This is a genomic window from Lysinibacillus sp. GJ-1 (assembly GCF_021166035.1).
Lineage (GTDB): Bacteria > Bacillota > Bacilli > Bacillales_A > Planococcaceae > Lysinibacillus > Lysinibacillus sphaericus.
The window spans coordinates 1,095,756-1,211,098 of the sequence record NZ_CP088912.1 but is presented as its reverse complement, the minus strand read 5'-3'; the positions used below and the strand labels follow the sequence as shown (position 1 = coordinate 1,211,098).

The following is a 115,343-nucleotide window of genomic DNA, read 5'->3' as shown; positions in this document are numbered from 1 at the left end:
TTTTTTGCCCATCATAGACAGGAATGGCTAACAGTCCTTCGACAACTTCTTTATAAATAGCTAACATTTGCATTGTTTCTTTGCGTGCATCTTCTTCATCGATATGCGCCGTATGACCTTCTTGCCATAAAAATTCTGAAGTACGGATAAACGGTAGCGTTTTCTTTTCCCAACGGAATACATTGGCCTATTGATTGATTAAAACAGGAAGGTCTCGATAACTTTTAATCCAATTAGAATACAAATGCCCAATCATTGTTTCCGAAGTTGGACGCAGCGCTAAACGCTCTTCTAATTGTTCACCTGCCGCTTCGGTCACCCAAGGAAGCTCTGGTGAAAATCCTTCAATATGATCCTTTTCCTTTTGGAAAAAAGATTCTGGAATGAGCATTGGGAAGTAGGCATTGCGGTGCCCTGTTTCCTTAAAACGCTTATCCATCTCCGCTTGAATATGCTCCCACAGTTCATAGCCATCTGGTTTAAAGGCAATACAACCACGAACCGGCGTATAATCCATTAAATCCGCCTTTTGTATCGTTTCCACATACCATTTTGAAAAATCATTTGTTTTTTGAGACATCTTTTTTCCTCCTATTTTGAAAAATCTATTTTGCTTCGGCAAAATTGCATCTGATTTTTTTCGAGCCTGCTCAAATAGCTCCTTTTAAAATCTGTGATACCCACAGGGGCATTTAACTTAATTTGGCATGCATCCATATATTTCGTCTTCATCGCCTAGCTAATGCTAAATCAAGTTCATAAAAAAAGCATAAAGCATCCTAATAAAGGACGTCTTTACGCTAGTTGACGTGGTACCACCTTAGTTCGGCATAATATGCATATTACGCCCTCTAAACGTTTGTAACGAAACGACTCGGTTAGTTGTTAACTGACATCTCCGTGGTAGGGTTCAATAAGAAGGGGTGCTATAGCTCTCAGCCTAGGCTATATTTTCTGTTTCACAATTCTTATTTACTTAGTCACATCATCGATTGTATATGTATACATTAATATACCAATTTGCTAAATGTAATTCAATCATTACGATAGGTAATTGAATGATAAAATATAGTTAGTAATACTACGCTAGCTCTTGTATCATCCTACCCAAGTTCTCCTATTTTTAATAAATGCTTTACTAAAATAAATACCAACATTAAAACATTTTGATGTTTTCATTAAATCAAGTAGAATGGGTTTGAAACACTTATATGAAAGGTGATTATATGCAACGTCAACTAACAGAAAAATTATGGCGTGAAGAAAAATATCGCGTCATGTTCCATAGCCAAAAGCATTACAATCAACTCCGTCTGGCAATGCGCGACATGATGAGCCATGAGCAAATTAAACAATTAATCGAAGTTGCATTACAACAAACGCCAACTGAAGGCAGCATGCGCAATGCCTGTCAGCATATGTGGGGGTATTTCCGTAAAGTAGCCTCAATAGAAGAAAAACGAACATACGAGCAATTGCTTCTTACTTATCAAATACCAGCGCTACTTTGTTTTTTACAACAATTAGCCATTCAATATAACGTTACTTATTTACGTGAAAGTACTATTTTACAAATACAGTAGCAGTAGTTATTGCCTAAATGCAAGCCTACGAACAAGTGGCTCGCCCTCTAATATTAAGCTCTTAGGAGAATCTATATGAACACCAATAAGGACAACGATGACATTATCTTTCTTACTAATCCAACCGAACGTATAACGCATCCATTTTATAATAAACAAATCGTCTTTACAGGGGCTCTTTCTACGATGACACGCGCAGAAGCTGCAAAAAAAGCACGAGCTTGTGGCGGATTAATGCAAGGGGCTGTCACTAAGGACACCGCTTTTGTTATTCTCGGTCATAACCGACGAGGCAAAAGCACGAAACATTTAAAAGCAGAGCAACTCATCCAACTTGGACACGACATTCAAATTATTGCTGAAGAGGATTTTATTTGGCTTATTTCCATGCAAAAAGAGTATATACCATCTTCTTTACAATAACTGCTACTTTGAACTAGCGAACTGCCACAAGCTTGACTATGAACACCGTATAGACGGAACAAATGTAATCTCTTACATAAAAACACGTTGACCAGCTGCACATCACCGCATCCAATCAACGTGTATTTTAATGTGATTATTTACTATTTTTGCACTACTGGTGCAGGATAGTCAAAGCCCTTTGTATCCACTTCGACTTTTTTCATGATTTGATCTTCTAATGGCTTATCTGTGGCATCACGTTCCACAGCAACGATTTCATCTACCGTTTCCATTCCTTCAATCACTTTGCCAAATGCAGCATATTGTTTATCAAGATGTGACGCTTCTTCGGTCATAATAAAAAATTGAGAGCCCGCAGAATTTGGGTCGCCGTTTGTCCGTGCCATTGAAATGACACCGCGTTCATGTTTTAAATTATTTTCAAAGCCATTCTCAGTAAACTCACCTTTAATCGAATAATCGGGACCACCTGATCCATTTCCTGAAGGATCGCCCCCTTGAATCATAAAGCCAGGAATTACACGATGAAAAATAAGCCCATCATAAAATCCTTTGTTTACTAAGGAAATAAAATTCGCCACTGTATTCGGCGCAACTTTAGGTTCTAGTTCAACCACAATTTTTTTATCATCGTTCATTGTAATCGTCACAATTGGATTTTCTTTCACAGCCGATGCATAATCTACTTTTTCTTCCGCTGTCTTCTCCTCTTTTGACGTCCCACAACCCGTCACAATAAAAACTACTGCCATTAGGCTAAAAACAACATACAATACTCTAGATTGTGCCAATAGTCTTTCCACTCCCTATATCAGTTTATTAAAGTATATAACTATGAGATTATTCATCACAACTTTAAACTTACAAATGAATAGTAAAAACAGCGATTTCAGGCGGAACCATAAAACGAGCAGCGATTCTAGACGTGCCAATACCCGTATTGACATAAAGCTGCATGCCATTGTCTTTATTAATCGTATAAAATCCATCATCATATTTTTCAGCCAACGACGTCTTTATAGTTTTCATAAAGGGAATCCTTATTTGCCCTCCATGACTATGTCCAGCTAACAGCAAATTAACAGAAGTATCTTGTAAAAGCTCTGCCATATCTGGCTCATGCATCAGTACAATTTCATAATCATACGTATCATCCATTTGCGATAGCAACAGGTCTATATCCGGCTTTCCAAGTAAACCATCATCCATTCCTCCGATAAATAGCTTTTTATCATTCGTAACTGGAACCGTAACGCCACTATTATTCAATAATGTAAACCCAGCATTCGTTAATAAATCTTCATATATTTTAAAAGCTCCGCCACCATAATCGCGATTTCCCCATACAGCAAATTTTCCAACCGTCGCGTTAAGTTGCGATAAACTATCAGTGACTTCTTGTTTTTTGGGAAACGTAGAAAAATTTTCGAATAAATCCCCTGTAAACACAATCATATCAGGCGAAATTTGATTAATCTTTTCGACTAAACGATTTAATTGATTGACGGTATATGTTTCACTAACTTGAATATCTGATATTTGAACTATTTTAACTGATGCGCCTTTGTCTTCATTTAAATGATACGAATGAACGACGAGCATCTTTGGTTCAATTTTAAAAGCGTATCCTACAAGTAAACCTATTAATACTACGACTAATAAAACGATTTTTACAACTCTTTTAAAGTTCTTCATTCGACTGCGAATGCCCCTTTCAAACTGATAGGTGCGTATTAAGCTCTTTTCACAACTGAAAAGGTACTAAAAAAGAACGTGCACCCAACCGATGCTCGTTCTTTGTTTATGTTGATTTAACTAAATCAGACCTTATGGTAAAACGAATATACGAGTCTACTACCACCACTCCATACTGTAAATCATTTTTATCGAAGATGCCATACACTATTACCGAAAAATTGCTACAGCTATAGGGTTTTAAAGTATCACTTATGTATAATAGAGGAAAGTCATATTAAGGACGTGGTACAATGCGAATCGAAAGAGTCAGTATTCCTAAATCGGCACAGCCTATAATTAGTACATCTAGTAAAGGCGACCAATCAAAATGGCGTATTGGTGACAAATGGGTAAAACAAAATGCTCGTGGCTATGAGGGTCATGCAGAAGTATTGGCGACTCTTGTACTTAGCTGCTCCTGTTTGCCTATCAACCGCTACGTTCAATACTTTCCTTGTGAAATTGAATTACCTGATGGTGAAATGACTAAAGGATGTTATTCATATGATTTTCGTGGAGATTTACAAGAAGTTACACTCGAACGGTTATTTGAGGCAAATTTCACCTCAACTGATGCTATTACTACGGACAAGACACTATCAACAGCAGAGAAATTTCAGCAACTATCTGCACAAATTGAAAGCTTTACAGGGCGTAACGTACGAAAAGAATTGGCACAATTATTTGCTTTTGATGCACTCATTTTAAATGAAGACCGTCATACAAATAACATCCTTTTTTTGTATGACCCTAAGCATAAATCATGGTCACTCGCCCCTATTTTTGACAATGGGCTAAGCCTATTATCTGATGAAAAAGATTATGCACAAGGTAAACCGATTTCCATTTTAAAACGAAAAGTAAAAGCAAAGCCACTTAATTCATCGTTTGCAAAGCAACTTTCACTTTATGACGGCCCACCGTTTATTAATAAAAAGCTTTTAATGGCACGCCTGGAAGATAATCCTTTAGATTTTGGCCGTGCAAAAACCGTTTTACTATCACAACTGAACGACCCTATATTTCAAAAGTTATGGATAGAAGGTGATAATGATGATTGATTTTATGAAATTTGATGTCATGTGGATGGACGAGGTGATTGCTTCCGTAGATTTAAAGCCAGCTAATGGTGGTACACCTTATGTTGTTAATTATATTGAAGATTTCAATAAGCAGTTTTCACCAAACATGGAAGGGCATATTACCCTCGAAGAATTAGAACGTTGGTTGAAATGGCGGACTTTCCCCCTACTCGTATGAATGCACAGGAACTTCTTGAAAGTCTAGGTTTACAAGCCTATAATCGCTGGGGCATTGTCCGTAAAACACATGGCGTTATGGCAGATGACGAGATTTGGTTACGCTTTAAAGGTGAAACATTGACACATCGAGATGTCTGTTTACGTAAAGATTTATACTACCCTGATTTGGAAACATAATGGAGAATAGCTATTAATTAAGTATTTGGTCAAACTTTGCAATCGCTTTCGAGCAGCCATTTATGCTCGGCTTCAAATATCCGTTCTGTCCATGGGGCATTTTCTGCTATTGCAATAAATATTTTTTTGCAAAAAATATTCTAACCATACAATTTTTAATCCTTGAAACAGCGAATTAAGTGTTGGATTAAAATGATAACCCTCCACTATAACACCAGCGAGATTCTTTTTGATAAACTGGGTGAAAAATTTGAGATGGAGGGATTCTTATGATAGATCCAAACGAAATAACATATCTTGAAAAAACTTTAAAGCAATTAACAATTACAAATAAAAAACTTTCAACAGATATAAATCATCAAGATTATCGTTTTAAAGATTTACAAAAATATATGGTTGAATATAAAAGTGAACTGGATAAATTTGAAGTGTATAATTACCAACAAACGTTAAGTATGATTGATAAGCGAGGTTTCGCTCATGTGACGGAACGTGAGCAGATAAGAAAGCTAATTACCTCTCCATATTTCGGACGATTCGATTTTTTATATCTTGGAGACGACCTTTGTGAGGCAGAAACGATTTATATTGGACGTTTTGGTTTTGCTGATGAAGAAGGAACGCAATTAATTTATGACTGGCGTGCACCCGTTTGCAATATGTACTACGAGTTTGAAATTGGTAAAGCACATTATGTTGCGATGGATAAACAATTTGATGGTGAGCTTATTAAAAAACGTCAGATTAAAATAGAAAATTCTAAACTGCAATATGTGCTTGATAGCTCATTAACGATACAAGATGAAGTTCTTCAGCAAACATTGAATCAGTATGCAAGTGAAAAGATGAAAACAATCGTCACATCGATTCAACGGGAGCAAAATAAGATTGTGCGAAATGAATCCGCACATAATGTCATCATTCAAGGCGTTGCTGGCTCAGGAAAAACAGCTGTTGCTTTACATCGCATCGCCTATTATTTATATAAGTTCCGTGATACGTTACAAGCTGAACGTATTTTTATTTTGTCCCCTAATAAAGTATTCGGCGACTATATTTCTACTGTCCTCCCTGAGCTTGGTGAAGAGCCGATTCGTTCCTTTACTTTGGACGAGTTTACTTCAAATTTATTGCCAGCTACTGTAACATTTACACCATTTGAAGAAGAAACGAAAAGCATTATATCGAATCCAAACAGTGCGTTGGCTACTCGTGCAAAAATCAAAGGAAATTATCAATTTGTACAAAAACTACAAGCTTTTTTGAATCAATTAGACTTGAAGCTTCTTAAAAACGAAAGTATAACGTTTGCTGGTGTAGAACTAAAAGCAGATTATTTACAAGGGCGTTTCCTTCAATATAGAAAAGAGCCGGTTGTCATACGATTAGAGCTTTTAGCAGATGATATTATTCTTGTACTCAAGTCCAAGCGAACTAGAGAAGGTAAATTACCAACTAAAACTGAAATTACAAAGCTCTTAAAAAAGCGTCTCTTGTTTACTTCACCATTCGCAATTTACCGTGCCTTTATTGACACACTTGGCGAAAATATAGTTAAGTTTTCAAAAAGGCGATTTGAATTTAATGATGTCTACCCTTATCTATATGTCCAAATTTATTTTAAAGGAATTAAAAGATATGAGCTTGTCCAGCACTTTGTGTTGGATGAAATGCAAGATTATACTCCTATTCAGTATGCAGTATTGTCTAGTGTGTTTACTTGTAAACGAACAATTATTGGTGATTTTAGCCAAGCGCTTTTGCCGTATGACACGATATCAAAAGAGGCATTTGCAGCCATGTATAATAATCTAGAATACGTAGAATTAACAACAACCTACCGATCATCGTATGAAATTGCCATGTATGCAAAAAAGTTTATACTTAATGGTGAAATTCATCCGATTGAAAGGCATGGGAGGGAACCAATTGAATTAATGTATGACACATTAGAACAAATGGTAAAACAAATCCATGAAAATGCGAGGAATGACTATCAATCTACCGCTATTATCTGTAAAACAGAGAGGGACTTACAAGTGTTGAAAGAGCATTTAAACTTATCATTTACAGTACTGGACGGTCTATCAGAAAAGTTTGAAACAGGGCTACTTTTAACCACAATACAGTATGCAAAAGGACTTGAGTTTGATATGGTCATCATCCCCTTTGTAAACAAAGCTAATTATCATACTGAATTTGATAATGGACTACTTTATATCGCTTCCACACGGGCAATGCATGAATTAATGCTTTTAGTAGACAATAACGCCCCTTCTCCATTACTGTAATGTTTTTAGTATAGCGATGATGGATTCCAAATCTTTCATCGCTATTTTTAATTGAGTAATTAAATCATCCGTTACATGAAAAAAGTCATCTTTAAAGGTGGACGATTGTAATATTTGTAGTAGATTGAAATCTTCTTTCGATTGTTCCATTTCCCGAAATAAATTGGCAATGCTTGTAATCGAGAAGTGTGCACTACGTAACGTACGAATAATTAGCAATTTTTGTATATCGCGCTCAGAATAGATTCTTCGATTTTGTGTGTTTCTCTTTACAGTAAATAAATTGTTCCGTTCCCAATTCCGTAATGTTTCTTCTGTTAACTGAAGCATTGACGCGACAGTTTTGTGGGAAAATGTTTCAGTTGAAGTTGGTTGATTTTGCAATAAGTGTTCAACCGTTTTAACTGCTTTTAAAGCATAATCATATTCTGTTTGCAAAAAGCTTAAATAGGATTGTGCAGCATGTAAACATTCCTTAAACTGTTCGCTACCGCTTAGTAGTACTATTTTCGTGGCTTTTTTCCGCAGATTATTTTGAATAAATTCTTGTCTAAAAGCAAGCCGAGCAATTTTCATTTGTATTAGATGAAGATAAGAATATTCTCTGTAACCATTCTCTTTTCTCGGCACAGGCGAAATAAACTTCCATTCTTCGTAAATTCGAACCGTATTCGGATGAACCTGAACTAGTTGGGCAATTTCACTAGTTCTCATAAAAGACCGCCTCACTAACTAAAGATAGTATGTAATGATATTTAATAAGTATATCAAATGGTAAATGCCAGTGATAACTGTCAATGGGGTACCAATCCATAGAATAAAAGAAAATGATTGATTATCGGCATAAAAAAGCACCCAATGAAGCAAGATATGCTCCCAGGTGTAGGCATCTAAAATAAAATTTTGAGAGCATATCATTTGTGATAGTGAGGTGCTATCAAAGTAGCCCTCTTTACTTCCAAAAGGTTATTTACTTTTTATTACATAGCCGTTGTCTTTTTAATAGAGGACATCTGTATTATTTGTAATGACAATATTTTCTTTATTAATAGTTACTTCCTTCGAATCTTGTTTGAAAACATGGATAATCCCATCTACTACGTTTTGAATAATGTGGTCATCAAATGTTGCCTCCGTGCGCAACACAACCGAACATGTTATTTCTTGATTCTTCGTATCGCCTATATTGGATTCAAAGGTTGCTGAAACTAGAACATCTTCACCTTTTAAACCTGTTTGTTCTGCTATGAGTGATTTTATATCTGCCTCTTTTGCCTTACGCCACTGCGTTGTTTCTTCATCGACTTCTTCCATCACTCTTACCTTCATTTCACCATTTGGCAAAAACTCAGTCAATTCACTTGTCACCTCTGGTTTTGGTTTTTGTTGCCCAATAAGATAGTACGATATAGCAATCATCATTACCAAAAGCGAAAATAGTATTGTTTTCTTAGAAATCCTTTTCAACATAATCACACCTTTTTAATTCACTCGATATGAATAGTTAACTACTCAAGAACTCCACCTTTAAAATATGTACTAAACCTCCCTTCAATTATTTTTTAATAATTTATCAGAATTTTTCGTTTGTTTCAATAAAAAATAGATGGCTATTATTATAAATTTCATTTCACTTTGCTAAACTTATTGCAAAGAAAAATTAGTTTGCAGGATGGTTAAAGATGACAAAGAAGCTACTACGTTTATACGTTATTGTTTCAGGTTTTGTCATTGATGTGGCTAGTGAAACATTAAGAGATTTAGAAGATGAGCGGTTAACCACACTGTTAGCCACTAAAACAATGTTCGAAAATATTAAACAACGGCCAATTTTATTATTGCGCTTATTGGTAGTGGCGGAGGATGTAAAATATCGCTTACCAATTGTTCATTGATGGAAAGCTTGAAGAAACCATTAAGCTGTAGATCACCACATGTTTCATGCATCATTACAAAATATCTCAATCGTACATAAAAACAGCACCTCCGATTGTTAGACAATGGGAGGTGCTGTTTTCAGAAAGATTTTTTGTAATCATAGGATACAGGCTTCTTGCTATATTTCTGATTCACTAGAGCTTAAGAAAAATCGCTTATTTTTTTGGACTTTTAGAAGCATCTAATAAAACTACCCCTCCAATTATTAATACTATGCTAACTAATGTCATGATACTGAATGGTTCTCTCCAAAAAAGTATTCCAATTACCGCTGTTAATGCTGTGCCTACTCCTGACCATATCGCATATGCTAAACTTAAGGGAACCGTTTTAAGACATAATGATAAAAAATAAAACGCTAGTCCAAAACTAACGATAATTCCAATGGAAGGGAATAATTTTGTAAATCCTTCCGATAATTTAAGCATTGTCACGCCAACTATTTCACTGATAATGGACATTCCTAAAGCCATATAACCTTTCATATATTACCTCCGATTCTAAAGGTTAATGCGCGCTACCACTTGAGAGTCTTAATACGACAACTCCACCAATGATTAGGGCTAAACCTAAAAATTTTTTAAAATTAAAACCTTCTTTATAAACAATAACGCCTACCAAAGAGGTTAATGCTGTACCTACTCCCGACCATATCGCATAAGCCGTAACCAATGGAATTGTTTTAAGAGATAAAGATAAGCAGTAAAAAGCTATCCCCATACCTATTACAACTCCGATGGAAGGGAATAACTTTTTAAATCCATTTGATACTTTTAGCATTGAACTACCAATTACTTCGCTTACGATGGCTATTGCCAAAATTACATATGGATTCAAGATTAATTCCTCCTATTTTTTCATATTTACTTTTTTGCATAATGTATCCTCTAGATAGTTTCAAATACTATACAGATTTCGTCATTTCACCTTTTCGAAAGAAGGTCAAAACATCCATTTATAAACTGGTTCACTTGATTCAGGCATCACAAAAAGGCACCCGGCTGTCTTGCCGCGCGCCTTCTGTTCTATCAGTATGCATGCTCTGTTCCCTTCCAGTCTGTCACACCCGATAAGGATATGTAATCTCTTCAACATCGTCCTAACCTGGAGCACCTCTTTGCTCAGGCTAGTATGTCTATGCGTGGGGCAAACGGGCTAGAAGGTAATCCTAGATTCAACATCACGAAGCTATACTTTATTTGATTTGATTCAAATTGTTTTGCGGTGATTCATTGCGCATGACTCTTTCGATATTTTGGACAAAGAAACGATACCTTGCTTCATGAAATTTTGTGCCATCCGGCATACCTGCAGAATGCGGGGTTAAGACAACATTTTTCAAAGTTCGTAGTTTACTATCTAAATCTAATGGCTCCACAGCAAATACATCCAGACAAGCTCCACCGATTACATTATTTTCTAAAGCTTCAATCAAATCATCTTCGCATACAATCTACTCTCTTGCTGTATTTACCAATAATGCATCGCTTTTCATTTGCTTTAAAAATGTTTTATCGACTAAATTTCTTGTAGACTCGTTTAGAAAAATATTGATTGTAATTACGTCAGAATTTCTAATTAATGTATCCAAATCAACCAATTCTACATCATTATTACTTTGAATATTTTTATTCGTGTCATATGCTAGAACATTCATTTTAAAAGCTTTGGCCAGTTCCGCTACTCTGGAGCCAATCGCCCCAAAACCTATAGTACCGATGGTTTTTCCTAGCAACTCGCTGCCAGTATACTCTAGCTTCGTTTCATCTCCTTTATTTTTCATAAACTGATCCAAGAACGAGATATTTTTGTAATACCCAAGAATCAATGCCATAATATGTTCGGCAACTGCATTCGCATTGACTCCAGCCGCATTACTTACCCAAATATTTCTTTTGCTACACGCTTCAATATCAACATTGTCAAAACCAGCGCCCGTCTGAACAAATTTTAACTGTTGTGCTTTATTTAATAAGGCTGCATCTACTTCGATATGCTCTGGAATTAATACATTCGCTTCACTGATAAATTCTTCGATTCGCTGAGGTTCAACGATTTGAATAGTCCAGTTTTCAGGGAACGATTGCGTAACTCTCTGTTTAGAATAATCGTTAAAGTAACCTGTGATTAACACATTCATTTATGCTACAACTCCTATAATCAATTTATGCTTGAGCCCAAGCTTCAAAGAAAGTACGCTTTATATTGGCAATAACTAGCTTAGGTGATTCATTCTCAAGAGAACCCACTTCAAATGTCAGCACAGGCTTTCTTGTTGGTTTTGGACGTGTAAAAAAGTCAATGTCATTTAGCGTTTGGATGAACTTTGTTAACTCGCCAACGCCAACTTCTGAATCCTTCACTCCAAAAGGAATATGCTTATCGCCGAAATAATGGGCTTGTCTGTCTTTCAAGTAACAATTTCCGATATGAATGTGCGTGAGATAATCTTTGGCAAGCCACAATGATTGATGTGGATTTTCTCCCATAATCGGAAGGTGACTTTGATCTAGGAGCAGACCAAAATTGTTATACTCACTTTGGATTGTTCTTGCTACATATACCGCTTCATGGGTAGGGCCAATTTCAGCAAATATTTGCGGTCAACATGCCGATCCCCGATTTCTAAAGAGATACAAAGCTCATACGTACCCGCTTTCTCTTTCGCATACTTGCATAGTTCCATGGTTGAAGCTATAAAAGCGTTTATATTATGTTGTTTATTTTCTTCTCCTTCAAATTTCCCCGTCACGATGTGCATGATTTTTGCATCCATTTCATAGCAATGGTCAATCAGCATTTGACACTTTTTAATTGAGTTGTTTCTTATAGCCGGGTCTAAGGAGCTTAGATCAATGTGTAATTCTCGAAACGCATCTCCGCCATTAAAAATCGTTTCCACACCACTGTACTGCATATACTTTTTAGCGAGATCCCTTGTCTCTTTATCGGCGATATACGAGACTTCCACTGCCGTAAAAAAGGGGTCTTCCAGTATAGTCAGCAGACTTGAAACCATCTGTTCTGGCTTGCTTTGTGGAAAGGGAAACAGCTTCGGCAGGACAATCCCGATGCTCGCCATTTTTTCCAGTTGATCCATCATACGATTTTACCTGACTCGATAAGTGCTGGCAGTTCTTTCACAGTATCAAGAACATGTGTATGATAATACTTGCCCCATACTTCAATTGGTGTCGATCCTTGGGTTACACCAATAACCGCTTTACAACCTGCGTTATAGCCTTCGAGCATGTCTGCTGGCGTATCGCCAATTTTAATCACATTTCTCACATTTTGAACGTTTAAATATTCCATGGCTTTGAAAATCATAAATGGCGCTGGGCGTCCTTTTCCCTCCGGAACCATATCAAGATCTACCGCATAATCAATCAAACCATCCTTCACCCAGCCAAGTGACTCCATAATAACGCTGTTGATTTCTTTATGAAACCCTGTGCCTGTCGCTACTTTAATGCCATTTTCTTTGCACCATTTAAGCGTTTCCGTTGCTCCCTCAATTTCTCGGCAATTCTCCTGATAATAAGCAATCATATATTCGGTATATCGATCATAGAGTTTGACAGCCTCATCTTGAGTTGAGTTGTCGATATCTACTTCAAAATTTTTAAAATCGATAAAGTTCCCTTTTGTTCTCGCAATTAAAAATTGATACAAATGAATCTTGTTTGTTCCCATATGGTTGCTGATTTCATCTTTTGTAACGTTTAATCCGTAATCCACAGCTGCTTTATAAAGACAATCCCTAACTCCGTTATTATCCTCTACAAGGGTACCAGCTAAATCGAATACAGCTAATTCAATATTATATTTCATTATAAAACTCTCCATTTCTGTTATATGTGGGGTGAAACTACTTGCTGCTCTGTGCAGCAGTTCATTATTTATGTCGTTTACTGTTTCAGAATTTTGTCTAGCTCTTTCTGCGCTTTGTTTTTCGCCCCTTTTAATGCTTTTTCCGCAGGGATATTTTCAATAAGTACTTTGTCTTTCGCTAATTCGATTTCAGCATAAATTTTACCACCGGTCGGATCAACAAAAGGTGCAATACCATTTGTTTTTATCTGTTGCAAAGGAACTGATAAGTTTGGGTTTTCCTTTAATTTATTTTGGAAAATTTCCGTGTTTTCAGCGCTTTCTCGAATTGGAATATATCCCGTTTCTACTGCCCAGTAAGCTGTTTTATCTGCCTCCGAGAAGAACTTTACAAATTCCCAAGCACCCTGCTGTTGTTCTTTAGGAGAATCTTTGAACAAGTTAAACATGACAGAAGTAGCGACTGGTCTCGGTTTGCTTCCGTTAAATCCTTTTTGCATTCCTGTTGCTATTTTATTGAAATCTAAGTCTCCTCCATCACCTGAAGACCCCGTATATCCCGCTGATTTCCCATTCATTACATTGTCAATCGTTTTATACCACCATTCCCAGCCATTTCCGCCATAAACAGTGTCCATTATTTTGTCCTCATGAATCCACTTTCTAATATTATCCCATGCATAAATCCATTCATCGGAATCGATTGTAACGGTTTTACCGTCTTCACTGACGATATCCCCACCAGCTGAACGGGCATAATCAATCATATGTTCTGAATACCACATAATCGACCAACCAGTAATTCCTTCTTTTTCTTTAATAAGCTTGGCTGCTTCCGCTAATTCCTCGAAGCTTTCCAAAGCATTATAATCAATATTGTATTTATCAAAGATATCTTTTCTGTAATACATCATTTGTGAAGAAACAAATGCCGGCACACCCAAGGTTACATTATTGTACAATCCTTGCTCCAAAAGAAGAACGTCGTCTTTTTTATATTCTGGTTGATTAATTTGATCTTCTAAGGAAAGTAAAACATCACTTTTTGCCAACTTCATAAATTCCGGATAGCGGTTAATTGCTAAAGCAGGAGGTTTACTAGCTGCAAGTGAAGCTTGCAGTGCTTGTAACGTCTCAGTGTAGTCCCCTTGGACAATCGGTACGACTTCATATTTGTCATTACTTTTGTTAAAATCTTCGATGATTTTTTCCATCGTTTCTCCGAGTTTACCGCCAAGACCATAATAGAATTCAAGTTTAATTTTTTCCTTATCGGACGCTACACTTGCATTTGTATCTTTGGAAGCCTTGTTCGAGCAACCCATTAATGCTGTCAATATAAGTGCAAAGCACATGAGAGACAGAAGTACCTTTTTAATCCTGCTTTTACGTTTTTCCACTGTTGTTTCCTCCCAATTAATTATTGTTTTAGTCTCATGCTTCCAACATAACTTTTCATAATTATCGGAATATAGTCGATTCGCATCACCACCTCATCTTATTTATTAACATAGAGATTAGCCATTGAATGGATAATTCTTTTACTAAAAATAGCCAACAGCAGCAACATTGGCACTAGTGAAACTGCGCAGGCAGCCATTGCCAAAGGAAAATCCATTCCATAACCTGCTTGACTCATAAATAACCTTCTCAAACCAATTGTGACAAACATGTTTTCTTCTGACTTGATTAACAGTGAAGGCCACATATAATTGTTGTAGCTATAAATAAATGTGATTAATACCAATGAAGCAATTGCATTTTTGCAATAAGGAATATACACGGTGAAAATAAGCCTTAAATGCCCTGCTCCATCCAATTTAGCTGCATGCACCACATCCTTAGGCACCTGAATAAAAGCTTGCCGCAAGAAAAATATGGCAAAGATACTGATACTTTCACTGAAGATATAACCCATATGCGTATCCAGTAAATTCACTTCAGACAGCAAAATAAAGGAGGGGATGTACGTTATAGCTGATGGCAACATATACGTCGCCAATATTAGTGCAAAGCAAAACTTCACCCATCTTTTCTGAAACGTCGCGAATACATACGCTGCAAGTATTGCTGAACCGATTTGAATCACGATGATAATTAGACTCACATAGATACTGTTCCACAGATAAAGCAGTATATTGGTATCGGTAAATAATCTCATGTAGTTGTCAAAGTGAAAGGTTGTAGGAAAAAATTTTCCGCTGTATATTTCACTTTTTGGTTTAATAGAAATCATGAACATCCAGATGAACGGAAAGATCATCGTTATGCTTAATAAAATTAATGCTGTATAATTTATACCAACTTTTAATTTTGCCAAGTTCAAATCCCCACCTCATTTCTTAAACAAGTATTTAGATAAAAAGAAGTTAATCGCGCTAATCAGCAGACAAAGCAGAAGGAAAATTATCGCCAATGCCGAAGCAGATCCCGTTTCATACCACTCGAAAGCTAACACGTAGAAATAATATAAAATTGTTGAAGTTGCACCTGAAGGTCCACCTTGCGTCAAAATGTAAATCTGATCATAGGCTTTAAGCGAGTTTAAAGTATAAAAAATGAATAAAAATACAAGGATAGGCGAGATTGCTGGCAATGTAATTTTTATTAATTTTCGCAATCCTTTTCCACCATCTAAATCATTGGCTTTCTCCACCTCTGGATCTAATTTTGCCATTGCCGAGGTTAGCAACAATATACCAAGACCTAAATATTGCCAAATAGTGACGATAATGACTACTGCCATTGCGGTGGTTTGACCTCCCAACCACTTAACTGGCTCTACACCTACTTCTTTTAGAATTGCATTAACAATGCCTGAATCTGTATCAAATATACTGACCCATACCATTGAAACGACCACAGTTGGTGTGATCCATGATGAAAAAGCGGAAGCGACAAAAAAAGTACGAAACGCTTTAATCTTACTTAACGGTATAGCTACAAGTAATCCAATTAGGATTGGCGGAAGCACTGTAAAAACTGTAAATACAAGTGTATTCATCAAAACTTTCACAAAAAAGGAATCACCCATTATATTTTTATAATTCTCTAGCATTACATAATCATAGGTAGGTGAAATGTAATCCCAATTTGTAAAGCTAATGTGAAATGTTTTTATCATTGGATAAATCCAAAAAATAATTAAGGGAATAAGTATTGGCAACAACAGTGCAAGCGACCATAGATTGTCTTTCCCATTTTTAATGTTGATTGGCCTAGCCATCTATGCATGCCCCCTAATCAGTTCATTGATGTTTTTACCATCACATTGGTGTGAGATTTTAAACAACCTAGCTAAAGTAGGTGCAATGTTCTCGATATGCGTTTGTTCAATTATTTTGCTATCCTCGATTTGATGACCGATACACACCATAAATCCATTCATTTCATCCACATTGGACTGATGATAACCATGCAAGCTTTTCAAATTCTTGTACTTCGGTTGTTCTGGAGGAACAATGTCTTCACCGCATACCGTATTGTTCATATCTAAAATACCAACTGGCTGATATTCAGAACTAGAGTGACTTGCTAGCTGATGAAAATGATTCACTTGTGGAAATTGGCTAAAAACTCCATAATTTCTTTGTTATGCTGATGTTCCAACAAGCTATAAAATAACAACGCTCCACTTCCGTCGCCGACGAATCGTATTTCTTTGTTGTACAAATTCTGCCGCCAACGACTTTGCGCTAAAACCTCATTTGGATAAAAGAATGATTGAACGTCGCTTTGACCATGATCAGAAAAGATAATCAAGTTGTATGGTTGTTGCAACTTTCGCAACAACTGATCAATTTGGCCAATATGTTCAATTAGTCGACCTAGGCAATCAACTGCCTCCTTCGAGTCCTTCCCGTATAGATGGGAAAGTGCATCATATCCGACAAACCTTGCAGCGATAAAGTCGTATGCTTCTGATTCAATGGTCTGTAATATCTCACGCAATGATGTGTTATCGATGTTTTCCACTGAAGCGTTTCCTTGCAACTTTTTTTTGCTGCTGGATTCTGTAACTAAATGATGGATATAAGAATTTCCCGTTGTTAGCGGCCAATGGATACAGCAGCTTTTCAATGCGTTTTTGGCAAGTGAATAAAACAACGTCTGTTTATGTAGTGTTTCATTACAAATGATGTCGTGATCTCCGTACAGCTCTATTCTTTCCATCGTTTTAGAATGGGTGACAATATTATCCACCACCAAATGTTTGGGATGATGGTTCCCCGTTATCGCCGTCGCATGAGCATTAAAAGTAACGGATGGAAACGTTGTAATCAGTTTTTTACAGTATGAAAATCCGTTATTGATAAAATTCTGTGAATAACGTGCAAAGATTTCATGACTTACACCATCTAATGAGATAAGAATATTCATTGCGGGCTCCTTAAGTTTTTTTGTGTATTTTTGTCGAACATATGGACCTGTTTTGCATACATTCCTACGTTCAACTTCTGACCCTGCGTATAAGTTTCAGTAAAGCTTTTTTCACTATAAAATTGAAGGATTGATATGTTAGATGTAACAACACATCCGTACCAATAATTTCAGTAAACAGCACCTCCATTTCTAAGGTATTGTTCTTATCTTCTGAAATGAAGCAATGTTCAGTATAATACCCGCTACAACCTCCGTGTGGCTTTTTAATACTTCTATTGGCAAATTTGTCTCCAGCAACACTCCATCTATATCTACATAGACTTGTCCATTTCGGTCTATCAGAAATGCATTTAAATAATTGATAGGCGGTGAGCTAATAAAATTCGCCACGAACATATCCACTGGACTATCAATTATTTCCATAGGTGTTCCAATCTGCCTAAACTTTCCTTCTGCAATAATGGCGATTCGATCTCCAAGGGTAACGGCCTACACTTGATCATGCGTGACATAGACAAACGTAGAATTTAGTCTCTCATGAAGCTTTTTAATTTCAATTCTCATTTCATTTCGTAACTTCGCATCCAGATTGGATAACGGCTCATCCATTAAGAAGACTTTTGGTTCTTTAACTATGGCTCGTCCAATTGCAACCCGCTGTTTTTGCCCACCCGATAATTGACTCGGAAATCGTTTCAACAATGGCGTTATTTGTAAAATATCTGCTGCCGCCTTGATTCGTTTTTCTCTCTCCGCCTTTTTTACCTTTTTTATCTTCAAACCGTAAGCCATGTTCTCAAATACCGTCATATGCGGATAAAGCGCGTAATTTTGAAAAACCATCGCTACTCCTCTATCCTTAGGCTCCAATTCATTTACACAAACATCCCCAATATACACTTCACCTTGCGTAATTTCTTCAATACCGGCAATCATACGTAGCAAAGTGGACTTACCACACCCTGACGGACCTAGCAGTACCAGAAACTCTTTATCTTTGATATCAAGATTAATATTATCGAGCGTGGATTTTTCACTTGTATATTGTTTTGACAAAGACTTCAACGTAATACTCGACATTCTTAAAATTCCCCCATTTATATTATTGTTGATCCGTTATAGCTACTTCGAAGTGATGATTCCACTAATCTCTGGTAAAATCTTGTCTATTGCATGTACGCCAGAAGATATTGATATAAGGAACGCAACCAAATATCGCCGACAGAATTCTGTAAGATAATGTAAATACATCACCTGATCATTTCACTCTAACTATCAACATTATTTATTTTGTTGTTCAATTTTCTTTGTACATTTGATAAAATTATCCTAAATAAGGTTAAAACCTTTGTTTGTACAAAATTTATTGTACACTCAATATAAACTTTATGTGTTAACTGGATATTAATCGCTTGTTAATTTAAAAATGTTTTTTGTAAATCAATTGTATGAGTTTAGCAAAATGATGAAGGAGTGTTTACATGGAACAGAAACCAACCAAGGATTGTGCAGGAGTGTCGCAGAGTCGTAACGAATTACGCGCTCAGGTCATCGAGGCTATCGCGCAGACGATGGATTTGTATGGCGCTAATCATTCATTCGGTAAGCTATATGGCATTATGTTTTTCGAGGATAAACCGATGACACTTGAGGACATGAAAGACTATATGAACATGAGTAAGAGCAACATGAGCTATGCCATCCGATCGCTGATGGATTCTAGAATGGTCACCAAGTTGGAAGAGAAAAAGGAACGAAAAGATCAATATGTGGCGGAGACCGATTTTTTCCAAACATTTCGTGTCTTCTTTACACTGAAACTCCAGCGGGAAATCGATATCATGCTTGGGGCAATCAACCAGGTGATTCCCGAGCTATCTGAAATTGCACTTGCGGAGGGTACCCCCGATGCCGAAAGACAGGAATGCTTGCGTGACCTACATAAGTTACGACACGGTGTATCGTATTACACTTGGCTTCAGAATTTCGTGAATCGACTTCGAGACGGAGATTTTTTAGATTTGCAATAGTGAGCGCTAGGCTATTTAGAAGCGAGTGACTGGGCTACGCAAAAGCAACTTTTCAAAGGCGTAACAGCGGTAGGGAAAATCCACGCCTTCTACGATGAAAAAGGGAATCGAATCCCTGTATAAAATAAAGAGGTAGTCGAATAGATTCGACTACCTCTTTATTATTTAAGTAACTTTGTACAAATGAAAAAAATTCAGAACCATTCTCAAGAATGTATTGCTTCATCATTTTAGGACTCTCAATAATGCCAATGATGTTTCTTTCATAGTCTACGATTATTGTATAGGATACTTCTGGATTCGCTGAATAAAAGTAAATAAAAGCATCCTCATTAAAAGCTGGTCTATTAGGAATTATTTTCTTTTTCATAAAGAGACTATCTAGTATCGAAATAAAACGCTCTGTTTCCTCTTGATCAAGATAATATGGTTGTCTCATATCTGAAATTAAAACATTATTGATGCTCGCAATATCCAATGCCGGTACAGCCTCATCAAAAGTAATTAGTGGTCTAGTGGAATACCATATTAGCCAAATCACAACTACAATCAACAAAAACCATATTTTTTTATTGCGAATATTCATCATCCTCCTAACCCATTTTCCTTTTTTAATTATATCAAAACACTAGTATTCCATTAAAATAAAATCCGAATCCACACCAACTCCTGGTCTATCAACATATAAAATCCATATCAAAATTGTACGGGGTGTGCTATGGTAAATTATCGAAACAAATATATCGAAGGTGGAAAAGTATGTTAGAAGTTAGTGAAAGTAAATTAGCTCAATATGTTGTACATTATGTAAGCGATACCCTTGTCTATGGAGAGGAAGCATTTTCTCAACCTGAAGTTATGCTGGAAGCAGCATTTACACAATTAGCATTTAATAAACTCGACTTTGAGCAGCAATATGAATTTTTTCATGAAACAGCTATCGGCTTAAATGAAGTGTATACGTATGTAAAAGCTATTTTTGATGAGGACGCTAGTTTTCTAGAACAATCCAAGCATATCGCTAGCCACTTACATAGTGCATCTGGGCATCCGAATATTAAAAGTGGCGAGTTGTTTATTGGCTTATTTGACAATTGTTTTCTGTCTACAGAGCCAAAGAAAGTTATTGCCATTGTCAAAATTGAAGAAAAAGAAATGTTTTTAGATATAAAAAATGAACAAAATAAAATGACTGTTAATGGCATCGACGGCATTAACGTTAAGAAAATGAATAATATGGCTGTCATCGTTGATATGGGAGCTGATGAAGCGCCAGTTGTCTTTATGAAAACGAAGAAAAAAGAAGATGTCGTGTACTGGCAAGAACGTTTTTTAAAAATTAAAGTAGCTGATGAACATTACCATAAAACAAACTTGGCATTAACAGAATGTAAGAAGTATATTTTGAAAGAAGATCGTTTTACCAATACCGAGAAGTTAGGCTTGCTAAATAAAACGCTCGATTATTTCCACAGTGAAGAACAATTTCAAGTCAACGATTATATTGAAACTGTATTCGATGCAGCCGATTCAACGCAAAAAGACATTATCGTCAATTCAGTCAAGCCCTATGAAACCGTGATTTCCGAAAGTGCCCTTGCTAAAGCTGAAAAAAGTTATAAACGTAAAATTAAATTGGATTCCGCGATTGAAATTCAAGTGAACGTCCGTGATATCGAGCAACTGGAAGAGCTTATTGAGGTAGGCTTTGATGAGGAAACAAATCGAAAATTTTATAAAATCTACTTTAATGAAGAAATATAGTCCTACGTAATAAAAATAGTGTTAGATTGATTGCGTTCAATCTAACACTATCGCCTTAAAGATAGGTGAAATCGCCAGTAAAACCATACCAGCAAAATTATTGCAATGGAATCTTTACTTCAATATCTTCCCCAATCGGGTTATAGTAATAGTTGAAAAATATTTTAGCTTTACCATTATATTGATCAAAGGACTCTGTTGAATAGAGATACTCATCATCATCTGAAAATGTGCCGCCTTTATATGCTAATGTCGTGCCATCTGCTTTTAAACCACTTCTATAAAATATATGTCGTATACGACCATCCCAATTTTTTGCAGCCGTTTTTAAACTTTGTTGCTCTACAGAAATATCCCAATCTAAAAAATCAGGTTTTGAGAGTACTTCTTGTCTACCAAAATCAACTTCGATAAAGTCCTCCCCCTTTGGAACAGCTTGAACAGCGCCTATCAACACCGTTAATGACTGTGGATTATCAAAATAATTACTTTGCAAATAGAGCGTATATTTGCCGTCCCGAATATCTCCGTTCATTGAATGACTACTACGAATGCTTTCTCTACGCTCACCACTTTCCGTTACGACTGCAATATCATCAAGTGCTAATATTTGCATTGTATTTGCTTTGTCTACTTCAATGTCAAGTGCCAATTTTAGTGGGGTACGGCGAATTTTTGTAATAGTAAACTTTTGACCTTCGACTTCAACAGTACGATTAGCAATAAAAACTTTTTCCTCCGCGATTTCGTTTTGTAAGGAAAACGGTATCGTCATTTCAATTTCCCCTTGATTCTTATCTTTAAAACGAAATACGGCTGTAAAGTCCCGTGAAGTATAGGCCTTTGGCTTAGAAAAACTATATTCCACTGAAGATGAAATAAATGCTTGATTTCCCCCACCCATCGTAAATGAACAACCACATTTAATTTCATCGTCTCCTTGGAACAATTGGACTTCCTCCAGATTTAATTCAAATGAAGCATCCGCATCATAGTAAAGGACAAAACCTGACTGATCTGCTATCACGCCTTGTAATGTAAGAGATAGACCATCTTTCGTCTGCGTCTTATTAATTTCTTCATAATATTTATGCTCCACAATATCTTTTATCCCTTTATCTCTTACTACCGCTGATACAATGGCGTCCAAGCCAGGTATTTTTGCAACATAGCTAGCAACAGTTGGCGAAACGCGAATAGAAAGTAATAGACTTAAGCAACACAAAAATACGATTGCTACAGAAGCCATACGCTTCTTTGTTCTTTTTTCTCTCTGTACTTTGCGCAATACATCCATTCGAATTTGTTGAAGTTGCTCCTTTGGCACATCAATTGGTGGTTTTTTCATAGCCAGTCCTCCTTTTCTCTTGCGAAGTTTCTAAGCTTCTTTAGAATGTGATGAAGTTTAGACTTTACAGTACCTTCTGGAATTTGATTGAGCTCGGCAATTTCCTTGTTTTTAAGCTGTTGAAAATATTTCATATAGACGATTTGTTGCTCTGACAAGGTTAATTGCGCTAATAATCTCTCAATATCTGAGTAAATGGCCCATTCAAATACATGATATTCTTCGATCTGAACGGTTTGTTGACGTTTTCGCAAATGGTCTTTACAGCAATTGATTAAGACGCGCACGAGCCATGTTCTGGCATATTCGGGTTGTTGAACGGTATGCATTTTTTTAAGCGCCTTATAAACTAGCTCTTGCATCACGTCTAAAGCGTCTTGCTCATTTTTCATATATGTAAAGGCCATGCGATATAAAATTTCTTCGTCCACTTCAATAAGAGAAAGTATCGCTTGATGATCTCCACGTATGGCACGCTTTGTTATTTCGAATTCCATTCTTTTCGCCTCCTTCCTCCATTAGACTGTAAAATACTTTATTTCGTTCAAAAATGATTTAATCTAACAAAAAAACCTTCAAATTCTTAATGAATCTGAAAGTTTTTGAATAAATATTTAAAATTAGTTAATCTTGGAAGCTTGTTAAAATGCCATCTTCAAAATAAAGGTATTGACCATTTCCATAAACCCATTGTTCATAAGACCCGTATACTGTTACGGTTCTATTAATATCAATTGGTTCACCCCATAAAGATGCTTTTACTTCGTCATAGGTCATTCCTAAAGTAGGATTCATCCCTCTAGCAGCTTCAATTTTTTCGTCTCTTACTCTCGCCTCTTCCTTTCTTAGAATCATCGTATTTAAATTTCGCTGATATTCACTTTCAATATAGTTCCAATCGGTTTTCGTTATAGGTCCGAATGATAAAGGACTTTTATAAGATGTATTCGTTACCCCTGCAATAATTTCATCTTTCATTCTTCCATAATATTCAGGATCAACAGCAAGTGCTAAAGCTCCAGAAGCCTTGTACGAATTTTGGTCAGTTTGTAAATAAAGAGCATAATTATACATTGCTAAAAATTCATCATTATCATGAAGTCCTTTTTCATTATCATACACTTCTTGAACCTTTTGAAAATCCTTGTTTCTAACTGCTTGTTCCATTTCATCTAGCACTAACTCTTTACCTTGTTTCGAAAACTTCTCCATTTTAATCCAATTCTCACGACTGACCGCTGACCTAATTCTGTAATACTTCGAACTTATAAAAGTATAATTATTTTCACTTATCAATTGGTCCACAAATTTTATACTAAATTCATCTACTTTATCAGTTTCCGATTCAGGTAAATCTAAAGTTTCCAATTTCACCAAAAGATCCTCATATTTCTTTTCCTTTAAAAGCGTTTCTAATGCAAGGATTTCAGATTCTGCCCTTATTTCATTTTCTTCCTTAACAGTTTTTTCACTATTACAACCTGATAATAGTAAACTGAAGCCCAATACTAATACTAAATGTTTAATCTTTATCAATCAGTACACTCCCTTACTATGTTCTTTTTATGTATTCATAAATCGCCATTATAAATCTATTTTGGTAATCTATAACAAAGTCTATTTTATATTTTCATATAATTACAATCAACCTATTTAGTGATTAATTGAAAGGAAGCTATCCATTCTACCCTATCAATAAACAAAAATGGACCTCACGAAAGTGAAGCCCATTAATCAACTCATGGCTTAGAAATATACTTAATAGCTTGTTAAAAATACTTTACCGTTCGTCTTTTTAGTAGCTTCAACAGCGTCAATTGCCTTTGTTAAATCTGATAAGTCATAGGTGGAATCGACCTGCATCAGGCGCAATTTTTTGTCATTGATGAGCCTAGTCACATGAGTGTTTCTTGCCATTTGCTCACGGATACATTTTTATTCCAATTCCTTAAATGAAACATATTCGCATTCAATTGTGCGCCATTTACAATATGTGCCCAATTGACTTGAATTCCTGATAGTAGACCTATCGTTAAGAAGTGCCCATTAGGATGGACACATGTAGCTAATTCATTGCCATCAGAGCCTCCAATCGAATCAATTGCTGCATTTGCACCTATTCCATTTGTCAATTCCATAACGGTTTCATAAAGACCACTTCTAGAAGTATCTATTACATCAGAAGCTCCTAGATGAAGTAATTTCTCTGTATGCTTATTATTTCTTGTCACGCCAATCAATCGAAAACCTATTATTTTAGAAAATTGAGCAAAAATGTGTCCAATAGCTGAACCACAAGCATTCACCAATAAAACATCATTTGCTTTTAATTTTAAAACTTCTGTACAAACTACCCACGCAGTAACTGGATTGATATACATTTGAGCAGCTGTAAAATCATCTATTAAATCAGGTACAGGAACGCTAAATTCTGCTGATGTTTTAACAAATTCTTGCCATGTTCCTTCTCCACGTAAAGGTAACACACGTTTACCAATAAGATTCTTCGAAACAGAAGAACCTACATTCTCAATAATTCCAACTCCTTCATAACCTGGAATGTTGGGCAATGCTATACGATGAGCATACGATCCTCTAATCGGAATTAAATCAGAGGGATTAATTGGTCTTACTAGCATTCTTACAAGCACTTCATTATCCTTAGGTGGTTCAATCGTTTTATACTCGAGTTTTAATACCTCTTTAGGGCTACCAAATTCATTGAAATGAATATATTTCGCATCCATCTTATCATGCTCCTTATTAGTACTAGAGTAATTGAAGTATAGCATTATATGATGTATTACTTCGTCAACAGTATATTGATCTTCATCACAGATGGTATAATTTAACTGACTAGTAGTCAAATTTTGTTTAGGAGGTTGATAGGATGATAAACAAACGAAATGGGCACTTAAAAAACTAGGGGATTACGACTAAGTAACCAATCTTTTAGCGTCTCCCCACATTTTGAAAGGGGAAAATTATTTGAAGCAACTATTATTAATCATCGACGCACAACAAGCATTGATTGATGGAAATCAAGAAACAGGTCAAATTTTCAGTAAAGAGAAGCTTATTATTACTATTAATAAAGTAATTAACAAAGCAATAGCAGCAACAGTTCCAGTTATTTTTGTAAGGGATCTTGATGTAGCTGAAGGACAGGGAGATGGATTTCAAATTCACAATGAAATTACTGTACCTACTGAAGCAAAGATCTTTGATAAATCTGCAACAAATTCTTTTTATGGGACAGGACTGCTTGAACATTTAACAACACAGCATATTGAACATATTGTTATGATGGGCTGTGAAACACAGCACTGTATAGATAGTGCTGTTAGAACAGCAACAATCAGTGGTTTTGATGTAACGTTAGTCGAGGATGGGCATTCAACATTGGGCAATGCTGTTTTAAGTTCCGAACAAATTATACAGCATCATAATACTACCCTGCACGGTCATTATAATGTTGACCACTTTTCTATTGTTAGAAATTCCGAGGAAGATTTATTTCGTCCCACTCATAATTCTTATCGGGATAGTTAAAATTAGTCATTCAATGAAGAGAGCCGGCAATATAGCACAAAGGACTTGCATGTATTTATGTGCAAGTCCTTTATGTGGTATGTTATTTCGACTGTTGGAAAGTCAACTTTTATTGTCATTCGTGCACACAGCCGCCATTTCAGAACTTTATAGTACAAACGTTTTTTAAAGCTTTTTTGTGTAATAATATCGCTTACCTGTTAGTGGATAATGGGTGAGTACAAATTCTTCTTTATAGCCAAGCTTCACGTAAAAATCAGGTGCCTGAAAACTAAACGTATTTAAAAATGCATATTTACAACCTCTATCTCTAGCAATCTTCTCAGCCTTATCCATCAGTTCCGTACCAATATGCTGTCCACGAAGTTCTTCACTTACCCATAAATACTCAACTTCTAGCCAATTTCCATGTGTCTCTCCAATTAACCCTGCAACTCTAGTTCCTTTTTCATCTTCTACAAAAATTCCAATATCTTTTACTACCTTTTCTTCAAGATTTGAAAGATTGTATTTTAATAACGCTTGAAAAATATGCGCTTTCTCCTCGTTAGTAACATTTTCACATTCAATATATTTCATTTTTCTGCCTCCTCTATTGCTTTATTAATTATTGAAAGAAGATACCTCTTTTTTAAAATACGCTTGCTTTTTTGTCCCCGTTACAGCTTTCCAAGCCAATAACCCTAAGAACAAGAAGAACATCGCACCAATTAAGCCGACAGGTCGAATCGAAGTGAATTCAGCGGCTAAACCTATTACAATCGTTACGGCTACAATAATACTTGCTTCAATAACACGAAAGAGGCTTTCAAACCTTCCCATTATCTTTACAGGTACATGATTTTGGTAAAAAGTTAGATAGCCTGTATTTGCAAATGTTACGGCAAAGCCTATTAAAAATACACCTGGTACTGCACTAAAAAAACCGCTAGCACTATAAAATACTAGATATCCAATTGAGGTGAAAATAGTACCGACACCTATTAAATGATTCACCGCAAGATGCTTTGTAAATATAGAATTAATGATAGACCCGATGATAATGCCAGCTCCAAAAATACTTAGTAAATACCCATAATTAGTATCTGAAATTGACAGTACACCTTTAGCGAATGCTGCCTCTAGAGAATCGATTGCAGTCATAAATATCGTAGTACCACTAAATAATAAATAAATTTTGGTGATATAAGCATTTTCCTTTGTAAAATTAACAACTACATGACAATCTTTTTTTATTAATTCCCATGAAAATCTTTGTATTTTTGTTTCTTTATCTCTTACATCAACATTAGGTAGCATCATGATAAGAAGTGCCGAAAAAAGTAATGCAATTGCATTTATATGAATGGCAGTATACGGTGTGCCCAGCCAAAATAATATACCCGCAATAGCAGGCCTTATTAATGAACCACAAGAATTGATAAAACTACGTAGTGCATTAAAACGTTGCCGATCTTTTACAGGGATTAGTTTCGTCATATACACCATCGATGTAGGCTGAAATATAGCACTGCCCACATTTATGATAAATGCTACTCCATAGACATAAATAAGCGAAGGTAAAAAGGAATTACCGCAATACATAATGCCCGGAACATGTCCAATCCCATCATAAGTAGCCGCGTATTTACCCGATCAATTAAGCTACCTGCCCAAGTATTTGAAAAAATCGTTGCGATTGGACCGAGGATATATAATAAAGCAATGGCAAGTGGGGAACCTGTTTCATTCAATAAGATTAAATTAAGTGCAATCAGATAAACCCACGCACCCACATTTGAAATGCCTATCCCCCTAATAGCATTAAAGGATACTTCCATCTGGACATTATCACCACTCCTATTTTATTTTTAATAAAACAAAATAAAAAACTCACCCCCAAGATAGTATCTTGGGGGCGAGTCATATCGCGGTGCCACCCCAGTTCGTTTCTACATTGCTGTAGCAACCTTATCGAGTACGGCATTTTTCAAAATCGTGCGATACTCTATCCCGTTAACGTGAGAATACGTTGCATCATCATTGTGTCAACAAATAAATCCAATGCACAGCTCAAAGGCTTGTTTCAACATATTTCGTATCCCTCCTTTTCAGCTCCCAGAGGTCTCTGTAGATCGTACGTATGTTTACTCTTCTTTTCATAGCTTTTCATATGTAATTTTGTAAATCTTATACTATTTTAAATTAAATTTCAATACTAAAAGAAATTGACTATTTTTTTCATGTCTAATATAACACACTAATGAGGGTTGATTATCCATATGCGTCTCGTCACTTTTAAAACTATACTTTCATAATTGACATCCAATTGACAACTACTTTTAATTTTTTGATAAAAAATTTAAGCCAAAACACCTGATCGTTTGTCTAATAGACGTACAACGAAAACGAAAGGAGGAAATACGATGAAACTTGAACGTTTAGTAAAGAAAGCACAAAAAGGAAATGATAAAGCCTATGTAATGCTTTTCCAACAGTACGAAGCAGATATTTATCGAATGGCTTTTGTCTATGTAAAAAATAAAGAAGATGCATTAGATCTTGTTCAAGAAGTGGCATATCAGTCTTTTAAAAAAATCAGTACATTGAAAAAGCCAGAATTTTTCAAGACATGGCTAATGAAAATAACGATTAATTGTGCCTTAAACTTAATTAATAAAAATAAAAAAGTAATTCCGCTAAATTCAAACTTGGACAAGATTATGAGGACGGAAGATGAAGATATTGCACTGACGTTATCTTTAAATAAGCTAATTGACACTTTACAAGAGGATGAAAAAAGTGTCATTTTACTAAAATATTATGATGATCGGACATTAAAGGAGATTTCCGAGATATTAGATATCCCACTAGGAACCGCAAAGTCTGTCCTATACCGCGCTCTAGATAAGCTTCGTCAAAATTTTAAGGAGGTAGATAGCTATGCATAATCATCTTAAACAAGAGCTTTCACAAATTGACATCCCTGCTGAAATCCACGAAAGAAGTAAATTGGGCATTAAAAAAGCAAAATCTGAAAAAGGTGGTAAATTGAATCGTTTTGTTAAGAAACGATTAGCTATCGCTGTGATTTCCGCTTCGTTAATGATTCCAACAGGCGTATTTGCTTATCAAGCATTACTTGCCGATGAATTATATGGTTCTTTTGATAATCTAAAAAAACATGTTGCAAATGTGACAATGGAAAGTTACTTATTATTCAATGCAAAACTCGATCAAGCAAAAGGTGACTTAGGAAAAGAAGAGTATGAACAATTTAAAGAATTATTAAATGTCTTTACAAGTGCCAAAATTGAATATGGCAACCACAATGGCAACATCGATTATTCTCAAATTCCCGTAGAGCCATTAGAGGAGATTAAAGCCGCTATGTATGAAGTGCAACCATACTTTGACAAATTGAACGGCCTACCATCAAGTAAAGACGTTTTAACGGCTGAAGAATATGAACAATATATACAAGCCCTCATGACCTATGAAACGACGATGGCACAACTAGGTGTTTCTAGTGTTCCAGACGTCGAGACAATGCCTAAAGAAATGCAACAGCAATTCATCGACGCTCAAACTTACTTACAATATGTAAATGACAAGCAGGTTGAAGTGAAAATTGACGCGGGAATTGAATGATAACAAGAAAACAGCTTGGGAGTAGAATATACCAAGCTGTTTTTCTTGTCCCTCCTAATCGGAGCCGATGAGGCAACACTTCCACGTTATGTTTCGTCATACTTTTAGTAGTACGCTACAATTCCCTTAATAATGTATAAAAACAAATAATGTTAAAACTTATAGGTGCAAACGTAACGTCATAAAGTGTAAAATATCCACTATAATTAAGATATATAATGTTGCCCAACTAGTATTTGTCGGCGATGTCATAAGTATCTTTTCTTCGTGGTTTTTGACAAGTTGTGCTATATTCAAAGTGTCAGGAGTGAGTTGATGAAAAAGTTTTTAACAATTATCACAATAATTCTTGTTTTACTCGGAGCAGCTGGCTATGCCATGTGGCATTTTGGGACAAATATTGCTTCCGAAAAAATTATCGAAAAAGTGGGGTCTACTTTAGATGACGAAAATCTAGCAGAAGTAAAATCCTATATCGAGAACGATCCGAAAGTTCAAGAAATTGTAAGCAAGGCAGCAACTACAAATCCGGATACTCTCCCCTTCCAAACTAAGGAAGAAGCGATACGTGTGTTAATAACAAAAGTGGGCGTTAATCGTTTACTTGATATTCAGGAACAAGCGCAAAACGGTTCAATTAGTGAGGATGAAATATTATCCGAAATGGAAGGTAAACTATCTGAAGATGAAATTTCTGCTTTAAAATATGTTTTATATAAAGAATTGAATAAATAAAACGAGCCCTAAACGTTTAAATTGTCACAAGCAGTGATGCTAAGAAAACACAGCTATTGTTATTTCTTACACTAACGCCAACCACTCAAAAGTCTCACAGTAAAAAGTGGTTGTGGCAACCCATTGGTGCTGGTGGGTCTAATAATATGGACTCGATTCCTCTTTAGTGGAATCGAGTCTTTTTTTATAGACATTACCGCCAAGCACGACTAAATAATGGGTCCTCCAACAAATCCTCAAGACACCTGGCATTTATTTTTTTCATGCGCGTCCCCTTCTCACAGTTATAAACGACGACCTCCGCCATGCTATTTTATCACCTTCCTACTCATGCAACTCCGAAACGAACTAACCTAGCCCAATCATAAAAGGACAAAATTTGAAAATAAACTATATGAAAACAGGATTTTTAAAACTAGATATAATTACCAACAATAAATTGACAATTTAATTGCTTCGTTGTATGGTTAGTTACATAAGTAATGAACCAATTAACTAGGAGGTGGATTGTGATTTATTCGTTAAGCAATGAAAAACCAATCTTCCAGCAAATTCGTGAACGGGTTGAAGATGCCATTCTTGATGGGCAACTACAATCTGAAGATCGCATTCCATCAACCAATGAATTTGCCAAAGAGTATCAAATAAATCCTGCAACAGCAGGCAAGGGTGTGAACGAATTAGTGGAAAAAGGTGTCATTTATAAAAAACGAGGCGTAGGTATGTTTGTCAGTACAGAGGCACAAAAAATTTTAATTGCAGAACGTAAGGAAAACTTTTTTGCACAACATATTGAACCGTTAAAAAAAGAGGCGGTAAGATTAGGCATCTCTGACGAAGAATTACAAAATATGTTACAGAGGGGATAATTTATGAAGATTGATGTTAGAAATGTTAGCAAACTGTATAAGCAAAAACATGCTTTAAAAAATGTATCTTTTACGATTGAAGGGCCAAAAATCATCGGTTTTTTAGGTCATAATGGCGCTGGTAAAACAACATTTTTAAATTTATTAGCAGGGCTTATTCCTACAACTGAAGGGCATATACGTATCAATGGCGAGAATGTTTTCAATGCCCCTGCTATATTGCGTAACATTTGTTTTGTTGCAGAGAGTGGCAATTTTCAAGAAGATATGACGATCGCACAATGTTTAAAGACTAATCGTTTTTTCTATCCAAAGTGGGATGAACAGCTTGCAAATGAGCTTCTTCAAGTATTTGCCCTTAATCCAAAAGAAAAAGTGCGCAATTTATCTAAAGGGATGGTATCTGCACTCGGTATTATTACAGGGTTTGCTAGTCATGCTGCCATTACCATTTTCGATGAGCCCTATATCGGCTTAGACGTAGCTGCCCGCAATACATTTTATGATTTATTAATTGATCAACAAATAGAACATCCAAGGCTATTCCTTTTATCGACGCATTTAATAGATGAAGCAAGTGAATTGTTTGAAGAAATCCTTATTCTGCAAGAAGGTGAGTTATTGCTGCAAAAAACGGCGGAGCAATGGGATCAGTATATTGTTGCAGTAAAAGGAAATGCTCAAGATGTTGAACGCGCAATACTAGACTTAGAAGTCATTTACAAGCATATTTTTATGCATGATATGACGGCCGTTGTCTATGCCAACGGTCGTGCAATCGAAGGTCAAAATATTACATTAGAAAATGTATCTTTACAAGACCTGTTAGTGTATTTAAGTAAACAGCAGAAAGAGAGGTTAGTAAAATGAAAACAGTACAAGGTAGCTTATATGTATTTTTTCAAAGCTATAAGAAAAGTAATATTATTTTTTGGTGCATTTTGTTTGCCATTGTCCTACTGTCATTTTTTATTGATTCCTTTTTTGGACAATATATTACTTTTGCTATGACCATCTCTATACCTGTCTATATTTTTTATAGTACGATGGGGGCTAAAATTTTAAATAAAACATTGCCTTATTTTTTAAAGCTTGGCTTAAGCCGTATGCAGTATGTTTGGAACGTAGGCTTATTTTTCATCGTTTGGAGCCTTATTGGGGCATTTATAATAGCCTGTACACACAAAATGATTTCCTTCGTCTCAAATCTATTAGATTATCAAAATATGGTCATTATTCACCCTCTATTCTTTTTTAGCAGTTCGGATTCATTTTTTCTAACAATGGCGATAGATACCGTGTTACTACTACTTTGTTTAATCTCTAGCCTGCTTTTAAATGTCGTCTTTTATCGCTTCGGCACATTAGGTGGCTACAGTTTTATTGGTGTAATGGCTTTGATTCCGATAATGATGGTAATTTTCGGATGGTACTCGCCACTTTTGCTGACATTATCGAAAGCATCCACTTTGCAAATAATCAGTAGCTTACTAGGTATGATTATTATCATTTATATTGTCATCTCAAGTGCATTACGAAAAGCTCCTGCAATGCCATCATAAAACTTTGAAGGGATCGACAAAATGAAAAAAATGATTTGTAAAATTGTAGGTTTAGAACTGCTTCTTCTATTTTTTTATGTTGCCAACGGGGCTTACGTTTCTATTCAACAACCTTCTAGTCCCTTTTTGCAATTTGCTTTGTTGATTCCTTTAGCAATCGGTCTCGTTCTTTATATAATTGCCAAAAAGAAATGGCGTCATTATTTCTTTATTCCCATTAATATCGGAAATATCTTTGTCTACTCACCTATGATTTTCGTATTATGTATTATTTTATTTAGTACGAAAGGGTTAAATTTCGAATCCATTAGCGATTTATTGCTCATGTTTATCATGCAAATGTTTGTTGTTGCTTTTATTGAAGAAACAGTTTTTAGAGGCATCTTGCTGCGCTTATTGTTATCTAAGGGAACTTTTACTGCTATTTGGCTTTCTAGTATTCTTTTTGGCGTGACGCATGCATTGCAACTTATTGGGGGGCAATCGCTGGAAGATACCATTATACAGATTATTTATGCCTTTCTTGTAGGTCTCGTTCTTTCGTTACTTATAATCGATGGGCAATCTATTATTTTGACGATTGTCTTCCATGGTTTCAACAACTTCTTTAATTTTATGGGGAATGCAGAAAGTTCCATGTTAACAGCGTATCTTATCATTTTTGTACTGTTTGTTTATCTGTTATTTTTATGGAGACGTGTTAAGAAAAAGGCAGCGGTACAATCGCTGCGTAGTAGCAGTTCTGTACAAAATTTCTATCATTCCTAATAGATATTACGCATGAAAAGAGAGGATAAAAATGAAAAAAACTGCCGTACTTTTATATCCGCAATTCAGTGAATACGAATTAAGTGTAGCGTTATCGATATTAATGCAAGGGAAAAAACCTATCGTAACGATTGGCTTAAATCATCAGAAGATTATGGGAGAATCTGGTTTAACTTGTCTAGCCGATAGGCAATTAAGCGATATTAATGTAGATGAGATTGATAGTCTCTTATTACCTGGCTGTATGGATATTGGAACATTAGTAGATGAGCAAGAATTATTATATTTTATTAAAACATTGGATTTACAAGGCGCAGTCATAGCTAGTATTTCCAGTTCCCCTTATCTTTTAGCCAAGGCAGGTGTACTAAAGGATAAATACTATACAGTCGGTTTACCACTTGAAGGCATGAAACAATTGGGTGTTTTTGATCTTAGCTATTACGCCGATGAACTAATCGTTCAGGATGGTAGGATTATCACGGCTAGAGGTAGAGGTTTTATTCAATTTGGTTTAGCCTTAGGTAAAGCGTTACAGCTAGATTTTGATGCACAATGGTATAAATAACAGTGCCTGTCACCCAAACAATTTTATTTAAATACTGATGATAAAACCCATAAAAACAAAGGATAGTTCTCGCCAATAGCTTGGCTTCAGAACTATCCTTTATTAGTTACATGATACTTTTATTTAACAGCTGGATTTTTATTTCTTTTGCTGTATACGTAAATTGACAAATAGCCTAAATCCCTTTTTGACTTTTCACCATAATACTTTTTCAATTTAACATCACACGGGCAAGAAATTTCATGCTATTGGGGCGTTTAAGAGATTTAACTAGCCCTTAATAGGCATACAAATAGACCATTTAGTCTTACATCTCATATGTTAATTATGAACCACAACTTATCAAAACAGGAGGTAATAACATGTTTAATCGTAAGCGTCACCATGGAAGAGGACCACAATGCTGCCCACCACAAACAATGCCAACACAATTTGACCCACCACAATTTTTACCGCCAGAGCAATATGTACGCACAAATTACATTCATACAGTTGTACCACACGTTCAACCTGCACATATTACAACAGTGAACAAACATATTATCGATCATCAATACTACTTCCCATGCACAGAGAACGTAGTAAATGAATGCTGTGAAAATCATACACTATGTGGTATGCCACATAATCACTGCCATATGCCACAACAACACATGGGTCACCATAAACATATGGGCATGGGGTATTAATTTGTATGCGATGAGACTTTTGATGTCTCATCGCTTTTCTTATATAACTAACATTATTTTTCGCCTGCTGTTTTTACCTGGTTCCGACCTGCTTGCTTAGCAAGATACAATGCTCCATCTGCCGCTTCAATCAATGCTTCTGTCGTACTAGCCATTTTAGGATACTCTGCAACTCCCGCTGATAGCGTTACTGGACGACCACAAGGACTGTTCGAATTTGCTAACTGTTGTCTTAAATTTTCCGCTACAACGGCTGCTTCTTCAACAGTCGTATTAGGTAATAGAATAATAAATTCCTCACCGCCATAACGACAACAAATATCGTTTTCTCGTGCCACTGCTTTCATTTTTTTGGCTAAATATTGTAATACTTTATCTCCCACTGCATGGACATAGGTATCGTTGACGCTCTTGAAATGATCCAAATCGAGTAAAATAATTGAATGCATCAATTGATTTTTCTCCCATTCAGATAGCGTAGCATCCATTGTTCGTCGGTTTGTGACCCCAGTTAAAGGGTCGGTTGTCGACTGATCTTTAAAATAGGAAACTTGCCCTTGCAAAAAGGACAAACTTCGAATAAGTGCACTCTTTAAATAATATGCTTCAAAATACCAACTGCGTACGGACTTTAACCCTTCAACACTTCTCGAATCTAAGCTCTCTTCTGTTAATGTTGCTAACTGCTGCAACGGGCGGGCAATTCGCGCTGCGGTCCATAATAAAACAAAAATCGACAAAAGCATAAGCGGTATTGCATTAATTGCTACTTCTTGTACTCGATCAAACGAAGGCTCTAGCGCTACCTCTAATGGTCGTTGAGAAATGACACCCCAACCAGTTATCGGTACTACACTATATCCAGCCAACATTTCAATATTTTTAGTATTCGTGACTAGCTGTGCACCATTTTTTCCTGATACTACTGCTTTCACTACTTTATTTTCCATTACAACATCATTGATGCGACTTGGATCTTGATGGTAGATAATACGTCCATCTGCATCTACTACAAACACATAAGAACCGTCATTATAATAATGCTCCCCTAACAGCAAATTAAATACATTATGTTCTTTTAAATAAATTGTACCTGCTACCATTCCCAAGTATTCGTTCTGCGCTGAAAATATAGGATAGGAGATAAAAATAATTAGTCTCCCTGTAATCCCTTTATACGGTTTCGATACGAGAGGCGTTTTTTTGGATAATGCCTCTTTCCCTCCTACAGAGGTCAAATACTTTCCTTTTACATCTACAGAAGGTGGTGAAACTGACAGTACTAGACCATCGGCATTCGACACTATAACGGAGTTAAACATATTATTTTGCATTTTCAAACGGTCTGTTTCTTTATCCAATGCTGCTTCATCGCCCATAATTGATTCCATATGATCTGCGCTGTAACCTAAAATTTGAAAGGCTTCTTCTAAGTAGGCGCTTGCGGTAGTTGCCAATTTTTGAGCATATACACGATTTGTTTCAAGTGAATTTTCCTTGATGGAATCCACATTCATACGATAACCACTCCATATGCTACCGATGCTTGTGAAAAAAAACGCTGCCATAGCTAAACCCATTATTAAATGTTTTAGCCTCAACTGTCTTGATTTCATTGTCTTCTTTTACTCCTATTTATGTATTTTGACTAGCTATTACTTAAGTTAAAAGACGCATATTTCTTAATCTATTAAAACACATATATCATTTTATTTTACAATTTATTTGTATATATTTAAAGTTATTGTAAAAGCATTGTCAAAGGCCTATATATTTATTGAAAAGCAAAACTATTATCATAATTTGGACATAAAAAATTACTATAACCTTAGTTATAAATTTTATTGTCAGTATATTTTCGTATTTTTTAATAAGTATTTGCTGATAACACTTTAAGTAATTGCTAAATTAAGCTTTCTATCGGAATTGCCAGATAAGAGCTGCACTTTCCCCTTCGTCGGCACTTATCATTCAATTATATAATAATCCCTTGATTATTTGCGGGAAAAATCTCATTGAAAAAATAAGCGCAAAAAAGACTATTTACAATCATCATTGCAAATAGTCTCTTTCTATTATATTTCTCCTTTTCGTACATGCTCAATTAATCTTTCAAGGTATTGTATGGAGCCCTGTATTCTAAAATTCGCATAATCGCTAACAAATTCAGCCAGCACTTCTACTCCTGGTTTCATAAACTGTTGTCTATCTGAATTAAAGAGATTATCCCATTTTGAATGCATCGCGTTTAACTTTTTTTCTAAAATATGAATAACCCGATCGCGGTCAACATGTTTGATATTGGCTAAACCAATAACCATATCACCAATTGTGTTTGCATTTTCAAGTGATTTATAAATCTTTTTTGGCAAGGCTTCGCGTCCTTTTTCCGTTATAGCAAAAACGTGCTTATCTGGTCGATTATCTTCTTTTATAACTTCTTTCGTCTCAATTAGTCCTTGCTTCGCTAACGATTCAAAATGATAGTATAACTTACTTTCCGTCAAACCATTAATTGAGTCAAGAGACTGTAATTCAGAAATTTGTTTTTTTAAATTATAAGGATAATTATCTTCTTCCATAAGCTTGCTAAGAATGAAAATTTGAATTGCCATTATTTCAGCTCCTTAGGCAAATATTAGTTCCATTTTATCAAAACTAATGATTTACTTCATCAGAATTTTAAGTGCATATTTCTTTGCTCTATTGTTCTACAGTTATTGGTAGGGGTTTATGAAGCATCCAAACGATCAGTACATTTATAACCATCGCTACAAATCCAACTGTTGTTAATCCTAAAATAAAAGGTGTGGCACTAATACTACCAAAAATATTGCTAAAGTATGCTTGAACAGAATAATACATTGGTGAAATATGGCTAATCCACTCATACGGTAAATACATCATTTCACGAGATATTGTTGCACCGTTAGCGATTGTCTGAATTAATAAAATTGGAATGTTTAAAATCATTCCTGCTTCCCCAATTAATAACACAACAACCGCATTGAAGTTAAAGCATGCCCAATAAATTAAAATTTGTTGTCCTAATATTTGGAAGAACACATCAGTTCCCGATAAATCATTGATAGCAAATGACATGCCCGTTGAAACAAGCCCAGCCAAAATACCAATGAGTATCGCTGTTAATTGCATATAAACGAATAAACGTGTTTTCGTTGCTTTCCCACGATTTGCTTTAAACGCTCCCACTAATTGCATTGCGCCAATCATAGCACCTACATAAAGCGCCATCGTTAAAAACATTGGTAGCATATTGTTATGCATGCCGTCTGGCACATCATTAATTGTCTCGATATTTCCTACATAGCTATTTTCAATTTGCTCTGCTAATTTGGCTGCTTGCTCTTGTGGTAAATGTAAGTTCATTAAAATCCCTTGCGCTGTTTGTTGTGAAAACTGTGCACTTAGTTGCTCATTTATTTGCATAACAATTTGTTGCATAGAGGACGATACAGCGGTTGCACTTGCTTCGTTAATGGAGAAATCGATGCTTGATGAAACATCTCCTTTTTGTAAATCAGCAGAAAATGTCTCTGGAATGTGAACGACTAACGCTAAGTCGTTTTTCTCTAAATCTTTTAATGCCTCTTTAATAGTAATATCTGTTTCAATATCCTTAAATGGAAGCTGTTCAGTTAAGCTATCAGCTATTTGGGCACCATATTCCCCTTTATCATCATTAATAATCGCAATTGGTAATGCATCAATATTGCCTGGTATCGCTGTGTAACCTGGTAGGAAGATACCCAACATACATACAGCATAAAAGATCCCCATAAAAATAGAGCCCTTGGCACCTTTCGTTTTTAAAAATTCTTTAAACTTCATTTAATTAGTACTTCCTTTCTACGAACACCTAGTCTATTTATATTCTAAACAAAGTAGTTTAATTTAAGTAGTTTAATTAAACCGTGAGTGTAATTTTACAAAAATACTGTTTACTTTGCAATAAATAAAGATAGCCGACTATCATTAATTTTTATTTTTTGTCCAAACTGTGAAGTAGAAAATGGCATATTATCAACATTACAAAAAGTTAAACACACATCGCGCAACAAAAAAGCATTGCAGTTAAAAACTGCAATGCTTTTTTATAGTGTATAGCACCCATAGGCATTACCTATTCATCTCGTTAAATAAATCATAGCCATAAAATAAAAATTTTAATTTTACTTTTATAATACATTGTTCAATTCTTCTATTTTTTTCTTCTTCAGAATACTCCATTTGCATTTTTACACAAACACCTAAATCAATCCACTTGATTATTTCTTGTTCGTTATCCCAATAGATATGTTCTAGTTTAAAATCAAAATCATATCGATTGACACTCATCATTTCCTTTTTGGCTTTAATCAATTGATTAAGAATTTTTCTTAATTCTTCAAGACTTATACCTTCTTTTAGCATCTCTAAAAGCGTTTTACCTTTTGCTTTTTCTATAAATAAATAATCTCTTTTTTTATAAGCGAACATCTTAGGAAAATATGGACTATCATGTAACTCCAGCAAAGCACAAATATCATTATCGCCTTTTCCGTCTGGTAATAACTTCTTTAATATAATTTCTTGTTCTTTATCCTCAAAAACAATGGAACGTCTTCTAGAATTTTGTATAATTTTCACATCTTTATTTAACACTCTTTTAAAGTTATATAAGTAAATTGAATTCTTACTTTCTTTCGGTAGCTTATGAAAAAATTTTGTTATTTGCACAGTCAATGCTCCTTTCATCCATAAAAAAATTTTAAAAAATATTTGGTTATTATTCAATAATTGACAAAAATGTTTTTTAAAATAATTAAATACTATATTTTAGGAGTGTCAAAATAGCTGTGGACAGTTTGTGGGCTTGACAAAAGGATTTGTGGGCAAAAAAAAACGTTGGAGCCCATGAGCTCCAACGTTTTTTGATTAATACATTTTTAAATATTGGTCGCGTTCCCATTGGTGTACAGTTGTACGGTACATATCGAACTCGATTTCTTTTGCTTCTTTGAAGTTTGCGTAAATGTGTTCACCTAAAGCTGATTGAGCCACTTTATCTTGTGCAAGTAATGTTAACGCATCGTCTAGTGCTGGTGGTAAATTCGCAATACCGTTTGCTTTGCGTTCTTCTTCTGTCATTACATAGATATTGCGGTTAATCGCTGCAGGTGGCGTTAATTGTTGACGGATACCTTCTAGACCCGCTTCTAAAATAACAGCCATCGCTAAATATGGGTTTGCTGAAGGATCCACTGAACGTACTTCTACACGAGTTGAAAGTCCGCGTGCAGACGGGATACGAATAAGTGGTGAACGGTTTTGTGCAGACCATGCAACATAACATGGCGCTTCATAACCTGGAACTAAACGCTTATAAGAGTTTACTGTTGGGTTTGTTACGGCTGTGAATCCTTGTACGTGTGCAAGAACACCTGCCATAAATTGCATTGCTGTTTCAGAAAGACCTAGCTCTGTAGATTCATCGTAGAATGCATTTTCTTTCCCTTTAAATAAAGATACGTTGAAGTGCATACCAGAGCCTGCTTCACCGAACAATGGTTTTGGCATAAATGTAGCATGTAGACCGTGTTTACGTGCAATTGTTTTAACAACTAGTTTGAATGTTTGGATGTTGTCACAAGCTGTAATAGCATCTGCATATTTAAAGTCGATTTCATGTTGACCTGGTGCTACTTCATGGTGTGAAGCTTCGATTTCAAAGCCCATTTCTTCAAGCTCTAACACGATATCACGACGACAGTTTTCACCTAAATCTGTAGGCGCTAAGTCAAAATAACCACCGTGGTCATTTACTTCTAATGTAGGTTCACCTTTTGCATCTAATTTGAATAAGAAGAATTCTGGCTCAGGTCCTAAGTTGAAGCTTGTGAAGCCCATATCTTCCATTTTTTTAAGGATACGTTTTAAGTTGTTACGTGGGTCACCAGCGAATGGTTCGCCTTTTGCAGTGTATACGTCACAGATGAAACGTGCTACTTTCCCTTTTTCTGAAGTCCAAGGGAACACTACGAAAGAATCTAAATCAGGATATAAATACATATCCGATTCTTCAATACGCACGAAGCCTTCAATGGACGAGCCATCGAACATCATTTTGTTTTCTAGTGCTTTGTCTAGTTGACTAACAGGAATTTCAACGTTTTTAATAGTACCTAGAATATCCGTAAATTGTAAACGAATGAAACTTACATTTTTCTCCTCGATTAAACGCTTGATGTCGTCTTTTGTGTATTTACCCACAGTTTTCCACACTCCTATAAATTGTCTTGCTTATATCATTACCCTACCCTACTAAAAAAATAATAAACTGATTGTAATTTGAACCATTTCGTATTTATTTTAATAGAATCGGGATAAATCCCCACGTCGGATGGATGATTTTTGCATGCGCTGCGCTTGACGCATTTCTTCGCGCATAATCCGACGTAATTCTGTGTCGGTTAAATCTGGTTCTTCAGCGGCAATAGGATCTGATTTTTTGGCAAATATTTTTTTAATCTTCGCCATATTCATGCCCTGCTCCAAGTAATCTTTTATTTCAAGAAGTATATCGACGTCATTTAATGAAAACATACGACGATTGCCTTCTGTTCGGTGTGGCTCAATTAAATGGTGTTCTTCATAATAACGAATTTGGCGTGCCGAAAGCTCGGTCAATTGCATCACGATACTCATAGATAATAACGGCATAGTTCGTCTAATTTCACGACTCATTTAAGTCCCCCCAATACCCGCTTATCATATAACGAAAAAAATTCACTGTCAACAAAGATGTCAGGTTTCCTAACATGGTTTTTTAATTTTTTTTAGAATTGATGCAAAATTGTTAAAAACTAGTCAAAATACCTGAACGAAACATACACTTTTACAGTTTATCTATTTATATTAGAGATAAGCCCCATCACTAAACTGTAATGTAGTTAATAAAGTTTATTTTTGTAAGCCTTGAACTGCACTACAAATAGCAAATTTCACGTGCTCATATGTCAAGCCACCTTGAATAAATGCTGTAAACGGTGGACGAATTGGACCGTCTGCTGTCAGTTCAATACTCGAACCTTGAATAAATGTGCCTGCCGCCATAATAACATCATCCTCGTAGCCTGGCATATAAGCAGGTTCTGGTGCATAATGCGCATTAATTGGCGAGTTGGCTTGAATTTCACGACAGAAAGCAACCATTTGCTCGGCTGTATTAAACGATACCGATTGAATTAAATCTGTACGTTCAGCATGATAACTTGGGAACGTCGTCATGCCTACTTCCTCTAACATAGCCGCTGTGAAAATCGCACCTTTTAATGCTTGGCTGACTACATGTGGTGCTAGGAAAAAGCCTTGGTAAAAGTCACCTAGCGTATTTAATGTAGCGCCTGCCTCCGCACCAATTCCTGGTGATGTCATACGATATGCACATTTTTCTACTAAGTCAGCTCGACCTGCAATATAACCACCTATTTTAGCTAAACCGCCACCTGGATTTTTAATAAGCGAACCAGCCATTAAATCCGCACCTACTTCTGTAGGTTCTTGTGCTTCCACAAATTCTCCATAGCAGTTATCTACAAATATAATAGCATTGGGTGCTAATTCCCGTACCTTGGCACACATTTCTGCAATTTGCGAAATCGTAAAGGACGGACGTGATGCATAGCCTTTTGAACGTTGAATGGCTATCATTTTTGTGTTCGGTGTTATGGCTGCAGCGACTGCCGACCAGTCAACCGTTTCGTTATCGATTAAATCTACATGTCGATAACCAATTTTATAGTCCTTTAGCGAGCCCGTATCTTTGTCTCCTCCATCGACAATCGACTGTAATGTGTCATATGGTTGACCTGATATATAAAGCAATTCATCACCTGGTCGTAACACGCCGAATAGACTAAGCGTAATTGCATGTGTTCCAGATATGATTTGAGGACGAACAATTGCCGCCTCTGCTCCAAAAACTTCCGCATACACACGTTCAAGATTGTCACGGCTCTCATCATCATAGCCATAGCCATTGGATGGATGTAAATGAAAATCGCTCACTTGATGCGTTCTAAATGCTGAAAGGACTTTTTGCTGGTTGAAGAACGCCATATTTTCTACTTTCGTATGATATGGGCGGACTCTTTCTTCAATTTTTTCCGCTAATGCTAACGTTTCTGCTGTTAAATGGGTTGTAAAAGTCATTGTTTTCGTCTCCGTTTCAAATTGTTCTTTCCTATCTTATCAATTTGTTTGCAACCCTGCAAAAAATGCTATTGTGTCTAGCTGTTAAATACGCTAAGCTAAGGGGCGGACTTACTACAAATTATTCTCGTTTAAGGAGGGAAAGTGATGGCTTGGGAAGTTTTTAGCATAATTGGGACAATTGCCTTCGCTATTTCCGGGGCAATAATTGCAATGGAAGAAGAATACGATTTATTCGGTGTATATATACTTGGCATTGTAACTGCATTCGGTGGCGGTGCCATTCGTAATTTACTTATCGGTTTACCAGTTACAACGTTGTGGGGACAGGATATGATGTTTCAAATTGCAATCGCTGCCATTACGATATTTTTTATTTTTCCTCATCATCTTATACAGCATTGGCATCGTTGGGGCAATTTTACAGATGCTATAGGCTTATCGGCTTTTGCTATACAAGGGGCATTATATGCAGTGAAGCTCAATATGCCCATTAGTGCGGTTATTGTAGCCGCAGTCTTAACTGGTTCAGGTGGTGGAATAGTTCGTGATTTATTGGCAGGACGTAAGCCACTCGTGCTTCGTGATGAAATCTACGGTGTCTGGGCAGCACTTGCTGGTCTACTTATTGGATTGGAATTACTAGAAGGGGATATCTTTTTATACGTGTTATTCGGGGTAATTACAATTTTACGAGTACTTTCATATATGAAGAAATGGCGCTTACCTTTGAGAAAATTGAATCGAGCTTAAGGATGTAGAACTTAGCTATTCTTGCTTTTGCAATAAATAAAAAATTAGAAGTGTTCACCTAGTTGTTGATAGCGGGTAACAACGGCATAGCAGAAAAGTGTTAGATTGATTGGGTTCAATCTAACACTTTTTCTCTTTTGCCCCAGCTTCCTTTTTGCTATAGACGATTACTCTCTAATGTTTAACTATGATTTTTCCCTATCGGCACTTAACAAATGATTACTTCTCTACCAGCCCGACAGACTCAGCTAATGTCGCCATGTTGCTCACCATAGAGCAAGCTGCGTCGAGTATTGGAAAGGCTAAAGCTGCACCAGAACCCTCTCCCAATCGCATGTTCATATGAAGCATCGGCTCCACTCCTAACAGTTCAGCAGCTATTATTGCCCCCGGTTCTTCAGAGGCATGGGAAGGAATAATATAATCTTGTACTTTCGGTTCGAGTTCATAAGCGATAAGAGCAGCGACTGTCGAAATAAAGCCATCAATTACAACGGGCTTACGATTGGCAGCAGCCGCCAGAATTACACCAGCCATCGCACCTATCTCTAACCCACCCACTTTTGCAAGTACATCAATCGCATCATGACGATTCGGTTTGTTTAAGGCAATGGCGTTTTGAATGACTTCAACTTTATGCGCAATTCCTCCTGATCCAACCCCTGCACCGAATCCTGTCACTTCTTGTGGGTGACACGCATGCAGTACGGATAAGATAGCCGCACTTGGTGTAGTATTGCCAATCCCCATTTCACCTGTACCCAGTACATTAACTCCTTGTGCTATTTCTGCCGTTGCTACTTCAATTCCTACTTCAATTGATTGAATGGCTTCTTCCCTTGTCATGGCTGGACCCTTTGCCATGTTATCCGTCCCGTATTTTATTTTTTTTATTATAACACCCGCATCGAGCGGAATTTCCTGTTTTACCCCTACGTCCACTGTTACAATTTTGGCATTCGTTATGTTTGCAATAGCACAAACACCTGTTATCCCTTTTGGAAAATTTAATGTTTGAAGAAATGTTACATCTTGCGGATTGGATGTTACGTCTTCATCACACACACCGTGATCGCCTGCACAGACAATAATTGCTTTGTTATCAATTTTAGGATAGAGCTCTCCTGTAATACCAGCCAATTGTATAGCCAGTGATTCAAGTTTTCCTAAGCTACTTGGTGGCTTGCTAAGAGAATCTATATAGTCCCTTGCTTTTTCCATTATTTCGTTATTAGCATGTTGAATCTGTTGAAGTGTTTGTTGTAATAATTGCATGTTCATTTCTCCTTTTTAAATAGCCTATTACATAAAGATTGAAATAAAAAAATGGAAAAACCTGTAGTTTATCTCATAACAAATAAACTACAGACTTTTCCATCGTCTATATCATCCGAAGCAATTAGGCAGGTCTCCTGGCTCAATTTCAACATTTTATAGAACCTTCCCAGCTATGCTAGTGGTATTCTCTATAAAACTCCGTTTTACAGTGGTGGGACCGCTAAAGATTTTCACTTTATTCCCTATTCTCCCAAAGTGGGCACCTAATGCTTTTATGTAATTACTTTAAATTTACGACAAAGTGTTTTTAGTGTCAATATTGATACTCGCATTTTAGTCCACTAAAAAACGAGGTACTTAACAAACTGACCTGTTACATACCTCGATATATCTTCTTATTTAAATTCTAATTCTCCATCATAAGCAAGCATGCCACCTTCAAGGTTTGTTACGTCAAAGCCTTGTGCTTCTAAGTATGCACAAGCATTTGCAGAACGTCCACCTGCTTTACAAACGATAATATATGGTTTAGTCGTATCTAATTCATCCAAGCGCTCAGGGATTGTCCCAAGAGCAATATGTTGCGCACCAGGGATAACACCTTGTGCTACTTCATCGTCTTCTCGCACATCAATAATGTAAAGGTCTTCGTTTGCATCTAATCGTTCTAATAATTGTGTTGTATCCATCGATTTCATCTATAAAATCCTCCAATATATCAATTTCCTATTACATTATAGCGTGAACGAAAAAAAACAGCTAGTGATGTAACACTAACTGTTTCTATTTACTTTATTTATTCTTCTGCCTCTAAAAATTCGACTTGCTTTGCTGGAACGAATGTAGAAATTGCGTGTTTGTAAATGAGATGCTGTTTACTTTCAGCATCTACTAATAATACTGTAAAGTTATCATAGGATTTCACAGTTCCTTTTAACTGGAACCCGTTTAACAGAAACACAGTTACAAAAACACTGTTTTTACGTAGATGGTTCAAAAACGTATCTTGCAAATTGATTGATTTCATAGAATGCGCCTCCCCTACTCTCTTTCTACCTCTTCATTCCTATAGTAGCATGTTCTACCAATTTATCAATTAGTAATTTTTAGAAATTATTAAAGTTTTTAGTCTTTTCAAATAAAATGAATATCCATTTTATTGCGGAAATAAGTCAACTGTCTTTTCGCATAACGTCGAGAATTTTGCTTTAAATTTTCGATTGCTTCTTCTAATGTACATCTACCATCTAAGTAATCATACAATTCCTTATAACCGATCGCTTGAATCGACTGTACACCTCGAATATTTTGTTGCCATAGTCCCTGCACTTCTTGCAGTAGCCCTTTATCCATCATGACATCCACTCGGAGATTAATGCGCTCATAAAGTTCTTCGCGAGACATATTTTGACCAAGTCCTATAATTAAGTGGCGATACAATGGGATTTCTCCACGATTGTGTTCCTCTGACGCCTTTGAAACACCACTTAATTCAATCATTTCTAACGCTCGAATCACACGTCTTGTATTGTTTGGATGAATTGTTTCAGCAGTTTTCGGATCAAGTGCTGCTAACTTAGCATGCATAGCTTCTGGACCTAACTTTTCTAGCTCCTCATAATAAGCTTTACGTGCTAGGTCATCAACCTGCTCGTCTGTAAATTGAAAATCATAAAGGACTGCTTGTACATATAGGCCAGAACCTCCAACAATAATCGGTAGCTTACCACGCGCCTGTATTTCACTAATTTTAGAGCGTACTAACGCTTGGTATTCCGCTACTGAAAAGGATTCCGTTGGCTCTTTGAAGCTTAATAAGTGATGTGGCACACCTTCCATCTCTTCTTCAGTAATTTTCGCTGTACCAATATCTAAACCTTTATAAATTTGCATGGAATCGCCATTAATAATTTCACCATTGTACTTTTTGGCTAGTTCAATGCTTAGTGCTGTTTTACCTGAAGCTGTTGGCTCAACAATTGCTACGACCTCTGCTTGCTGTATTTTATTTTCTATCATACTTTTCTAACCACCGTAATAAAACTTGATGAACCGCCTGTTGATTGTCTTCATTTAAAATTTCATGTCGTTTATCTTCAAATAAATAGACAGTAACATCTTGTAATCCTGCTGCTGCAAATTGTTCAGCTACGGAATAAACACCTAGACCACTATCACCAACAGGGTCCTTGCTACCGCTGATCAATAGAATCGGCAAGTTTTTCTGTATTTTTTCAATCTCTTTTTTTCGATTCAATACCATAAAGCCAGCTGTTAAGTCAGCAAAAAATTGATTGCTTGGAATAAAGCCACAATATGGGTCGTCAATATACTTTTGCACTTCCTGCTCTACCGAACATAGCCAATCATACCCGGTTTTAGGATTTGGAAACTGCTTATTAAAGCTACCAAAGCTCAACTTATTTAATAAAGGGCTCTCGGTTTCTTTACCGTGCCGCATTGCGAATACTTGCGCAACATAATGTCCTATCCTATGCAACGCTGAAACACTTCCTGTTCCACAAAGAATAACGTTAGCAACATTTGCTCCATAAAGTTGAATATATCTTCTAGCAATAAAGGACCCCATACTATGCCCGAATACCATTAAAGGCACATCTGCAAATTGAGCATGTATAGCCATCATGACTTCATGCGCATCTTCCACAACCCGATCAAAACCATTTTTTTCAGCGAAAAAGCCTAATGTGCCATTATAACCTGCCGTCTCCCCATGCCCGCGCTGATCATGCATGGACACGGCATAGCCAGCCGCACAAAGAATTTGTGCAAAGTTTACGTAACGACCGCTATGCTCTGCCATACCATGTAAAATATGAAAATGTCCCTTACAGGGAATAGTCGGCGTCAAAATTCGTGTAAACACAAAATGTCCATCAGACATTTTCATATAACGCTCCATCTTTTACACCTCCACATTAGGAAAACTTGTCGCATCTAGAATCGCTTGTTCTAATTGAGCAATATAAGTATTTCTTTGTGACTCTGAATAATGTAAACGCTGCTGCATCACTTGCACTACTTGTTGTTTATAACGTTTCACTGCATCAATATCAAAGTATAGCAAGCCTGTACGACGTATAAAGAAATCACAAGGTGTATATACCATTTCCGCTTCTATGCCGTATAGTAGCATCGCATGTAAAGCGAGGGGCATCGTACTTCCATGCTCATGTAAATATTTTACCTGATCAAATAATGCGTCAACATTGGTACCGTATTTTTGCACTAAATGCTTCGCCTCATCATAATTCAGTCCATATTGAACACCTTCTCTTGCTTTATAGGCAGTATAGTCTGGGAAATTAATCGCATTAATGCCCTTTGCTCCAGAAAGCGACAACTCACGTGTCATACATGGACTTGCATGCTTAAATTTATGTGTTTTCACAATTTTATCAACGATCGTTTCAGCCATTTGACGATAGCCTGTTAGCTTGCCACCTGCAATGGTCATCAAGCCGCTTGATGCTGTCCATATTTCATCTTTACGCGAAATTTCAGAAGGATTTTTGCCTTTTTCAAAAATAAGGGGACGTACACCTGCCCAAGAAGATTCTATTGTATCTCTTGTAATTTCGGCTGTAGGGAATACTGTTTTAGCAGCCTCAATTAAATAATCTACATCTTGTTGTGTGGCAGTAGGATGTATTGGATCGCCTTCATAAACTGTATCTGTTGTTCCTATATATGTTTTGCCATCTCGTGGAATAGCGAAAGCCATACGGCCATCTGGAATATCGAAATAAACGGCTTGTTGCAATGGGAAATCCTTTTGACTAAGAACGATATGGACACCCTTTGTTAAACGTAATTGTTTTTTATCTGTTTGCTTATCTTTATGACGTACTTCATCTACCCAAGGGCCAGTAGCATTGACGATTTGCGCAGCATGTACTTCCACTGTTTTTCCAGTGATATGGTCTTTTACTTTTGCCCCAATCAGCTTTTTCTTGCTATATAAAAACTCTGTCATTTCTGTATAGTTTACACAAAGCGCGCCATATTCAACCGCTTTTTTTAGCACTTCAATTGTTAAACGTGCATCGTCAGTCCGATACTCTACATAATAGCCACCGCCAACTAGCTCATCGCGCTTTAAAAGCGGTTCTAGTGTGGCTGTTTCTTGTGCACTTAGCATCGTGCGACGTTCTTGTTTTTTGACACCTGCTAGTCTGTCATAAACCTTTAACGCCACCGAAGTCGTAAATGGTCCAAGTGTACCGTGCTTATATAAAGGTAACAGCATCTTTTCAGGTGTCGTTACATGAACAGCATTGTCATATACAATTTCACGTTCACGCCCAACTTCTGCCACTACCCCTACATCAAATTGTTTTAAATAACGAAGACCTCCGTGAATAAGCTTTGTTGAACGGCTAGAAGTACCCGCCGCAAAGTCTTGCTTGTCAATTAGTGCAACTGATAAGCCTCTCGACGCCGCATCAAGTGCAATCCCCGCACCCGTAATGCCACCTCCAATGACTAATACGTCAAAGCTATACTGCTCTAAATAATCCATAATTTTAGGACGATGCTCAAATGAAAACATACTTTCTCCCCCATTAGCTATGATTTGAATAAACGTGTAGCCTCCACAGCTCTCTGCCAGCCTGCATAGAAAATCTTACTTTGCTCTACAGTCATTTTCGGTTGATAGGTTTGCCCGTTAACCCACAATGCTGTTAAAGCCTCTTTATTTGGCCAAAAGTTCGTTGCTAGCCCAGCTAAATAGGCTGCCCCGAGCGCAGTCGATTCATTAAGCTTTGCTAGCTCTACCTTTAACTGCAAAATATCACTTTGGAACTGCATTAATAGACCATTACTGACAGCGCCACCATCTACTCGCAACACTTCAATTGGTGTGCCCGCCGCTTCTTCCATTGCATCAAGAACATCTTTCGTCTGGTAAGCTAGTGATTCAAGTGTTGCGCGGATAAAATGTTCTTTCGAAGTACCACGCGTTAAACCAAAAATAGCCCCGCGTGCATCGGTATCCCAGTATGGCGTGCCTAACCCTACAAATGCAGGAACTACGTAAACACCATCGGTATCAGCTACCTTTGTGGCATATTTTTCAGAGTCCTTTGCGGTACGAATCATGCGAAGCCCATCACGTAACCACTGAATAGCTGATCCTGCCACAAAGACACTGCCTTCTAACGCATAGGTTACCTTCCCATCAATGCCCCAAGCAATCGTTGTCAACAAACCATTTTCAGAATGTACCGCTTGGTCACCCGTATTTAATAACATAAAACAACCGGTACCGTACGTATTTTTAGCCATGCCTTTTGCAAAGCATGTTTGACCGAAAAGAGCGGCTTGCTGGTCACCGGCAATTCCTGCAATTGGAATTTCTTCACCAAAAAATATACTTGGTGCCGTTTTCGTATAAATTTCTGACGAGTTTTTCACTTCTGGCAGCATCGACATTGGAATATTTAAAAGTTCGCAAAGTTCTGCGTCCCATGTTAGTTCATGGATATTATAAAGTAAAGTCCTTGCCGCATTCGAATAATCCGTAATATGTGCCCTTCCTTTTGATAATCGCCAAACAATCCACGAATCAATCGTACCGAACAGTAAATCACCTTGTTCTGCCTTGGCACGTGCACCATCAACATTGTCTAAAATCCATTTAATTTTTGTTGCGGAGAAATAAGGGTCCAGTCGTAATCCTGTTTTTTGCTGAAACATACTTTCATGGCCCTGTTCCTTCAACGCTGTCACGATGTCTTGTGTTTGCCTTGATTGCCAAACGATTGCATTGTAGACAGGCTGGCCCGTCTGTTTATCCCAAACAACCGTCGTTTCTCGCTGATTTGTAATGCCAATTGCGTGTACTTCGCTTGCTTCATGTCCACTTTCTGTTAACACAGCTGCGATAACAGCGAGTACTGAACCCCATATCTCATTGGCGTTATGCTCAACCCAGCCAGCCTTTGGAAAATACTGTTGAAATTCCTTTTGTGCCACATGGACAATTTCACCTTTATGATCAAATAATATCGCTCTTGAACTTGTTGTTCCTTGATCGATTGCTAAAATAAATTCACCCATTTATTCCCCTCCTTAGGTTTTCACACCACGCTCGAAATCGCTGTAGGCTTCTTTTAAGGATATTGGTTACAATACGAACGCGTATGCTTCGTTGTTATTACATTACCCGTTTAAACATTTTTTCCACTTCATAGGTTGTAAAATGGATTAACACCGGCCGTCCATGTGGACAAGTAAACGGATTATCCGCTCTACGTAAATCATCTAATAACGCAACCATTTGCTCTTTCGTCAAATAATGATTGGCTTTGATAGACTTTTTACAGCTCATCATAATGGCTGCCGCCTCACGCATTTTTTTGACATCTGCTGTTTTTGTGGTCAAAACTTGCTCGATTAACTCCTCAATGATGTCCTGTTCCTCGCCATTTGGAAACCAGCTAGGATGCTCACGAATAACAAATGATGACTGTCCAAAATCCTCTAAAAACACACCAACGGCCTATAGCTGCTGTCTATTTTCACGCAGAATCAGTGCCTCGTCTGCTGCATAATGGAAGGTCAATGGCAGTAATAATGCTTGCCGTTCATTTGGATTTACTTGTCCTACTTTTTCACGGTAAAACTCATATTTAATACGTTCTTGCGCTGCATGCTGGTCGATTAAATAAAAACCGTCCTCCATTTGCGCAACAATATAAGTGCCATGTATTTGTCCTACTACTTCAAGCGCAGGAAATGGTTCTTTTTTAGGCTCTTTCATTGGAGATTCTACTATTTGAGGCTCCTCATTTAAAAAGTCCATATGGTCGTTTGATGACGCTTCTTCTATCTGATTGGTTTCGATTGGTTGAATTGGTTGCCAGTGCTCTTCTATCACTGTAGGTGCAGGTTCTTCCATCGGTAATATGCTAGATTCCTGAACTGTTTGCGCATCATAAAGCTTTTCAACGATAGCATTCATTTTTTCTACATCAAGTTGCGGTACAGGCTTCCACATGTTCAGCTGTTCCGTTGCAGGTTTTGCAATCTTTTCCTTCTTCTCCATAAGTGGAACGCGCATAACATCGCGAATTTTGCCTCGTATCGTTTCTTCAATCAGTTTAAGTAGCTCTGTTTCTTTACTTAAACGAATCTGGTGTTTGGCTGGATGGACATTGACGTCTGTTAAATAAGGATCCCCTTCAATAAAGAGCGCTACGATTGGAAAACGTTCAATCGGTAAATACGTATGATAGGCATCGATAATAGCCTTTTGCACTAAATAATGTTTGACCCAACGCCCATTCACAAACAGCGACATATAATTTTTGGAAGCACGTGTCACCTCTGGTAAAGACACGTAACCCGTCACCTTATAGTCATGAGACTCGCCGTGAAACGGTACCATTTTTTTGGCGTTGTGCACGCCATAAATCGCTGCTAGGACTTGCTGTACATCACCTCGTCCATTCGTCTGCAATAATTGCTGACCGTTATGTAGCAATCGAAAGGCAATTTGTGGATTACCGAGTGCTAGCCGATTCATCAAATCTATCGTATGCCCAAGCTCGGTTTGTATCGTTTTCATATATTTTAAACGAGCAGGGGTATTGAAAAATAGCTGTGCCACTGTAATATCCGTTCCTTTTCGTAAAGGACCGGGCTTTTGGGTTGTGACATGTCCCCCTTCTAACTCTACATACGTGCCTGATTCGCCAGTTGAAGTAATCATCGTCATTTTGGATACCGATGCAATGGATGCTAATGCCTCCCCGCGAAATCCTAACGTACGGATACGAAATAAATCATGCTCCTGATGAATTTTACTTGTTGCATGGCGTGAAAAAGAGATTAGTGCATCTTCCTCATCCATCCCACTACCATTATCAATCACTTGAATTGAAGTGAGTCCCGCTTCTAGTAAAAAAACATCAATGGACGTACTGCCAGCATCAATCGCATTTTCGACTAGTTCCTTGACAACAGATGCCGGTCGTTCTACTACTTCTCCCGCAGCAATTCTATTGGAAAGCCACGCGTCCATAATTTGAATTTTTCCCATGGCGCATCACTCCTTTATTTTTTAGCGTTGACTAATTGCTGTTGTAATTCGTATAAGATATTCATAGCCTGCATTGGTGAAGTACCAAGGATATTCACCTTCTCCAAGTTTCTCAATACTTCAGCCTCAGCTGAAGGCAACGGCTCTTGTTCCGTAAATAATGACATTTGCACGGGCTGTTCAACGACCTCTTGTGATACTGGTAATGCTTTTCCTGCTTCAAAGTTTTCGAGCAATATACGAGCTCTCGATAAAATTTCCTCTGGTAATTGTGCCAATTGCGCCACATGAATGCCATAAGACTTATCGGCCTCTCCCTTTTTCACCTTGTGTAAAAAGACAACCGTGCCATTCTTTTCAGTGGCAGAGACATGCACATTTTGTAATCGAGGTAAATCCTTTTCTAAAGCTGTCAATTCATGATAATGCGTCGAGAAAAGGGTATTGGCACCTATTTTGTCATGAATATATTCCATCATGGATTGCGCAAGACTCATTCCATCATACGTAGACGTACCTCGACCAATTTCATCAAACAGCATTAAGCTATTTTCAGTGGCATGCATAATCGCATGCTGTGATTCTAGCATTTCTACCATAAATGTTGATTGTCCAGCAGCTAAATCATCTGCAGCTCCAATCCGTGTGAAAATTTGATCTGTAATTGGTAATCGCGCCTTTTCCGCTGGTACATAGCATCCCATTTGTGCCATTACAACAATCAGAGCAACTTGGCGCATATATGTACTTTTACCGGACATATTCGGCCCAGTAATGAGCATCATATTGTGATTTTCTTCAAGTACGCAATCATTCGGTACATACATTTGCTTATTGAGCATTTTCTCAACTACAGGGTGACGACCTTCAATAATTTCTAGCGCACGACCCGCGTGAAATTCTGGCTTTGTAAAACGGTATTTCTCTGAGACGCTCGCAAAGCTAAGCAATACATCTAATTCACTTATACTCGCAGCTAGTGCTTGTACCCGTGGAATATATGATTTTAATTGTTCACGAATTTCAACGAAGAGGTTGTACTCTAAAGCTAAGCTTTCTTCCTCTGCATTCAAAATAAGTGCCTCTTTTTCTTTTAATTCCTGCGTAATGTAACGCTCTGCATTTGCAAGTGTTTGCTTCCGTTCATAGCGTGTTAAATCCGCCAAATGAATATTGGACTTTGTAATTTCTATATAGTAGCCAAAAATGCGGTTATAGCCAATTTTCAAGTTTTTAATGCCTGTTTTTGTACGTTCTTCCTGTTCTAACTGGGCAATCCAGTCCTTCCCATTGCGAGATGCATAGCGAAGTTCATCTAATCGTTCGTTATAACCATCACGAATCACATCGCCTTCTTTAATGGTAATCGGCGGATTATCTGTTATAGCACGCGCTAATAAAGCTTCAACGTCCGCACATGTATCGAGTGTTGCCCCTAGCTTTTGCAATGTTTCTTTTTGTGCTCCAATTAGCTGTTGTTGAATAATTGGAACTTGACGTAATGAATCACGAAGCTGTGCTAAGTCACGACCGCCTACATTACCGAAAGCTACACGACCCGCTAAACGTTCTAAATCATAGACTTGTTTTAAGGAAGATTGTAATTCTGTTCTTACAAAATATTCTTCTAATAAATCACTGACCATTGCAAGTCTTGCCTCAATAGCTGAACGTGAGGCTAATGGTTGATGTAGCCATTGTTTCAGCTTGCGCCCCCCCATCGCAGTAACGGTGTCATCTAATAGCCATAACAACGTACCTTTTTGGTCGCCGCCACGAATGGATTGTATAAGCTCTAAATTTCGTTTCGAACTAGAGTCAATACGTAAATAGTTTTTCATTTCATTAAAGGTAAAGGCTTGAATATGCGAAAGTGAACGCATTTGTGTCTTATCTATATAATGAAGTAATCGCAGGCAGGCCACTTGTATAGTTGCTGGCACTGCTTCTAAATAGCTGGCTGCTTTGTCCATCGCCATTTCGTCTTCTTCAACGGATAGTACAATGCCGACATTGATTGCATGTTCTGTTAACAAAAGCTGTAAGCTCTCCGTCACGATTAATTCTCGAATACCATATGCCTGCATTTGCATAAGAAGGGCTTTTCCATCCCCCTCAATGGATGAGGCAATCGCTTCACCTGTAGATAAATCCAAGTAGGCATAGCCAAATGTAGTAGCATCCAGCTGTTCTGCTGCGCCAATGTAATGATTGCTTTTACCATCTAGCGCCTTCCCTTCCATAATGGTACCGGGAGTAATCAGTTGGACTACTTCACGTTTGACTACGCCCTTTGCTTGCTTTGGGTCCTCTGTTTGCTCACAAATTGCAACTTTATAACCTTTTTGCACAAGTGTTTCTATATAATTTTTAGCCGAGTGATGTGGCACGCCACACATCGGAATACGCTCCTTGGCACCTGCATCTCGACTCGTTAATGTAATTTCTAATAGTTGTGATGCATTAATGGCATCTTCAAAAAACATTTCGTAAAAGTCACCTAATCTAAAAAATAAAAAAGCATCCTGATAATCTTCTTTGACTTGCAAATATTGTTGCATCATTGGTGTATAGGTTGTCATATATAAATTCCCTCGCTCTTGCACTAAAATCAAATATGCTTTGGCATATTTACGTCTAAATCATTTTATGTGTTGCCTCTATGTGCACACCCTTTTCGTTACTTCCTTCATTGTGATAGCGAACCTTGACGCATCAGTACGTCTTCTCCAGCGCTTATGCTTGGGGCTAAGTGTTTGTTTAGCAACGATCCTGTACGATCCAAAGTTTCACCCTCAACGATTTTCTTCAAAGACAAGTAGACGTCATCCTCTGATTGTTAGTTTTATTATAACAAAAGATACATGCGAAACGCTTATTTCACCTTTGTAAAGATGCTAGCATTTCGCATGTATCAAAAAAATATCATCTTGTGATTTATCTTGGTCGTTCATCAGGAAACGATGAGGACTCTAAAACAAACCTACCATCGCTGCTTGAGCTAGACGAACTAGAACTAGAACTAGACGAGGATGACGATGAAGATGAGCTTTCGTCATTAAAGCTCCATTCCTCTTCGAAATCTAGCGGATGTACACTAATGCAAATTGTCATTTCACCCATTACTTCGACAATCGTCTCACGCTCTACTACAATTTCAAATTTCGTGCCACATGGAGAAATTATCGCTTCCATGCAATTTGGTTCTTGTATCACACGCACACGTACATCATCGCCAACTGTTACTTCGCCATCTCTAAAATGCAGCTTTACCTTATCTTTATAGTGAACCGTTTCTGAAAACACTGCTGTTTTCGAATGATTACTATAAGCATACCATACATTAACATCAAACTTTCCTGACACTTCTACAAATTTACCGACTTTTTTTGCTGAACAAGTATGGTTGATTACCCAGCAACCGAGAATGCTCGTCGGTTTATTTGTTGGACATAACGTTACACGTTCTTCTGTTCTCTTCTTCCCTTTGGCAACTACTGCTTTCGTCACGATTTGTCGTAAACGTTTCAGCGCAATTCCTCCTTCGACTCTTTTCACTCCATCATATGCAGGTAGCGCCCATTGGGTGAACAGATTTCATAGAATCTAATTGATTTACTTTCTACAATTTTTTATTCAACAGCGGTCACAGAGGCTCTAATTCAGTGTAGATTCCCTTCTAAATTTCGGCATAAAAATAGCCCGAATGCTGTCATTCGAGCTGTTTCTTCTATTATTTATGAGCAACTACCTGGCTGTGTATTTTGTACATACGAACCCGTTTCACCACGTAACACATCGCCACCTGTAGAACGTACAATTTCGTTTGTCACATTGTTAGCAATTGTATTTGATACTAATTGTAATAAGTCGTTGACATCGCCTTGTGATTCTTTAAATTGCTGCACAACAGGAATAGCATTAATTTCTTCTTCAATTTTTGCAATTTTGTCTTCAATCATTTTTAACGCTTTTTCTTTACCTAGGTGTTGAAAGTTTACTGCTTGCTTTTGTAAGCTTTTTAAACTTGCAATACGTTCACGAACAAGTTGGTTTTCATTAATTTGTGCTTCAGCTTTTTTGAAAAACTCAACTTCTGGTGTATTGGCAATCATATGCGCAATTTCATGGGATTTCTTAATTAAATCTTCTTTTGTATACAATACTTGAGTCATTTACGCTTCCACCTTTTCATTTTTTACTACTTCCACAAATTCACCAGTTAATGAATACGAAGTAGCCTCTATTATTTTTACTTTCACTAACTGACCAATCAACTCTGAAGGTGCTTTAAAATTCACGAGACGATTTTTACGCGTATAGCCAGCAAGCACATCATCACGACGTTTACTTGTTCCTTCTACTAACACTTCAACCACTTCGCCCATCAAGCCTTCTAGCGCTTTTCTAGAATATTCTTGTACGACAGCATTTAAACGATGTAGACGTTCCTTTTTCACCTCTTCAGGTACATTATCAACCATTTTAGCGGCTGGCGTTCCTTCACGAGGAGAGTAAATATACGTAAAGGCCATATCAAAGCCTACTTCACGATATAAAGATAACGTCTCTTCGAATTGCTCTTCCGTTTCGTTTGGGTAACCAACAATAATATCCGTTGTTAATGTAACACCTGGGATAGCGGCTTTAATCTTATCTACTAAGCTAAGGAAATGCTCACGACTATATTTGCGCGCCATAATTTTTAATACGTCATTTGAGCCTGATTGTACCGGTAAGTGAATGTGTTCAACTAAATTGCCACCTTTCGCCAATACCTCGATTAAATGATCATCAAAATCACGCGGGTGACTTGTTGTAAAGCGAATACGTGGAATATCTATTTTTCGCAATTCATTCATTAAATCACCAAGTCGATAATCTATGTCCTCAAAATCTTTGCCGTAAGCGTTGACATTTTGCCCTAATAGCATGATTTCTTTATAGCCTGCAGCAGCTAGCTCACGCACTTCTGCTATGATTTCCTCTGGACGGCGACTACGTTCTTTACCACGTGTATAAGGTACAATGCAGTACGTACAAAACTTGTCACAGCCATACATAATATTGACCCAAGCTTTTATGGAACCTAGACGTTTTTTCGGCAAGTTTTCAATAACGTCGCCCTCTTTCGACCAAACCTCCACAACCATTTCTTTCGACATATACGCTTCTTTTAAAATATTTGGTAGGCGATGAATATTGTGCGTACCAAATACCATATCGACGTGTGGATACGTTTTTAAAATTTTATTGACTACGGATTCTTCCTGTGACATACATCCACAGACGCCAATTAACATTTCTGGATTTTTACGTTTATATTTTAGCAGGAAACCAAGCTCTCCAAATACTTTGTTTTCTGCATTTTCACGAATCGCACATGTATTCAGTAACACCACATCTGCTTCTTCGATAATGTCAGTTGAAGTATAGCCAAGTTGCATAAAAATACCAGCCATTACTTCTGTATCATGCTCATTCATCTGACAGCCGTACGTACGGATATAAAACGTCCGCCCTTCACCCATGCCAGCGAATTGTTCAGCAATTTGGAAGTCTTTATGATATTTCACTTCTTCTTTGCCACGTTTTTTTGCATTTTTTAATGAAGGTGCCGTAAAGACCTTCTCAAAATATTTACTATAATCCTTTTCAGGCTTGTCTTCTTTTTTTGGTTGATTGACTTGTTGACTTGTTAAGCGTTGTTCCTCATTCATTGCAGGTCAGGTAACTCCTTTCAAACGAAATCCGTGCATTCGAATTCCCATTTTACTATTATACTGAATGATTACTACTTCCTACAAGGTTTGCGTACTAAATGTCGTGGTTTTGACTTAAATACACTTTCTTAGCCAGAAGAATTCGACATTTCCTCTTTTGTAAAATCTAGTTGCCACTGCTTGCAACAGAAAAAATCACCGATGACAGGTATCAACGGTGATCTTCGTTAAAGCTCGAGATATTTCTTGGTGCGTTGTTGGAAGCCTAAAAGCTTTTTGACACCCAAAGTTTTTAGCCAATCTGTATTGGCAAATGTATAGTTTCCTAAATCATCTGGGAAGTGGGCGTCTGAAGATACGGTAAACTCGACACCTCGTTTCACGAGAACTTGCAAAAATAGTGGACCGGGGCACATTTCTTTAACGGGATAGCGATAATATAACCCTGCGTTTATTTCTGTAGCGGTTTGTGTTGTGACAAGCGCCTGTGCAATCTGTTCATACCATAAAAGATTAAACGCCTCATCCTGCACATGATAATTAAAGACTTTAAAATTATCCAAATGAGCTACAAAATCAAACATATTAGACTGAATCATTTGCACAACCGTAGTATAAAACTGTGTATACGTCATCTGTAAAGTTGGCTGGTCCATCTTTTTAAATAGATGCTCCGTTTGTGGATTATCAAAACCCCAGCCATCTATAAAATGAACCGAGCCAATTACATAATCCCACGGATGCCCTTGTAGGAGCGCAGTCAATTCTTCTTCACCGCCTACAAAATAATCCGCTTCAATCCCTAATCTTAACTCAACACCGTGCTGACGCCATTTATCCTTTGCCTTGTCAATTGCCTTTACGAAATCGTCCATACTTTCTGTCATCACACTATTTAGCCAGTATCGTTGGAGTTGACCGATTTCTGTTGATTCATCCAATTGCATATAACGCTCAAAATAGGGGCGCGTTTCCTTAAACCGATACAAATGATCCACAATGCCTACCTCTCGTAAACCAAGTTGCTTTGCCCGTTGTAAATATAAATCGAGCCATTCTTCACTATAACAGCCATTATGCAATCTTTTAGCAAGCGTTGCCACTTGCCACTCCATTAAAGCTTTCGAGCCATTGTCAACATTTTTTAGGTCATGAAAATTGGCTATAGCTTGTGAAGTTCGCTCCAACCAACGAAAAGAATAAGGGCCCTCCTCTAAATGTACATGATAATCAATTGTCATCAACTCTTCCCTCCACTACATACTGTCCATTGTTCTTCGTACGCTTGCCATTCCTCAGGACAAGCCATTTCACACATGATTTCCGTACATTGTGCCAAATCACAAATTTGATAAAATGATTTGCCATTAAGCTTTGATGCATCCGCTAGTAATATACAATTCTTACTTTGTTGAAGCATTTTTTGGGAAATCAAGGATTCATCTAAATCATAATCATAGACAATGCCATCCTGGATGCCCCCGCATGATAAAAATGCCTTATCAAAGTTCATATGACTTAACCACTCCAACGTCATCGCACCCGCAACTGAAGCTTGCCTTGGATTTGTTGTACCGCCTAGTAAAATAACTTTCCCTGTCATCCGTCTTTCTTCAATGGCGAGATTAAACTGTGCGGCGGCGGCAATAGAATTAGTGACAACCGTAATATCATCAACTGCCATTAAGTAATCCGCTATATGGACTGTCGTTGTCCCTGTATCAACGGCAATCGTATCTCCATCACAGATACGCTGAGCAGCCTGACGCGCAATAGCACATTTCGCCTCTTTATGCATTTGCAGTTTTCGCAAAAATGCTGGCTCCGTTCGAACGTTGGTATATTTGATTGCCCCGCCATGCACTCGGGTCAATAAATGCTGTTGTTCTAGCTCATCCAAATCTCGACGAACTGTTTCAGGTGCTACGAGCAGTGTCTCAGCAATATTTGCTACAATAATTTTGCCATCAAGCTCTAACTGCTTTAAAATAAATTCAAAACGTTCAATTTTTGCATATGTCATGACAGTGCAATCACATCTTCCTTCGCTACATAACAGTTGTAGTTTTTACCCAATTCAAGCGTATGCCCACGTTGATGTAACTGCTCCATTGTAAACATACAGTCACCTTCAAGCGTTGTACGGATAATATTGCCACTCATGAGTGACTGTGTCGCTACACCGCGAAGGCAAAGGTCACCTTCCATCATCTCTAAATGAAGAGCTTCTGGTCGTATGGCAAACTTGTTATTATCCCCAGGTAATTTTTCTCCAATCATTGTCTCTAACACTTGTCTAGGAATAACATTATAATGACCAATGAAATTGGCGATAAATTCACTTTGTGGATTGGTATAAATCTCTGTCGGTGTACCATATTGCGCAATTTGCCCATTACTCATCACAAATATTTTGTCTGACACAGCCATAGCTTCATCTTGATCATGTGTTACTAAAATCATCGTCATGCCAAGCTTGCGTTGTATTGCCCGTAAATCGGTCTGCAATTTTTTTCGTATTTGGGCATCAAGTGCACTAAGAGGTTCATCTAAAAGCAATACTTTCGGTCGCACAATAAGCGCACGTGCAAGCGCTACACGTTGCTGTTGCCCGCCGGATAACTCCTTTGGATAAGCATTCGCTTTTTCTGTCAAATGGACGATATGGAGCATTTCTTGTACACGTTGTTCTAGCTCTGTATTATTAACTTTTTGCATCCGCAAACCAAATGCTATATTTTCTTTAACAGTCATATTGGGAAATAGCGCATAAGATTGAAAAACCATGCCCACTTGGCGCTCTTTCGGTTGAACACCATTCATGTTTTGTCCTTCCAATTGAATTTCTCCTGCTGTAGCATTTGTTAAGCCCGCAATAATACGCAAAATGGTACTTTTCCCACAGCCACTCGGCTCTAAAAGCGTAATTAATTGACCTTTTTCAATTGTCATATCAATATTGGATAAGACAGTTGTTTGGTCATATTTTTTATGAAGTCCTTCAATCACAATATAGCTCATAAATTCGTCGCACCTTTCGAACGTTTCGTTAATATCGCAATAGCGAACGTTAATAAGCCCATCAGAACAATATAAATAAAGACAACTGCGCTAGCAATATGACCGCTCGTACTTAGCTTTTTCATTAAATAAATTTGTACCGTTTCAAAGCGTGAGCCGACGACTAAGTTAATAAGTACAAATTCTCCAAATAGTACGGAAAACGATAATAATGCACCTGCAAACAAGCCTGGATAAACGGTAGGCAACAGTATTTTCGTAAATGCCTGTGTTTTCGTTGCGCCTAATAATTGCGCAGCATCCAATAGCTGTCTTGCATCTACATTACGCAAGCTATTGCGCGTGCCTTGATAAATATAGGGCAAAATACCGATTACATAGGCACCCAATACGACCAAGATCATGGGTACACCTATTGTTGAATACACCCGAATCAAGCCAACAGCTAAAATAATCCCTGGAAATGAATAGACCATTACAACGGCAACTTGAATCCATTTCTCATACTTTGGAAAATACAAAACGATGACAAAAATTGCAGGGACAATAACGATTAGTGCGATGATAACTGCCCCTCCCGCAAGGAGGACAGAGCGGCCAAATGCTTGCATAAATGCCGTATCTTGAAACAGTGTAGCAAGCCACTTGAATGTTAGCCCCTCGGGAAAAATACTTTTATGCCACTTTGACGAAAAAGCATACAGCATTGTTGCTACAATCGGTAATAGCAAATACAACATTAAAAAGAGGAAAATGATATTAGCTAAACTTCTTTTTTTCACTATAATTTCCCCCTCGTCTTTTTAATGCTCCATTCACTTATCAGCATGGCAGTTACCATTGTTACCGCTAGCAATACAGCAATCGCACTTGCCAACTCGGGTTGTGCAAATATATCTCCTTTAATGAGTGCTCCAATACGAATGGCCACTAAATTGTAATTACTATTTGTCAAAGCGTAAGCAGATGCATAGGCACCCATTGCATTGGCAAACAACACACTAAAGGTTCCAACAATCCCTGGTAACATAACAGGTATCCCTACCTTCAGCCAAAACTGTAAAGTAGAAGCTCCTAAAAGAGCGGCTGCTTCCTTCCATTGCTGCTGAATACCATCATAAATTGGATACAATAGCATCAATGCTAATGGCAGTTGAAAATAAATATAAATGACTAATAGACCACTCCAGCTATAAAGGGAAAACGACGATAAAGCGCCAATTTCCCACTTATCAAATAGCAAAGTAAATAATCCACTATTCCCAAGCAATACAATAAACGCAAAAGCTAAAGGAATACCTGAAAAATTTGATGTTAAATTGGTAAGTATTAAAATTTTCTCCCGTACCGGCTGTGAAAAGTGCGTAATGGCATACACTGCAAACAATGTAACGACGAGCGCAATCACAGCCGAAATAACGGATAATGTCAAACTATTTTTAAAACCTTGTAAAATATACGTATTCGTTAAGACAGATTTGTATTGTGCTAACGTAAATCCTTCGCTATTACTAAAGCTCGTTATCAGCATATACAGTAAAGGCACAAGGAAAAATAACAGAACAAGTAATAAGAAAGGTGTAAGCCAGGCAAACGATTGCCGCTTAGAAATCAAAACAATCACTACTTTCTAACTTAAAGATTTTGTTGCTCTTCGGCTTTCAAATTTATAATGAAAATTGTTCAAAATTCCCTGATATTATTCAATGTTTTATTTTACTGTCTGAACTCCCTCTAATAGTAATGGCACCATTTCCTCTGAAGGCGCTATATTTAGCAGGTGACAGCAAAGAGGTGCCACTTGTAGCTGGGATACTACACCGTCTTTTATACCTGCTTTCACTGTTTGAGAGATGACAAACATCGGTACATGTCGATCCTCCATCGTTGTCCCACCATGATTACCATCACTTGTCATCCCATGATCTGCTGTCACAATGACATCATATCCTTGCGCCATGCATTTAGGTATAAACAACGACAATAGGGCATCCACAGCTAATACACGATTACGATATTGCGCTGAATTTGCTGTAAATTTATGCCCGTCATCATCTACATTCATCGGATGAATATATAAAAAATCCGGTTGTTTTTGGTCCATTAACCATGCGGCATCTGCAAACAAATGGCTATCAGGATAATGATCCTCAAAGTAAAACAAGCCATTTTCAATCGGTAGCTGTTTATCGAATTGTAAACGATCTTCCATATGTTGAAAGGGTGCACGATTATAAAGTTCACTTACCCAATAATAGGCAGCCGCTGCAGTCGATAAACCATTGGACTGTGCTAAATGGAATAAACTATTTTGTGTTGATAAGCGCACCGTCATATTACTCGTGACGCCATGAACAATTGGTGGAGTGCCCGTTAAAATCGTTTCATATAATGGTCTCGATAGTGATGGTACTTCCGAACGTACTTCAAAACGCGAGGCCATCTTGCGTTCTACTAAATGTTGCATAAAGCCCATATGTGTACAGGCAGTATCAAAACGAAGTGCATCAACAACAATGAGGACAACTTTGTTATTATTTGGCATGGATTAATACCTGCTCTTGATACATTTGTGGAATTTGCTTTGTTGTTTCCTCCCACTGCTTTTGGTCGCTAACAGGTTGCGCATTTTTATACATATCTGCTGGTAATAATAAATCCTTTACTTCTTGAGGTAATTGCACATTTTCACGAATTGGTCGGGCATAACCCTTTGCTAAGTTCTCCTGTCCTGCATCCGATAAAATATATTCTCGTGTTAACATTGCAGCATGTGGATTTTTTGCATATTTATTAATAACAGTTGCGTAGCCTGATGTGACAGAGCCTTCCGATGGGATGACTACATCAAAACGTTGCTCATCGATTTGATGACGATAACCTAGTGCATTGAAATCCCATAAAATTGCAACATCAATTTCTCCTTTTTCTAAATTAGCGACTGTTGGATCACCTTGTAGGCGTCCTTGTTTTGCTAATTCCGCAAAAAAGTCGATACCCGGCTGAATATTGGATTCATCTCCACCGAAAGCCATTGCTGCAGCTAATATCGCAAATTGTGCTTGGTTTGCAGTTAATGCATCTCCAATGCTGACATGATAGTCGCCATTTTTAAGATCTTCCCAAGACGTTGGGGGATTTTTCACATTGTTTTTATCTGTTAGAAATGCAATTGTCCCTGTATAACCAACAATCCAATGGCCCTCTTCATCTTTTGCCCAGTCAGGAATATCATCCCAATAGGAAGTTTTGTATGGCAATGTTAGACCTTTATCTTTAGCGATTGGACCAAAGGCAATTCCTACGTCGCCAATATCGGCTGTCGCATCGTCTTTTTCTGCTTCAAACTTCGCTAATTCCTCTGCACTCGACATATCTGTGTCCTGATGTTTGAGAGTGTACTCTGTTTCAAGCTCTTGCCATGTCTCTACCCAGTTTGCCCATGTGTCCGGCATACCGACTGAATTGACAGTACCTTCTTGTTTTGCCTTTTCTGTAATTTCATCAAGCGTTAAATCACTTTTGATGTCATTTGCATTAGACGAACTGTCAGAACATGCTGCTAACATAGAAATTGCTAATACACCAACTAAACTTTTCTTCCATAGCTTTTGAATTGCCATGAGTTGGACCCTCCATTTGTTTATGTTTATTTTTATTTGCTTACAACAGTAATCTTATAAAACAAACATTAAGCAAGTATGGATGGATTTAAAATATTTAGTAAAAAATATTGATTGTTTATAAATTTATGTGAAGTTTTTTAAGTCGTAGGGGAGTTATATAAAAGATGCTATTCTATCAAGAAGATAAGGAGGAATCCAGTTACGTATGCGCACGTTTGTTTAGTTTTCAGACGTGCACACACCCTAGATGAATCAAGAAAGTCCTAGAAAATCTGCATATGTATGCGGTTCATTTTCCTTTAAAATCGTTAAAAATGTAAAAGCAAGTTGAACAACTGACCACCATTTCATATTATAGGCCATTTCAAAACGGACAGGTTCTAATGTAAAAACGTCCTGAAAAATATGTAGCGGCTCAATTTGTTCATCCTTTAATATAGATAGAAAACCTAAAAACAATGTATGATCTTTCACTTCAATCATTTTCCCATCAACGAGTGCATCGATATTTTCTGGCTGATGAAATTTACAATGTGTTGCAACATAGCGTTCTAAATCTTGCGCACGTTGTCGTTCTTCTCGTTCCTTTTTTTTCGCAATAAAATCAATGATATTATTCACGAACATCGCCTCTTTTTTTCTTTTATTGTATCATTTTTTCATTTAATTTTACCCGCACACACCCCTATTAATCATTGGATGGATTTCTACTATTAAAAATTGGGTTGCAGATACTTGATGAAACATTGTAAGAATCTGTTGATTTTCGTTGCAGGCTCTTCCTTTCTACGGGCAATCGTGCAGCCCTGCAGTGGTGAGCAATGGATAAAGTGACACGTCATATATGTTCTATATTTCCTAAAAACTAAAGGTTATAGATGTGAATTGATTGATAACCATCATAGATATATTATTAAAAATATTAGTTTTAAAGTTTGATTAACTTGTTGTGTATTTATTTTTTGTAACTAAATAATTTCATGAGAGGAATGATTATAATATGAAGATTTACATATTTATTCTTATGACAGTTGCAATATTATTTAGTTGGTTCAAATATAGAAAAGAAGTGAAAATAGCGAAAAATAAAGAAGAAATTAGAAATGCTTTAGTGCGATTCATGCTGATATTGATTTTATTTTTAATTTTTATAGCAAGTGTTGTTTTGTAAGGTTTAAACATGTAGGAGAGAGGTAACTCTACCCAAACATGCAACTATATTAGGTATACCAATAAAATAAATAGCTTAACGGTTGAAGATTGAGGATTAGTGGACATCACATCCACTTTCCCGCCGAAAATTGTTTGAGTGCCTGGCACCTCCCTCAGAAATTCAGAATTGTTTGGGTGCCTGACACTCAAACAAAAAGACAGAAGGCGTTAAGATATTCCATCTTAATTGCCTTCTGTCTTCATTTTGAAAGCCTCAATCGAGCATAGTGGCTTTCAATGTTTTTACTTACATAAACTCCTGCACAAGTGCATCGAATTCATTTTCGCTCATTTTAATGTCGATATCCGTTAATGGCAACTCAGCGTAGCCAGGTACTTTTTCTTGATAAGAAGTTGTTTCTTTATCTTGATAAATAATACCTGTTACTAAGCCTTCATGCTCCATTACTGTGCGCATTGCCATGCCACGGTCAGCATTATCATAACCTTCAATATCAGCTAGCTTTGTTAAGTTTTCTTTAAACCAATCGTACGTATTCACTTTGTTGTAAGTAACACATGGTGAAAATACGTTGATGAAAGAAAAGCCTTTATGGTTAATGCCCGCTTCAATTATAGCTGTTAATTCTTTAATATCCGTAGAGAAGCCTTGAGCCACAAACGTTGCACCACTTGTTAAAGCTACTTCCAATGGTTTTAATGATGGCTCAATTGCACCACCTGGTGTTGATTTTGTAATAAATCCAGCAGCCGAGCGTGGAGATGTTTGCCCTTTTGTTAAACCGTAAATTTGGTTATCCATCACAACGTATGTGATATTGATGTTACGACGGATGGCATGAATAGTATGACCCATACCAATCGCAAAACCATCTCCGTCACCACCAGAGGCAATGACGTTTAAATCACGATTGGCCATTTTCAAGCCTTGTGCAATTGGTAATGCACGACCATGAATACCGTGGAAACCATATGAATTAATGTAACCTGAAATACGACCTGAACAGCCAATCCCAGAAATAACAGCTAGCTCGTTTGGTTCAATGCCTACATTTGCTGCTGCGCGTTGAATCGCAGCCTGCACAGAGAAGTCGCCACATCCTGGGCACCAGTTCGGTTTCACTGTATTACGAAAATCCTTAAATGTTGCCATTAGCGAGTCAACTCCTTCACTCTATTTTCTAGTTCACCTGGTAAAAATGGTGTACCGTTATATTTTGTAATCATCTCAATCTTATCGTGACCACCAATATTCATTTTCATAATATTAGCTAATTGACCTGTGTAGTTGTTTTCCACAACGATCACTTTTTTCGCTTTCGCTACAAGAGGTGCCATTTCAGCAGAAGGGAATGGGTGAATTAAACGGATATGCGCGTGGTTCACCTTCATGCCTTGTGCGTTTAAACGCTCTTGTACTTCTTCAATCGCTCCACGTGTTGAGTTAAATCCTACTAATAAAACATCCGCTTCTTCATGTGGTGCATTTTTGTAAACTGGTGTATCAAACTTCAGGGCTTCTAGCTTGCGGAAGCGTTTGTCCATTTGTGCACGACGATTGCCTGTTGCTTCAGATGGTTTCCCTGTTTCATCGTGCTCAACACCAGTAACATGGTGGATACCATTTAAGTGACCTGGTAACACACGCGGCGAAATACCGTCTTCTGTATCTTCATAACGTTTGAAGTAAGCTTTATCAGCTGAAGCTTCAATATCATCCGTGACAATTTTACCGCGGCGAATTTCAATTTTATTGTAATCGAATGGTTCAACCGTTTGTTTACCAAGTGATAATTGTAAGTCTGTCATTAAAATAACTGGCAATTGTAATTCCTCTGCAATATTAAACGCTTGAATAGTATCAAAGAATGCTTCTTCCATTGTAGAAGGTGCAATCACCACTTTTGGAATTTCACCATGCGTACCATAAAGCATTGCCATTAAATCAGATTGCTCTTGTTTCGTTGGTAAGCCAGTAGATGTCACGTTGTGTATCGATCACCACTAGAGGTTGCTCAGTCATACCTGAAAGACCGATTGCTTCCATCATAAGTGAAAGACCAGGACCTGCTGACGCTGTAAATGAACGGACACCACCGAAGTTTGCCCCAATCGCCATCGTCGCTGCAGCAATCTCATCTTCTGTTTGAATCACAGCGCCACCGAATTTTGGCAATTTTTTAATAAGGTATTCCATAATTTCAGAGGCAGGTGTAATTGGATAAGCTGCCATAAAACGAGTACCCGCAGCTAATGCCCCAAGTGCTACTGCATCATTACCGATCATAAACATACGGCGGTTACCATCAGCTGGCGCTAATGCCCACTCACCAACGCGATCGCCTAATAATTCATTCATCATGTCATGACCGCGCGCAATGGCCTCCATGTTTTTTTGAACAACCTCTTCACCTTTTTTACCAAAGATGTCATCCACAACATTTTGGAACACAGCGTCTTCTAAGTTTAGAAGTGAAGCAGTAGCTCCAATAGCAACCATGTTTTTCATTAACGTTGTACCTAGTTCAGCTGCCACTTCTGTGAATGGTACGGCAAATAATGGTGCTTTTGAATCCTCTGGCTTTACAGGTTCAAATTTTGCATCGGCTAAAATAATCCCTTTTTCTGTTAATTCTTTATAATTGACGTCGATTGTTTCTTGATCGAACGCCACTAAAATATCTAAATCATCCGCAATGGAACGTACTTCTGTTGGACGAACTGTAATTTTATTATTAGTGTGGCCACCTTTTATACGAGAAGAGAAGTGACGATAACCGTATAGGAAATAACCTAGACGATTCATTGCCATCGAGAAAATCTCACCTGTACTCTCAATCCCTTCACCCTGTTGCCCACCGACTTTCCACGAAAGCTGATGTAACATCTCAACAACTCCTTAAATCCAATGTATACTATTATTTTTTTCCTTCATAAGTTTAACACGAAGAAACGGTCTACACTATTGTTATTCAATGAATTAGACGAAATTCAGACCTTTGACTGAAAATGCTGTTCAAAAAATTGTAATTTTCAATCAATTAAGTATAAAAAATTAACTCACTAATTTCAAGTGCTGAAAAATTCTATAAATTGTATGAGTGACTGGCACGTAAAAAAATCCACTTCGCTTTTTGCGGGCACGACACAAACCGCAACCCTCGATTTTACGAGGCTTGTACGTTGTGTGTATCCCACAGGAGCATTCGTGGATTTTTACTTTATTCGCCCTACTGACAGAGCGATAAATATTCAGAATTGTTTCGGTGACTGGCACTAATAATCGGTGGGGGTTTCCCCCCACCGATTAAAGTTCTACTTTATTATCGAACACGTTTTTCTACTAGCAGCTTTAAGGCTGTACGTTCTTCGCCTGCAATCAAAATATCGGCAAACGCCGGAGCGCAAATTAAATCTGTGCCACTTGGCGCTACAAATCCGCGTGCAATGGCCACTGCTTTTACGGCTTGGTTAAGTGCACCTGCCCCAACTGCCTGCATTTCTGCTTGCCCTTTTTCTCTTATTACCGCGACTAATGCACCTGCAACTGAATTTGGATTAGAGCGTGACGATACTTTTAATGAATCCACAATTATTCCTCCCCGTTTCGCGAATAGTGTTTACGCTCAACAACTCATGTCCCCCTTTTTGGTCCCCAAGTTATTGTCCGTAGCTCATTTTATGCTCGGCAATATGAAAATAGACTATTTTTCAATTCTTATATATTGTAAAGCCTTAAAAAACGAGTTATTTTCTTTCGTTAAATTAGCTCGACACAACAAAAAAACTACTGCACATGAAAAATGCACAGTAGTTTATCTTACGCCTGAAACGGATAGTCCTCATTAATATAAATTCTTTCACAACGCAATGCCTTTCCTGTCTTGTCATCAATCTCAACAAAAAAGCCACTTAACACATCACGACCCTTTTTTGGTACTTCAAAACGAGACGGCATATTTGTTTGGAACTTGTAAATTACACTTTCCTTTGTCATGCCTAAAATTTCATCGTACGGGCCTGTCATACCTACGTCTGTAATATAAGCAGTACCGTTAGGATAAATGCGTGCATCTGCTGTTTGCACATGCGTATGCGTTCCAACGACTGCCGATGCCTTACCATCCAAGTGCCATCCAAGCGCTATTTTTTCGCTTGTCGCTTCTGCGTGGAAATCCACAAATACAAGCGGTGACGTTTTACGAGCTTCTTCAATCAATTGTTCAGCCATTGCAAACGGATCTTCATGCGGTGGCAAAAATACACGACCGTGTAAATTAATAACCGATAATGTAACGCCATTTTTCGCAATTTGCACCATGCCCTTACCTGGTGCCTCAGACGAAAAGTTCGCAGGACGAATTAAATAATCAGCATCATCAATAAAATCAAAAATATCTTTATTATCCCAAGTGTGGTTACCCATAGTAATAACATCTACACCCATTTGTAATAAATCATTATAAATATTACGTGTAATCCCACGACCTGCTGCTGCATTTTCACCATTTGCAATGACAACATCTGGACTATACTTCTTTTTTAATCGTGGTAAATATTTTTCTACCGCATCTCGGCCTATTGAACCGACGATATCTCCAATAAAAATTACTTTCATTTTACAAAACCACTCTTTCTATCAATAACACTCATTAGAGTTTACCATTTTTTCTTCATCAATCGCAAAATATAAAGAAAAACCATCACTAAATTATATCCCTTGTTTGCATTCGCTTGCTTTAATTTCTCTTTTCAGCTTAAAGCATCTCATCCAACTGACATTCATTAACGTTGATGAAGTACCTGTTTTGTTTTACCAGCAGTTTTTTTGTCGTTAGCTAAGCTTTCTTCCGCATGTACTTGCCCTACTAAATAAGGACCAAACCGCCATTTATTCAGTAAATACGTAGCACAGATAGAACATATCGTGCTGCATAAAAATGTAGTGATAATAACAGTAAATACACTTACATCATCTATAAATCTTATAAAAATAGTTTTTAGTAAAATAATAAAAAGAGGATGTAGTAAATAAATCCCAAATGAGTAACGGCTAATAAAAATAACAAACTTAGGCATGTACCTTACTTTATTTGCAACATAGAACAATAGAAAGGCTACGCTCAATGTATAGGGGATTACATCAATCCTCTTGGAGTGAACTTCAGTAATCAAGCCAGACCATTGACTGGCGAGTAATATACCGAGTGTAAGTATACCTACACTCGGTAGGAAATAACGCAATCGCTGGAGTATCAATAAAAACTGCTCATAGTTTTTACCGCAATAATAAGCTATGACAAAATAGGCAATCCAAGCAGGAAATGGCATCTTATTTAACACATTCCATTCCACTTCTAGATAAGGAAGGAACGATAAATACCGAAAAGGATCGAAAAAATTAAAGACTGCAAGGTAAGAAAAATTAACAAGACATGCCGTCATAATCACTTGGTAAGCACGGTATTTGGATACAACAAATTTCACAAATAATGGATGTAAAAAATAAAACTGAAAGACGATTACGATAAAATACCCGTGGAAATCACCTTCAAAAAAATTTAAAATAATCTTCTTATCAAATTCAACATTAGTCATGCTTATTGAATGAAAAGCCGCATCCAAAAAACCGATAAAAATAAACGGAAGAAAAATATAGTTAAAACGTTTTTTATAAAATTTTTTTGGCAGTTGATGTGGATAGGAATAAGCAATAACAAACTCCGAAATAAAAATAAAGACAGGTGTTCCAAACATCAATGCTAATTGAATAGATGTTAGTACAATATATATTGTATTTTTCTCTATATCGAACAAGTCCAATCCTAAAGTGACACTATGCATTAAAACAATTCCTAAACAGGCGACAAACCTTAGTAAAAATATTTCCTTCACAACTGGCTTCATTTTTCCACCTGCCATTTCTAAGCAATCCATCTATTTTCATTCGAGTGTTCTAGCTTGTATGCCTTCCTCACTACCAAGAGAACGCTGCTAGTCATTGGAATACACGTTTTAAATGCAGCAAAATTTCCCGCATCGTTGTAGGTTGGAACATAAAATTCCCCATCACAACTACTAAAATGGTCCATAAAGAAATGCATATAGCTGCTAAAAACCATGCCTTTGCGCTCACAATATGTAGTTCGATTAAAAATAAAAATGGGGATGCCGCGATAAATGCCAAAACACAATTCAGCGCTATTTTTTTAACCGTAATACGTACGGAATTTTTTAATATTTCTTTAGATGTATATAAGATTAAGTCACAAGTACGATAGGCATACGAACACAGTCCGCCTATTAAAATGCCTTCCGCCCCTAAAAATTGCACTAAAACAAAGGACACAGAAAGATTAATGGCCGTTTCAATCATAGCTTGATTTTTTGTCTCTTTAAAATGCCCTGCCGAATTCACTAATGTATTCGCAGGAATTCGTATTGCATTGGCAATGCCTACTAGGACAAAGAGTGCAGCTAACCATGGTCTTATATAGTTTGCATCCTCAACACCCGCTGTATAAATCGTGATAAAAGGCAAAATTAACAGAGCTGTACATGTGTAACCGAAAGCAACGACTGCAAAAAAAATACATTCAAAATGATGAAAATGTCGTTGCAGTGCCTCTTTTTCTTCTTTTACAAGTATGTCTCCAAAGGCTGCTAACATCGCACCGGAGAAAGCTGAAATAAATAATGTAACAGCATTAAATACCATATTGTATACAGTAAATACACTAACCTCTGCAAGTCCAAGAAAAATGGTAATTAACATAAACGGTGTATTAAAAACAACAAGCGAGGCGATTTGATGGATTAAAGCATCCCATCTTTTTTTTATAGCTGGTGTATTTGGTGTTACTTTACTATTAAAATATGGGTATTTTTTTTGGACATATACTTTTAAAAAAAGAATATCTAGTAATAAAAGAATGCTAGAACTGCCAACTACAATAATGACTGAAAAGCCAAGGGTTAGTAAAGTTAGGGATAGCATTGTACTAACAACTAATAAACATGTTTGAATTCGGAACACAATATAGCTTTTTTGATCTGCTGTTAGCAAAACGTAATATTTCCCAATCAAAAAATATTCCCATACACCACTGATACCTAAAATCAGCACCATATAAAAGGCGGTTAGAGGTGACACATCTTCGTTTACCAACAGCGGATAGAACATAGCCAACAAGGCTACTAATACAACAAAAACCATACCCGAACGTCGATAAAAATAATGCGTGGCTGAAAGGATGCCATTTATCTGTTCTTTGTCGTTCATAGCTAATGGTTTGTAAAGTGCTGCGACGGATGCACTACCGATACCCGCTTCTACAATTTTTAAATAACCCAAAAATTGCTTAATCGATGTAACAAGTCCATTCGTAGCAGAACCATAAGTCGTCATAAATAATCGAGGCAAAATAAAATTCATCACGGCGGTAACAACTTGCAACACGACATTGGAAAATAAGTTTAATAAAATTTTCCTTGTTCTCATTTTGCTCCCTTTATAGTCTTACTAATATTGGTTTTTTGTTTGACCCTAGCCAATACATATAGTAAAAAAATAGATTGTCTCTTTAATAAAAAAATGATTAGTTTCACTTTGATTGGCAATTTATTTAGACAAATTGCCTGTAACACCTCATTAATGTCGCGATGTTTAAGCATTTTTTTGAGAAAGGCTCTTTTTTCACGTAAGGTTTTCTCATTCTCTCGATGCAATTCATTCTGGACTCCTGCAATCACTAAATAGGTCAAATAATACTGTAGTTGATTTACGAAATAAGGGGCAGGGGATAACTCTCTCAAATGTTTATATAAGACAAGTGTTTTCTCAAAAAACTGCTGATCATAGCTAGCTGTCATAGAAGAAGGATTTTGGCGATAATGATAAAGATACTGTTTGTCTAATAAATAGATACTTTTCGCATTAAGTAAACTTGGATATGTACAGGCAACATCTTCCCCCATGCGTATTTGATCGTCCACTTGATATTGAAATTTTTCAAGAAGTGACTTTTTAAATAGTTTATTTGAAACAGAAGGAAATAATCCAAACTGATAGTATTGCCCCGCATACAGCATAATCGGGTAAACTTCTTCTATCATCCTATCCTTTTGATATAATCCAGGTTTCACAATTTGCGTAGCTTTAACTTCATAATCTTGATAATTTTCTATAATATCACAAATAACAATATCTACGTTAAAAGCCTGTGCTGCATCACATAGTGCTTGATACATGTCCGCTTCAATCCAATCATCACTATCTACATAGCCAATATATTTTCCTTTCGCAATGCTTAGACCCGCTTTGCGCGCACTAACAAGGCCACCATTTTCTTTATGCACAACAATAATTCTTGCATCACGTGCAGCATAGTCGTCACATATGTTGGGACTATTATCCGTTGAGCCATCGTTGACCAGTATTAATTCAAAGTCCTCAAATGTTTGTCTTAAAATACTATCTAAACATTGCCGTAAATAGAGCTCCACATTATAAATAGGCACAATAATACTTAATAATGGCACTGCTTTACCTCCCAACCTCATGCTCCTGCGTTTTATAAAGTGCTAAGGCAAACATAATCATTAAAATATGAAAAGGGAAATAATCCATAACGAACGAATCAAGTACAGTATTAGCTATTAACATAATATAGAGAGGAATTGCGTTGATGGTTAGGTATTGAAAGTTTGTTTTACTATTACTAATGTTTTGACGGAGAACTTTAGTTAAAGAGAAGATATAGAGTAATGCAAGTGCTACTCCTACTACACCAAGATAATAAGGCGTGGATAGATACATTGTATGTGCCATTTTTGCAGTAGAGAAGCTCGTGCCAAACCCCGCTCCAAAAACAACGATTTTCGTACTTTGTAAAATTTCTGTCGCAAACATATTCCAGCTACTCACTCGACCAGTCGTAATAGCATCTGTCGATGTTCCTGCACCAAAAAAGCGAACCCAATAAATTTCGAATAGTCTCTCGTAAAAAAAAAATAACGAAACACTTAACACTACGACGATAAACGAAGCAAATTTAATCGCTGTTTTAACATTGTGCTTTAGAAACATAATGAACGTTAATAAAATGAATGTGATAAATGTGATAATAAACATTTTAGAATAAGTAAATACACCAAATATAGCTAAAATTATAATAAGCACAATCGGTGTAACTTCTATTTTATTGTCGTAACAATAAAGAACGAGTAAGCACGCAATAGCTATTAGAATTTGCAAACTAAAATAATTCGGATCTAAATCTAAACCTGTAAACCGTGTATTAATGGTACTTGTCGTTTTTACTGTATTAACGATTGTCATGGATTCAATAAAGTGATTAATCGCTGGAACCGAAAAACTTCCCCACCGTACGAGAGCAGCACTTAATAAGCCTACTGCATAGACATACGTATATCTTCTAAAATAACCCTTAGAATCGATGAACAGAACGGCAAAAAAGATGACACTATAATTTAATACAAAGCCAAACGCTTCGATAACATTGCCACTACTAAACAGTGTTGCCATAACAGCAAAAAACCCAAAAAGAACATACGTTAAAACAAGCTGTGTTGAAATCCTCTTCTTGTGTATAAAGAGTGTTACTATACTTAACACAATATAAAAAAAGCATAGCACGACAAAAAGTGAGTGACCTGTTAACTCAAACTTTATGACATACACCCATGAAATAAAAAACAGTAAATAATCAAGTCGATGTGGTTGCTTATCCAACAGCATCGCTGTCATTACAAATAGGATAAAAAGCCAAAGAAAAAGCGGATTATCTGTATACATTTTTAACACAACAAAAATACTGGAAACAATACAGAGCAAAATACTATAATTTTTTCTTTTTACTATCATTGACGATCAAACTCCAATACTAATTGCTCTCGTGCCTTTCGATTTGTATAGCTATTTTCTTCAATATACTTTTTCATCTTGTCGAGACAATCCTTATTTTGGATGATATTAGCAATGACCGCGTAAATATCCTCTATATCCCCATCTGTTATCAATCCATTGAAACCATGTTGTATTTGTTCACCTGCTGCTGCAAAATTCGTCGTAATAACGGGCGTTTCTAATATTAATGCCTCACCAACTACCATCGGATAACCTTCATACGCTGAAGTTAATATCAGGACATCGCTTTCTTTAATAAACGGATATGGATTATGACATTCCCCAACAAATTCAACTACATCATCTACACCTAATTGTAATGCTAATTGTTGATTAAAAAGTAAGTCTGGTCCATCACCTATAATTCGCCAATGCAATCGCCCGATAGAAGACTCTTTTAAAAGCTTACATATATATGGAATAAGGTCGAATCTTTTTGTGGCATTGTCCATTCTACCAACAGATACTAAATCTATCGTTCCTTTTTCAAATGGCGTATAATATGTTGCTAACTCTTTAATTTCCGCTATCGGAAAAAAATTGTAGACAACTTGTATTTTATGTTGATAGGGCGGGAGAAATTTCAGTAAATTTCGCTTACATGCTTCAGAAACACAAATTAATCTATCAAAATTTTTATAGGTTTTGATACAAACCTTATAATTAAAATTTGCTCTTAATGGATCCGTATGTATCCATGCAAGCTTTTTATGTGCCTGTACAAATTGATCGACGAATAAATTTGTACCTCGGTTAAAATAACTATTTGGTGCGTCATTAAAATAAGAAATGGCTATATGATAGTGTTTACTAGGGCGATGATTTTTTAAAAGTAATGTATAAAAGTTGTTGGAGCCAATAATGCGTACAAGCAACATACATACTATGCGCAGCAAAATATGCCAGACATTTTTTCTCTGTTTCACGACATAAAAGGGGGTAGCGATTAGTTGTAATAATAAGTTGCCGATATTTACATTGACGTTAGGAGGGATGTCCTTTAAAAGCTCACCTTCACCAAATGTAAAAATATCAATTTCATATTGTTCATCAACACTAAGTTCTTTTAATGTATTAATTAACGCCTTTTGAATACCGCCCATCTGAAAATTTTGCGCAACAAATAATATTTTCATAAAGTCTGAAATCCCCCTAAAATCCAATATTATGTGTGCTATAAATGGCTATACAATGTAATGATACGCTTTTCCATTTCGCTCCAGCTATAGTGGTCTTCATATAACAGTTTCATTTTACGAGAGATCTCTGGCCATTCTTTTTTGCGCTCAATTAACTTTTCAATAGCTTGTTGTAAACTATGTTGATTATAATCAATTAACTCTCCTAGATTATGTGCTGCTACTACTTCCGACATTCCAGTATTTTTCACCATAATTAAAGGTTTTCCGAGCATCAGTGCCTCATAAAATTTATTCGGTGCTGCATAATAGTGATTAGAAACTTCGGGGTCATAAATGGCAGTCATAATGTCACAACTATTTTCTAAAGCGAGTGTTTTGTCATACGGAATCTTCCCGTAATAGAGGATATTGTCATACTTTTGCGCGAGTTCGGCCAATCCGTCTGCATACTCGCCAAATCCGCCAATATGCAATTCATAGTTTCTATTTGCTTTTACTATTTCAACTAGTTCTTTAATAAGTCTTTCCTTGGCTAATATGCCAACATAGACTATTTTTACTTTATCTTTGTTCAACTGTACGTCATGATTTAACGGCATAGGAAGTGGCGTATTATAAATCACCTCTATTTTTTTGGGTGATGCATTCGCTATTTGACCTTTTCGTTTTTCTGTACAAATAATAACAGCATCCACACGATTCAACAGAGCGATATCTATCTTTTCAACAATCTTTCCTATCATTGCTGGCCCATGAAAGGGAGCAGTAATGGAATCAAACATATCATAAATAACTTTTTTACGGAGTAACTTCCCGCATATCGTGCCGATAAATGCTGTATCGAAGTCACAAGCGTGTATAATATCATAAGTATTTTTATGTTGAAGTAGCCATTGAAATAGTTTTATTTGAAATCGCAATAGTGGAAATAAATTTTTTTTAAATCCGCCACCAAAGGTAGCAGGGATGCCAAACCTTGTGATTTTAATGGGCTGTGTACGCTTTAGAAATTGTACTTTTTCCTTATATTTGCTATCTCTATCCCAAGCTACTATTTGTACATGCCAGTTATTTTTTATAAGGCTGTCCACTTCCTTTTCAACTCTAGGATCTGGAGATATTGGATTACTTCTCATAAAAACAACTCTCATCCCTACTGTCCCCTTATTTATTTAATCCCTTCTATCAGTCATGCATGTTTAATTTTTTGCTTATTTAAAATAATCTCCAACCTTTTTTTGTAAATTGATTGTCAGGTTCATATACGATGACAGGCTGATTATGGATGATTCGTGCATTATTGGCTAAAAAATCATCCACTGCATCTAATTGTTTGTGCTTTTCTAAAAAGCGAAGTCCTTTTTCAAATAACAATGGGCGTGTCGTAACATTATGCACATCCGAACCGTATGTATGAACGAGGTTCGAGCGAACTAATCTCAAAGAGAGCTGTTGAATGGATTTGCCAAAATGGCCAGCTAAACTGCCTGCGGTTATTTGTGCGAGTGCCCCCTCTCGTATAAGTTGCTCCAAGCAACTTGGATCTTCTGCTATGGCTGTATTGCGTTCTGGATGTGCAATGATTGGTGTAATACCCGCTGTCAATAAATTGTAAATTATTGTTCGTGTATATGTCGGTATGTAACCTGATGGAAGCTCTAATAATAAGTAATTCGAATCGGCTAATGTGTGCAACTGCCCGCTCTCTAACAACGCTAAAATATTCCCCGCCAGTCTCACCTCATGCCCAGGATAAAGTGTTAACGACATGTGTCGGTTGTCAATTTCCTGCTGTAATTTTATAATTTGTTCATTCACTTCATGAAAAGGAACATTATATAACGGGTGCAGAACATGTGATGTAGCTATCATAGCTGTAATGCCTTCTGCAATGGCTTGTTCAAATAATTGGAATGTCTCCTCTACTGTTTCTGGACCATCATCAACATTCACTAAAATATGGCTATGCATATCGACCATTACATTTCACTTCCCTATCTATACCCATATCCTAACGGTAATAGTGATCATAATATTCGCCTAGTGGTGTTTTATAATTATTTAAAACGACACCTAAAATATTCGCCTTTGACGCCTCAAGACTTAATTTTGCTTTTAGTACGCTTGTATTTTCCACTACACCACTATTGACAATTAATAGTGTGCCATGGCATTTATTAGCTAAAATTTGCGCATCCGTGACCGATAGCAATGGCGGAGCATCAAAAATAATGATGTCAAAATCTTTTATCAGTTGAACAATGACGCTATCCATCGTTTTAGAAGCTAAAAGTTCTGCTGGATTAGGAGGAATTGGTCCGCTTGTCATAACAAAAAGATTCGGAATCTCTGTACTGTTTAACACTTCTGCCATTTCATATTGTCTAGTCAGTAAATTTGATAGTCCCCTTATATTGGCTAAGCGAAATGTATAATGCATGGTTGGCTTACGTAAATCTGCATCAACAATTAATATCTTTTTTCCTTCTTGTGCAAAGACAACACCTAAATTAGCCACATTTGTGGACTTTCCTTCGCCCGGTGTGGCAGATGTCACTAAAATGGTTTTGATTTCTTGGTCGGGCATTGCAAAGGTAATGTTTGTTCGGATGGTACGAAATTGCTCAGAGACAAAGGAATGACTATTCGCAACTGTCACAAGCTTCCTGCCCATTTTGGCTAGTTTTTTTTTATTTGCTCTTTTATGTTGAAACATTGTTACTCCCTCCTTCTGTTATGAGATTTAATCATATATTTTTATAGGTTGCATCGTTTATTTTGCTAATGATACCCATAATCGGCAAGCCAATGATTTCTTCGATATCTTGCTCTGTCTTAACGGTTGTATCCAAGCATTCTAGTAATACAGCAAAGCCAGCGCTTACGATGAACCCTAGCATCGCAGCAGCCACAATATATAAATTTTTGTTTGGCGCCACTGGCTCAGGCTCGTCATCTAATGTCGCTACTGACAAAATATTAATATTATCTATCGTCATTAACACTTGAATCTCCTCTTGAAATACCCCAGCTACTGTATTGGCAATATTAACTGCCATATCAGCTTGCTTGTCTTGAACGGCAATATTCAAAACTTGAGAATTACTCGCACTCGATACAGTAATCTGTTCTTTTAATTTTTCTGGTGTACTATCTAAATGAAGCCGGCTAATCACTTTCGATAAAATAGCAGGGCTTTGAATAATGACATTATACGTATTAATTAAACGCAAATCCGTTTCCACCTGTTGTACACCTAAACGTGATTGTTGGTCGATATTTTTTTGATTTACTAACAGCTGCGTTTGTGCTTCATAAGTAGGCTTTATGATAAAAAAACTAAAGAACGCCGTGACTAATGCTAAAAAAAGTGCAAAGCTCATAATATACAGCAATTGCTTTCGTACTATTTTCACTACATCTTGCAAGGTGATAGTTTCTTGCAACGACCCTCACTCCTTGACATTACATATACTGGCGATTCTATATTTTTGTCAGTTCTTCTGGCATTTTTCACAAAAAGTTTTATAGTATATTATATTATTGATTGCCTTCTTTTATTCATCTTGAAAAAGAGCTAATACGAAGTGTTTCTTATATAAAATTGGACACAAAAAAAGTGTCCCCCTCTGTGGGAACACTGAACAATACAAGATGTTGTTGTGCATTTTTTACTTGAGCTAAATGTTAGCTCTTTTCAAAAAGGCACTGCTTGATGACTCATGTAAAAAGACCCCTCTTGCTTGTAGCCAAGAGGAGTCTTATATTTTATTATTTCGCGTACTCCACTGCACGTGTTTCGCGGATAACAGTTACTTTAATATGTCCTGGATAATCTAGTTCTTCTTCAATGCGCTTACGAATATCACGCGCAAGTCGATGAGAAGCTAAATCGTCAATTTTTTCTGGTTGAACAATAATACGGATTTCTCGCCCTGCTTGGATGGCATATGATTTTTCAACACCATCGTAACTTTCAGAAATCTCTTCTAATTTTTCTAGTCTGCGAATATAGTTTTCCAGTGTCTCACTTCGAGCACCAGGACGCGCTGCAGATAATGCATCAGCTGCAGCTACTAATACTGCAATGACAGATGTTGCTTCTGTATCACCATGGTGAGAAGCGATACTGTTAATAACAACAGGATGTTCTTTATATTTCGTTGCTAACTCCACGCCGATTTCAACATGGCTTCCTTCAACTTCGTGGTCGATTGCTTTCCCTATATCATGCAATAAGCCAGCACGACGAGCTAACGCTACGTCTTCACCAAGTTCAGCAGCTAGTAAGCCTGCTAAATATGCTACCTCCACCGAATGTTTTAGGACGTTTTGCCCGTAGCTTGTACGATATTTCATGCGGCCCAAAATCTTCATTAGGTCAGGGTGTAGATTGTGGATGCCGATTTCAAATGTCGTTTGTTCCCCTGTTTCACGAATTTGTTCATCTACCTCGCGACGAGATTTTTCAACCATTTCTTCGATGCGAGCAGGGTGAATACGACCATCCTGTACCAGCTTTTCAAGTGCAAGTCGAGCCGTTTCACGACGAATTGGATCAAAACCAGATAAAATAACAGCTTCTGGCGTATCATCGATAATTAAATCGATACCTGTTAACGTTTCGAGTGTACGGATATTTCGACCCTCTCTACCAATAATACGGCACTTCATTTCATCATTTGGCAAGTTCACAACAGAAACAGTTGTTTCTGCTACGTGATCTGCAGCAAAGCGTTGTAGTGCCAATGATAAAATTTCACGCGCCTTTTTATCAGATTCCTCTTTCACACGCGTTTCAGATTCCTTCGTCATCACTGCAATATCAGTTGCTAGCTCTTTTTCTACTTCACTTAAGATAATAGTCTTAGCTTCATCTCTTGTTAATGCAGAAATGCGCTCTAGCTCTGTTTTTTGCGCTGCAACGAGCTCGTCCACTTTGCTTTCCATCTGTTCAATATGCTGTTGTCTTTCAGCTAGAGCTTGTTCTTTACGCTCTAAGCCGGCTTCTCTCTTATTTAGAGCATCATCCTTGCGATCAAGATTCTCTTCTCTTTGCAATAAACGGTTCTCTTGTTTTTGAAGTTCTAAACGACGGTCACGAATGTCATTTTCGGCTTCAGTGCGAAATTTGTGAGTTTCATCTTTGGCTTCAAGTAGTGCTTCTTTCTTTAATGCCTCCGCTTCTCGTTTTCCTTCTTCAACGATTGTTTCAGCGACATGTTTAGCACCAGTGATTTTTGAGTCATTCACTTTTTTCATGTAGATATAGCTAACAGCGGCACCAACGATGAGTCCAAGCAAAGCGGAGATGATAGTAATTCCATCCATATGAACACCTCCTCTTGCTATTTGGGTAATACAGTTTCAGTCGGCGCATACAAAAATTGTACTGCCTATTTTAAAGTCATAATTCAGAAATTATACATATTTAATTGTATAGCTAGCCCCAAGCTCTGTCAAGGATAGACGGGCATCTGTTCGCCTATCTGAAAGAAAAAAAGTAAGTCATATCCATAAGGACTATAAATTTACTGTATCTTTTGTGCTAGATAAAATACCTATGCTCCTTAAAAATGAATTTATTTGGGACAAAGGTGTCAATACAATTATTACCACAATTACGTACATCTTAATACAATTATTTTCACTTTCTTTGACAAAACGAAGACTTCTTTCTTACTGGCTATACTTTAGCAGACGATCAAGCGCAATTCATGCCTATGAAACTACAATGAAAACAAAAAAATCGTCCTCACTCCATTAGAGTGAGAACGATATATTATTATTTGTCATCTTCAAGAAGAAGCATTAACTCTTCATCCATTTCCTCATCATCATGTGCAGCAATGGTATAAGATGATGCAGCTATGCCATAAGAAGAACGAATTTTATTTGCAATTTCTTCTAAAATAGCAGGGTTTTCTTTTAAATATTGTTTTGCGTTTTCACGTCCTTGGCCTATACGCTCATCACCATATGCATACCAAGATCCACTTTTTTGAACGATGTCTAATTCTACACCTAAATCCACCGTTTCGCCTTCTTTAGAAATCCCTTCACCATACATAATATCAACTTCAGCTGTACGGAATGGTGGCGCTACTTTATTTTTGACAATTTTAATTTTCGTACGGTTACCCATAATGTCATTACCTTGTTTGATTGCTTCAGCACGACGTACTTCTAAACGAACTGAGCTATAGAATTTTAGCGCACGACCACCAGGAGTTGTTTCTGGATTTCCGAACATAACACCAATTTTTTCACGAATTTGGTTAATGAAAATAGCGATTGTTTTAGACTTATTAATCGCACCTGAAAGCTTACGTAATGCTTGAGACATTAAACGAGCTTGTAAACCAACGTGCGAGTCACCCATATCGCCTTCGATTTCAGCTTTTGGTACAAGTGCTGCAACAGAGTCAATAACGATAATATCAATCGCCCCACTACGCACTAATGCTTCTGCAATTTCAAGCGCTTGCTCACCTGTATCTGGTTGTGATAGTAATAGTTCATCAATATTTACGCCTAATTTTTGAGCGTAAATTGGATCTAATGCATGTTCAGCATCGATAAATGCTGCTTGTCCGCCCTTAGCTTGTACTTCTGCAATCGCATGAAGCGCAACGGTCGTTTTACCTGATGATTCTGGACCATATACTTCAATAATACGTCCACGTGGATAGCCACCAACACCTAATGCTGCATCAAGCGCTAGCGAACCACTTGAAGATGTAGCAATTTCTAAATCTGTTTTTTCGCCTAGCTTCATGATAGAGCCTTTACCGAAATTCTTTTCAATTTGTTTTAACGCCTGTTCTAAGGCTGCTTTACGATCACTCATTGTTTTTCCTCCTTTGAAACTGTTCACTGTTTTTATCTATCTCTACTATACTTGTTTTTGAGAGAACACGCAAGAAAAAAGCGAACATTTATTCGATTTTTGTGCAAAATAAAAATTTGGATAAGTTTTTCCTACCCAAATTCCCATTTTGAACTATCATAATCAATGCTATTTTTAGTGTAATAGCTTCATAACCTGTACATGCATCTTACACTTTTAGAAGTGATAGACTTGTGAAGCAAGCTAAATACGTTTCTTGTAACCTCGTGCTTCCAATTGCTGCATTAAATAGTGACAAGTAAACTTCACGGCACGCAATCGGTTTGTATTGCGCATACCCGATAAGTGAAGTAAATACGTAATTGGCTCTTCGTCATCTATGGCAATACCAATCCATACCGTTCCTACTGGCTGATGGTCATGTGCTGTAGGACCAGCCGCACCTGTTAGTCCGATACCGATACTTGTACCAAATTTTTGACGTACTGCACTAGCCATTGCCGCAGCACATTCACTGCTCACAATACCGTGCGTATCTAGTAATTGTTGAGAAATGCCAAGCTGCTTTACCTTCGCATCTTCGGTATAGGTCACTAGTCCTCCAATAAGCACATTGCCTACACCTGGTATTTCAGCCAGCTCTGATTGAAATAAACCAGCTGTTAAACTTTCTGCCGCAGCAATCGTTAAATTATTGTCCTGCAACATTTCCACCGTTTTTGAGGCGAGTGAGTCATCATTTATGCCATATTGATAGTCGCCAACAATAGCACGAATTTCTGCCACTTTTGCAGCAATCAACTGGTGCGCGTCGTCCTCTGATTGGTATTCGCTGTTACGCGTAAAGTGACCTCTCCATCAGCTGCTAGCGGGGCAACCGTTGGATTGGTTTGTGTATCTAAAATATCCTGTACATGTACTTCTAACTCTGCTTCCCCAATACCATAAAAACGCATTACGTGAGACACAATTACTCCGCCATCATTAAGCATTTTACCAAGCTTTGGCTTCGCTTCAAATTGGAACATCGGCTCTAATTCTTTTGGAGGGCCAGGAAGTAAAATATAAGTGCAATTATCTTTTGTTAAAATCATTCCTGGTGCCATACCATGATGATTAGCAAGCACCTCACTACCTGCTAATATTAGCGCCTGCTTGCGATTATTGTCCGTCATTGAACGGCCTAGTTTAGCAAAAAACTCCTCAATATATGTCAATGCAACTTGATCGAATACAAGGTCTACTCCAAGATGGCGAGCAATCGTCTCCTTCGTCAAATCATCCTTTGTTGGACCTAAGCCTCCTGAAAAAATAATGAGATTAGCGCGCGATTCCGCAATGCTAATTGCTTCTTCTAACCGTTTTGAATTGTCACCAACAACGGTATGATAAAACACATTAATTCCTAACTCAGATAGCTGATTTGAAATAAATTTTGCATTTGTATTTGTAATCTGTCCAAGTAATAACTCTGAGCCAACTGCAAGGATTTCAGCATTCATAATCCACAAGACCTTTCTTATTTAGACTCAAGTAACACACGTCGATTTAGATAGAAATAATCCCATCCAGACCATAGTGTAAAGAATAATGCAATATATAGCATTATTTTATCAAATGGGATACCGAAATACACAAATATTGTATTGTGTAAAAGGGCTGCTGCAATCGCAACAATTTGTGCCCATGTTTTGATCTTGCCAAGCTGATTGGCTGCTACCACTTCTCCACCGCCTGCAAGAATTAAACGTAAGCCAGTTACAGCAAATTCGCGGCTAATAATAACAATAATAATCCAAGCTGGTGCCATACCAAGCTCTACCATTAGAATAAACGCTGCAGAAACAAGTAACTTATCTGCTAATGGGTCTAAAAATTTACCAAACGTTGTTACAAGATTATACTTTCTCGCATAGTAACCATCTACCCAATCCGTAGTCGATGCAATAATAAAAATAAGAGCTCCCACAAAATGATGGACTGGCATCTCTGCACTAAATAAGGTCATTGTTCCCCAGCCGAAATCAAACATCATAACAATGACAAAAAACGGAATAAGTAAGATACGTGAAATGGTAATTTTATTTGGAATGTTCATTTTACTAACACCTTTCATGATGAAAGAAAGTAGTCATCATAGGATGACTACTGTTCTTTATTGAAATTGACGACAATATTTTGCGTTACGATTTGCTGTGCATACGTTAAAAGCTCGTCATTAATATAGACCTTAGCTTGCGTAGAATTACCTAAACGAATACGTGCATAGCTTTGTGCTGTTGCATCAAACTCTACAATTTCCCCCGCTTTATACACACGCGTATCAGTCAGTAATTCTTGCTGCTGTTGGTTACGAATACCAATAAATGTAGGTCCTGATACTTCAATCCGTATTTTAAATGTATCAGTACCCGTTAAAGTGTAAGATGTTGTAGCGCCATCTGCTTCGATTGTACCTGCTGAAATCGTTTGCTTAACCTCTTCGGTTTTACTATCATCTGGTGTTACATCTTCTGTCTGCTCTTTTTCTGTATTAGCTTGAGCTTTTTTATCTTCTTCCTCTTTATCTTTTTCATTATCTATTGGTTTTGGTTTTTTATCGTACTCCATTACTGGTGGTGTATCATTACTTTCACCCGTTCCTGAGTTGCTTCTATTTTGAAATAGAACCCAAATTGCAACGATAATAACAATAATAAATAAAGCGACAATGACTTTCGGCATAGCCTCCATCATTTTATTCGAAGAGGTTTTTGAAACCTTTCTTCTAGTTGAAGTTTGAGTCAATGATTGGCTAACTTGGTCGTTCGGTGTCCCTGGCAATTCGCTTTTAAATGTCTCTAAAATTTCCTCTGGATTTAACCCAACAGCCTCTGCATATTGTTTAATAAAAGCTCGTACATAAAACGAACCTGGCATAATTGAATAATTGCCTTCTTCAATACCTACTAAATAACGTTTTTGAATTTTCGTTATTTCTTGTAAATCGTCTAAGCTGTAGCCTTTAGACAGTCTCGCCTCTTTCAGTCGAGTCCCTAATTCCGCCACTAATAACACCTACTTTAATATCAAATTAAAAATTAAATCCTCCAAATGAATCGGATTCGGACATCATATGATTTTTTTCCATTATTTCATAAGTAATTTCTTCATCTGGGTGATGCCGTAGTTCAATGATATAATCAAAATCCTCAATCTTATATTCAGAATGCTGAACAAACATATCTGGATGCTCTACAACTTTAATCGAAGGCATATTCATCATTTCACGCACTAATTGCAAATGTCGCTCATCAGCGGAACGACGTGTTACAATGCCGTCCAGTATAAAAATATTATTGTCACTGAATTCATCGCCTGCAAGCTTATTACGAATAGTTTGTTTAATCATTGTAGATGATAAAAAAATCCACTTTTTATTGGCACAAACACTTGCCGCAACAATAGATTCCGTTTTACCAACCCGAGGCATCCCACGTATCCCAATGAGTTTATGACCTTCCTTTTTAAAGAGTTCTGCCATAAAATCCACTAAAATACCTAGTTCATCTCGGACGAAGCGAAAAGTATTTTTTTCATCTGCATCTCGAGGAATATAATGACCATGCCTAATAGCTAAACGATCACGGAGTTTTGGTTGTCGAAATTTAGTAACGTGGATATGTTCCATTGTCGAAACAATTGTACGAAAACGCTCAATTGCTTCATCATTGTCTGTATGCACTAGCATACCACGCCGGTCTTCATCGACACCATTTATTGATATAATATTGACACGAAGCATCCCTAAAAGTGAAGCAATATCTCCTAATAATCCAGGGCGATTCACCTGAATTTCATATTCAAAGTACCAATCGCTCAAACACACTCGTTCCCTTCCTATTAGTTAACGTAAAAAATCTTTTATAAGTTCCATCATAGCTGATTTTTTATGTAATGGAAAGTTAGAATACATGGAATTATAGCGTTATTTTTAAATTCTTACTAAAATTTATTGTCCCACCGGAAATAGACTTACATACGTTCCCTTTTCCACGCAAATATCGATTTTTAATATAGAAAAAAGAGGAGAGTAGCTCTCCTCTTTTTTTACTGTACATGTTTATTTTGCACAAGTTTTACGACACAATTCGCCAACGCTTGCTTTTCATCATCAGAGGCAACGCCCCATAAATCCGACAGCACTCGTTCTTGTTCATTTTTAGGGTCGATATTTGTCGCCAAATATTCGCCAATTTGTACAGCAGCTTGTTGAATCATTTTCTTTGGCATACCGCTTGATTCAGCCTGCATAACATTTTGTCCTAAAAAAGATGTCCATTTTTGCCAGTTTTCTAAAATGGTCATATGTTTCCTCCTCCTTTACACATGTAGTATGTGCAAAAAGAAGAGATATTATATGTACCAACCACCATTTAATCGAATTATTTGTCCTGTCACATAATTTGCTTTTCCTGACAGATAAAAACGAACCATTTCAGCTACATCTGTTGTATGACCGACTGAACCTAATGGAATATCTTCTAAAATGTACTGTAGTTCTTCATTACTTAAATGATTATTCATCGAAGTATTGATAAAGCCTGGGGCAATTGCATTAACACGAATACCAGATAATGCAGCCTCTTTGGCATAGGATTTCACAAAAGCATGCTGTGCACCTTTTACCGTTGCGTAAAGTGCTTCTCCAGCAGATCCTGCTTCGCCCCAAATAGAACCGATAAAAAGCACATAACTGACATCATGAGTACGTAGTTTTGAAGATAATAAAGCTGTTAATTGCATCGGGTTTTGCACATGAACACGCCATAATGCATCCATTTCCTCCGCTGTTGTATCCTCCAACAAGGCATAATGTGCTTGCCCGTTCGCAAAAACAATTGCTTGGACACTAAATACTTGTGAAGCCAATTTTTGCGCTGCTTGTATATTTGTAAAATCTCCTTGTACAAGCATAAATTCCTGCGCTGGAAAATCGCCTGCGAGCGTATCACATAAAACTTGTGCCATTTGCTTGTTATGGGCATAATGCACGTAGAGAGACCAGCCGTCTTGTGCCAAACTTCGACAAATAGCACGACCGATCTCACCCGATGCACCTACTATTAGGGCAAATTTTTTCATTATGCGCCCTTTTCTGTTGGTAACACTTTGAATACAGTTTGTTGAGATTCACCTTGGATAGAAGCAAACGCTTTAGTTAAATCTTCAATTGTTAATTCTTCTAAGACAGGGACAACGTCGAATAAATTCATATCATTAAAAGAATAACGTGTAAATTGATTCGCGATAAATTCGATTGAATTTAATGCACGTAAGAAAAAGCCGATTTTTTTACGCTTGATGCGTTCTAAATCTGCACTGGCAAATTGCGCACCTTTTTCGTATTTTTCTAATTCAGCTTTAATGGCTTTTGCTAATGCATCAGGTTCTGTAGAATCAGAGCCAATCAACGCAAAGCCAAAACCTTTTTCTAACGTAAAGTCAAACGCATAGGATTCATCAATCAAGCCTTCATCATAAACGCGTTCATAAAAGCTTGAAGTTCGCCCAAAAATAAGCTCTAATGCAATTTGTACGGATAGCTCATGTTTTAACATTTCTCGGCCAGACAAATTCGTGTCTTTCGCTTTTAAGCCCATGTAGACCTTTGGTTTTTGCACATCCATGTGCAATGTGCGTTCTTTTACAGCAACATCCGTTGGCTCTTCCTCAAAGAAACGCTGAATTGGTGTAGGCTCTGGGAACTCTTTTTTGCCTTGATTTTCACGTATAAATGCCATCATTTCTTCAGGCTCCACGGCACCAATAGCAAATAATAGCATATTAGATGGATGATAAAACGTATTGTAACACGTATATAGATGGTCAGCTGTAATGCCGTCAATTGATTCAATTGTCCCCGCAATATCAATTTTCACTGGGTGAGTATGATACATATTTTCAATTGTGCCAAAGTATAGGCGCCAATCTGGTTGGTCATCATACATTGTAATTTCCTGACCAATGATCCCTTTTTCTTTATTAACCGTAGCCTCTGTAAAGTATGGCTCTTGAACAAAATTCAATAAAGTTTCAGTGCTTTTATAAATATTATCTGTTGATGAAAATAAATACGCAGTCCGTGTGAAAGAAGTAAAAGCATTGGCTGAAGCACCATATTCGCTAAATTTTTGGAACACATCGCCATCTTCTTTTTCAAACATCTTATGCTCTAAAAAGTGGGCAATACCATCCGGTACTGTAATGCTTTGCGATTCTCCAAGCGGTACAAATGTGCGGTCAACAGAACCGTACTTCGTTGTGAACGTTACAAACGTTTTTGAGAATCCTTTTTTTGGTAAAATATAGACATCCAAGCCATTCTCTAGTTTTTCATAGTATAGTGTTTCATCTAATTGTTTGAATTCAATTGTTTTCATTGTGCGGTTTGCTCCTTTCCACTTAAGAAATAGACCGCTTCTAACTTCACTTGTTTCGCCATGTCGACAACATCTTCTTTTGTCACAGCTTGCCACTTCGTTGCCCAAGCTTCGACAGAAAATTCCTCTGGTAAATCTTTGTATTGGTCAAAAATTTCAATTTGACCACGCGCAGAATCAAGCGATTCCTTTAACTGATTTGTCAGCATCGCTTTCGTTTGGTCTAATTCTAAATCGGTAATATTCCCTGCTTGTATTGCCACAAGTTGTTCTTTAATCAAATTTAGTGCTTTTTCTTCATTTTTCGCCTCAATGCCAGACACCACAAATAATAAGCCATAATGTGATGCATATGAGCTAGAAGCATAGTAGGTCAAACTTTCTTTTTCACGAACATTCATAAATAATTTGGCATGTGGATAACCACCGAAAACACCATTAAAGATTTGCATTTTAGCAAAATCTGCATCACCAAATCGCACTGGTGTACTAAAGCCAATATGCAGTTTCCCTTGCTTCATTTCCTGTTGTTCGCGTACATAATCATTTTGTGGGTGTTTCTGAGGCACAACAGTTGGAATTTCTTCTGGTACACGATCTTTAAAAGGCAGTGCCTTTTTAAGTTTTGCAACAAGCTCATCTTCATTGATATCGCCTGCAACATAAATATCGATTTTGTCAGTAGTTAGCATTGATTCGTACGCTGCCACTAAAGATGCTGGAGTAATACTTTGGATGTCTTCCACTGTCCCATTTGCTGAAATAGAGGCAGGCTCATTTGGACGTAAAATTTCTTGAAGACGCATCTGTGCAAAGCGAGACTTATCATCAAAAATAGATTCAATACGTTGAATGACCATTTTCTTTTCGCGTTCTACAATGGATTCCTTAAATATACCGTTTTCTAAATTCGGCTCAAAAATTGCTGTATGCATGATGCCTAGCACATCGTTTAATACACTTGTATTCGCCAAATATTGATCGTTTACGGTTTCAACATTCATCAATACCGTATGCTCGTTACCACGCTTTGATGTATCAAAATACAACACTGTTCCGTATAGGTCATCTAAAAAACTACGAAAAGCAGCAGTTGTTGTATATTTTGCATTGCTATGTTGCAATACATTGGTTAACACCGTACGTTCAGACGCACTTTTGGCTGTTAATGCTCTTCTCCATTTTATCGAGAAATTTACTGTTTTAAATTGGGTCGTTTGTCGGATATGCAAATTGACACCTTTTGCAAAAGGTATTGTTTTAAACATATGAAACCCTCCTATCTTTCTTAATATAACAATGTACTACAAATACTATACATGTCTATTGTCTATAATTGCAAAAAGAATCCAAAGTATGTATGTGGAAAGGTAAAATAATTTACTGCATAAGGCAAAAGACTGGGCATGGTTTGCCCAGTCTTTTTATTCGCTTCATTTCTTTCCAACCTCGTCCAGTCATTCAACGAATAAAACCTGTTGCCTGATACTTATCGTTTGCCTTTAATGTAAGGTTGACCACTTGCTTTTGGTGCATTTGCTTTCCCAATAAATCCGGCTAACGCAAAAATCGTTAATACATAAGGTAAAATTTGTAGATATACTGCTGGAATATCTTGCACATACGGAATTTGATTCCCTGCAATACTTAATGTTTGGGCTAAACCAAAGAATAACGCTGCCCCAAGCGCTCCGATTGGATGCCATTTACCAAAAATCATCGCCGCAAGTGCCATGAACCCTTGCCCAGCAATCGTTGCATGTGAGAAATTCCCTGTAATTGTTTGTGCATAAACCGCACCACCCAGACCACCAAGTGCACCTGAAATAACAACAGCAATATAGCGCATTTTATTAACTTTTACACCCATTGTATCAGCTGCCATTGGGTGTTCTCCTACTGCACGTAAACGTAAACCAAACGGTGTTTTATAAATGATAAACCAAGCACCTATTGCCACAGCAAAGGCTAAAATCGAAGTGCTATATACGTTATGGAATAATAATGGTCCAAAGAACGGAATATCCTCTAAGTAAGGAACAGCAAAACGACGAATTGGTTGTTCAATCATATCTGTCTGACCTTTATCATAAATCATTTTCACTAAGAATACTGTAACCGCTAAACCAAGTAAGTTAATAGCTACCCCTGAAACCGTTTGATCGGCACGGAATGAAATCGCTGCGACGGCATGTAGCAAGGAGAAAATTCCTCCGATAACCACTGCTGCAAGCATTGCCACCCATACTGTTGCGGAACCTAATTGTGATGCATACTCTAAATTGACAAAAATACCAACAAATGCGCCGACAATCATTAAACCTTCTAGCCCGATGTTAACAACACCTGAACGTTCAGAGAATACACCACCGATTGCAGTGAAAATTAATGGTGTCGCATAAAGGATTGCAGAAGGGATGATGAAATATAACATTTCTAAAAAGCTCATGTTATTGTCCCTCCTTTTTCTTACTTAACTTTTGTAATCCTACTCGAATAACGTAGCCTGAAGCTACAAAGAAAATAATCAAGGCGATAATAATTGATACGATTTCCTCTGGAATACCTGCAGCATTCGGCATATTAAGCGCACCATATTTTAACGAGCCAAATAAAGAAGCCCCGAATACTACGCCAAGAGGTGTATTTGCCCCAAGTAAGGCAACAGCGATACCATCAAAACCAATCCCTGTGAAGCCAGCTTTAATGGATGCATTTTGGAAAGTACCAAGTGCCTCCATGGCACCACCAAGACCAGCAAACATACCTGAAATCGTCATAGCTAATATAACGTTTTTATTGACACTCATACCAGCATATTCAGCCGCATGTTGGTTAAAACCAACTGCTTTTAACTCATAACCACGCGTTGTTTTTTCTAAAATAAACCACATTACCATTACCATCAGAAGTGCAATCAGAATCCCATAGTGAAGACTTGAGTTGTCTGTTAGCTCTCTTAAAAACGGAGAACGTAATGAAGCCGATTCAAGAACACGTTCTGTTTTAAAGCTACCATCTGACAATTTTTTTATAACAGCGTTCGCAATATAAAGCGCTGTGTAGTTTAACATAATTGTCGCAATTACTTCATGAACTTTAAATTTCGCTTTTAAGAAACCTGCAATAAAGAAATTAAATGCACCTGCTGCTGCAGCAAGTAATGCCAATGGCAAGTGAATAATTTTTGGTAGTTCAAAAGCATAGCCAACCCATGCTGCTGCAAGCCAACCTAAAATTAACTGACCTTCAACCCCGATGTTGAATAAGCCAGTACGGAAAGCAAATGCTACCGCTAGACCTGCTAAAATATACGGTGTTATTTGACGAATTGTGTTCCCGATTGAATATGAATCTCCAAAAATACCTGTCCAAAGAGCACTATACCCTTGGATTGGGTCATAGCCGCTGACTACCATTACGATAGCACCAACAATTAAACCGATAATGATTGAGATGATAGGAACGAGTATATTAATGACACGATTTGACATTAGTCGTTCCCCTCCTTCGCTATATTTGTGCTATTTTTTTTACTTTGTCCCGCCATTAATAGACCAAGCTCTTGCTCTGTTGTTTCTTTTGGATTTAACTCATCCACAATTTGACCGTCATAAATAACAGCGATTCGGTCTGAAACATTCATTACTTCATCTAATTCAAATGAAATTAATAATACGGCTTTCCCTTTATCACGCTGCTCGATTAGTCTAGAGTGAATAAATTCAATTGCCCCTACGTCTAGCCCACGTGTCGGAAGTGCTGCAATCAGTAGATCCGGATCTCGGTCAATTTCACGACCAATAATCGCTTTTTGCTGGTTACCACCCGAAAGAGCTCGTGCAGGCGTCATCTCGCCATTCCCTGTACGCACATCATATTCTTGAATAACTTGTTTCGCTTTTTCCGATACCTTTTTATAATCCATTACAAAGCCTTTAGCAATCGGTGGTTGATAATATGTTTGGAGTGCAATATTGTGACCGATTGGGAAATCTAACACTAGTCCATGCTTATGACGGTCTTGTGGAATATGCCCTACACCTTGTTCTGTAATTTTACGTGGTTTCATGTTCGTTACATCTTTGCCGTTAAGCTTTACCGTACCGCTTTTCACTTTACGTAAACCCGTAATTGCCTCGATTAACTCTGATTGACCATTACCATCAATACCAGCAATCCCGACAATTTCACCTTTGCGAACATTAAGGTTAAGACCTTTTACTTTATCGATATTACGGTAGTCTGTTACGACTAACTTCTCAATCGTTAGTACTTCCTCGGTTGGATTAGCATCTATTTTTTCTGTTTTAAACTCAACCTGACGACCAACCATTAATTCTGCTAATTGGTCAGGGTTTGTTTCAGCCGTTACAACTGTACCAATCCCTTCACGAATAATTGTCACTCGATCAGATACATCCATAATTTCTTTCAGCTTATGTGTAATTAAAATAATCGATTTACCTTCAGCGATTAATCGGCGCATAATTTGAATAAGCTCTGTAATTTCTTGTGGCGTTAAAGAAGCAGTCGGTTCATCAAAAATTAAAATTTCTGCGCCACGATATAGCGTTTTTAAAATCTCAACACGTTGCTGCATTCCTACAGTGATGTCTTCGATTTTTGCATTTGGATCTACATCGAGCCCATACTTCTCAGAAAGCGCTTGCACCTTTTTCGCTGCATCTTTAATATGGACTACACCCATTCTTGTAGGTTCTGAACCTAAAATAATGTTTTCTGTTACTGTAAAGTTTTCCACCAACATAAAGTGTTGATGCACCATGCCAATTCCCAAATCATTGGCAACATTCGGGTTTGTAATTTTAACAGCTTTCCCACGAACACGAATTTCTCCACCCTCTGGCTGATACAGACCGAAAAGGACGTTCATTAAAGTCGATTTACCTGCACCATTTTCTCCTAGCAGTGCATGAATCTCGCCTTTTTTTAGTTGGAGGGTGATGTTATTATTTGCTACGAATCCACCAAACTCTTTGCGGATTCCAAGCATCTCAATCACGTATTCCAATATTGTCACTCCCTTATTAGGCAATTTTCTCTAAAATAATTTTTATTCACTAGTGTATTTCTTCCTGCCTCTATTGCAATACAGCACAACCCTCACCTAAAGATAAGGCATTTTGTAATTGAAAAATAAATTAATACAGGAAAGGTCATCGTTAGAAACCTTTCTTCTATTAACTTGTTACCATCATATCTTAAACTTACGATAATCTAATATAATAATTCTATTTATATATGGAAAAAATATATAAAAATAAAATGTATCCAAACAGAGTATTACAAATAGTCGAAATATAACGATAGATTGAAAAATCATCATAAGGGCAGTTGTAAAGCCCTTATGATGATTAAGAGATGAATTATTTTTCCACTTTTTCTGGAACTACGATTTCACCGCTAATAATTTTTTCTTTATATTCGTCAATAACAGCTTGTACGTCTGCTGGGATTGCACCACGAGAATCAGCCAGTTTCACACCGTCTTCAGCAAGACCGTAAACAACTGTTGTACCGCCTGGGAATTCACCATTTTTCGCTTTGTTTGAGAAATCTACTACTGCAGTGTTAACACCTTTTAACATAGAAGTTAAAGTAACGTTTGTTTTATCATCTACTTTACCTTCATCATATTGGTCAGCATCTACACCGATTACCCATACGTTTGCCTTAGGGTCTTTTGCTTTACGCTCTTTTGCTTCAGAGAATACACCGTTACCAGTTGCACCAGCAGCGTGGAAAATAATATCTACGCCTGAAGAGTACATGCTGTTAGCCGCAATTTTACCAAGGTCCGCTTTATCAAATGCAGCTGTATAGTTGCGTTGAATTTCTATATCAGGGTTAACAGCTTTAGCACCTTCAACGAAACCAGCTTCAAAACGATTGATAACTGGAATATCTACGCCACCTACGAAGCCGATTTTACCTGTTTTAGACATTTTAGCAGCCGCTACACCTGCTAAAAATGCACCTTCTTGCTCTTTGAACATGATAGATACAACGTTATCAGCTTTTACTTCAGCATCGATTAATGCAAAGTGTTTGTCTGGGTTGTCAGCAGCTACCGCTTCAACAGCATCAGCCATCATGAAACCAATACCAAATACTAAGTCAAAGTCACGACGTAGTAAATTGTTTAAGTTCGTTTCGTAGTCAGCGTCAGAAGCTGATTGTAAGTAGTCGAAACCACCCTTACCTTTTTTCAGGTTGTGTTCTTTACCATAAGCTTGAACACCTTCCCATGCTGATTGGTTAAATGATTTGTCGTCAACGCCACCTACGTCAGTAACCATTGCTACTGAAAAAGTTTCTTCTGTCTTGTTATCGCCTGATGAAGCATTGTCTTTTGCAGGTTTTTCTTCGTCTTTCGTACCACATGCACCTAAAATTGCACTTGCAGCTAAAACTGATGATAAGACTAAACCAAATTTACGTTTTTTCATTTTGTTAACCCCCCAAGGTATTGTAATTAGCAGGAAAATAATTTAGAAATGTTCTACACCCGTTTACGTACTACATGGAAGCTGAATTTATCAGCTCGGAAATAATTTTTTGAATACAGCACTACTTGATCATTGTCATCGTAATGGAGCTGTTTCAATACTAAAAGAGCTGTTTCACGACCACAATTTAAAATCGGTGATGCTTGTTCATGATACCCAACCGGATCAATATACGTTACAGCATAGGCAACATGAATTTTACCCGATTGCTCAAGTGCCGAGAAAAGGGAAACTTCTTTTTTGTCAACAAAGTCAGTAGGCAGGAAGCTAGCTGGTAGTTTGTCTATACAATAAACTACTGGCTCACCATCTGCTGTTCTGACGCGTTCAATCGTGAGTATTTTATCTTCGCCATCACATTGGAAGCGTTTTAAATCTTCATCAGAAGGGATATTCTCAGTTGCCTTTAAAAACTTAGACCCTGGTTCCATACCTGCTGTTTCGATCATAGAAGAAATACTGGATAAATGCTCGATGCCTGATGTAAACAACGGCTTAGGATTGACAAATGTACCAACCCCATGTCGACGCACAATCACATTTTCCTCTTCCAACAGTCGAAGCGCCTCTCTAAGTGTTGCTCGACTTACTCCTAGTGATTTCGATAATTCAAATTCTGATGGAAGTTTTTCATTTTCTTTGAAAACGCCCGTCTCGATGTCAGACTTTAAACGATCAATTACTTGAAGATAGAGATGACGATGATCTGCTTTAATAGTCACATAAATCACCACCAAAATCAGAGATCAGACATCTGATGTACAACATTCCTACTAATCGTTCATAAATATAACATTTTTGCAGAATGAAATAAACTATTTTGAGCAAAATCAATAATAGAAATCATCCTTTCCTTACTTTCGACGCAAACATTTGGACATAAATTCCGCAATGACCCCATGTTTTTTCCTTAATTATCATATTGATGAATTAGCACCTGTCGAGGCTTACTTCCCTCTGGAGGCCCTACAATACCGCGTTGTTCCATCTGATCGACAATGCGCGCAGCACGCGAATAACCAATTCGGAAGCGACGTTGTAGCATTGATACCGAAGCGGTCTGCATATTTACTACTAATTGCACAGCCTCGTCAAATAATTCATCCGTTTCTTCTAAAACAGTCTCTTCTTCACTTGGAATCATCTCTTCCTGATACTGTGCTTTTTGTTGTTCTATAACAAAGTCAACAACCGCTTCTACTTCCTGATCAGATAAAAAGGCACCTTGCACGCGTTTCGGCTTCGATGCACCAGCAGGTAAAAATAACATATCGCCACGTCCAAGCAGGCGCTCTGCTCCACCCATATCTAAAATCGTTCTCGAATCAATTGCAGATGATACTGCAAATGCGATTCGAGATGGGATATTCGCCTTAATAACACCCGTTAGAACGTCTACACTTGGTCTTTGTGTCGCTAATATTAAATGGATGCCCGCTGCTCGCGCCATTTGTGCTAAACGCGTAATGGAATCCTCGACGTCATTTGAAGCAACCATCATTAAGTCTGCTAACTCATCTACAATAACTACGATGTATGGCAATTTAGGGTGCTTTTCCTCTGTTTGTTCATTGACCTTTTGGACATGCCCATTATAACCTTCAATATTTCTCGTGCCCGTATGTGAAAATAAATCATAGCGTCGTTCCATTTCTGAAACGACCTTTTTCAGTGCTTGTGACGCTTTGCGCGCATCGGTTACAACCGGTGCTAACAAATGAGGGATTCCATTATAAACATTCAATTCCACCATTTTCGGGTCAATCATCATCAGTTTGACTTCATGTGGCTTTGTACGCATTAGTATGGATACGACAATGCCATTTATACACACACTTTTCCCGCTGCCCGTTGAACCTGCCACAAGTAAATGCGGCATTTTATTGAGTTCTGCTAACACAGCTTGTCCTGTAATATCACGCCCTAAAGCTACTTGTAATAGCGATTCCGGCTTTGCTCCGTCTTTTGACTCTAGTACTTCTCGCAATGTAACGATTGCTACCTCACTATTTGGAACTTCAATACCAATGGCAGACTTTCCAGGAATCGGTGCCTCCATCCGAATATCTTTCGCTGCAAGTGCCAATGCAAGATCATCTTGTAGGTTGACAATTTTACTGACTTTTACACCAATATCCGGTAAAATCTCATACTTTGTTACAGCAGGTCCCAAATGAACTTGTGTCACTTTGGCTTTTACACCAAAGCTTTGCAATGTTTGCTCTAGCTTTTTCGCATTTGCCTGAATAACGGAATATTCACCGCTTTGGTCATGTTGTGGAGGCATTTGTAATAAATTGAATGAAGGAAGCTGATAATCTGCATTTTCCACAGCGTCTGCACTACCAATATGAACATCATCAATAAGCTCTCCGTCTTCAATCTCCGCAGGCTCTACAGTCTGCAATGGTTCTACTCGCTCATGTGAAACATTTTGCGTAAAGGCAGAAATAATTGGCTCATGAGGAACTTCCTCTTCTTCCTCATAGGCTGCTTGCACGTGATTGACCGCTGCAACCTCGTCTGTACTTTCCGCTCTGGAACGGCGACTTTTCGGCTTCTTTGGCGTATTTTTTTTCTTTTCTTGCTGCTTTTTTTGCCATTTTCCAAAGAGCACAGGCATTTTTTCAGCTAAATATGGAACGAGTGCTTTTCCTGTAACTAGAATTAAGCCGATAAAGAAAATAACCCAAGCTACCACTTTGGCTCCTGTAGCTTCAAATAATACATGAAGACCGCTAAATAACAGTGCACCTACCATACCACCGCCAAGTGCATTACTTCGATGGACTACACCATCCGTATCGATTAATATTCGCCACGACTCCCTCAAAACAGACTCCGATAATAAACCACCTGATTTTGTTAATTGCTCAAATAAAATACCATGACTAAAAATAGTCAAGCTCATAACAATGAGAACCATCCCTAACATAAGCCGGTCCTTTAGGCTTACTTTTTTCTGTCCAATCATAAGAAGCAATGCGACAAATATAAGCATAAATGGCACTGCAAAATGTAAATTCCCTAAAAGAAACATGGCAATGGTTTGTAAAATACGCCCGATCATGCCATATTCAAAAATCATAATGACCGCAATCGCGATTAAGATGAGCCCTAAAATTTCGTACATGAGCGGATGCATTTCTTTTTTATCGGATGTTGGTTTTGCTTTCGTGACTTTTTTCCTTTTATTACTTGCCATCTTTTTCACCTTCTTTTGCAATCCATTCTATATATGTAGCGAATAATATCATGTAGAACTCGATTATTTCAAAAAAAGGATTTTCCACCGTTTTATCGGCAAGAAAATCCTTCCTCCTTCGCTACTTCTTCAAAGCTTGCTCTACTTTCGACTCCTATCAAAAAACAAGCTTATTTATAAGTGCTTGACTATGTCATGTCACATTTTCATGTAAGACATTTACATACTTTTGACATTCAATCGGTAACGCAGCAAAATGTGGCGTCACTCGTTAGCAATATGCGTTAAAGAAATCTTTTAAAATTTTAATACTCCATTATGATTGGGATAATCATAGGGCGGCGCTTCGTTTTTTGGAATAAATAAGTATTTAATGTATCACGAATTTCTTGTTTAATATTTGTCCATTCGAAAGTATCTTTCCCAACATATTTTTCAATCACGTTTTTCGCAATTTCAGATGCTTCTACCATCAGTTGCTCTGACTCACGCACATAGACGAAACCACGCGATAAAATTTCGGGACCTGAAGCAATTTTCTTTTGTGCACGGTTTAAAGTGACAACAACAATGAAAATACCATCTTGCGAAAGTAATTTACGATCACGTAAAACAATATTTCCAACATCGCCTACACCGATACCGTCTATTAATACATTACCAGCTTGTACACGACCACTCATTCGCATTTTGCCATTTTTGTATTCGACAATATCACCTTTATCAGCGATAAAAATTTGTGATTTTTGCATACCAAGCTGTTGTGCTAACTTAGAGTGTGCAATCAGCATACGATATTCCCCTTGAACTGGAATAAAGTATTTCGGCTGCATTAAATTCAACATTAGTTTTAAATCTTCTTGGCTACCGTGACCTGATACATGGACATTTTTACTCGATGTCAAAATTTCAGCTCCAGCTTTTGCGATGGAGTTCATCGTATTGGCCATTTGCACTTCCATCCCAGGAGACGGCGTAAACGTAATAAGTACTGTATCATTTTGTTTAATTTTAATGTCTCGATGATGCTTACGAACAATTTTCTCTAACGCATCTAACGGTTCGCCTCTATTACCAGTTGTGATAATAATAATTTCTTCTTCTTGATATTTTTGCATCTCAGAGATTGGAATAATCGTATCTTCTTCTACCGTTAAGTACCCTAACTGTACACCTAAATCAACAGCTTTTTCTAAAGGTTTCCCCACAATAACCACTTTGCGGAACGATTTTTGCGCTTGCGTTAGGACTTGTTGAATACGAATGAAATTAGACGCATAGACAGCTACTAAAATACGACCTGGTGCCGAATGGAATGTTTTTGATAATTGCTCTTCAATCACAATTTCAGATGTCGTATAGCCTGGTCGCTCTGCTTCACAAGACTCCGATAGTAAGATAAATACGCCTTCTTCACCTAACTGTGCCATTTTGGCTAAATCCGGTTTAAACTTACCTGTTGCCGATTGGTCGAATTTAAACTCTCCAGTATGAACAATCGCTCCTTCAGAAGTATGGAACACAACCCCTAACGAATCGGGAATACTATGTGTTGTATGGAAGAATGTCACATACGTAGAGTTGAAATTCATACGGCTACGATTTGTTACTTCAAAGAATTTCACCTGATGTGGTGCAGGTAATTCCTTTAAATGTTCTTTGGCAAGTGCAATCGTTAATTTTGATCCATACACTGGTGCTTTCACTTTTTGTAAAATATAAGCGATTGACCCAATGGCATCCTCATGACCATGTGTTAAGAAAATCCCTTTCACACGCTCTTTGTTTTCTTCTAAATACGTAATATCAGGTATTACGATGTCAATGCCCAACATCTCGTCTTCTGGGAACATTAAACCGCTATCTACTACAAATAGCTCTTCGTCAATTTCTACTACGCACATTGCTTTTCCGATTTCGCCCACACCACCTAGTGGAATGATGCGAATTAATTCATTTTTCTTTTTTGTCAATTTGTTTCCTCCTAAAAAATATCCCGAACAGCAACCACTTATTTTCATTATACGATTTGCAAGGCTTTTGCACAAATTATTTTAAGTGCCAGTCACCCAAACAATTCTATCGTAAAAATCCACTACGCTTTCTGCTGGCACGTTGTAAGCCGAAACTCCTCGCTAACACGCGGTTTGTTGCGGCTTACACCTGCGCATTCCCGCTGGATTCTACCTTGAATTTTCACCTAGCTTGTTATGAAATTGTTTGAGTGCCTGGCACCGCAACAATAAAAAAACTATAGATAAACTCTTATTGGCGAGTTTATCTATAGTTTCACTTATTATCTAAAATTTTTAGCTTTTTCTTGGTACGTTTCCCATATTTGGTCGAAGTTCGCTTTTTCTTCATCTGTCATTTCCACCATTGGTAGTCGAACATTTAATGTATCAAAGCCTAGTTTTGTCATCGCATATTTGATCGGTGAAGGATTCGGTTGTGCAAATAGCGCACGTACTAAAGGTAATAATGCTCGATGAATTTTTGCAGCCTGTTCATGCTTTCCTTCTTCAAATAATCTGATCATTAACTGCATATCATTTCCGACAACGTGTGAAGCAACTGAAATGACACCAGCACCACCAATTGCTAACAATGGTAATGTTAATCCGTCATCCCCGCTATAAACTAAAAAATCATCTGCCGCTTCAACGTTTTCAATAATATCGCCCATTTGATCTAAATTCCCGCTCGCCTCTTTAATCCATGAGATATTAGGAATTTTACTTAAATCAACAGACGTCTCGTAGGCAACGTTTATACCTGTACGTCCTGGAACATTATAAAGCATCACAGGCAACTTTGTTTCTTTTGCAATCGTCTCAAAGTGCGCGTAAATACCTCGTTGGTTTGGCTTATTATAATAAGGTGCTACTAACATAATGCCATCCGCACCATTTTCCTCAGCCTTATGCGTCATCGCGATTGAATAGGCTGTTTCATTGTCCCCTGTACCTGCAATTACCGGTACACGTTACTTTTTCTACTGTAAATCGTACAACTTCAATTTTTTCTTCTGTGGTCATAGTTGGGTTTTCAGAGGTTGTGCCACATGCAACAATGCAATCAGTACCATTATCAATTAAATGATTAATAATACGTTCTAGTTCTGGATAATTAATCGTACCATCTTCTTTAAACGGCGTTATCATTGCCGTTCCAATTCGACCTAAATTCATCCTTACACCCCTCTTATAGTAAGTTATCCTCAAGCATTGCTTCTGCAATTTGAATAGAGTTCAATGCAGCGCCTTTTAATAAATTATCTGATACGATCCATAGGTGGAATCCTTTTTTATTATCTAAGTCTTGACGGATACGTCCTACAAAGGTAGCATCTTCCCCTTCTGCGTAAATCGGCATTGGGTAAGTTTGTGTTGCGATATCATCTTGTAATACAATTCCAGGTGCATTTCGTAATACTTCGAAAATGCCTTCTACTGTTGTCTCTTTTTCTACTTCAATATAAACAGATTCAGAGTGTCCTGAAACAACTGGTACACGTACACATGTAGCAGCTACTTTTAACTCTGGTGCATGCATAATTTTCTTCGTTTCATTAATCATTTTCATTTCTTCATATGTAAAGCCATTGTCAGTAAATTTATCAATTTGTGGAATGACATTACGGGCAATTGGGAAATGACGTTTGTCGCCACCACTCGGTAAAATATTTGCTTCTACATCTTTACCTGCATCCCAGTTTGCGCTTTGTGCTTTTAGTTCTTCAATTGCTGAAATCCCTGCACCAGAAACTGCTTGGTACGTCGATACCAATACTTTTGTTAAACCAAATGTTGCACGGATTGGTTCAAGCGCTGCAACCATTTGGATTGTTGAGCAGTTCGGATTAGCGATAATCCCCTTATGTTTAGCAAGATCGCCGCGATTCACCTCAGGTACTACTAGGGGCACCTCTGGGTCCATACGGAAATGGCTCGTATTGTCAATGACTACTGCCCCGCGTTTAGCCGCTTCTGGCGCAAGCACTGCCGATACAGAACCTCCCGCAGAGAATAAAGCGACATTGACGCCTTCAAAAGCTTCAGGTGTCGCTTCTTCAATTGTATACGTCTCACCATTAAATTCGATTGGTTTTCCTGCGGAACGTGCAGAAGCTAAAAACTTAATCTGTCCGATCGGAAATTTACGTTTAATTAGCTGTTCCATCATTTTTGAACCTACTGCTCCTGTTGCACCTACAACCGCAACTGTTAACTGCTTAGTCATCTGTCATCTCTCCTTGAATACAAGTTCCATAATGTGTGATATTGTATCATAAAAATACTGAAAATTGTGTGCAATTAATGATTTATTTGAAATATTGTATCAACAGTGGTTGTAATTGCTTTTTCTGCGTAATTGCTGCATGAACCGTGTCGACCATTTGGTCAAAATCAGCAATTAATGAATTGGGTTTTCCATGTGGTGAATCCTGACCAAATGGAATAAAGTAGATGTTTTTCGCATTGAGCAGTTTCATAATATTGATGCCATTTAAGCCCAGTGCATCATTTGTAGAAATACCTAGAACGACTGGGGAGCCATTTCGCAAAGTTGCCTTTGCAGCCATGAGCACAGGACTATCCGTCGCGGCATTGGCAAATTTACTAATACTATTGCCAGTCATTGGTGCTATGACCATTGCATCCAACGGATTGGAAGGCCCAAATGGTTCCGCTTCTTTTATAGAAGAAATAACCTTTTCCCCTGTCAAAGCCTCTATTTTCGCAATCCATTCTTCCCCTGTTCCAAAACGTGTTGCGGCATGTAATACTGAATGCGTAATAATGGGGATAACGGTCGCCCCTGCATCAATAAAATTTTGAATCTTTGGTACAACATCTTCATACGTACAATGTGAAGCCGTAATGCCTAAACCAATTCGTTTACCCGTCAGCAATTTTCTTCCTCCTCTATTGCCTTGCACAAAATTTCTGCCGCATCATGTGCAAAGTATTTCCCAGGTAATGATGGCAATAGTACATACGTTTGCAATTGGTCCGCATCAATATCTAAACAGCCTGGCTCCGAAGCTAAATCATATAACACGGCTGGCACATGATCCTGAAACGATTCTGTAATCCACTTCGCTGGAATCGTATTAATGAAAATCCCATCATGTATGGACCATTTTCGATCGTCTAAATTCGAAGCTTTATAGCCATATGCTTTTGCTTCACTCACTTGTACCACTGAACGCGCAACAATATGCACATTAGCGCCCATCTTTACGAGTAAAGAAGCGAGCATTTTGGCGATGCGACCAAAGCCTGCGATCGTAAAGTTTTGTCCGTAAATACATTTCTGCTCGAGTCCGTAAAACGTGGCGATAAATCCCTCCGCCGTCAACCTTGCATTTTGCCAAATAAAAGACTCCTGTTGCAAGTAACAATTCGTGTCATTTTTTTCTAGCAATTGCTTCCAATGCATCGTTAATCGACCCGTATAAAACTTCACTTGTGATATGCCATACAATTGCTCCACTTCTATCTTCAACGGAAGTATAGGGAGAACAATTTTATTAGGCTGGAACTCTAAAACAAGTTTATTTAACTCCTCATTCCAAACTGAAGTTCTTTTATAAAATACTGTACGTGAAGGACTTCGCAACATCGTCGCTAATTCTTTTAATCTTGAGTCCTCGCCGATTACCAGCCATTTTTCGTTTTCCAAAAGCTCACCTCACTGTAAAAATTCAGACTGTACTGTCGTCGTTTTGTTAAATAAAATACGATCTTCTCCAATTAATATAATTTCATGCCACGGAATCATTTCACTAACTTTTACTTTCTTCTTTTGGAATGGCATTTTTTCTTTAATAATCTCAAATCCATGTATCTTTCCTGTCTGCACATCTAATAGGCATTCTGTGTGTGCCAGTATGCCAAAATGTACACCACCTTCAACTTGAATCAATTCTTTATCCACCATTTCAGATAATAGCATGCCTCATCTCCCTCCTTGAGCCGTTAACCCAATATATGCCGAGTTTTTGCAATTCGTGCCCCATACAAAAGTACTTCTAGGTTGCAACTTTCATACATACTGTGTATAGTGTGTATATACAGTTATAATCAAGAGGTGAAAATAAGTGCGTATCCATTTAAGCAACGCGAGTGATAAACCAATCTATGAACAAATTACTGTTCAGCTAAAAGAAGCCATTTTAGCCAATAAACTTCACGCAGGCGATGCACTACCCTCTATACGTGCACTCGCCAAGGATCTCAAAATTAGCGTGATGACAACCAAACGAGCATATGCAGATTTAGAGCGAGACGGCTTTATTGAAACGGTAGCGGGAAAAGGTAGCTTTGTTACTGAACGTAACCAAGATTTTTTACGGGAGGAGTTATTGCGCCAAGTAGAGGAGCATTTGCAAAAAGCCGTCAGAACAGCTAAAACCGCCGGACTTGCAAAAGAGGAGTTAGTAGACTTACTTTCATTAATTGTAGAGGAGGACAACTAAATGAATGCCATTGAAATCCATGATTTACACAAAGGCTTTGAAGGCTTTTCACTAAAAGATATTAGTTTTTCAGTACCTCAAGGAACAGTAATGGGCTTTGTTGGTGAAAACGGTGCAGGTAAATCCACTACCATAAAATGCATGCTTAATTTATTAAAAAAAGAATATGGCGAAATTTTGCTATTCGGTAAAGATATTGTCGAATATGAGCTTGCGATAAAAAACGACATCGGTGTCGTTTTCGACGAGCTGCATGTACCTGAAACGCTGAATGCGACGCAACTCGACAAATTTATGAAAAGGGTATTTAAAACATGGGATTCGAATTATTATTTTGAGCGATTGACGCAATTTAAGGTGCCTAAACGAAAAAAGGTAAAAGAGTTGTCTCGAGGAATGAGGATGAAGCTATCGATAGCGTTAGCATTGTCGCACCATCCAAAATTATTAATTTTAGATGAACCAACCAGTGGATTAGACCCAATTATACGTGATGAAATTCTCGACTTATTTTTAGCGTTTATGCAGGATGAAACACATAGCATACTATTTTCATCACATATAACAAGTGATTTAGAAAAGATAGCTGACTATATTACATTTATTCATAACGGTGAAATATTATTTAGTGAAAGCAAGGATGTCTTACTATATGATTACGGGATTTTTAAAGGGACGAATGAGGAAATAAGCGAATTACCTGAGCAAGCAATTATTCAAAAACGCGATGGTACTTTCGGGCTTGAAGTACTTGTGCTAAAAAATGAAATAAACGAAGCATTTACCGTTGAAAGACCGACTATTGAGGATATCATGCTATTTTTCGTGAAAGGTAGTGTTCAGCCATGACTGCTCTTGTAGTAAAAGATTTAATGACGATACAGCGTCAGCTAAAGACACAAGCTTTTATACTTATCCCCATGCTGCTTTTTTCCATACTAATGGGGCAAGGATCAATTATTTTTTCCTTTATATTATTTATCCTTGTTATTCAGGCCATTACTGCCCTTACCTACGATGAACTTTGCAGCTGGGACAAATATGTCAATACCTTACCCATTAGCAAGAGCGAAATTGTCCTTAGTAAATACATGCTTAGCCTTGTGTTAATGTTAATTGGTCTAATTATTGCATTACCTGTAGTTTTTATCATGAATCATTTTACAAACGATTGGGGAACCGCTAATTTTTTCCTTACATTCAATCTTCTAATTGGGGCGGCATTTTGTTTGCTTGCTTTAATCCTACCGATTTATATCAAATACGGTTCTATAAAAGGTCGAATCGTTCTAATTGTTTTATGCTTTATTCCTGGTTTACTCATTGGGCTGTTAGAGGAGTATTTTGCAGATGTTGTGATTACGATTTCTAAGCTACAACAGTTCAGCTATTTAGCACCATTTATTGGACTATTTATTTTATGGTTATCTTCTCTAATTGCAACAGCAATCTATAAACGCAAGGATTTTTAAAAAGGGGTGTGCACCATGAAAGCTTTATTATGGCATAGATTGTCCATGCAAAAGGGGCATATTTTTATAGTGATTATCATTAGCTTATTTATAACTTTAATCAACTTCCGTTATTTTAGTAATGCTTCTATCGCCATGTTTGCGTTAATTTTATCTGCAACGATAGTCCAAAGCATGTATACGCAAGATCATAAAGTGAAGTGGGAACTCTTTGTAAACAGTCTTCCTTTAACTAAAAAAACGCAGTTACTAGCGGATTATCTCTATTGCTACAGCTTTATTGCATTACTTTTTATCACATCTGCTCCTATTTACTTTTCATCGTTTTACGAACAAAGTAATCGTTTCGAGCATTTCGCTATTTATTTCGCTAATATTAGCTGTGCGATTTTGCTTATTTGTACGCAGTTTTATTTACATCATTTAGCGGAAACTAAAGGGACGCGTTCCTTTAAAATGTTTATTTATATAGTAGGTATTTTTTTTATTAATTTTCCAATTCATTATTACTTAGCAATGGCAGCCGCCAATTTGTCCATTATATTAATACCAACAGTCCTTAGCGCCATTATTAGTGTTGTCGTTTTTCGAAAATGCCATGTGCTCTATACAGCAAAAGAGATTTTTTAATGCTCCGCAATATGCTAAGCCTCATCATAAGTATCGTGATGGGGCTTTGCTCAATTTTAATTGAGTTCCAATTCCATTCCATGCGCTCGCTTTTGGGAACATATCTCTCACACTTGTGGCGACAATCCCTCTTAAGTGTCAGTTTTTCGCAAGAAAAGGCATCCAACATTTGAATTGTTGGATGCCTCGCACTTTTTATATTAACGTTATCTGCTTTATGTTAAGCTTCAGGTCCGATGATGGAAATCGCTGGCTCAGCTTTTAATATTTTCGAGATAAGACGATCTACAGACTCCATCGTTACCGCATCGATGGACGCGAGTACTTCATCTACTGACCGATGTCTTCGGTGCACTAATTCACTAGTACCATTTCGGTTCATGCGTGCGCCTGTTCCTTCAAGGCCAAGCACAAAGCTTCCTTTTAACTGTTCCTTGGCATTATCTAACTCTTCCTCCGTCACGCCCCCCGCTACGATATCAAGTAGTGTGGCATCAATGGTATGTTGCAATTGCGATAGTTGTTGACGACTTGCACTGCCGTAAATTGTAAATGCCCCAACATCTGCGTAGCAAGATTGGTAGGAGAAAATTGTATATGCTAAGCCACGCTCTTCACGTACTTCTTGAAATAGTCGAGAACTCATATTGCCACCAATAATATTATTTAACGCAATAAAGCTATACATATCCGGATCTTTGACGCCAATAGCTGGGTAAGAAAGGGCTAAATGCGCCTGCTCCGTATCTCGCGTTTTCGTTATTTCTCCTGGATGGAACTGAGGATTTGTTAGGACAGGTACAACAGCAAGTGGTGATGCTTCGTAACGTCCGAATAAATCTTCAATCGTAGTTAATAGGGTTGGAGAAATATTGCCTGCCACAGAAATAACAATTGATTCTGGTCCATAATGTTTCGCCATATAATTGCGAATCATATCTGCTGTAAATGTTTTTAACGTAGCGGCGGTCCCTAAAATCGGGCGACCTAGGGCATCATTTGGATACATGACTTCCCAAAGCTTTTCATGCACATCATCATCTGGAGCATCCTCACTCATTAATATTTCCTCTAATACGACTTGACGTTCCTTTTCTAATTCCTCTTCTGCAAATGTCGAATGAAAGAACATATCTGCTAGGATGGAAATAGCCAGCTCTGCATGATGGTCTAAAACTTTCGCATAGTAGCAAGTATTTTCTTTTGAAGTAAAGGCATTTAATTCGCCTCCAATACGGTCAAACTCTTCAGCGATTTGGCGGGCACTTCGCGTTGTTGTACCTTTAAAAAGCATATGCTCTATAAAGTGCGTAATCCCATTTTCCTCTGGTAATTCATAGCGTGAACCAGCATTGACAAATATGCCAAGTGCAACAGATCTAACATGATCAATTTGCTCTGACACAATACGCACACCGTTTTGACATGTATGTACTTGTACCAAATATTCTCCTCCTCTTATACATCCGTTTTATTTAAAAAAGGCTGCGCATCATACGCAGCCTTTTTTTATCAAATTATTTACCTTGTTCTGCGCGTTCTTTTTCTTCTTGAATAACCACTTTACGAGATAAATTCACACGACCTTGTTTGTCGATTTCAATTACTTTTACAAGTAATTGATCGCCTAGTTTTAACACATCTTCCACTTGCTTTGTACGTTCCTCTTGAATTTCAGAGATGTGTAATAAGCCATCTTTCCCTGGGAAGATTTCACAGAATGCACCGAATTTTTCGATACGTTTTACAGTGGATAAGTAGTATTCGCCCACTTTTGCTTCACGTACGATGTCTTCGATAATTTGTTTTGCACGAGCGTTCATTTCTTCGTCTGCTGAAGAGATGTAAATTGTACCATCTTGTTCTGTATCAATTTTTACGCCAGTTTCTTCAATAATTTTATTAATTTGCTTACCGCCTGGTCCAATAACATCGCGGATTTTATCTGGATTGATACGTACAATCACGATTTTTGGTGCATAAGCAGATAATTTTTCACGTGGTTGAGCCAATGTTGCAAGCATTGATTCTAAAATATGCATACGGCCAATTTTAGCTTGAGTCAATGCTTCTTCTAAAATATTTCGTGATAGACCGTCAATTTTAATATCCATTTGAAGTGCTGTTACGCCTTTAGCCGTACCTGCTACTTTAAAGTCCATATCGCCAAGATGGTCTTCCATACCTTGGATATCTGTTAAAATGGAATAATGCTCGCCTTTTTTAATCAGCCCCATCGCGATACCTGCAACAGGTGCTTTTAACGGAACACCAGCATCCATCATAGCTAATGTAGAAGCACAAATTGATGCTTGTGATGTTGAACCGTTCGATTCAAGTACTTCTGATACACAACGGATTGTGTATGGGAATACAGATTCATCAGGAATAACTGCTTCTAGTGCACGCTCACCTAGAGCACCGTGACCGATTTCACGACGACCTGGTCCACGAATTGGGCCAGTTTCCCCTACAGAGAATTGTGGGAAATTGTAGTGATGCATAAAGCGTTTAGATTCCTCAACACCTAAGCCGTCAATAATTTGAACATCACCAAGTGCACCTAATGTACAAATTGATAAGGCTTGTGTTTGTCCACGTGTAAATAATGCTGAACCGTGCGTACGTTGTAATAGCCCTGTTTCAGAAGAAAGTGGACGAATTTCATCCAACTTACGACCATCTGGACGGATTTTATCTTCTGTAATTTGACGACGTACTTCGTCTTTTACCATTTTATCTAAAATAGTATGCACTTGTTTCATTGTTGTTTCATCGGCTTCTTGCTCTTCATAAGAAGCAATGATACGATCTTTCACCGCAGTGATTGCTTCATCACGTGCATGCTTTTCAGCTGTTTGAATAGCGTCATGCATATCAGTTTCACAAGCTGCTTTAATATCTGCTTGAATCGCTTCATCAATTTCAAATAATGTGACAGGTAATTTTTCTTTCCCTACTTCAGCAACAATTTGTTCTTGGAAAGCAATTATTTTTTTAATTTCTTCATGACCGAACATAATTGCTTCTAACATTACTTCTTCAGGCACTTCTAAAGCGCCCGCTTCAACCATGTTAATAGCATCCTTGTTACCCGCTACAGATAAATGGATTGTTGACATGTTCGCTTGCTCAACAGTTGGGTTCACGATGAATTCACCGTCAATATAACCAACTTGTACACCGGCAATTGGTCCATCGAATGGAATATCAGAAATTGCTAATGCTAATGATGAACCTACCATTGCTGCCATTTCAGATGTGCAATCAGGGTCATTAGACATAACCATAGAAATAACTTGTACTTCATTACGGAAACCGTCTGGGAACATCGGACGAATTGGACGGTCAATTAAACGGCTTGCTAGAATTGCTTTTTCAGATGGGCGTCCTTCACGTTTAATAAAGCCGCCAGGAATTTTACCTGCTGCATATAAACGTTCTTCGTAGTTTACTGTTAATGGGAAGAAATCAAGTGGTTTGGGTGATTTTGACATTGTTGCTGTTGCAAGTACAGAAGTATCACCATAGCGTACTAATGCTGCTCCATTTGCTTGTTTTGCTAACTGTCCTACTTCAATTACAAGTGGACGGCCAGCCCATTCGTAGGAATAGACTTTCTTTTCGTTCATTCAATGAACCCCTCTCTATTATAAAAACACTTACTCGTCTGTATGTACTAATAGTAAGTGTACCAAAAATGCTTGTTCTATGCTAAATATTTCATGAAATAATCATACATTTAAATTCAGTTATTGCCAATTTATTTAGGATTTATTGCTTTATTTGGTTGGAATGGCGTTTTTGCTTGTTTTCATCTTATATTTTTACTTATCTTGTTGCGATTCGTCGTTAGCTAGAAAGTTTATAAACATAAAGAAAAAGCGGGAATAATCCCGCTTTTCGATTGTCAATTAGCGACGTAAGCCTAAACGATTGATTAGTTCACGGTAACGTTGAACGTCAGTTTCACGAAGATATTTAAGTAAGTGACGACGACGACCTACCATTTTAAGAAGACCACGCTCAGAGTGGAAATCTTTTTTGTGTGTACGTAAGTGAGTGTTTAAAGCGTTGATTTCAGCTGTTAAAACTGCAACTTGTACTTCTGGAGAACCAGTGTCACTTTCGTGAGTACGGTACTCAGCGATAATTTCGTTTTTACGTTCTTTTGTAATAGCCATTTGTATTGACCTCCTAAATAATTGTTAAATCCCCATTAGCACAGTAAACGTTGGAGTCATCGGTATACCGAGCTAAGGTTAAGCACTTTATGCACTTATGAATGTTACCATAAAACAATGGGGCAAGCAAGTAATAACATAGCTCATGCCATGTGATGCTGCGGACAGCGCTATTTCATAACATGAAAAAATTGTATAGCCTCTTGCTTATCTTTCTCTATTTGAATTTTTAGCGCTTCAATTCCGTCAAACTTCCGCTCGCTTCGAATACGTTTATACCAAGCAACATGTACTTCTTCCCCATAGATGTTTTTCTCGAAGTTTAAAATATGTACTTCGATAGATAATTGCTTGTCGTTTGGATCTTTAAATGTTGGTTTATAACCTACATTACATACACCATCATACCAATTATTTTGTACAAGCAGTCGTACTGCATACACACCACTTGCTGGAATGTAAGTACCCTCTAGTGCTTGTACATTTGCAGTAGGAAAGCCGATTGTACGTCCACGTTTATCGCCATGCACCACAATACCCTTTATTTCAAATGGACGGCCTAGAAGCATACGAGCAGCCTCCATATCGCCCTCTTGTAATACTTTACGAATGCGTGTTGAGCTGATTTTCTCAAGCGAGTCAGCTTTCTTATCGACCACCGTTACACCATATTCGCCATTGCTTAAGACACGCATATCTTCCATCGTGCCTTTCCCAAATGCACCAAATGAAAAATCAAATCCTGCTGTAACATGTTGAATATTTAACCCTCGAATAAAGGTATCAATAAAAGCAGCCGGTGACAGCTTCGCAAAGTCTGATGTGAAGTGTACAACAAATACCGTATCAACACCTAGTTCTTCAAACAGCTGCAATTTTTGCTGTAGTAATGTAATATAAAATACTTTTTCATTGCGTCCGCCTAGCACTAATGATGGATGCGGATCAAATGTCATAACGGCAGTCGGGATTTGTCGCTTGCCCCCCTCTTGCTTGGCCGCTTCAATAACCGCCTGATGTCCAATATGTACACCATCAAAAAAGCCAATTGCCAATGAGTACGGCTGGATACTTTCTCGCTGTTGTAATTGGTGTGGGTATTTTAAATGAATGACCTCCATACAAAAAATCCTCCTACTCTATCGTTGGGAACATTTTATGTGGCTTCATCAACCCTTCTTTTGTCGGATGGGCTTGATAAACCGCAAATGCTTTCCCTTTGATTCCAAACACAATTTTATCATGCACCTTTAATAATGCATCTGCTGGAAGCACTTGTCCATTGAAAATTTCTTTTTCAATCGATGATGTTATTTCAATATATGGATAGTCTGATAAGGCATATTCTACTGGAAGAATGCATGTATGAATTTGTTCATTTTCCATTAATTCGGCAACTTGTGCTAGTGTAAAACAATTGTCTTGTGTAAATGTGCCAGACGCAGTTCGTACAAGCTCTTGCATATGTGCAGGATAGCCTAGCGCTTCACC

General features: G+C 37.4%; 109 protein-coding genes, 7 pseudogenes, 1 riboswitch and 2 other annotated features (2 of these 119 cut by a window edge). Of the genes and pseudogenes, 24 read left to right on the top strand and 92 right to left on the bottom strand.

The features are described 5' to 3' along the window. A pseudogene (gene proS / locus LO754_RS05625) lies at nt 1-580 on the bottom strand (proline--tRNA ligase) (it extends 857 nt beyond the left edge of the window). Nucleotides 581-782: 202 nt separating this feature from the next. Further along, nucleotides 783-998: a binding site (T-box leader), on the bottom strand. A gap of 228 nt (nt 999-1,226) precedes the next feature. Here proS and LO754_RS05620 point away from each other — a divergent pair. Both LO754_RS05620 and LO754_RS05615 read left to right on the top strand, forming a co-directional pair. Beyond that, nucleotides 1,227-1,583, top strand: coding sequence for a YbgA family protein (locus LO754_RS05620; protein WP_107894719.1), 357 nt, complete (start codon nt 1,227-1,229; stop codon nt 1,581-1,583). A 75-nt stretch (nt 1,584-1,658) separates the two neighbouring features. Beyond that, complete coding sequence (locus LO754_RS05615; RefSeq protein WP_231785756.1) at nt 1,659-2,006, top strand: BRCT domain-containing protein; 348 nt, start codon at nt 1,659-1,661, stop codon at nt 2,004-2,006. A 143-nt stretch (nt 2,007-2,149) separates the two neighbouring features. On the opposite strand, the gene LO754_RS05610 is transcribed toward LO754_RS05615, so the two are convergent. Together LO754_RS05610 and LO754_RS05605 are read right to left on the bottom strand one after the other, a co-directional pair. Further along, the gene (locus tag LO754_RS05610; RefSeq protein ID WP_231786284.1) at nt 2,150-2,761 is read right to left on the bottom strand and encodes a peptidylprolyl isomerase; all 612 of its coding nucleotides are present in this window, start codon (nt 2,759-2,761) and stop codon (nt 2,150-2,152) included. 109 nt (nt 2,762-2,870) lie between these two features. Beyond that, nucleotides 2,871-3,704: a metallophosphoesterase gene (locus LO754_RS05605; protein WP_024361562.1), complete on the bottom strand. Its 834-nt coding sequence runs from the start codon at nt 3,702-3,704 to the stop codon at nt 2,871-2,873. Nucleotides 3,705-3,997: 293 nt separating this feature from the next. Between LO754_RS05605 and LO754_RS05600 the strand changes: the two genes are divergently transcribed. The 4 genes from LO754_RS05600 (at nt 3,998) to LO754_RS05585 (ending at nt 7,476) form a co-directional block, all read left to right on the top strand. After that, nucleotides 3,998-4,807 carry a hypothetical protein gene (locus LO754_RS05600; RefSeq protein ID WP_105928921.1) on the top strand — a complete coding sequence of 270 codons (810 nt, stop codon included), beginning with the start codon at nt 3,998-4,000 and terminating at the stop codon, nt 4,805-4,807. Beyond that, nucleotides 4,797-5,006 (top strand): hypothetical protein, encoded by a 210-nt coding sequence (locus LO754_RS05595; protein WP_231785755.1) that lies wholly within the window; start codon nt 4,797-4,799, stop codon nt 5,004-5,006. Before LO754_RS05600 ends, LO754_RS05595 begins: the two co-directional genes overlap by 11 nt. Then, nucleotides 5,003-5,185, top strand: a complete 183-nt coding sequence (locus tag LO754_RS05590) for a hypothetical protein (RefSeq protein WP_231785754.1) — start codon at nt 5,003-5,005, stop codon at nt 5,183-5,185. The genes LO754_RS05595 and LO754_RS05590 overlap by 4 nt, the downstream gene beginning before the upstream one ends. A gap of 269 nt (nt 5,186-5,454) precedes the next feature. Then, nucleotides 5,455-7,476: a HelD family protein gene (locus LO754_RS05585; protein WP_024361565.1), complete on the top strand. Its 2,022-nt coding sequence runs from the start codon at nt 5,455-5,457 to the stop codon at nt 7,474-7,476. On the opposite strand, the gene LO754_RS05580 is transcribed toward LO754_RS05585, so the two are convergent. Together LO754_RS05580 and LO754_RS05575 are read right to left on the bottom strand one after the other, a co-directional pair. Further along, complete coding sequence (locus tag LO754_RS05580; RefSeq protein WP_024361566.1) at nt 7,468-8,190, bottom strand: MerR family transcriptional regulator; 723 nt, start codon at nt 8,188-8,190, stop codon at nt 7,468-7,470. The two genes, LO754_RS05585 and LO754_RS05580, sit on opposite strands and share 9 nt — an antisense overlap. A gap of 285 nt (nt 8,191-8,475) precedes the next feature. Beyond that, nucleotides 8,476-8,946 carry a hypothetical protein gene (locus LO754_RS05575; protein WP_231785753.1) on the bottom strand — a complete coding sequence of 157 codons (471 nt, stop codon included), beginning with the start codon at nt 8,944-8,946 and terminating at the stop codon, nt 8,476-8,478. A 212-nt stretch (nt 8,947-9,158) separates the two neighbouring features. Here LO754_RS05575 and LO754_RS05570 point away from each other — a divergent pair, with 212 nt between their 5' ends. Then, complete coding sequence (locus LO754_RS05570) at nt 9,159-9,371, top strand: hypothetical protein (protein WP_231785752.1); 213 nt, start codon at nt 9,159-9,161, stop codon at nt 9,369-9,371. A 198-nt stretch (nt 9,372-9,569) separates the two neighbouring features. Here LO754_RS05570 and LO754_RS05565 read toward each other — a convergent pair whose 3' ends face one another. From LO754_RS05565 to LO754_RS23850, 12 genes and pseudogenes are all read right to left on the bottom strand, one after another. Further along, nucleotides 9,570-9,899 (bottom strand): DMT family transporter, encoded by a 330-nt coding sequence (locus LO754_RS05565; protein ID WP_231785751.1) that lies wholly within the window; start codon nt 9,897-9,899, stop codon nt 9,570-9,572. A gap of 22 nt (nt 9,900-9,921) precedes the next feature. Next, on the bottom strand, nt 9,922-10,251 hold the full coding sequence (locus tag LO754_RS05560) for a DMT family transporter (RefSeq protein ID WP_024361571.1): 330 nt from the start codon (nt 10,249-10,251) through the stop codon (nt 9,922-9,924). 358 nt (nt 10,252-10,609) lie between these two features. Further along, nucleotides 10,610-11,554, bottom strand: a pseudogene (locus LO754_RS05555) (NAD(P)-dependent oxidoreductase). A 25-nt stretch (nt 11,555-11,579) separates the two neighbouring features. After that, entirely contained in the window at nt 11,580-11,828 is a 249-nt protein-coding gene (locus LO754_RS05550; RefSeq protein ID WP_231785750.1) for a hypothetical protein, read from the bottom strand. A gap of 140 nt (nt 11,829-11,968) precedes the next feature. After that, nucleotides 11,969-12,517: a TIM barrel protein gene (locus tag LO754_RS05545; protein ID WP_231785749.1), complete on the bottom strand. Its 549-nt coding sequence runs from the start codon at nt 12,515-12,517 to the stop codon at nt 11,969-11,971. Continuing rightward, nucleotides 12,514-13,248, bottom strand: a complete 735-nt coding sequence (locus tag LO754_RS05540) for an HAD hydrolase-like protein (protein ID WP_024361574.1) — start codon at nt 13,246-13,248, stop codon at nt 12,514-12,516. Before LO754_RS05540 ends, LO754_RS05545 begins: the two co-directional genes overlap by 4 nt. 77 nt (nt 13,249-13,325) lie before the next feature. Then, nucleotides 13,326-14,648, bottom strand: a complete 1,323-nt coding sequence (locus LO754_RS05535) for an ABC transporter substrate-binding protein (protein ID WP_231785748.1) — start codon at nt 14,646-14,648, stop codon at nt 13,326-13,328. Between the two features lie 98 nt (nt 14,649-14,746). Then, nucleotides 14,747-15,568: a carbohydrate ABC transporter permease gene (locus LO754_RS05530; protein WP_231785747.1), complete on the bottom strand. Its 822-nt coding sequence runs from the start codon at nt 15,566-15,568 to the stop codon at nt 14,747-14,749. Nucleotides 15,569-15,583: 15 nt separating this feature from the next. Continuing rightward, nucleotides 15,584-16,474 (bottom strand): carbohydrate ABC transporter permease, encoded by an 891-nt coding sequence (locus LO754_RS05525; RefSeq protein ID WP_231785746.1) that lies wholly within the window; start codon nt 16,472-16,474, stop codon nt 15,584-15,586. Beyond that, nucleotides 16,475-16,738, bottom strand: a complete 264-nt coding sequence (locus tag LO754_RS05520) for a hypothetical protein (protein WP_231785745.1) — start codon at nt 16,736-16,738, stop codon at nt 16,475-16,477. A gap of 62 nt (nt 16,739-16,800) precedes the next feature. After that, complete coding sequence (locus LO754_RS05515; protein WP_231785744.1) at nt 16,801-17,628, bottom strand: alkaline phosphatase family protein; 828 nt, start codon at nt 17,626-17,628, stop codon at nt 16,801-16,803. A gap of 492 nt (nt 17,629-18,120) precedes the next feature. Next, nucleotides 18,121-18,711 (bottom strand): ATP-binding cassette domain-containing protein, encoded by a 591-nt coding sequence (locus tag LO754_RS23850; RefSeq protein WP_231785743.1) that lies wholly within the window; start codon nt 18,709-18,711, stop codon nt 18,121-18,123. Nucleotides 18,712-19,112: 401 nt separating this feature from the next. Here LO754_RS23850 and LO754_RS05505 point away from each other — a divergent pair, with 401 nt between their 5' ends. Then, nucleotides 19,113-19,661, top strand: a complete 549-nt coding sequence (locus LO754_RS05505) for a GbsR/MarR family transcriptional regulator (RefSeq protein WP_024361580.1) — start codon at nt 19,113-19,115, stop codon at nt 19,659-19,661. Between the two features lie 52 nt (nt 19,662-19,713). On the opposite strand, the gene LO754_RS05500 is transcribed toward LO754_RS05505, so the two are convergent. Further along, nucleotides 19,714-20,250, bottom strand: a complete 537-nt coding sequence (locus tag LO754_RS05500; protein ID WP_231785742.1) for a hypothetical protein — start codon at nt 20,248-20,250, stop codon at nt 19,714-19,716. 170 nt (nt 20,251-20,420) lie between these two features. Between LO754_RS05500 and LO754_RS05495 the strand changes: the two genes are divergently transcribed. Beyond that, the gene (locus LO754_RS05495) at nt 20,421-21,425 is read left to right on the top strand and encodes a nucleoid-associated protein (protein WP_108029552.1); all 1,005 of its coding nucleotides are present in this window, start codon (nt 20,421-20,423) and stop codon (nt 21,423-21,425) included. Nucleotides 21,426-21,522: 97 nt separating this feature from the next. Here the strand turns inward: LO754_RS05495 and LO754_RS05490 are convergent, their stop codons facing one another. From LO754_RS05490 to LO754_RS05475, 4 genes and pseudogenes are all read right to left on the bottom strand, one after another. Then, nucleotides 21,523-22,773, bottom strand: coding sequence for a DUF4179 domain-containing protein (locus LO754_RS05490; protein WP_231785741.1), 1,251 nt, complete (start codon nt 22,771-22,773; stop codon nt 21,523-21,525). Further along, a complete protein-coding gene (locus LO754_RS05485; RefSeq protein WP_024361590.1) occupies nt 22,770-23,270 on the bottom strand; it encodes a sigma-70 family RNA polymerase sigma factor in 501 nt (166 codons plus the stop codon). The genes LO754_RS05490 and LO754_RS05485 overlap by 4 nt, the downstream gene beginning before the upstream one ends. Nucleotides 23,271-23,397: 127 nt before the next feature. Continuing rightward, entirely contained in the window at nt 23,398-24,309 is a 912-nt protein-coding gene (locus LO754_RS05480) for a hypothetical protein (RefSeq protein WP_231785740.1), read from the bottom strand. Between the two features lie 222 nt (nt 24,310-24,531). Continuing rightward, nucleotides 24,532-25,520 (bottom strand): annotated as a pseudogene (locus LO754_RS05475) (zinc-dependent alcohol dehydrogenase family protein). A gap of 241 nt (nt 25,521-25,761) precedes the next feature. On the opposite strand from LO754_RS05475, the gene LO754_RS05470 reads away from it, so the two are divergent. Continuing rightward, nucleotides 25,762-26,325, top strand: a complete 564-nt coding sequence (locus LO754_RS05470; RefSeq protein ID WP_024361593.1) for a cysteine hydrolase family protein — start codon at nt 25,762-25,764, stop codon at nt 26,323-26,325. Nucleotides 26,326-26,490: 165 nt separating this feature from the next. Here the strand turns inward: LO754_RS05470 and LO754_RS05465 are convergent, their stop codons facing one another. The 3 genes from LO754_RS05465 to LO754_RS05455 are packed head-to-tail and all read right to left on the bottom strand — an operon-like array spanning nt 26,491 to nt 28,145. After that, complete coding sequence (locus tag LO754_RS05465) at nt 26,491-26,904, bottom strand: GNAT family N-acetyltransferase (protein WP_024361594.1); 414 nt, start codon at nt 26,902-26,904, stop codon at nt 26,491-26,493. Between the two features lie 24 nt (nt 26,905-26,928). Continuing rightward, on the bottom strand, nt 26,929-27,909 hold the full coding sequence (locus LO754_RS05460) for an MFS transporter (RefSeq protein WP_231785739.1): 981 nt from the start codon (nt 27,907-27,909) through the stop codon (nt 26,929-26,931). Beyond that, nucleotides 27,858-28,145 carry an MFS transporter gene (locus LO754_RS05455; protein WP_231785738.1) on the bottom strand — a complete coding sequence of 96 codons (288 nt, stop codon included), beginning with the start codon at nt 28,143-28,145 and terminating at the stop codon, nt 27,858-27,860. The genes LO754_RS05460 and LO754_RS05455 overlap by 52 nt, the downstream gene beginning before the upstream one ends. A gap of 70 nt (nt 28,146-28,215) precedes the next feature. Beyond that, nucleotides 28,216-28,476, bottom strand: a binding site (T-box leader). A 254-nt stretch (nt 28,477-28,730) separates the two neighbouring features. On the opposite strand from LO754_RS05455, the gene LO754_RS05450 reads away from it, so the two are divergent. The 9 genes from LO754_RS05450 (at nt 28,731) to LO754_RS05410 (ending at nt 35,146) form a co-directional block, all read left to right on the top strand. Next, nucleotides 28,731-29,255, top strand: coding sequence for a sigma-70 family RNA polymerase sigma factor (locus tag LO754_RS05450; protein WP_024361596.1), 525 nt, complete (start codon nt 28,731-28,733; stop codon nt 29,253-29,255). Beyond that, nucleotides 29,248-29,955 (top strand): DUF3600 domain-containing protein, encoded by a 708-nt coding sequence (locus LO754_RS05445; RefSeq protein WP_231785737.1) that lies wholly within the window; start codon nt 29,248-29,250, stop codon nt 29,953-29,955. The genes LO754_RS05450 and LO754_RS05445 overlap by 8 nt, the downstream gene beginning before the upstream one ends. Nucleotides 29,956-30,270: 315 nt before the next feature. Beyond that, entirely contained in the window at nt 30,271-30,690 is a 420-nt protein-coding gene (locus LO754_RS05440; protein WP_231785736.1) for a hypothetical protein, read from the top strand. Between the two features lie 509 nt (nt 30,691-31,199). Continuing rightward, a complete protein-coding gene (locus LO754_RS05435; protein WP_231785735.1) occupies nt 31,200-31,559 on the top strand; it encodes a GntR family transcriptional regulator in 360 nt (119 codons plus the stop codon). 3 nt (nt 31,560-31,562) lie between these two features. Beyond that, nucleotides 31,563-32,429 carry an ABC transporter ATP-binding protein gene (locus LO754_RS05430; RefSeq protein WP_231785734.1) on the top strand — a complete coding sequence of 289 codons (867 nt, stop codon included), beginning with the start codon at nt 31,563-31,565 and terminating at the stop codon, nt 32,427-32,429. After that, complete coding sequence (locus LO754_RS05425) at nt 32,426-33,121, top strand: hypothetical protein (RefSeq protein WP_108029548.1); 696 nt, start codon at nt 32,426-32,428, stop codon at nt 33,119-33,121. The genes LO754_RS05430 and LO754_RS05425 overlap by 4 nt, the downstream gene beginning before the upstream one ends. A gap of 21 nt (nt 33,122-33,142) precedes the next feature. After that, nucleotides 33,143-33,889 (top strand): CPBP family intramembrane glutamic endopeptidase, encoded by a 747-nt coding sequence (locus tag LO754_RS05420; RefSeq protein WP_229388825.1) that lies wholly within the window; start codon nt 33,143-33,145, stop codon nt 33,887-33,889. 31 nt (nt 33,890-33,920) lie between these two features. After that, complete coding sequence (locus tag LO754_RS05415) at nt 33,921-34,457, top strand: DJ-1/PfpI family protein (RefSeq protein ID WP_229388823.1); 537 nt, start codon at nt 33,921-33,923, stop codon at nt 34,455-34,457. A gap of 362 nt (nt 34,458-34,819) precedes the next feature. Then, nucleotides 34,820-35,146 (top strand): CotD family spore coat protein, encoded by a 327-nt coding sequence (locus tag LO754_RS05410; protein ID WP_024361604.1) that lies wholly within the window; start codon nt 34,820-34,822, stop codon nt 35,144-35,146. A 53-nt stretch (nt 35,147-35,199) separates the two neighbouring features. Here LO754_RS05410 and LO754_RS05405 read toward each other — a convergent pair whose 3' ends face one another. The 7 genes from LO754_RS05405 to LO754_RS05375 form a co-directional block, all read right to left on the bottom strand. Further along, entirely contained in the window at nt 35,200-36,762 is a 1,563-nt protein-coding gene (locus LO754_RS05405; protein ID WP_231785733.1) for a sensor domain-containing diguanylate cyclase, read from the bottom strand. A gap of 459 nt (nt 36,763-37,221) precedes the next feature. After that, nucleotides 37,222-37,761 (bottom strand): PadR family transcriptional regulator, encoded by a 540-nt coding sequence (locus LO754_RS05400; protein WP_024361924.1) that lies wholly within the window; start codon nt 37,759-37,761, stop codon nt 37,222-37,224. 88 nt (nt 37,762-37,849) lie between these two features. Further along, on the bottom strand, nt 37,850-38,998 hold the full coding sequence (locus LO754_RS05395) for a YhgE/Pip domain-containing protein (protein WP_231785732.1): 1,149 nt from the start codon (nt 38,996-38,998) through the stop codon (nt 37,850-37,852). 288 nt (nt 38,999-39,286) lie between these two features. Beyond that, nucleotides 39,287-39,886 carry a hypothetical protein gene (locus tag LO754_RS05390; RefSeq protein WP_231785731.1) on the bottom strand — a complete coding sequence of 200 codons (600 nt, stop codon included), beginning with the start codon at nt 39,884-39,886 and terminating at the stop codon, nt 39,287-39,289. Nucleotides 39,887-40,084: 198 nt separating this feature from the next. Continuing rightward, nucleotides 40,085-41,419: a type I glutamate--ammonia ligase gene (glnA, locus tag LO754_RS05385; RefSeq protein WP_024361926.1), complete on the bottom strand. Its 1,335-nt coding sequence runs from the start codon at nt 41,417-41,419 to the stop codon at nt 40,085-40,087. A 99-nt stretch (nt 41,420-41,518) separates the two neighbouring features. Then, entirely contained in the window at nt 41,519-41,893 is a 375-nt protein-coding gene (locus LO754_RS05380; RefSeq protein ID WP_024361927.1) for a MerR family transcriptional regulator, read from the bottom strand. A 216-nt stretch (nt 41,894-42,109) separates the two neighbouring features. Beyond that, nucleotides 42,110-43,360 carry a methionine gamma-lyase family protein gene (locus LO754_RS05375; protein WP_231785730.1) on the bottom strand — a complete coding sequence of 417 codons (1,251 nt, stop codon included), beginning with the start codon at nt 43,358-43,360 and terminating at the stop codon, nt 42,110-42,112. 147 nt (nt 43,361-43,507) lie between these two features. Here LO754_RS05375 and LO754_RS05370 point away from each other — a divergent pair, with 147 nt between their 5' ends. Then, the gene (locus LO754_RS05370; RefSeq protein WP_024361929.1) at nt 43,508-44,113 is read left to right on the top strand and encodes a trimeric intracellular cation channel family protein; all 606 of its coding nucleotides are present in this window, start codon (nt 43,508-43,510) and stop codon (nt 44,111-44,113) included. Nucleotides 44,114-44,332: 219 nt separating this feature from the next. Here the strand turns inward: LO754_RS05370 and cobT are convergent, their stop codons facing one another. From cobT to LO754_RS05095, 55 genes and pseudogenes are all read right to left on the bottom strand, one after another. Further along, complete coding sequence (gene cobT / locus LO754_RS05365) at nt 44,333-45,388, bottom strand: nicotinate-nucleotide--dimethylbenzimidazole phosphoribosyltransferase (protein WP_231785729.1); 1,056 nt, start codon at nt 45,386-45,388, stop codon at nt 44,333-44,335. A gap of 110 nt (nt 45,389-45,498) precedes the next feature. Next, a riboswitch (cobalamin riboswitch) is annotated at nt 45,499-45,673 on the bottom strand. 113 nt (nt 45,674-45,786) lie between these two features. After that, a complete protein-coding gene (locus LO754_RS05360) occupies nt 45,787-46,089 on the bottom strand; it encodes a rhodanese-like domain-containing protein (protein ID WP_024361931.1) in 303 nt (100 codons plus the stop codon). A gap of 98 nt (nt 46,090-46,187) precedes the next feature. Continuing rightward, entirely contained in the window at nt 46,188-46,418 is a 231-nt protein-coding gene (gene hfq / locus LO754_RS05355; protein WP_024361932.1) for an RNA chaperone Hfq, read from the bottom strand. Nucleotides 46,419-46,525: 107 nt separating this feature from the next. Next, the gene (miaA, locus tag LO754_RS05350; RefSeq protein ID WP_305068880.1) at nt 46,526-47,410 is read right to left on the bottom strand and encodes a tRNA (adenosine(37)-N6)-dimethylallyltransferase MiaA; all 885 of its coding nucleotides are present in this window, start codon (nt 47,408-47,410) and stop codon (nt 46,526-46,528) included. Next, the gene (locus LO754_RS05345; RefSeq protein WP_024361933.1) at nt 47,397-48,314 is read right to left on the bottom strand and encodes an alpha/beta fold hydrolase; all 918 of its coding nucleotides are present in this window, start codon (nt 48,312-48,314) and stop codon (nt 47,397-47,399) included. Before LO754_RS05345 ends, miaA begins: the two co-directional genes overlap by 14 nt. A gap of 3 nt (nt 48,315-48,317) precedes the next feature. Then, nucleotides 48,318-49,964 (bottom strand): glycerol-3-phosphate dehydrogenase/oxidase, encoded by a 1,647-nt coding sequence (locus LO754_RS05340; RefSeq protein ID WP_025218836.1) that lies wholly within the window; start codon nt 49,962-49,964, stop codon nt 48,318-48,320. A gap of 17 nt (nt 49,965-49,981) precedes the next feature. Continuing rightward, entirely contained in the window at nt 49,982-51,475 is a 1,494-nt protein-coding gene (gene glpK / locus LO754_RS05335; protein WP_024361935.1) for a glycerol kinase GlpK, read from the bottom strand. 97 nt (nt 51,476-51,572) lie between these two features. Then, nucleotides 51,573-53,459: pseudogene (gene mutL, locus LO754_RS05330) on the bottom strand (DNA mismatch repair endonuclease MutL). Between the two features lie 14 nt (nt 53,460-53,473). Beyond that, complete coding sequence (gene mutS, locus LO754_RS05325) at nt 53,474-56,041, bottom strand: DNA mismatch repair protein MutS (RefSeq protein ID WP_231785728.1); 2,568 nt, start codon at nt 56,039-56,041, stop codon at nt 53,474-53,476. Nucleotides 56,042-56,396: 355 nt separating this feature from the next. Next, nucleotides 56,397-57,017 carry an outer spore coat protein CotE gene (gene cotE / locus LO754_RS05320; RefSeq protein WP_193768766.1) on the bottom strand — a complete coding sequence of 207 codons (621 nt, stop codon included), beginning with the start codon at nt 57,015-57,017 and terminating at the stop codon, nt 56,397-56,399. 179 nt (nt 57,018-57,196) lie between these two features. Continuing rightward, on the bottom strand, nt 57,197-57,634 hold the full coding sequence (locus LO754_RS05315; protein WP_024361939.1) for a YlbF/YmcA family competence regulator: 438 nt from the start codon (nt 57,632-57,634) through the stop codon (nt 57,197-57,199). Continuing rightward, entirely contained in the window at nt 57,635-59,179 is a 1,545-nt protein-coding gene (gene miaB / locus LO754_RS05310) for a tRNA (N6-isopentenyl adenosine(37)-C2)-methylthiotransferase MiaB (RefSeq protein ID WP_231785727.1), read from the bottom strand. It abuts the gene before it with no gap. A 230-nt stretch (nt 59,180-59,409) separates the two neighbouring features. Then, complete coding sequence (locus LO754_RS05305) at nt 59,410-60,423, bottom strand: histidinol phosphate phosphatase domain-containing protein (RefSeq protein ID WP_231785726.1); 1,014 nt, start codon at nt 60,421-60,423, stop codon at nt 59,410-59,412. After that, nucleotides 60,423-61,205, bottom strand: coding sequence for a DeoR/GlpR family DNA-binding transcription regulator (locus LO754_RS05300; RefSeq protein WP_025218832.1), 783 nt, complete (start codon nt 61,203-61,205; stop codon nt 60,423-60,425). Before LO754_RS05300 ends, LO754_RS05305 begins: the two co-directional genes overlap by 1 nt. Then, nucleotides 61,202-62,203, bottom strand: coding sequence for an ABC transporter ATP-binding protein (locus LO754_RS05295; RefSeq protein WP_231785725.1), 1,002 nt, complete (start codon nt 62,201-62,203; stop codon nt 61,202-61,204). Before LO754_RS05295 ends, LO754_RS05300 begins: the two co-directional genes overlap by 4 nt. Continuing rightward, nucleotides 62,200-62,985 carry an ABC transporter permease gene (locus tag LO754_RS05290; RefSeq protein WP_024361944.1) on the bottom strand — a complete coding sequence of 262 codons (786 nt, stop codon included), beginning with the start codon at nt 62,983-62,985 and terminating at the stop codon, nt 62,200-62,202. Before LO754_RS05290 ends, LO754_RS05295 begins: the two co-directional genes overlap by 4 nt. Next, entirely contained in the window at nt 62,985-63,815 is an 831-nt protein-coding gene (locus LO754_RS05285) for an ABC transporter permease (protein WP_374116208.1), read from the bottom strand. The genes LO754_RS05290 and LO754_RS05285 overlap by 1 nt, the downstream gene beginning before the upstream one ends. 99 nt (nt 63,816-63,914) lie before the next feature. Further along, nucleotides 63,915-64,748, bottom strand: coding sequence for an alkaline phosphatase family protein (locus tag LO754_RS05280; RefSeq protein WP_024361946.1), 834 nt, complete (start codon nt 64,746-64,748; stop codon nt 63,915-63,917). Beyond that, the gene (locus LO754_RS05275; protein WP_024361947.1) at nt 64,738-65,826 is read right to left on the bottom strand and encodes an ABC transporter substrate-binding protein; all 1,089 of its coding nucleotides are present in this window, start codon (nt 65,824-65,826) and stop codon (nt 64,738-64,740) included. Before LO754_RS05275 ends, LO754_RS05280 begins: the two co-directional genes overlap by 11 nt. 255 nt (nt 65,827-66,081) lie before the next feature. Further along, the gene (locus tag LO754_RS05270; RefSeq protein WP_227665416.1) at nt 66,082-66,456 is read right to left on the bottom strand and encodes a 2-oxoglutarate ferredoxin oxidoreductase subunit beta; all 375 of its coding nucleotides are present in this window, start codon (nt 66,454-66,456) and stop codon (nt 66,082-66,084) included. A gap of 832 nt (nt 66,457-67,288) precedes the next feature. After that, nucleotides 67,289-68,155: a 2-oxoacid:ferredoxin oxidoreductase subunit beta gene (locus LO754_RS05265; RefSeq protein WP_231785723.1), complete on the bottom strand. Its 867-nt coding sequence runs from the start codon at nt 68,153-68,155 to the stop codon at nt 67,289-67,291. Continuing rightward, nucleotides 68,155-69,889 (bottom strand): annotated as a pseudogene (locus LO754_RS05260) (2-oxoacid:acceptor oxidoreductase subunit alpha). Before LO754_RS05260 ends, LO754_RS05265 begins: the two are co-directional and overlap by 1 nt. 436 nt (nt 69,890-70,325) lie before the next feature. Continuing rightward, the gene (locus tag LO754_RS05255) at nt 70,326-70,592 is read right to left on the bottom strand and encodes a stage V sporulation protein S (RefSeq protein ID WP_010858535.1); all 267 of its coding nucleotides are present in this window, start codon (nt 70,590-70,592) and stop codon (nt 70,326-70,328) included. A 230-nt stretch (nt 70,593-70,822) separates the two neighbouring features. Then, nucleotides 70,823-71,620, bottom strand: a complete 798-nt coding sequence (locus tag LO754_RS05250) for a TIGR00282 family metallophosphoesterase (protein WP_025218830.1) — start codon at nt 71,618-71,620, stop codon at nt 70,823-70,825. Between the two features lie 167 nt (nt 71,621-71,787). Further along, the gene (locus LO754_RS05245) at nt 71,788-72,939 is read right to left on the bottom strand and encodes an acyltransferase family protein (protein WP_231785722.1); all 1,152 of its coding nucleotides are present in this window, start codon (nt 72,937-72,939) and stop codon (nt 71,788-71,790) included. A gap of 61 nt (nt 72,940-73,000) precedes the next feature. After that, nucleotides 73,001-74,503, bottom strand: coding sequence for a polysaccharide biosynthesis protein (locus LO754_RS05240; RefSeq protein ID WP_231785721.1), 1,503 nt, complete (start codon nt 74,501-74,503; stop codon nt 73,001-73,003). After that, nucleotides 74,500-75,543: a glycosyltransferase gene (locus LO754_RS05235; RefSeq protein ID WP_231785720.1), complete on the bottom strand. Its 1,044-nt coding sequence runs from the start codon at nt 75,541-75,543 to the stop codon at nt 74,500-74,502. Before LO754_RS05235 ends, LO754_RS05240 begins: the two co-directional genes overlap by 4 nt. Nucleotides 75,544-75,547: 4 nt before the next feature. Next, on the bottom strand, nt 75,548-76,888 hold the full coding sequence (locus tag LO754_RS05230) for a hypothetical protein (protein WP_231785719.1): 1,341 nt from the start codon (nt 76,886-76,888) through the stop codon (nt 75,548-75,550). Further along, nucleotides 76,885-78,066, bottom strand: a complete 1,182-nt coding sequence (locus LO754_RS05225; protein ID WP_231785718.1) for a glycosyltransferase — start codon at nt 78,064-78,066, stop codon at nt 76,885-76,887. The genes LO754_RS05230 and LO754_RS05225 overlap by 4 nt, the downstream gene beginning before the upstream one ends. A gap of 38 nt (nt 78,067-78,104) precedes the next feature. Then, the gene (locus tag LO754_RS05220; protein WP_024361957.1) at nt 78,105-79,223 is read right to left on the bottom strand and encodes a glycosyltransferase family 4 protein; all 1,119 of its coding nucleotides are present in this window, start codon (nt 79,221-79,223) and stop codon (nt 78,105-78,107) included. Between the two features lie 64 nt (nt 79,224-79,287). Beyond that, nucleotides 79,288-80,052, bottom strand: a complete 765-nt coding sequence (locus LO754_RS05215; RefSeq protein ID WP_231785717.1) for a tyrosine-protein phosphatase — start codon at nt 80,050-80,052, stop codon at nt 79,288-79,290. A gap of 31 nt (nt 80,053-80,083) precedes the next feature. Then, nucleotides 80,084-80,788 carry a CpsD/CapB family tyrosine-protein kinase gene (locus tag LO754_RS05210; RefSeq protein ID WP_108029533.1) on the bottom strand — a complete coding sequence of 235 codons (705 nt, stop codon included), beginning with the start codon at nt 80,786-80,788 and terminating at the stop codon, nt 80,084-80,086. 31 nt (nt 80,789-80,819) lie between these two features. Beyond that, nucleotides 80,820-81,518 carry a Wzz/FepE/Etk N-terminal domain-containing protein gene (locus LO754_RS05205; protein ID WP_231785716.1) on the bottom strand — a complete coding sequence of 233 codons (699 nt, stop codon included), beginning with the start codon at nt 81,516-81,518 and terminating at the stop codon, nt 80,820-80,822. Nucleotides 81,519-81,843: 325 nt separating this feature from the next. Continuing rightward, on the bottom strand, nt 81,844-83,403 hold the full coding sequence (rny, locus tag LO754_RS05200; protein WP_231785715.1) for a ribonuclease Y: 1,560 nt from the start codon (nt 83,401-83,403) through the stop codon (nt 81,844-81,846). Nucleotides 83,404-83,857: 454 nt separating this feature from the next. Further along, nucleotides 83,858-84,922 carry a recombinase RecA gene (recA, locus tag LO754_RS05195; protein ID WP_231785714.1) on the bottom strand — a complete coding sequence of 355 codons (1,065 nt, stop codon included), beginning with the start codon at nt 84,920-84,922 and terminating at the stop codon, nt 83,858-83,860. Nucleotides 84,923-85,165: 243 nt separating this feature from the next. Further along, a pseudogene (locus LO754_RS05190) lies at nt 85,166-86,424 on the bottom strand (competence/damage-inducible protein A). A 17-nt stretch (nt 86,425-86,441) separates the two neighbouring features. After that, nucleotides 86,442-87,020, bottom strand: coding sequence for a CDP-diacylglycerol--glycerol-3-phosphate 3-phosphatidyltransferase (gene pgsA / locus LO754_RS05185; protein ID WP_024361963.1), 579 nt, complete (start codon nt 87,018-87,020; stop codon nt 86,442-86,444). 47 nt (nt 87,021-87,067) lie between these two features. After that, nucleotides 87,068-87,979, bottom strand: a complete 912-nt coding sequence (locus LO754_RS05180; RefSeq protein ID WP_174412969.1) for a helix-turn-helix domain-containing protein — start codon at nt 87,977-87,979, stop codon at nt 87,068-87,070. Between the two features lie 16 nt (nt 87,980-87,995). After that, a complete protein-coding gene (locus LO754_RS05175) occupies nt 87,996-88,784 on the bottom strand; it encodes a DUF3388 domain-containing protein (protein WP_024361965.1) in 789 nt (262 codons plus the stop codon). Between the two features lie 227 nt (nt 88,785-89,011). After that, nucleotides 89,012-89,269, bottom strand: a complete 258-nt coding sequence (locus LO754_RS05170; RefSeq protein WP_024361966.1) for a DUF3243 domain-containing protein — start codon at nt 89,267-89,269, stop codon at nt 89,012-89,014. Between the two features lie 48 nt (nt 89,270-89,317). Continuing rightward, on the bottom strand, nt 89,318-90,046 hold the full coding sequence (gene ymfI / locus LO754_RS05165; RefSeq protein WP_025218820.1) for an elongation factor P 5-aminopentanone reductase: 729 nt from the start codon (nt 90,044-90,046) through the stop codon (nt 89,318-89,320). Then, entirely contained in the window at nt 90,046-91,344 is a 1,299-nt protein-coding gene (gene yfmH, locus LO754_RS05160) for an EF-P 5-aminopentanol modification-associated protein YfmH (protein WP_024361968.1), read from the bottom strand. The genes ymfI and yfmH overlap by 1 nt, the downstream gene beginning before the upstream one ends. Then, nucleotides 91,341-92,612, bottom strand: coding sequence for an EF-P 5-aminopentanol modification-associated protein YfmF (gene yfmF, locus LO754_RS05155; protein WP_231785713.1), 1,272 nt, complete (start codon nt 92,610-92,612; stop codon nt 91,341-91,343). The genes yfmH and yfmF overlap by 4 nt, the downstream gene beginning before the upstream one ends. Nucleotides 92,613-92,833: 221 nt before the next feature. Continuing rightward, nucleotides 92,834-93,793 (bottom strand): ABC transporter permease, encoded by a 960-nt coding sequence (locus tag LO754_RS05150; RefSeq protein ID WP_024361970.1) that lies wholly within the window; start codon nt 93,791-93,793, stop codon nt 92,834-92,836. 1 nt (nt 93,794) lies between these two features. Next, complete coding sequence (locus tag LO754_RS05145; RefSeq protein ID WP_231785712.1) at nt 93,795-94,838, bottom strand: ABC transporter permease; 1,044 nt, start codon at nt 94,836-94,838, stop codon at nt 93,795-93,797. After that, nucleotides 94,838-96,379, bottom strand: a complete 1,542-nt coding sequence (locus tag LO754_RS05140) for an ABC transporter ATP-binding protein (RefSeq protein ID WP_231785711.1) — start codon at nt 96,377-96,379, stop codon at nt 94,838-94,840. Before LO754_RS05140 ends, LO754_RS05145 begins: the two co-directional genes overlap by 1 nt. 355 nt (nt 96,380-96,734) lie before the next feature. Continuing rightward, the gene (locus tag LO754_RS05135; RefSeq protein ID WP_229388783.1) at nt 96,735-97,817 is read right to left on the bottom strand and encodes a BMP family lipoprotein; all 1,083 of its coding nucleotides are present in this window, start codon (nt 97,815-97,817) and stop codon (nt 96,735-96,737) included. A 53-nt stretch (nt 97,818-97,870) separates the two neighbouring features. After that, nucleotides 97,871-98,599, bottom strand: coding sequence for a GntR family transcriptional regulator (locus LO754_RS05130; RefSeq protein ID WP_024361974.1), 729 nt, complete (start codon nt 98,597-98,599; stop codon nt 97,871-97,873). A gap of 188 nt (nt 98,600-98,787) precedes the next feature. Then, a complete protein-coding gene (locus LO754_RS05125; RefSeq protein WP_024361975.1) occupies nt 98,788-101,082 on the bottom strand; it encodes an FtsK/SpoIIIE family DNA translocase in 2,295 nt (764 codons plus the stop codon). Nucleotides 101,083-101,387: 305 nt separating this feature from the next. Then, a complete protein-coding gene (locus tag LO754_RS05120) occupies nt 101,388-103,055 on the bottom strand; it encodes a ribonuclease J (protein WP_024361976.1) in 1,668 nt (555 codons plus the stop codon). 323 nt (nt 103,056-103,378) lie between these two features. Continuing rightward, nucleotides 103,379-104,273 (bottom strand): annotated as a pseudogene (dapA, locus tag LO754_RS05115) (4-hydroxy-tetrahydrodipicolinate synthase). 13 nt (nt 104,274-104,286) lie between these two features. Further along, nucleotides 104,287-105,324 (bottom strand): aspartate-semialdehyde dehydrogenase, encoded by a 1,038-nt coding sequence (locus LO754_RS05110; RefSeq protein WP_024361978.1) that lies wholly within the window; start codon nt 105,322-105,324, stop codon nt 104,287-104,289. Nucleotides 105,325-105,406: 82 nt separating this feature from the next. Then, nucleotides 105,407-105,997 (bottom strand): dipicolinate synthase subunit B, encoded by a 591-nt coding sequence (locus LO754_RS05105; protein ID WP_024361979.1) that lies wholly within the window; start codon nt 105,995-105,997, stop codon nt 105,407-105,409. Further along, complete coding sequence (locus tag LO754_RS05100) at nt 105,991-106,770, bottom strand: dipicolinate synthase (RefSeq protein WP_024361980.1); 780 nt, start codon at nt 106,768-106,770, stop codon at nt 105,991-105,993. The genes LO754_RS05105 and LO754_RS05100 overlap by 7 nt, the downstream gene beginning before the upstream one ends. Before the next feature lie 9 nt (nt 106,771-106,779). Further along, nucleotides 106,780-107,043: a YlmC/YmxH family sporulation protein gene (locus LO754_RS05095; RefSeq protein WP_024361981.1), complete on the bottom strand. Its 264-nt coding sequence runs from the start codon at nt 107,041-107,043 to the stop codon at nt 106,780-106,782. A 145-nt stretch (nt 107,044-107,188) separates the two neighbouring features. Here LO754_RS05095 and LO754_RS05090 point away from each other — a divergent pair, with 145 nt between their 5' ends. Genes LO754_RS05090 through LO754_RS05075 form a run of 4 tightly spaced genes read left to right on the top strand, consistent with a single transcriptional unit; the run spans nt 107,189 to nt 109,668 of the window. Further along, nucleotides 107,189-107,566 carry a GntR family transcriptional regulator gene (locus LO754_RS05090; RefSeq protein WP_025218815.1) on the top strand — a complete coding sequence of 126 codons (378 nt, stop codon included), beginning with the start codon at nt 107,189-107,191 and terminating at the stop codon, nt 107,564-107,566. Further along, nucleotides 107,567-108,415 (top strand): ABC transporter ATP-binding protein, encoded by an 849-nt coding sequence (locus LO754_RS05085; RefSeq protein ID WP_025218814.1) that lies wholly within the window; start codon nt 107,567-107,569, stop codon nt 108,413-108,415. Continuing rightward, nucleotides 108,412-109,038, top strand: coding sequence for an ABC-2 transporter permease (locus LO754_RS05080; RefSeq protein ID WP_024361984.1), 627 nt, complete (start codon nt 108,412-108,414; stop codon nt 109,036-109,038). The genes LO754_RS05085 and LO754_RS05080 overlap by 4 nt, the downstream gene beginning before the upstream one ends. 15 nt (nt 109,039-109,053) lie before the next feature. Further along, nucleotides 109,054-109,668, top strand: coding sequence for an ABC-2 transporter permease (locus LO754_RS05075; RefSeq protein ID WP_024361985.1), 615 nt, complete (start codon nt 109,054-109,056; stop codon nt 109,666-109,668). Nucleotides 109,669-109,888: 220 nt separating this feature from the next. Here LO754_RS05075 and LO754_RS05070 read toward each other — a convergent pair whose 3' ends face one another. The 5 genes from LO754_RS05070 to truB all read right to left on the bottom strand — a co-directional run. Then, a complete protein-coding gene (locus LO754_RS05070; protein ID WP_024361986.1) occupies nt 109,889-111,112 on the bottom strand; it encodes a M16 family metallopeptidase in 1,224 nt (407 codons plus the stop codon). Nucleotides 111,113-111,185: 73 nt separating this feature from the next. After that, nucleotides 111,186-113,300 (bottom strand): polyribonucleotide nucleotidyltransferase, encoded by a 2,115-nt coding sequence (gene pnp, locus LO754_RS05065; protein WP_024361987.1) that lies wholly within the window; start codon nt 113,298-113,300, stop codon nt 111,186-111,188. Between the two features lie 282 nt (nt 113,301-113,582). Then, complete coding sequence (rpsO, locus tag LO754_RS05060) at nt 113,583-113,852, bottom strand: 30S ribosomal protein S15 (RefSeq protein ID WP_008178982.1); 270 nt, start codon at nt 113,850-113,852, stop codon at nt 113,583-113,585. A gap of 170 nt (nt 113,853-114,022) precedes the next feature. Continuing rightward, nucleotides 114,023-114,973 (bottom strand): riboflavin biosynthesis protein RibF, encoded by a 951-nt coding sequence (gene ribF / locus LO754_RS05055; RefSeq protein WP_229388779.1) that lies wholly within the window; start codon nt 114,971-114,973, stop codon nt 114,023-114,025. Nucleotides 114,974-114,986: 13 nt separating this feature from the next. Then, nucleotides 114,987-115,343: the 3' portion of a tRNA pseudouridine(55) synthase TruB gene (gene truB, locus LO754_RS05050; protein ID WP_229388778.1), read on the bottom strand. 555 nt of this gene lie beyond the right edge of the window; only the last 357 of its 912 coding nucleotides appear in the window; its start codon lies beyond the right edge, outside the window; the stop codon is at nt 114,987-114,989.

What these genes read in the sequence shown, in the direction of transcription:
- LO754_RS05620 (WP_107894719.1), top strand. Translation starts at nt 1,227, where the DNA reads ATGCAACGTCAACTAACAGAAAAATTATGGCGTGAAGAAAAATATCGC.
- LO754_RS05615 (WP_231785756.1), top strand. Translation starts at nt 1,659, where the DNA reads ATGAACACCAATAAGGACAACGATGACATTATCTTTCTTACTAATCCA.
- LO754_RS05610 (WP_231786284.1), bottom strand. Translation starts at nt 2,761, where the DNA reads ATGGCAGTAGTTTTTATTGTGACGGGTTGTGGGACGTCAAAAGAGGAG.
- LO754_RS05605 (WP_024361562.1), bottom strand. Translation starts at nt 3,704, where the DNA reads ATGAAGAACTTTAAAAGAGTTGTAAAAATCGTTTTATTAGTCGTAGTA.
- LO754_RS05600 (WP_105928921.1), top strand. Translation starts at nt 3,998, where the DNA reads ATGCGAATCGAAAGAGTCAGTATTCCTAAATCGGCACAGCCTATAATT.
- LO754_RS05595 (WP_231785755.1), top strand. Translation starts at nt 4,797, where the DNA reads ATGATGATTGATTTTATGAAATTTGATGTCATGTGGATGGACGAGGTG.
- LO754_RS05590 (WP_231785754.1), top strand. Translation starts at nt 5,003, where the DNA reads ATGAATGCACAGGAACTTCTTGAAAGTCTAGGTTTACAAGCCTATAAT.
- LO754_RS05585 (WP_024361565.1), top strand. Translation starts at nt 5,455, where the DNA reads ATGATAGATCCAAACGAAATAACATATCTTGAAAAAACTTTAAAGCAA.
- LO754_RS05580 (WP_024361566.1), bottom strand. Translation starts at nt 8,190, where the DNA reads ATGAGAACTAGTGAAATTGCCCAACTAGTTCAGGTTCATCCGAATACG.
- LO754_RS05575 (WP_231785753.1), bottom strand. Translation starts at nt 8,946, where the DNA reads ATGTTGAAAAGGATTTCTAAGAAAACAATACTATTTTCGCTTTTGGTA.
- LO754_RS05570 (WP_231785752.1), top strand. Translation starts at nt 9,159, where the DNA reads ATGACAAAGAAGCTACTACGTTTATACGTTATTGTTTCAGGTTTTGTC.
- LO754_RS05565 (WP_231785751.1), bottom strand. Translation starts at nt 9,899, where the DNA reads ATGAAAGGTTATATGGCTTTAGGAATGTCCATTATCAGTGAAATAGTT.
- LO754_RS05545 (WP_231785749.1), bottom strand. Translation starts at nt 12,517, where the DNA reads ATGATGGATCAACTGGAAAAAATGGCGAGCATCGGGATTGTCCTGCCG.
- LO754_RS05540 (WP_024361574.1), bottom strand. Translation starts at nt 13,248, where the DNA reads ATGAAATATAATATTGAATTAGCTGTATTCGATTTAGCTGGTACCCTT.
- LO754_RS05525 (WP_231785746.1), bottom strand. Translation starts at nt 16,474, where the DNA reads ATGGCTAGGCCAATCAACATTAAAAATGGGAAAGACAATCTATGGTCG.
- LO754_RS05520 (WP_231785745.1), bottom strand. Translation starts at nt 16,738, where the DNA reads ATGAACAATACGGTATGCGGTGAAGACATTGTTCCTCCAGAACAACCG.
- LO754_RS05515 (WP_231785744.1), bottom strand. Translation starts at nt 17,628, where the DNA reads ATGAATATTCTTATCTCATTAGATGGTGTAAGTCATGAAATCTTTGCA.
- LO754_RS23850 (WP_231785743.1), bottom strand. Translation starts at nt 18,711, where the DNA reads ATGTCGAGTATTACGTTGAAGTCTTTGTCAAAACAATATACAAGTGAA.
- LO754_RS05505 (WP_024361580.1), top strand. Translation starts at nt 19,113, where the DNA reads ATGGAACAGAAACCAACCAAGGATTGTGCAGGAGTGTCGCAGAGTCGT.
- LO754_RS05500 (WP_231785742.1), bottom strand. Translation starts at nt 20,250, where the DNA reads ATGATGAATATTCGCAATAAAAAAATATGGTTTTTGTTGATTGTAGTT.
- LO754_RS05495 (WP_108029552.1), top strand. Translation starts at nt 20,421, where the DNA reads ATGTTAGAAGTTAGTGAAAGTAAATTAGCTCAATATGTTGTACATTAT.
- LO754_RS05490 (WP_231785741.1), bottom strand. Translation starts at nt 22,773, where the DNA reads ATGAAAAAACCACCAATTGATGTGCCAAAGGAGCAACTTCAACAAATT.
- LO754_RS05485 (WP_024361590.1), bottom strand. Translation starts at nt 23,270, where the DNA reads ATGGAATTCGAAATAACAAAGCGTGCCATACGTGGAGATCATCAAGCG.
- LO754_RS05465 (WP_024361594.1), bottom strand. Translation starts at nt 26,904, where the DNA reads ATGAAATATATTGAATGTGAAAATGTTACTAACGAGGAGAAAGCGCAT.
- LO754_RS05460 (WP_231785739.1), bottom strand. Translation starts at nt 27,909, where the DNA reads ATGTATTGCGGTAATTCCTTTTTACCTTCGCTTATTTATGTCTATGGA.
- LO754_RS05455 (WP_231785738.1), bottom strand. Translation starts at nt 28,145, where the DNA reads ATGGAAGTATCCTTTAATGCTATTAGGGGGATAGGCATTTCAAATGTG.
- LO754_RS05450 (WP_024361596.1), top strand. Translation starts at nt 28,731, where the DNA reads ATGAAACTTGAACGTTTAGTAAAGAAAGCACAAAAAGGAAATGATAAA.
- LO754_RS05445 (WP_231785737.1), top strand. Translation starts at nt 29,248, where the DNA reads ATGCATAATCATCTTAAACAAGAGCTTTCACAAATTGACATCCCTGCT.
- LO754_RS05440 (WP_231785736.1), top strand. Translation starts at nt 30,271, where the DNA reads ATGAAAAAGTTTTTAACAATTATCACAATAATTCTTGTTTTACTCGGA.
- LO754_RS05430 (WP_231785734.1), top strand. Translation starts at nt 31,563, where the DNA reads ATGAAGATTGATGTTAGAAATGTTAGCAAACTGTATAAGCAAAAACAT.
- LO754_RS05425 (WP_108029548.1), top strand. Translation starts at nt 32,426, where the DNA reads ATGAAAACAGTACAAGGTAGCTTATATGTATTTTTTCAAAGCTATAAG.
- LO754_RS05420 (WP_229388825.1), top strand. Translation starts at nt 33,143, where the DNA reads ATGAAAAAAATGATTTGTAAAATTGTAGGTTTAGAACTGCTTCTTCTA.
- LO754_RS05415 (WP_229388823.1), top strand. Translation starts at nt 33,921, where the DNA reads ATGAAAAAAACTGCCGTACTTTTATATCCGCAATTCAGTGAATACGAA.
- LO754_RS05410 (WP_024361604.1), top strand. Translation starts at nt 34,820, where the DNA reads ATGTTTAATCGTAAGCGTCACCATGGAAGAGGACCACAATGCTGCCCA.
- LO754_RS05405 (WP_231785733.1), bottom strand. Translation starts at nt 36,762, where the DNA reads ATGAAATCAAGACAGTTGAGGCTAAAACATTTAATAATGGGTTTAGCT.
- LO754_RS05400 (WP_024361924.1), bottom strand. Translation starts at nt 37,761, where the DNA reads ATGGCAATTCAAATTTTCATTCTTAGCAAGCTTATGGAAGAAGATAAT.
- LO754_RS05395 (WP_231785732.1), bottom strand. Translation starts at nt 38,998, where the DNA reads ATGAAGTTTAAAGAATTTTTAAAAACGAAAGGTGCCAAGGGCTCTATT.
- LO754_RS05380 (WP_024361927.1), bottom strand. Translation starts at nt 41,893, where the DNA reads ATGAGTCGTGAAATTAGACGAACTATGCCGTTATTATCTATGAGTATC.
- LO754_RS05375 (WP_231785730.1), bottom strand. Translation starts at nt 43,360, where the DNA reads ATGACTTTTACAACCCATTTAACAGCAGAAACGTTAGCATTAGCGGAA.
- LO754_RS05370 (WP_024361929.1), top strand. Translation starts at nt 43,508, where the DNA reads ATGGCTTGGGAAGTTTTTAGCATAATTGGGACAATTGCCTTCGCTATT.
- cobT (WP_231785729.1), bottom strand. Translation starts at nt 45,388, where the DNA reads ATGCAATTATTACAACAAACACTTCAACAGATTCAACATGCTAATAAC.
- LO754_RS05360 (WP_024361931.1), bottom strand. Translation starts at nt 46,089, where the DNA reads ATGAAATCGATGGATACAACACAATTATTAGAACGATTAGATGCAAAC.
- hfq (WP_024361932.1), bottom strand. Translation starts at nt 46,418, where the DNA reads ATGAAATCAATCAATTTGCAAGATACGTTTTTGAACCATCTACGTAAA.
- miaA (WP_305068880.1), bottom strand. Translation starts at nt 47,410, where the DNA reads ATGATAGAAAATAAAATACAGCAAGCAGAGGTCGTAGCAATTGTTGAG.
- LO754_RS05345 (WP_024361933.1), bottom strand. Translation starts at nt 48,314, where the DNA reads ATGGAGCGTTATATGAAAATGTCTGATGGACATTTTGTGTTTACACGA.
- LO754_RS05340 (WP_025218836.1), bottom strand. Translation starts at nt 49,964, where the DNA reads ATGTTTTCATTTGAGCATCGTCCTAAAATTATGGATTATTTAGAGCAG.
- glpK (WP_024361935.1), bottom strand. Translation starts at nt 51,475, where the DNA reads ATGGGTGAATTTATTTTAGCAATCGATCAAGGAACAACAAGTTCAAGA.
- mutS (WP_231785728.1), bottom strand. Translation starts at nt 56,041, where the DNA reads ATGACAACCTATACACCAATGATGCAACAATATTTGCAAGTCAAAGAA.
- LO754_RS05315 (WP_024361939.1), bottom strand. Translation starts at nt 57,634, where the DNA reads ATGACTCAAGTATTGTATACAAAAGAAGATTTAATTAAGAAATCCCAT.
- miaB (WP_231785727.1), bottom strand. Translation starts at nt 59,179, where the DNA reads ATGAATGAGGAACAACGCTTAACAAGTCAACAAGTCAATCAACCAAAA.
- LO754_RS05305 (WP_231785726.1), bottom strand. Translation starts at nt 60,423, where the DNA reads ATGACAATTGATTATCATGTACATTTAGAGGAGGGCCCTTATTCTTTT.
- LO754_RS05300 (WP_025218832.1), bottom strand. Translation starts at nt 61,205, where the DNA reads ATGACATATGCAAAAATTGAACGTTTTGAATTTATTTTAAAGCAGTTA.
- LO754_RS05295 (WP_231785725.1), bottom strand. Translation starts at nt 62,203, where the DNA reads ATGAGCTATATTGTGATTGAAGGACTTCATAAAAAATATGACCAAACA.
- LO754_RS05280 (WP_024361946.1), bottom strand. Translation starts at nt 64,748, where the DNA reads ATGCCAAATAATAACAAAGTTGTCCTCATTGTTGTTGATGCACTTCGT.
- LO754_RS05275 (WP_024361947.1), bottom strand. Translation starts at nt 65,826, where the DNA reads ATGGCAATTCAAAAGCTATGGAAGAAAAGTTTAGTTGGTGTATTAGCA.
- LO754_RS05270 (WP_227665416.1), bottom strand. Translation starts at nt 66,456, where the DNA reads ATGTTCGTGAATAATATCATTGATTTTATTGCGAAAAAAAAGGAACGA.
- LO754_RS05265 (WP_231785723.1), bottom strand. Translation starts at nt 68,155, where the DNA reads ATGGCAACATTTAAGGATTTTCGTAATACAGTGAAACCGAACTGGTGC.
- LO754_RS05250 (WP_025218830.1), bottom strand. Translation starts at nt 71,620, where the DNA reads ATGAAAGTAATTTTTATTGGAGATATCGTCGGTTCAATAGGCCGAGAT.
- LO754_RS05245 (WP_231785722.1), bottom strand. Translation starts at nt 72,939, where the DNA reads ATGGATTGCTTAGAAATGGCAGGTGGAAAAATGAAGCCAGTTGTGAAG.
- LO754_RS05240 (WP_231785721.1), bottom strand. Translation starts at nt 74,503, where the DNA reads ATGAGAACAAGGAAAATTTTATTAAACTTATTTTCCAATGTCGTGTTG.
- LO754_RS05230 (WP_231785719.1), bottom strand. Translation starts at nt 76,888, where the DNA reads ATGATAGTAAAAAGAAAAAATTATAGTATTTTGCTCTGTATTGTTTCC.
- LO754_RS05225 (WP_231785718.1), bottom strand. Translation starts at nt 78,066, where the DNA reads ATGAAAATATTATTTGTTGCGCAAAATTTTCAGATGGGCGGTATTCAA.
- LO754_RS05220 (WP_024361957.1), bottom strand. Translation starts at nt 79,223, where the DNA reads ATGAGAGTTGTTTTTATGAGAAGTAATCCAATATCTCCAGATCCTAGA.
- LO754_RS05215 (WP_231785717.1), bottom strand. Translation starts at nt 80,052, where the DNA reads ATGGTCGATATGCATAGCCATATTTTAGTGAATGTTGATGATGGTCCA.
- LO754_RS05210 (WP_108029533.1), bottom strand. Translation starts at nt 80,788, where the DNA reads ATGTTTCAACATAAAAGAGCAAATAAAAAAAAACTAGCCAAAATGGGC.
- rny (WP_231785715.1), bottom strand. Translation starts at nt 83,403, where the DNA reads ATGGATGGAATTACTATCATCTCCGCTTTGCTTGGACTCATCGTTGGT.
- recA (WP_231785714.1), bottom strand. Translation starts at nt 84,922, where the DNA reads ATGAGTGATCGTAAAGCAGCCTTAGAACAGGCGTTAAAACAAATTGAA.
- pgsA (WP_024361963.1), bottom strand. Translation starts at nt 87,020, where the DNA reads ATGAACATTCCAAATAAAATTACCATTTCACGTATCTTACTTATTCCG.
- LO754_RS05170 (WP_024361966.1), bottom strand. Translation starts at nt 89,269, where the DNA reads ATGACCATTTTAGAAAACTGGCAAAAATGGACATCTTTTTTAGGACAA.
- ymfI (WP_025218820.1), bottom strand. Translation starts at nt 90,046, where the DNA reads ATGAAAAAATTTGCCCTAATAGTAGGTGCATCGGGTGAGATCGGTCGT.
- yfmH (WP_024361968.1), bottom strand. Translation starts at nt 91,344, where the DNA reads ATGAAAACAATTGAATTCAAACAATTAGATGAAACACTATACTATGAA.
- yfmF (WP_231785713.1), bottom strand. Translation starts at nt 92,612, where the DNA reads ATGTTTAAAACAATACCTTTTGCAAAAGGTGTCAATTTGCATATCCGA.
- LO754_RS05150 (WP_024361970.1), bottom strand. Translation starts at nt 93,793, where the DNA reads ATGAGCTTTTTAGAAATGTTATATTTCATCATCCCTTCTGCAATCCTT.
- LO754_RS05145 (WP_231785712.1), bottom strand. Translation starts at nt 94,838, where the DNA reads ATGTCAAATCGTGTCATTAATATACTCGTTCCTATCATCTCAATCATT.
- LO754_RS05135 (WP_229388783.1), bottom strand. Translation starts at nt 97,817, where the DNA reads ATGAAAAAACGTAAATTTGGTTTAGTCTTATCATCAGTTTTAGCTGCA.
- LO754_RS05125 (WP_024361975.1), bottom strand. Translation starts at nt 101,082, where the DNA reads ATGGCAAGTAATAAAAGGAAAAAAGTCACGAAAGCAAAACCAACATCC.
- LO754_RS05110 (WP_024361978.1), bottom strand. Translation starts at nt 105,324, where the DNA reads ATGACTAAGCAGTTAACAGTTGCGGTTGTAGGTGCAACAGGAGCAGTA.
- LO754_RS05095 (WP_024361981.1), bottom strand. Translation starts at nt 107,043, where the DNA reads ATGCTATTATCTGAAATGGTGGATAAAGAATTGATTCAAGTTGAAGGT.
- LO754_RS05085 (WP_025218814.1), top strand. Translation starts at nt 107,567, where the DNA reads ATGAATGCCATTGAAATCCATGATTTACACAAAGGCTTTGAAGGCTTT.
- LO754_RS05080 (WP_024361984.1), top strand. Translation starts at nt 108,412, where the DNA reads ATGACTGCTCTTGTAGTAAAAGATTTAATGACGATACAGCGTCAGCTA.
- LO754_RS05075 (WP_024361985.1), top strand. Translation starts at nt 109,054, where the DNA reads ATGAAAGCTTTATTATGGCATAGATTGTCCATGCAAAAGGGGCATATT.
- pnp (WP_024361987.1), bottom strand. Translation starts at nt 113,300, where the DNA reads ATGAACGAAAAGAAAGTCTATTCCTACGAATGGGCTGGCCGTCCACTT.
- rpsO (WP_008178982.1), bottom strand. Translation starts at nt 113,852, where the DNA reads ATGGCTATTACAAAAGAACGTAAAAACGAAATTATCGCTGAGTACCGT.
- ribF (WP_229388779.1), bottom strand. Translation starts at nt 114,973, where the DNA reads ATGGAGGTCATTCATTTAAAATACCCACACCAATTACAACAGCGAGAA.